Annotated in this window: 70 protein-coding genes, 1 other RNA gene and 2 pseudogenes; 35 read left to right on the top strand and 38 right to left on the bottom strand. The window is 41.3% G+C overall.

The features are described from left to right. Positions 1 to 28 precede the first annotated feature (28 nt). Positions 29 to 2,311 (bottom strand): ATP-binding protein, encoded by a 2,283-nt coding sequence (locus HWQ40_RS22900; protein WP_292782205.1) that lies wholly within the window; start codon positions 2,309 to 2,311, stop codon positions 29 to 31. A 124-nt stretch (positions 2,312 to 2,435) separates the two neighbouring features. Further along, positions 2,436 to 4,034, bottom strand: a complete 1,599-nt coding sequence (locus tag HWQ40_RS22895) for an extracellular solute-binding protein (protein WP_292782203.1) — start codon at positions 4,032 to 4,034, stop codon at positions 2,436 to 2,438. Between the two features lie 391 nt (positions 4,035 to 4,425). Between HWQ40_RS22895 and HWQ40_RS22890 the strand changes: the two genes are divergently transcribed. The 3 genes from HWQ40_RS22890 to HWQ40_RS22880 are packed head-to-tail and all read left to right on the top strand — an operon-like array spanning position 4,426 to position 7,192. Continuing rightward, positions 4,426 to 5,511 carry a spermidine/putrescine ABC transporter substrate-binding protein gene (locus tag HWQ40_RS22890; protein ID WP_292782200.1) on the top strand — a complete coding sequence of 362 codons (1,086 nt, stop codon included), beginning with the start codon at positions 4,426 to 4,428 and terminating at the stop codon, positions 5,509 to 5,511. 28 nt (positions 5,512 to 5,539) lie between these two features. Beyond that, positions 5,540 to 6,433, top strand: coding sequence for an ABC transporter permease (locus tag HWQ40_RS22885; protein WP_292782420.1), 894 nt, complete (start codon positions 5,540 to 5,542; stop codon positions 6,431 to 6,433). 54 nt (positions 6,434 to 6,487) lie between these two features. Further along, positions 6,488 to 7,192: a Uma2 family endonuclease gene (locus HWQ40_RS22880; protein ID WP_292782197.1), complete on the top strand. Its 705-nt coding sequence runs from the start codon at positions 6,488 to 6,490 to the stop codon at positions 7,190 to 7,192. A gap of 60 nt (positions 7,193 to 7,252) precedes the next feature. Here the strand turns inward: HWQ40_RS22880 and HWQ40_RS22875 are convergent, their stop codons facing one another. From HWQ40_RS22875 to HWQ40_RS22840, 8 genes are all read right to left on the bottom strand, one after another. Continuing rightward, positions 7,253 to 10,870, bottom strand: coding sequence for a hybrid sensor histidine kinase/response regulator (locus HWQ40_RS22875; protein WP_292782195.1), 3,618 nt, complete (start codon positions 10,868 to 10,870; stop codon positions 7,253 to 7,255). Then, positions 10,867 to 11,277, bottom strand: coding sequence for a four helix bundle protein (locus tag HWQ40_RS22870; protein ID WP_292782192.1), 411 nt, complete (start codon positions 11,275 to 11,277; stop codon positions 10,867 to 10,869). The genes HWQ40_RS22875 and HWQ40_RS22870 overlap by 4 nt, the downstream gene beginning before the upstream one ends. Before the next feature lie 136 nt (positions 11,278 to 11,413). Continuing rightward, entirely contained in the window at positions 11,414 to 14,722 is a 3,309-nt protein-coding gene (locus tag HWQ40_RS22865; RefSeq protein ID WP_292782189.1) for a GAF domain-containing protein, read from the bottom strand. A gap of 125 nt (positions 14,723 to 14,847) precedes the next feature. Continuing rightward, positions 14,848 to 15,321, bottom strand: a complete 474-nt coding sequence (locus HWQ40_RS22860) for a chemotaxis protein CheW (protein ID WP_292782187.1) — start codon at positions 15,319 to 15,321, stop codon at positions 14,848 to 14,850. 123 nt (positions 15,322 to 15,444) lie between these two features. Next, a complete protein-coding gene (locus tag HWQ40_RS22855) occupies positions 15,445 to 15,807 on the bottom strand; it encodes a response regulator (RefSeq protein ID WP_292782185.1) in 363 nt (120 codons plus the stop codon). 497 nt (positions 15,808 to 16,304) lie between these two features. Further along, positions 16,305 to 17,504 (bottom strand): response regulator, encoded by a 1,200-nt coding sequence (locus HWQ40_RS22850; RefSeq protein WP_292782183.1) that lies wholly within the window; start codon positions 17,502 to 17,504, stop codon positions 16,305 to 16,307. 617 nt (positions 17,505 to 18,121) lie between these two features. Further along, entirely contained in the window at positions 18,122 to 19,048 is a 927-nt protein-coding gene (gene murQ / locus HWQ40_RS22845) for an N-acetylmuramic acid 6-phosphate etherase (RefSeq protein WP_292782181.1), read from the bottom strand. A gap of 131 nt (positions 19,049 to 19,179) precedes the next feature. Next, positions 19,180 to 19,608 (bottom strand): DUF3110 domain-containing protein, encoded by a 429-nt coding sequence (locus HWQ40_RS22840; protein WP_292737701.1) that lies wholly within the window; start codon positions 19,606 to 19,608, stop codon positions 19,180 to 19,182. Positions 19,609 to 19,868: 260 nt separating this feature from the next. On the opposite strand from HWQ40_RS22840, the gene HWQ40_RS22835 reads away from it, so the two are divergent. Both HWQ40_RS22835 and HWQ40_RS22830 read left to right on the top strand, forming a co-directional pair. Further along, positions 19,869 to 20,498 (top strand): hypothetical protein, encoded by a 630-nt coding sequence (locus HWQ40_RS22835; RefSeq protein WP_292782178.1) that lies wholly within the window; start codon positions 19,869 to 19,871, stop codon positions 20,496 to 20,498. Between the two features lie 76 nt (positions 20,499 to 20,574). Beyond that, positions 20,575 to 25,842: a translocation/assembly module TamB domain-containing protein gene (locus HWQ40_RS22830; RefSeq protein WP_292782175.1), complete on the top strand. Its 5,268-nt coding sequence runs from the start codon at positions 20,575 to 20,577 to the stop codon at positions 25,840 to 25,842. Positions 25,843 to 25,856: 14 nt separating this feature from the next. Here the strand turns inward: HWQ40_RS22830 and HWQ40_RS22825 are convergent. Together HWQ40_RS22825 and HWQ40_RS22820 are read right to left on the bottom strand one after the other, a co-directional pair. Beyond that, positions 25,857 to 26,683 (bottom strand): annotated as a pseudogene (locus HWQ40_RS22825) (Rpn family recombination-promoting nuclease/putative transposase). 87 nt (positions 26,684 to 26,770) lie between these two features. Beyond that, a complete protein-coding gene (locus HWQ40_RS22820; protein WP_292782172.1) occupies positions 26,771 to 27,700 on the bottom strand; it encodes a carbohydrate ABC transporter permease in 930 nt (309 codons plus the stop codon). Between the two features lie 168 nt (positions 27,701 to 27,868). On the opposite strand from HWQ40_RS22820, the gene HWQ40_RS22815 reads away from it, so the two are divergent. The 3 genes from HWQ40_RS22815 to rtcA all read left to right on the top strand — a co-directional run bounded on the left by HWQ40_RS22815 (position 27,869) and on the right by rtcA (position 31,268). Continuing rightward, positions 27,869 to 28,531: a GIY-YIG nuclease family protein gene (locus HWQ40_RS22815; protein WP_292782169.1), complete on the top strand. Its 663-nt coding sequence runs from the start codon at positions 27,869 to 27,871 to the stop codon at positions 28,529 to 28,531. A 189-nt stretch (positions 28,532 to 28,720) separates the two neighbouring features. Next, positions 28,721 to 30,067 carry an FAD-binding oxidoreductase gene (locus HWQ40_RS22810; protein WP_292782168.1) on the top strand — a complete coding sequence of 449 codons (1,347 nt, stop codon included), beginning with the start codon at positions 28,721 to 28,723 and terminating at the stop codon, positions 30,065 to 30,067. A gap of 145 nt (positions 30,068 to 30,212) precedes the next feature. Further along, positions 30,213 to 31,268, top strand: coding sequence for an RNA 3'-terminal phosphate cyclase (gene rtcA, locus HWQ40_RS22805; RefSeq protein WP_292782166.1), 1,056 nt, complete (start codon positions 30,213 to 30,215; stop codon positions 31,266 to 31,268). Here the strand turns inward: rtcA and HWQ40_RS22800 are convergent. Together HWQ40_RS22800 and HWQ40_RS22795 are read right to left on the bottom strand one after the other, a co-directional pair. Continuing rightward, positions 31,265 to 32,062: a Rho termination factor gene (locus tag HWQ40_RS22800; protein WP_292782164.1), complete on the bottom strand. Its 798-nt coding sequence runs from the start codon at positions 32,060 to 32,062 to the stop codon at positions 31,265 to 31,267. The two genes, rtcA and HWQ40_RS22800, sit on opposite strands and share 4 nt — an antisense overlap. Next, positions 32,059 to 33,417 carry an AAA family ATPase gene (locus HWQ40_RS22795; protein WP_292782161.1) on the bottom strand — a complete coding sequence of 453 codons (1,359 nt, stop codon included), beginning with the start codon at positions 33,415 to 33,417 and terminating at the stop codon, positions 32,059 to 32,061. Before HWQ40_RS22795 ends, HWQ40_RS22800 begins: the two co-directional genes overlap by 4 nt. Before the next feature lie 160 nt (positions 33,418 to 33,577). Between HWQ40_RS22795 and HWQ40_RS22790 the strand changes: the two genes are divergently transcribed. The 3 genes from HWQ40_RS22790 (at position 33,578) to HWQ40_RS22780 (ending at position 41,445) form a co-directional block, all read left to right on the top strand. Then, positions 33,578 to 33,778: a hypothetical protein gene (locus HWQ40_RS22790; RefSeq protein ID WP_292782158.1), complete on the top strand. Its 201-nt coding sequence runs from the start codon at positions 33,578 to 33,580 to the stop codon at positions 33,776 to 33,778. Between the two features lie 636 nt (positions 33,779 to 34,414). After that, positions 34,415 to 36,754 (top strand): EF-hand domain-containing protein, encoded by a 2,340-nt coding sequence (locus HWQ40_RS22785; RefSeq protein WP_292782156.1) that lies wholly within the window; start codon positions 34,415 to 34,417, stop codon positions 36,752 to 36,754. Between the two features lie 404 nt (positions 36,755 to 37,158). After that, positions 37,159 to 41,445: an ATP-binding protein gene (locus HWQ40_RS22780; protein WP_292782153.1), complete on the top strand. Its 4,287-nt coding sequence runs from the start codon at positions 37,159 to 37,161 to the stop codon at positions 41,443 to 41,445. Between the two features lie 139 nt (positions 41,446 to 41,584). Here HWQ40_RS22780 and HWQ40_RS22775 read toward each other — a convergent pair whose 3' ends face one another. Further along, a complete protein-coding gene (locus tag HWQ40_RS22775) occupies positions 41,585 to 41,752 on the bottom strand; it encodes a hypothetical protein (RefSeq protein WP_292782152.1) in 168 nt (55 codons plus the stop codon). Between the two features lie 468 nt (positions 41,753 to 42,220). On the opposite strand from HWQ40_RS22775, the gene HWQ40_RS22770 reads away from it, so the two are divergent. Together HWQ40_RS22770 and HWQ40_RS22765 are read left to right on the top strand one after the other, a co-directional pair. Then, positions 42,221 to 44,425, top strand: coding sequence for an EAL domain-containing protein (locus HWQ40_RS22770; RefSeq protein ID WP_292782150.1), 2,205 nt, complete (start codon positions 42,221 to 42,223; stop codon positions 44,423 to 44,425). Positions 44,426 to 44,734: 309 nt separating this feature from the next. Next, positions 44,735 to 46,336 carry a mechanosensitive ion channel family protein gene (locus HWQ40_RS22765; protein ID WP_292782148.1) on the top strand — a complete coding sequence of 534 codons (1,602 nt, stop codon included), beginning with the start codon at positions 44,735 to 44,737 and terminating at the stop codon, positions 46,334 to 46,336. A gap of 699 nt (positions 46,337 to 47,035) precedes the next feature. Here HWQ40_RS22765 and HWQ40_RS22760 read toward each other — a convergent pair. Next, positions 47,036 to 47,977 carry an N-acetylmuramoyl-L-alanine amidase gene (locus HWQ40_RS22760; RefSeq protein WP_292782146.1) on the bottom strand — a complete coding sequence of 314 codons (942 nt, stop codon included), beginning with the start codon at positions 47,975 to 47,977 and terminating at the stop codon, positions 47,036 to 47,038. Between the two features lie 743 nt (positions 47,978 to 48,720). Here HWQ40_RS22760 and HWQ40_RS22755 point away from each other — a divergent pair. The 4 genes from HWQ40_RS22755 to HWQ40_RS22740 all read left to right on the top strand — a co-directional run bounded on the left by HWQ40_RS22755 (position 48,721) and on the right by HWQ40_RS22740 (position 54,361). Continuing rightward, positions 48,721 to 49,365, top strand: a complete 645-nt coding sequence (locus HWQ40_RS22755; RefSeq protein WP_334982519.1) for an L-histidine N(alpha)-methyltransferase — start codon at positions 48,721 to 48,723, stop codon at positions 49,363 to 49,365. 198 nt (positions 49,366 to 49,563) lie between these two features. After that, entirely contained in the window at positions 49,564 to 53,238 is a 3,675-nt protein-coding gene (bchH, locus tag HWQ40_RS22750; protein ID WP_292782145.1) for a magnesium chelatase subunit H, read from the top strand. Between the two features lie 105 nt (positions 53,239 to 53,343). Further along, entirely contained in the window at positions 53,344 to 54,138 is a 795-nt protein-coding gene (locus HWQ40_RS22745) for a hypothetical protein (protein ID WP_292782143.1), read from the top strand. A 34-nt stretch (positions 54,139 to 54,172) separates the two neighbouring features. Beyond that, positions 54,173 to 54,361 (top strand): type II toxin-antitoxin system HicB family antitoxin, encoded by a 189-nt coding sequence (locus HWQ40_RS22740; RefSeq protein ID WP_292782141.1) that lies wholly within the window; start codon positions 54,173 to 54,175, stop codon positions 54,359 to 54,361. Between the two features lie 543 nt (positions 54,362 to 54,904). Here HWQ40_RS22740 and HWQ40_RS22735 read toward each other — a convergent pair. Then, positions 54,905 to 55,240 (bottom strand): annotated as a pseudogene (locus HWQ40_RS22735) (Uma2 family endonuclease); the annotation flags it as partial. 402 nt (positions 55,241 to 55,642) lie between these two features. Between HWQ40_RS22735 and HWQ40_RS22730 the strand changes: the two are divergent. After that, positions 55,643 to 62,281: a HAMP domain-containing protein gene (locus HWQ40_RS22730; RefSeq protein ID WP_292782139.1), complete on the top strand. Its 6,639-nt coding sequence runs from the start codon at positions 55,643 to 55,645 to the stop codon at positions 62,279 to 62,281. On the opposite strand, the gene HWQ40_RS22725 is transcribed toward HWQ40_RS22730, so the two are convergent. Further along, on the bottom strand, positions 62,270 to 62,509 hold the full coding sequence (locus HWQ40_RS22725) for a hypothetical protein (protein ID WP_292782136.1): 240 nt from the start codon (positions 62,507 to 62,509) through the stop codon (positions 62,270 to 62,272). The two genes, HWQ40_RS22730 and HWQ40_RS22725, sit on opposite strands and share 12 nt — an antisense overlap. Positions 62,510 to 62,851: 342 nt before the next feature. After that, entirely contained in the window at positions 62,852 to 69,982 is a 7,131-nt protein-coding gene (locus HWQ40_RS22720; protein WP_292782133.1) for an AAA family ATPase, read from the bottom strand. 181 nt (positions 69,983 to 70,163) lie between these two features. Between HWQ40_RS22720 and HWQ40_RS22715 the strand changes: the two genes are divergently transcribed. From HWQ40_RS22715 to pstS, 3 genes are all read left to right on the top strand, one after another. Next, positions 70,164 to 70,904 carry a cytochrome c biogenesis protein CcdA gene (locus HWQ40_RS22715; protein ID WP_292782130.1) on the top strand — a complete coding sequence of 247 codons (741 nt, stop codon included), beginning with the start codon at positions 70,164 to 70,166 and terminating at the stop codon, positions 70,902 to 70,904. Between the two features lie 30 nt (positions 70,905 to 70,934). Beyond that, the gene (locus tag HWQ40_RS22710) at positions 70,935 to 72,332 is read left to right on the top strand and encodes a cytochrome c biogenesis protein (protein ID WP_292782127.1); all 1,398 of its coding nucleotides are present in this window, start codon (positions 70,935 to 70,937) and stop codon (positions 72,330 to 72,332) included. Between the two features lie 212 nt (positions 72,333 to 72,544). Continuing rightward, on the top strand, positions 72,545 to 73,624 hold the full coding sequence (pstS, locus tag HWQ40_RS22705) for a phosphate ABC transporter substrate-binding protein PstS (protein ID WP_292782124.1): 1,080 nt from the start codon (positions 72,545 to 72,547) through the stop codon (positions 73,622 to 73,624). A 37-nt stretch (positions 73,625 to 73,661) separates the two neighbouring features. On the opposite strand, the gene queF is transcribed toward pstS, so the two are convergent. From queF to HWQ40_RS22680, 5 genes are all read right to left on the bottom strand, one after another. Beyond that, the gene (gene queF / locus HWQ40_RS22700; RefSeq protein ID WP_292782122.1) at positions 73,662 to 74,075 is read right to left on the bottom strand and encodes a preQ(1) synthase; all 414 of its coding nucleotides are present in this window, start codon (positions 74,073 to 74,075) and stop codon (positions 73,662 to 73,664) included. Positions 74,076 to 74,245: 170 nt separating this feature from the next. Continuing rightward, positions 74,246 to 74,647: a hypothetical protein gene (locus HWQ40_RS22695; protein ID WP_094350338.1), complete on the bottom strand. Its 402-nt coding sequence runs from the start codon at positions 74,645 to 74,647 to the stop codon at positions 74,246 to 74,248. 156 nt (positions 74,648 to 74,803) lie between these two features. After that, a complete protein-coding gene (locus tag HWQ40_RS22690) occupies positions 74,804 to 75,190 on the bottom strand; it encodes a phasin family protein (RefSeq protein ID WP_292782121.1) in 387 nt (128 codons plus the stop codon). A 25-nt stretch (positions 75,191 to 75,215) separates the two neighbouring features. Beyond that, positions 75,216 to 75,312, bottom strand: an RNA gene (gene ffs / locus HWQ40_RS22685) — signal recognition particle sRNA small type. Positions 75,313 to 75,349: 37 nt separating this feature from the next. Beyond that, positions 75,350 to 75,616, bottom strand: coding sequence for a YciI family protein (locus HWQ40_RS22680; RefSeq protein ID WP_292782118.1), 267 nt, complete (start codon positions 75,614 to 75,616; stop codon positions 75,350 to 75,352). Between the two features lie 119 nt (positions 75,617 to 75,735). Here HWQ40_RS22680 and HWQ40_RS22675 point away from each other — a divergent pair, with 119 nt between their 5' ends. Further along, on the top strand, positions 75,736 to 76,287 hold the full coding sequence (locus tag HWQ40_RS22675; protein WP_292782116.1) for a 2'-5' RNA ligase family protein: 552 nt from the start codon (positions 75,736 to 75,738) through the stop codon (positions 76,285 to 76,287). On the opposite strand, the gene HWQ40_RS22670 is transcribed toward HWQ40_RS22675, so the two are convergent. Next, positions 76,213 to 77,001 (bottom strand): hypothetical protein, encoded by a 789-nt coding sequence (locus tag HWQ40_RS22670; RefSeq protein ID WP_292782114.1) that lies wholly within the window; start codon positions 76,999 to 77,001, stop codon positions 76,213 to 76,215. The two genes, HWQ40_RS22675 and HWQ40_RS22670, sit on opposite strands and share 75 nt — an antisense overlap. Before the next feature lie 199 nt (positions 77,002 to 77,200). On the opposite strand from HWQ40_RS22670, the gene HWQ40_RS22665 reads away from it, so the two are divergent. After that, complete coding sequence (locus HWQ40_RS22665) at positions 77,201 to 77,338, top strand: hypothetical protein (protein ID WP_292782112.1); 138 nt, start codon at positions 77,201 to 77,203, stop codon at positions 77,336 to 77,338. Positions 77,339 to 77,476: 138 nt separating this feature from the next. Further along, positions 77,477 to 78,355 carry a peptidoglycan-binding domain-containing protein gene (locus HWQ40_RS22660; RefSeq protein WP_292782109.1) on the top strand — a complete coding sequence of 293 codons (879 nt, stop codon included), beginning with the start codon at positions 77,477 to 77,479 and terminating at the stop codon, positions 78,353 to 78,355. A 490-nt stretch (positions 78,356 to 78,845) separates the two neighbouring features. Here the strand turns inward: HWQ40_RS22660 and cobO are convergent, their stop codons facing one another. The 3 genes from cobO to HWQ40_RS22645 all read right to left on the bottom strand — a co-directional run bounded on the left by cobO (position 78,846) and on the right by HWQ40_RS22645 (position 81,734). Then, positions 78,846 to 79,514: a cob(I)yrinic acid a,c-diamide adenosyltransferase gene (gene cobO / locus HWQ40_RS22655; RefSeq protein WP_292782107.1), complete on the bottom strand. Its 669-nt coding sequence runs from the start codon at positions 79,512 to 79,514 to the stop codon at positions 78,846 to 78,848. Between the two features lie 357 nt (positions 79,515 to 79,871). Continuing rightward, complete coding sequence (locus HWQ40_RS22650; protein WP_292782104.1) at positions 79,872 to 80,327, bottom strand: GFA family protein; 456 nt, start codon at positions 80,325 to 80,327, stop codon at positions 79,872 to 79,874. Between the two features lie 138 nt (positions 80,328 to 80,465). Further along, complete coding sequence (locus HWQ40_RS22645; protein WP_292782101.1) at positions 80,466 to 81,734, bottom strand: plasmid pRiA4b ORF-3 family protein; 1,269 nt, start codon at positions 81,732 to 81,734, stop codon at positions 80,466 to 80,468. Positions 81,735 to 81,928: 194 nt separating this feature from the next. On the opposite strand from HWQ40_RS22645, the gene HWQ40_RS22640 reads away from it, so the two are divergent. The 3 genes from HWQ40_RS22640 (at position 81,929) to HWQ40_RS22630 (ending at position 89,172) form a co-directional block, all read left to right on the top strand. Beyond that, a complete protein-coding gene (locus tag HWQ40_RS22640; protein WP_292782099.1) occupies positions 81,929 to 82,465 on the top strand; it encodes a nucleotidyltransferase family protein in 537 nt (178 codons plus the stop codon). 185 nt (positions 82,466 to 82,650) lie between these two features. Beyond that, positions 82,651 to 88,074 carry an ATP-binding sensor histidine kinase gene (locus HWQ40_RS22635; protein ID WP_292782097.1) on the top strand — a complete coding sequence of 1,808 codons (5,424 nt, stop codon included), beginning with the start codon at positions 82,651 to 82,653 and terminating at the stop codon, positions 88,072 to 88,074. Positions 88,075 to 88,584: 510 nt separating this feature from the next. Further along, positions 88,585 to 89,172 carry a nuclear transport factor 2 family protein gene (locus HWQ40_RS22630; protein ID WP_292782094.1) on the top strand — a complete coding sequence of 196 codons (588 nt, stop codon included), beginning with the start codon at positions 88,585 to 88,587 and terminating at the stop codon, positions 89,170 to 89,172. Between the two features lie 183 nt (positions 89,173 to 89,355). On the opposite strand, the gene HWQ40_RS22625 is transcribed toward HWQ40_RS22630, so the two are convergent. After that, positions 89,356 to 89,772: a (2Fe-2S) ferredoxin domain-containing protein gene (locus HWQ40_RS22625; RefSeq protein WP_292782092.1), complete on the bottom strand. Its 417-nt coding sequence runs from the start codon at positions 89,770 to 89,772 to the stop codon at positions 89,356 to 89,358. A 92-nt stretch (positions 89,773 to 89,864) separates the two neighbouring features. On the opposite strand from HWQ40_RS22625, the gene HWQ40_RS22620 reads away from it, so the two are divergent. The 3 genes from HWQ40_RS22620 to HWQ40_RS22610 all read left to right on the top strand — a co-directional run bounded on the left by HWQ40_RS22620 (position 89,865) and on the right by HWQ40_RS22610 (position 92,160). After that, entirely contained in the window at positions 89,865 to 90,524 is a 660-nt protein-coding gene (locus HWQ40_RS22620; protein ID WP_292782090.1) for a bifunctional 2-polyprenyl-6-hydroxyphenol methylase/3-demethylubiquinol 3-O-methyltransferase UbiG, read from the top strand. Positions 90,525 to 90,686: 162 nt separating this feature from the next. Beyond that, on the top strand, positions 90,687 to 91,079 hold the full coding sequence (locus HWQ40_RS22615; protein WP_292782087.1) for a carboxymuconolactone decarboxylase family protein: 393 nt from the start codon (positions 90,687 to 90,689) through the stop codon (positions 91,077 to 91,079). 259 nt (positions 91,080 to 91,338) lie between these two features. After that, on the top strand, positions 91,339 to 92,160 hold the full coding sequence (locus HWQ40_RS22610) for an alpha/beta hydrolase (protein WP_292782085.1): 822 nt from the start codon (positions 91,339 to 91,341) through the stop codon (positions 92,158 to 92,160). A 69-nt stretch (positions 92,161 to 92,229) separates the two neighbouring features. On the opposite strand, the gene HWQ40_RS22605 is transcribed toward HWQ40_RS22610, so the two are convergent. Then, the gene (locus HWQ40_RS22605; RefSeq protein WP_292782082.1) at positions 92,230 to 93,792 is read right to left on the bottom strand and encodes a hydantoinase B/oxoprolinase family protein; all 1,563 of its coding nucleotides are present in this window, start codon (positions 93,790 to 93,792) and stop codon (positions 92,230 to 92,232) included. 55 nt (positions 93,793 to 93,847) lie between these two features. Between HWQ40_RS22605 and HWQ40_RS22600 the strand changes: the two genes are divergently transcribed. Continuing rightward, positions 93,848 to 94,099, top strand: a complete 252-nt coding sequence (locus tag HWQ40_RS22600) for a hypothetical protein (RefSeq protein ID WP_292782078.1) — start codon at positions 93,848 to 93,850, stop codon at positions 94,097 to 94,099. 9 nt (positions 94,100 to 94,108) lie between these two features. Beyond that, positions 94,109 to 94,330: a GNAT family N-acetyltransferase gene (locus tag HWQ40_RS22595; protein WP_334982405.1), complete on the top strand. Its 222-nt coding sequence runs from the start codon at positions 94,109 to 94,111 to the stop codon at positions 94,328 to 94,330. Positions 94,331 to 94,335: 5 nt separating this feature from the next. On the opposite strand, the gene HWQ40_RS22590 is transcribed toward HWQ40_RS22595, so the two are convergent. The 3 genes from HWQ40_RS22590 to HWQ40_RS22580 form a co-directional block, all read right to left on the bottom strand. Beyond that, positions 94,336 to 96,426, bottom strand: coding sequence for a hydantoinase/oxoprolinase family protein (locus HWQ40_RS22590; protein ID WP_292782072.1), 2,091 nt, complete (start codon positions 96,424 to 96,426; stop codon positions 94,336 to 94,338). 227 nt (positions 96,427 to 96,653) lie between these two features. Then, a complete protein-coding gene (locus tag HWQ40_RS22585; RefSeq protein ID WP_292782069.1) occupies positions 96,654 to 99,809 on the bottom strand; it encodes a COR domain-containing protein in 3,156 nt (1,051 codons plus the stop codon). Between the two features lie 257 nt (positions 99,810 to 100,066). Beyond that, entirely contained in the window at positions 100,067 to 102,877 is a 2,811-nt protein-coding gene (locus HWQ40_RS22580; protein ID WP_292782067.1) for an ATP-binding protein, read from the bottom strand. Between the two features lie 344 nt (positions 102,878 to 103,221). Here HWQ40_RS22580 and HWQ40_RS22575 point away from each other — a divergent pair, with 344 nt between their 5' ends. Then, entirely contained in the window at positions 103,222 to 103,506 is a 285-nt protein-coding gene (locus HWQ40_RS22575; RefSeq protein WP_292782064.1) for a hypothetical protein, read from the top strand. A 140-nt stretch (positions 103,507 to 103,646) separates the two neighbouring features. Continuing rightward, positions 103,647 to 106,469 carry a COR domain-containing protein gene (locus HWQ40_RS22570; RefSeq protein WP_292782062.1) on the top strand — a complete coding sequence of 941 codons (2,823 nt, stop codon included), beginning with the start codon at positions 103,647 to 103,649 and terminating at the stop codon, positions 106,467 to 106,469. Between the two features lie 167 nt (positions 106,470 to 106,636). On the opposite strand, the gene HWQ40_RS22565 is transcribed toward HWQ40_RS22570, so the two are convergent. Beyond that, complete coding sequence (locus HWQ40_RS22565) at positions 106,637 to 108,928, bottom strand: glycoside hydrolase family 65 protein (RefSeq protein WP_292782059.1); 2,292 nt, start codon at positions 108,926 to 108,928, stop codon at positions 106,637 to 106,639. Positions 108,929 to 109,607: 679 nt separating this feature from the next. Here HWQ40_RS22565 and HWQ40_RS22560 point away from each other — a divergent pair. Further along, positions 109,608 to 112,253 (top strand): ATP-binding protein, encoded by a 2,646-nt coding sequence (locus tag HWQ40_RS22560; protein WP_292782056.1) that lies wholly within the window; start codon positions 109,608 to 109,610, stop codon positions 112,251 to 112,253. Positions 112,254 to 112,510: 257 nt separating this feature from the next. On the opposite strand, the gene HWQ40_RS22555 is transcribed toward HWQ40_RS22560, so the two are convergent. The 4 genes from HWQ40_RS22555 to HWQ40_RS22540 all read right to left on the bottom strand — a co-directional run. After that, positions 112,511 to 113,215 (bottom strand): helix-hairpin-helix domain-containing protein, encoded by a 705-nt coding sequence (locus tag HWQ40_RS22555; RefSeq protein ID WP_292782054.1) that lies wholly within the window; start codon positions 113,213 to 113,215, stop codon positions 112,511 to 112,513. Between the two features lie 21 nt (positions 113,216 to 113,236). Continuing rightward, entirely contained in the window at positions 113,237 to 113,626 is a 390-nt protein-coding gene (locus HWQ40_RS22550; RefSeq protein WP_292782051.1) for an NINE protein, read from the bottom strand. A 627-nt stretch (positions 113,627 to 114,253) separates the two neighbouring features. Continuing rightward, positions 114,254 to 114,649 carry a hypothetical protein gene (locus HWQ40_RS22545; RefSeq protein WP_292782048.1) on the bottom strand — a complete coding sequence of 132 codons (396 nt, stop codon included), beginning with the start codon at positions 114,647 to 114,649 and terminating at the stop codon, positions 114,254 to 114,256. 217 nt (positions 114,650 to 114,866) lie between these two features. Then, positions 114,867 to 115,343 (bottom strand): tetratricopeptide repeat protein (locus HWQ40_RS22540; RefSeq protein ID WP_292782045.1); only part of this gene is annotated, 477 nt, incomplete at its 5' end.

Raw genomic sequence — 115,343 nt, 5'->3', positions numbered from 1 at the left:
TCTAGTGTCTAGTCGCCAGTACCTTCGATTAGGGAAGATACTGTTCAATGAATGCTCGGATTTTTTCAGTCTGGAAATTATCTGCATACTCACGTATCGCTTTAACAAATGGTTGGTATCGCTCATCTGTTTTTTCCAAAGTTTTTAGCTGTTGCTCGATCGCCATCAAGCGTCCCTGCAACGCCAATGTGTGCAACTGAAACAAAACCTCCTCGGTTGGGGGAACAATCTCATCTGGGGTGGATGAAGATATTGCCTCTGAGTTGGCTGCCATTGGCTCCACAGCAATGGAGTTTTGCTCATAAATCCATTTCAGATTCAGGTATTTTTCCAGCAACTTCAGCAGCGCTGAGGCTTCTACAGGCTTGGGTAAAAACGCATCGGCCCCGGCTGTGATACTCTCATTTTGGTTACTTTCAAATACACTAGCTGAAGAGGCGATCGCTGCAACATTCTGCAACTCAGGAATCTGTCGCAACTGTCGCAGCATTTGGTAACCATCCATTTCTGGCATCATCAAGTCTGTAATAATCAGGTCAGGATGAATCTCTTTCGCCTTGGCTAATCCTTCTCGACCATTGCTGACATCAATCACTGCAAAACCCAAGGGTTCCAGTAAACTAACCAAAACCGAGCGATTCTCCCAACGATCATCGACTACCAAGACCTGCCGCTTGCTGCCTTCAAATCCGATAATCTTGCCTTGCTTAGTTGTTCGCAGACTTGCTGCCCATTCTTGAGCTTCGGGAAGTTCAACCTCAAACCAGAAGGTGCTACCTTCTCCAAGTTGGCTGTCCACATTTAGGGTGCTACCCATCAAAGAAACGATTTGCAGACTGATTGCTAGTCCTAGTCCAGTACCTTCTCCTTGTTTTTTCACATCACCCACTTGTTCAAAGGGTTGGAAGATTTTGGTGAGTCCAATTGGCGATATCCCAACACCTGTATCTTCCACCTCAAAGCGAATTTGATAAGTTGCAGTTTCCAGTTTGTGAGTTTTAACGCGAAATGTAACTCCGCCTTCGTCAGTAAACTTAATCGCATTGCCCAATAAGTTAATCAACACTTGGCGTAGGCGTTTTTCATCGACTCTAATGCCAACAGGTAAATTAGAATCAGGTTGATAGGTAAAAGAAATTCCTTTTTGACCAGCACGCACGCGCATCATCTCTGCAATGCCTTCGAGAAGTGCTGGGAAATTCGCATCGCTAGGATACAATTCCAACTTGCGGGCTTCGATTTTGGCGAGGTCAAGGATATCATTAATCAGATTGAGCAAATGATTGCCGCACTGATAGATGATATCTACACCTTTTTTAGCTCGTTCTGTTAAGGTTTCACCATTTTGGAGAATTTGGGCATAGCCCAGGATACCATTGAGCGGAGTTCGCAATTCATGGCTCATGTTAGCGAGGAACTCACTCTTGGCAAGGTTGGCAGTATCGGCTTTCTCTTTTGCTTCTGCTAGTTGTAGTGTCCGTTCTTCTACCTTTTGTTCTAAGGTGGCAAAGGAGGTTTGCAACTGTTTGGCCATGCTGTTAAAAGATGCGGAAAGTTCTCCCAGTTCATCGGTGCGATTGCTCGGTAGAGTTGCATTCCAATTCCCTGTTTCTAATTGTTTGGCAGCGCTGTTAAGTTGTAAAATCGGTAGCACAACCAGCGATCGCGATAGCCAACGCACTAAAAATACAGTTACTAACAACACAGCGAAAAAATTTATCAGAGCAAATCCGGCTACCGAATATTCTTGGCGCACTACAGAACTGGCATCCAGTTCAACCACCAAGAATCCATTCACCCGACCCTGGAGATTGGTAATTGGAGCATAGCCATAAAGAATGGTTTTGCCATTTGCAGTTTGCTGAAATTCCTGCTCAACAAACGGTGCATTGTGGGCAACGGCTGCATACAAAGCATCTAATGACTTTGTGTAATCCATGCCAATCAATACGTTTTTACCTTGATCGGCAGGATCGTAGTTTAAGACATAGACAAATTTTTTATTTGGTTGTTCTCGTATAGTATAAATACGTAAAATATCTTTACTAGTCGATTGAATAGATACAAGTCTATCTTGATTGATTTTGTAAAAGGCGGAAGTGCGATCGCTACGTTGTAGAACCAATCCGTGATAATCGCTATCGATTTGTGGAACTGCCAGACTGACAATCGCCAAAAGACGATTACGGATTGCCTGCCGTTGACTAGAGTATAACTGCCAGTATATCCCCGAAGCTATTGTCCCAGCCATTACTGCAATTAGCACTGAATAGGAAGCAATAATTTTTGTGCTGAGATTCCAATTTCGCACTTGCGTGGCTCCTTTTACAGTCTCAAGCTACTGATATTGGCAGTGCATTGTTAGTCACTCTCAATGTTATTTTTGCCTAATTATTTCTAAGATGCCCACTTCATCTGTCAAATGAACAGTTGGATTAAGGATTGGAGATTTCTCTGGCTGTCGTATTTATGGGGTTTAGCCCAAGGCTGGCACGGTAAGCGGCGTGTTGAGACTCCCGCCCTACTTTGTTAGTAATCTGTTCCCATCTTTGTTCAATCTGCTGCATTGCCTGCTCGGTTGTAATTTTGTTCCCTAAGAACTTAGATACAACGGCATCAAGAACTTCAAATTGATATTGTTGATTATGGGGAACGATCAAACTCAAAACCATATTGGGACTATTCAAGCTAACGCCGAGCGCTGCGAGATAGTTGTTGGCTGCTTCAGACGACATCCCAGATTTAATCCAGGGATCTGAGTTTTGAAATTGCGAAATTCGGTAGGGGTTGAAGCCCGTTGCCCCAATCGTCACATCCACGTTAGACTGAGAGGGTTGACTCATGTAAGAGAAAAACGCATAAGCGGCATCCTTCACTTTTGGTGCTGCCTTGGCATAAATTACACTTGTCCAACCGATATTGGCAGCATAAGGTGCGTGATTGACACCATCAATGGCGTAAGGACAGGTAAACTTATCGCAGGCAACCAGTTTGTTAGTCTTGCGATCGAGCACTTGAGTAGTGCCTGGAGTGATCACAGCCCCTACTTTATCCATCACTTTAGACACAGATAGATCGATGGCTAGGGGTCCAACATCGCCCCAATCGATGGTCAGGGCGCACCTGCCAGTAATAAATAATTCTCTAGCTTTGGAATTACCTAGATTTTCATCCTGGGGAATTCCATAGTCCATCGCTTGTTTATAAATATCCAGTGCTTTGGCAAAAGCGGGATTGTTCACCAGAGGCTTCATTGTGTCTGGGTCAAACAATGCCCCTTGTGCGGTTCCCTGAGATTGCAAAAAAGGAGTGGCAATGGATATCAACAGGCTTGTGTTATTATCAGCAGCACCCTTGGACATACAAGAGCCATAGTCCATTTTACCGTCACCATTCAAGTCTTTGCCGTGAAATTGCTTGGCGATCGCCAGATACTCATCCCAGTTTGTCGGAGGCGTTAACCCCGCTTGCTTTAACAAATCAGTGCGGTAATAAACCATGTGAAAGTCCCCATCCAACGGAATACTGTAGATGCGTCCTTTATAAGTCGCACTAAAATTCCGAAAGATCGGTGCAATATCTTCCCACTGTATGGCTGCATCAGACTTGACTCGCGCCGTTAAATCTTCCACAAAGCCAGCATCGATAAAGTCAATCTGCCATGAAGGTAAAATAACTGCCATATCGTACTTTGAAGCACTGCTAGACCAATCCTTTTGCAGTATGTTGTATAACTTTTGAAAAGGAACGCCCGTCAGATTGACCTTCGCTCCAGTCAAGGCTTCAAACCCAGCAATCCGTCTCTTAGTACCTGTACGAACGGTTTCATCTTGAGTGATAACGTTAATTGTTACACCGTCAAAGCGTTGTGCAGTTTGCTTGATTTGGGTGGGCTGGGGCGATACAGAGATTTGAGAATTGGGTGGGGAGAAACTGCAACCTGGAATTCCTAAGCTCAACCAGAGAGCGACCAGAAAAATTAGATAATATCGAACTCGCTGCCATTGAGAACGAAAGTTTTGCCAATTAGACATTTTATAATTCTGCCAAATCTTGAGAATTTACAGATTTATTGTTCCCAGATATCTGAATTTTGTTATTACGCTTGGATTAAGCTTTTCTCTCTCCCCTGCTTGTCTTAACAGATAAATTTCCACAAAATCAAGCGATTGGCTTATGGGGTTAGCACAAGGCTGGCGCGGTAAGCAGCGCGTTGAGACTCACGGCTTACTTGCACTTTGTTAATTTTTATAACTCAAGCTTGATTAAAAACCGTGCCTAACACTAGCTGACACCAGTAACTTATTAACAGTTGCAAAGGTAGATACACTTAAGTTAATCTTTAAACTACCTATGGGCACTCCAATTAAAGGCATATTTAGAATCAATCGGCAACAATACAAAAGATGATTAACTATTAACTTAATGACTAACAGACGCCAATTTTTAAAAGGGGTAGCAGCACTTTCTAGCTTATCTTTAGGTGGTTGTGGCTGGAGGCTGGCTGAAGTACGTGCTAATTCTAATACCAATAGTCAGCGTCACCAACTTTATATCTTTACCTGGACGCAATATACTGACAACCAATTATTGAAAACTTTTAGCGCCCAAACTGGCATGAAAGTGCTGGCGGATGTGTATGATTCCAATGATGTCATGCTGGCTAAATTGCAAGCTGGAGGCGGTGGCACTTACAGCATCATCAACCCATCTGATTATATGGTGCAGAAGATGGTAGACAAAGGCTTGTTAACAGAAATAAATCACGATCGCTTAATTGGTCTAGAGAATTTATTTCCCCGGTTTCAGAATCCTAGTTATGACCGCAATAACCGCTACAGTATCCCTTTTAACTGGGGGACAACAGGTTTACTTTACAATTCTGCAAAAATTAAAGATGCACCACAAGATTGGGATTTTCTTTGGCAAAATCAAGAGCAACTTAATCAGCGAATGACCTTGCTCAATGATGTTCGAGAAGTTATGGGTGCAACCTTACGAATGCTCGGTTATTCTTACAACTCAAAAAATGAACAAGAAATTAAACAAGCTTATGAAAAATTGAAGCTGCTAAAACCTGCGATCGCCCGTTTTGACACCGACGCTTGGCAAAATCAAATTCTCGCAGGAGATTTACTACTAGCAATGTGTTATTCAGCAGATGCAGTAAAAATCTCTCAAGAAAACCCTAAACTCAAATATGTGATTCCTCGCAGTGGTTCTTCATTATGGACAGACACTATTGTAATTCCCAAAACAGCCCCCAATCAAGCTGGAGCCTATGCTTGGATTAACATGATTTTGCAACCAGAAATAGCAGCCCAACTCACTCAACGCCTGAATATTTCTACGCCGAATAGTGCCGGATTTGAGCAATTGCCAAAAACAATCCAAAACAATGCTAATTTGTTTCCGCCAGAGTCCCTGTTAAAAAATTGTGAACGTGTTACACCTGTAGGAGAATTTGAAGAGGTTTACGATCGTTATTGGACTCAATTAACTAGCAGTTAATTGAGTTAGGAGTTAGGAGTTAGGAGTGATTAATTTGGAAAAAAATGAGATTTCTAAAATAGAACAATTGCAGCACCCCATCAGAAATTGGCTCCAACCTTTGGTATTGCTTGCACCATCTGGGATTTGGTTATTACTTTTGTTGGTGCTGCCGACTTTGATAATTTTTGAGTTAAGTTTAGTTGCAGACATCAGGCCGGGAGATTTAGTCAATCCCAACGGATTCAAAAACTACATCCGAATATTTGACTCCCTCTACGTGCAAGTAATTGGGCGATCGCTATTTTTTGCATTTGGCACTACGATAATTTGTTTAATTTTGGGCTTCCCTGTCGCCTATTGGATTGCTCAGATAGCGCCGCAGCGTTGGCGAAATTTGCTGCTATTAGGCTTTGTTCTACCTTTGTGGACTTCTTCGTTATTGCGCTCTTATGCTTGGATTACAATTCTTCGTCCTACTGGTTTATTGAACAGTTTACTCAGCAATTTAGGCTTGCCTACTTGGGAATTACTTAACAATAGTCAAGCTGTATTGATTGGGATGAGTTACAGCTTATTACCTTATATGGTTTTGATTTTATATGCTTCTCTCGAAAAGCTAGACAAGCGGTTGCTAGAAGCTGCGGCTGATTTAGGTGCAAATCCGGTGGAAACTTTTTGTCAAGTAACTGTACCGCAAATTTTTCCGGGAATTGCGGCTGCTTCTATGCTTGTATTCATCACAGGCTTGGGGGATTTTGTCGATCCAGAATTACTCGGTGGTGCTTCTAGTATGACGGCGGCGCGGTTAGTTTATAACCAGTTTCTTGGAGCAACGCAAAATTGGGGATTTGGTTCAGCCTTGAGTATGACGTTAATTTTGCTTGTTAGTATTGCGATCGCACTTTTGATTAAGTTTGGGGAAGCTACACCCAAGCGCTAAACTTTTGGTTACTCACTTATAATAAAGGCATCAAACGCCAGCGAGACAACGGTTATGCTCTCACCCGATCTCAAAAATGCGTTACCAACTACCGACGAACTCCCCTGTTCAGACGATACACCAGTGGATAACGAAGACCAAAACTTTTTGCCCAACATTTTACTCTTCTTACTTAACTCCATTTGGGCAAATCGTATGGATTGGTACTTCGGAGTAGATATGGGAGTGTATCAGACCACAGGAGTAAATGCCAGAGTACCTGTAGTGCCAAATGCTTTTTTAAGCCTGGGAGTAGAACGGAAAAAGGGTGGAAAATCACGCAAAAGTTACGCGGTTTGGGAAGAAAATGAGATAGTTCCAATATTCACACTAGAAATGGTATCCCATACTCCAGGAGGTGAATACGACGAAAAGCTAGATATATACAGAAAACTCGGTGTATTGTACTACGTAATTTATAATCCTGAGTTTTGGCGACGCGACCAACATCAACCCTTGGAAGTGTATAAGTTGCTCGATGGAAACTACCAACTACAAATAGGTGAACCCTATTTGATGCCAGAGATAGGGTTAGGTATTGGGCGACACCAAGCTGTAATTGGCGGCATACAACAGGAGTTTTTATGTTGGTATGACGAGCAAGGAAAGCGCTATTTGACAGATGCAGAACAGGCACAACAAGAACGATCGCGGGCCGAACAATTAGCCGAGTATTTACGTTCTCTAGGTGTAGATTCAAATAATCTACCTGGTAATTAAGTAGGGCTATTTTATTTCCACTAAATAGCCCTACTTAATTAAGGCGATCTGCCAAAATTATCAATTATTTTTCACTATGAGTAAACGATCTAAATCATCTGTATTACTATTCATTAACTCTTTAATTTTAGAGATAAACTCATGTTCTAAAAAAGGCTTGGTTAAGTAAGCTTTTGCACCCAATTCTTGGGCAAGTTGGCGATGTTTTTCAGCGCTGCGAGAAGTAAGAATAACCACAGGTATTTTTGCTAAATTGGTGTATTGGCGGAAATTGCTCAATAACTCAAAACCATTCATTCGTGGCATCTCTAAATCGGATACAACAACTTTAATTTCAGGATGTAACTGCAATTTTTCTAGAGCTTCTACACCATTTTGAGCTTGTATTACTTGATAGCCAGATTTTTGTAAAGTCAGAGAGAGAGTTTGCCGGAGACTAATTGCATCATCTACTACTAAAACAACTTTTGGTAATTTATGATCTGGCTCTTGAGAATAACTGGGTTGGGTTTCTATAGTTGTTGTAGAAGTCGATGCCGCAAGTAATGGTGTAGATGAAAAAGTATGCCCTGATATCGGCAAGGCTTTTTTATTTGACGAAGAAGCTACTGGTAGCGCCCTGATATCAAGTGTTGTTTGTTGGATTTCGCTAGATTTTACTAGCAACAAAGCATCAATTACTAAGATGAGATTACCATTGGCTAAACTACTACAACCATAAATGTATTTTGGCGGTGCGATCGCATTTCCTAAAGGTCTGATTACCAGTTCTTGTTCACCAATTATTTGGTCAACTTCTAAAGCAACCTTTCCCTGATTTCGCTGTAGCAAAAGCACCGGATTTTTCGCTACACTTGGGTCGTGAGTATTTGATGTGTTGTATGGAGTCTCATTATTAATCAATGAACCATTATAATTAATCAACTTTGAAAGTTGACGAAGGCTAACCATAGTCTCATCATTGTCTATATTCCAATACAAGACTTTTTTTCCTTCAATTTCTTTAATCTGTTGTTCAGAGGGAATTAATATTTTTTCGATACTGTCTAACATCAGACCATAAACAACACCTTTGGCTTGAACTAGCATTAACTTTTCTGTAGTCATAGAAAAAGGAATTTTGAGTATGAATATTGTTCCTTGGTTGGGTAAGGATTGAACTGAAATCGAGCCGTTGAGTGCGTGCATCTGAGTACGCACAATATCTAAACCCATGCCACGCCCAGAAATTTCACTTACTTTATTTGCAGTAGTAAATCCAGGCGAAAATATCAAATCTAAAAGTTCAGGTTCAGCCAGACTAGAAGCATAGTTTCTAGTTTTTTCTTCAGTTTGTATGGGATAAAGTTCAACAGCTTTTCTGCGAATTCTATCTAAATTCAATCCCTGACCATCATCTCGAACTTCGATAACAGTTTGGCTACCCTGATGATAAGCGCAGATTTCGATTAAACCTTGTTCTGGTTTACCAAGCTCTCGGCGAACTTGCGGAGCTTCAATACCGTGGTCAAAAGCATTACGCACTAAGTGTAACAAGGGATCGTAGAGCTTTTCTGCGATCGCTTTATCTACCAGTACTTCACTACCAGTAAGTTTCAATTCTACAAGTTTGGCATGAACATTCCCCAACTTATTTACCATCTGGGGGAAACGATTCAGAATATTACCCAAAGGCGACATTCGTGCTTCGACTAAGCTATCTATAATATTAAGAGTTAAATTCTCTTGTTTATCACTAATTTGAGTAGCTTGTGTCAGAAGCAAATCAAGAGACTCTGTGGTTTCTTGTAGTTGCAGTGTCTCTTCTATTGCTTCATGCAATGTAGTATGAAATTCTGTATATACATCCATTTCTAGAGAGTCAAAATCCACTGCAAAACTTTGCGTTTGTTGTGAGGTAATATTTTGTATTTGTAAAGGTAGATCGCGTAACTCATTTAAAGTTGTTTGGTGTCTAGTAATTTGCTGTACTAGTTGGTCAATTATTTCTTTGACTTGTTCATCTTGTAAACTACACCGTTTTTGGTAAATAAGCAATTCTCCAGCTAGATAATTGAGGTGTTGCAGTCTCTCTGTATCTACCCGAATAAATGAAGGTTGGCGAGAGTTTTTAGTTTGAACATACTGTGATTTATCTTCTATTTCTTTGTTGATTTGTGTAGCTATATCAGGCATAACTTCAATAGCTGTTTCAGGAACATCTAGAACTTCCTGCTCACTGACAGTTAATGAATCAAGCTTTCCTGAAGAATCATCAGTCTGGGTTGTCACAATTTCAACAGCAAGGTTTTGACTAGCTTCTTCTCCCCATATTGCTTCTAGTAAGTTCTCATTTGATTGAGAAGATACAATCTCTTTAATCACTAACAGTTTTTGTAACTTGGGACTATCAAGCCAATTTTTCTCTTCGCTAGTAACAGGAGGATAAATTTTATATTCTTTTGCTAATTTGTGAATTTGGTTTTGTAATATTTTAATTTCTGAGAGGTGGCTATCAGATGCTTTCAGAGAATATTGAAACTTTGCAACTGCAAATAGGATGATTAAGATGATCCCACGTCGATAAATACAAAGACTTTGACTATCTTCTTCATCTTGAACAAAATCAAGAAAGTCTTTCAGCCAGTTTTCGATATAATTAAACAGATGTTTTCTTTCTAACCTGGGAACTAGTAAAGTCAAACTCAGTTCCGACTCTGGTATTTCCATCTGGTGATTAAACCAGCCATAAATGTAGCGAATTACTTTTAAATAAAACTTGGCAGTTGTTGGTTTTACCGATTCGCTTTTATTATCAGATGTAGCGAGAAACTGATAAAACTCTTCTTCATGGATAAAAACTTTACTAGCAGATGAATCATTTTGTAATTCTTCAGATAACTCATTATTTGCCACTACTGCAAGTTTTCGCAAACCTGAAGAAGGTTCTCCACCAGATGTGCGATCGCCTGCTAATACCATTTTTTTTGCTTGTTGTAAATCTGCAAGGGCAATTTCTGCAATTTGCTGTACTTGACTGGGATTTGCTTGCAACGCTGAGAGAATCGTTTGGGAAATTTCTCCCAATCCAGGTAAATTTAGAGATTCTGCCAAGCCAAGAAATACTTCAGCTTGAGAGTGTAAAAAGTCAATAAATTCGTCACTATTTGGTGGATTGTTAACAATGCCAGCAATACTATTTAGACGTTGTTCTACTCCTACTTCAAAAACAGATTGTACAATATCAAATCCCAATTCTTCAGAAGTGGGAATATGAGATTCAGCACCAAATACATTACCCAGTTTTTCTTGCAACTGTGTGAACACTGAAGTCGCTCGATGAAGTAGTTCTTCATCATTAACAGTACTGCCTATTAACTCAGTATTTAATGCTATACTCAAACACTCATAAGCTTGTAATAAAAGTGTTTGAAATTCTGCATCAACTACCACTTTTGGATTGTATAAAGCCTTAAATACATCTTCTAAAAAATGGGCGATCATCTTAATTAATTCTAGCCCAACGTTAGCAGCACCACCTTTAAGTGTATGGGTCGCACGCATTAAGTTGTGAATTTTTGCAATGCTATTATTTTCTGATAAGCTAAATAATTCTTGTTCAATAATTTGGACTAATTCTGGGGCTTCAGCTAGAAAGTAGATGTATCCTTGTTCGCGAATTTCGCTATCTGTGATCATAATTGGGGAGTGGGGTGTGGGGAGTTAGGAATTAGGAGTTGGGAGTTAGGAGTTGATCGACCAATTGATTTTTCAGTTGTCTTGACTATTGAACTCAAAATCCGAATGATTTCGTCTGCATAAATTAGTTCATTAGTTAAATCAATATTTACTAGTTTGGACTGTTGTAGTAGACGTAGCCAGTATTTGGTTTCCCTAGCTTCTTTGTATGCAATATACATTTTTGCCAATAAATCTTTTCTACTCTGACCACCGCTAGCCTCTTCAACATTCGCGCCGATACTTGTCCCACTTCGTAGTAATTGCTTAGAAAGCACATATTCCCATTGCTCTTGCAGTTTAATATATAGGTGAATAATTTCTAAAACAAATTTAAAACTTTTCTGTTGAATAATACTCTCTGCCAATTACTCTTCTCCTCTCTTTAACTAAAAAGTTATAAGTAATTAAGGTCAAAGCATTTTACATTTGCCAATAAAATAGTGCTTTATATAATTAATCCTTTGACCTAATAACTCCTAACTCCTAACTCCTAACTGTTTTTCATTTCACTTTAAACTTACTAGCAGTTGTTAATAACTCTTGCGCCATTCCTGATAAATTTTGGAACACAGTCGCAATTTCTTGAGATTCAGCAAAAGTTTTATCGGCAATTTCTGCGACATCTTGCATTGATTTAGTTACTGTTACAGATTGCGCCATTTGTTTTTGAGTTGCTGCGGTAATTCGCTCGATTAGCTGACTAATTTCGGCAGTTGCAGAAACGATCGCATTTAAGTTTTGGCGAGTGTCACTGACAAGATTTGTACCTTCTACTACCTGCTGAATACCAGTTTCCATTGCTACTGCGACTTCTCCGGTTTCTGCTTGAATCTCCTGGACTAATTTTTCAATTTCGATGGTTGCTGCTGCTGATTGGCGAGATAAAGAACGGACTTCATCAGCTACAACTGCAAAGCCTTTGCCATATTCACCGGCACGAGTAGCTTCAATGGCTGCATTCAGAGCGAGTACGTTTGTCTGTGTGGCAAAATTACCAATCAAATTCACCACTTTGGAGATTTTTTGTGAGGATTCGCTGAGACGTTTAATCTTTTTGCTGGTTTGAGCGACGGTTTCACGAATTCCTTGGATTGCTTTTACAGTCAGGTTCATGGCAGTATCGCCAGACTCTACAGTTTGATTGGCTTTTTGCACTGCTAGTTGTACTAACTCAGCATTGGCTACTACAGCTTGAGTAGAGTCCACCATCTGTTGAATGTCATCTAAAGCTGCGGTAATTTCCTCAGACTGTTGTTGTGCCAGATTGGTTAGTCCCGCTAGGGAAGCCTCACTATTGCTAGAAGTTTGGGCAACTTGTTGAGCAGCTCCTTGTACCTGAACAACAATTTCCCGCAGTGCTTGCAGAGTATTATTGTAAGCATCTGCGATTGTGCCTAGCTCGTCTTCTGTAATCGGTGCGCGTACTGTTAAGTCGCCGTTAAGGGCGGGTCTAAGGGCTTTTAAGAGTTGAATAGATCGTTGTTGTAGTAACTCCTTAGCTGCCTTTTCCCGTGTTGCTGCTTCTGCTAATTTTGCTGACTGCGCTTGTACTTGTTGCAAGTATTCGGTGTGTTGTAATGCCAGTCCTAACTGGCTGCCAATACGTCCTAACAAAGTAACTTCTAATTCTTCCCAATCACGAGTTCCCGAATTTTGATAAGCTGCCAGCAATCCCCACAATTCTTCCCCAGCAAATACAGGAACAATTACATAGGCTTTGGCTTCAAATTGCTCTAAAACTTCAATGTGACAAGGAGAATGACCTACCTGATAGATATCATGTACAACAAAGTTTTCCCCTTGGGCATATCGACCTCCTTGAGTTTCTTGTAAGTGGGTATCTTCCCAGACAGTTTTGATATCGGGGCCTACCAGTTTTACCCAAAGATGACCTGCTGACTCTGCGACAAATTCCCCACTCCAGTTAGGATTGAAGCGATACACGGCAACGCGATCGCATCGCAGTAATTGTCTTACTTCTTGAGTAGTTGTTTTGAAGATTTCTTCTACATCTAAAGATTGCCGAATGCGGTTACTGATCTTGGTGACAGCTTTCTCTTGTTCTGCTATTTGAGCTAGTTTCTCAGATTTCACCCGCACTAATTCCAAATAGTCTATCTGTGATTTAGCTAGGCTAAATTGCAAGCTAGTCTGAACCAAAAAGTTCACTTCCCAGCTTTGCCATTCACGGGAGCTAGAATTTTGATAAGCTGCCAGCAATCCCCACAGTTTATCCCCGAAAAATATCGGAGCAATCATGTAAGCTTTGGCTTCAAACTGTTCTAAAATCTCAATATGACAGGGAGCAAGCCCTACTTCATAGATATTATTGACGATAAAGTTTTCACCTCTGACATACCGACCTCCCTTAGTTTCTTGCAAGTAGGTATCGTCCAAAACAGTTTTAATATCAGGGCCTACCAGTTTTGTCCAACCAGTACCCACAGACTCAGCCACAAATTCGCCACCCCAGTCAGGGTTAAAACGATAGACAGCGACGCGATCGCATTGTAGTGATTGACGCACTTCTTGAGTGGTTGTTTTAAAGACGCTTTCTACATCTAAAGATTGTCTGATGCGGTTGACTATCTTAGTGAAAACTTTTTCTTGTTCAACTATTTGAGCTAGTTGGTCAGATTTCGTCTGCACTTGTTCGAGATATTCCCCTTGTGAGATAGCTACACCAAATTGCAACCCAATTTGAGTTACAAAGCTTTCTTCCCAAGGTTGCCAATCACGAGGCCCAGAATTTTGATAAGCTGCCAACAAACCCCATAATTTTTCTCCAGCAAATATGGGTGCAATGATGTAAGCCTTCATTTCATACTGCTCTAAAATGTCAATGTGACATTGAGCATGACCCATTTGATAAATGTCATTGACTACAAAGCTTTCACCCTTGGCATAACGTCCTCCTTGAGTGTCTTGTAAGTGGCTATCTTCCCAGACCATGTAAAAATCAGGGCCGACCATTTTTATCCAGCCATTACCCACTGACTCAGCGACAAACTCGCCACTCCAGTCAGGTTTGAAGCGATAAACACCGACGCGATCGCATTTTAGTAATTGACGTACTTCTTGAGTGGTTGTTTGAAAAAGCTTATCAACATTTGATACCCGCAGAATTTTGTCGATGACTTTAGCTACCGATTTTTTTGCTAGTATCCGCTGTTGCTGTTCTTTTTGGAATTCAAAGCTCTGTAATTTGTAAATTAGTTCTGTTGTAAGTTGAGATAGTAGGCTAATTTCTCCTTCTTGCCACTGCCGCGTTGAGTAGCAATTATTGACTGCTAGTAAGCCCCACACTTTACCTTCTACCACAATCGGTAAACTCAAACTAGCTTTAATTTGAAATTTATCTAGCAGTTGTTTTTGATAAGGGGTAAGTTGAATCTGATTGATATCGTCAATAACTACAGCTTCTACATAGTCTTGATTGGTATATAAGCCAAAAATAATTCCGGGAATCTTTTCGCCTAAAGTTGGAGTCCAACCTAATGTTCTTGACTCTGCTAAAACATTACCTGATTCTCGCGAAGTAAACTGATAAATTAAGGCGCGATCGCAGCCAATCTTTTCTCTAACTTGTGCTACAGTGATCTTAAGTAATGTATCAATGTCTGGGGCTTGGCGCATGTGAGTTGCGATATCTTTCAACTGTCGCCGCCATGTTTTAAATTCTTGAGCGATCGCACTTAATAAAGATATTTCACTACTAGCAATATTTGCTATGTGAGCGTTACCATTCTGATTTTCTAATTCAGAGATTAGATGCTCGTTATCATGATTATTGTTATACAAAAATGTCATTTGATTAACCTCAAAAACTGCGATGGGTAATAGCTTGATATGTTGCAAGCAAAAGTTATCTGATATTTACTCATTAAGGATTAGGAATTTTCAAAACAATAACCTAATCACACCTTACTAAATATTCAATTATGAATTTCCCATGCTGGAGCTTGAATAATAGTTGTTGCATCCAGATTAAAAATTATCTCTTCTGAATCATTAATAAAGTATCCCTGTAAAAAAGGTGATATTTTCGGATAAAATAATTCAGCAGTTGCGAGTTTCATTTCTTTAGTATTTAGCCATTCAATATCTATAAGTTGTCGCACCAAAAGTCCCAAATACTTACCTTTATTTTCCAGAACAATTGCCATCATTCTTGAAAGTAAATTTGATCCTTGCGAAATAGGAGGATAACCTAACATTGCCTCTAAATCAACTAACCAAAGCATCTCACCGCGCCAGTTATAAATACCTAAAACGCTACTTGGCATCTGAGGAACACCACATATTTCTGGTAATGATACTTGCAAAACTTCTGTGATGTGTTGTAAAGAAATGACGGCTGTATCACTTACTCCCAAATTAAAACTTAAAAACTTTTCCTGGGTTTCCAAAACTATTGATCCTTTGTCTTTGATTATTTATCTTTAGCCACTGGTTGCAGTTATTTCCTCTTCTTGGAGAGATTCTATCTAAGAAATAGTGACTTCTAAGATTTGTTGATTGATAATATTTTACTAATTAAGTAATCGTTTTATAATTACCACTAATTCGTCTCGATCAATCGGTTTTGATAAATAACCATCAGCGCCTAACATATTACCCCAAATTTTATCTACATCGCTATTTTTTGTAGAGCAAAAAACTACAGGTATATTACTAGTGTCGGGATTATTTTTCAGTTCTCGGCAAATTTCAAAGCCACTTTTACCTGGTAAAATTACGTCGAGAAATATTAAGTCTGGCTTATTTTTATCTATTTTGTCTTGAGCCTCTTCACTACTAGTGGCACTAATCACAGAATAACCTGCCTGTTGTAAGTAACGGCTGATTATTTCCATATCTGTTAAGCCATCTTCAACAACTAAAACAGTATTCATGGCAATTACTCGTTAACTTTTTCTCAAAATGTAAACAAAATATACAAATCCTAAATGATTCCTCAAAAAGACATAGAAGGGACTAGAGACTAGCCCTAACCCCTTTGCCCTAACCAATATTTCACAAATCAAATAGGACTGCTATAAATACAAAAAATTGTATTTGTCTAATTTTGATTCAATCTTTATTTATCAACCTCAGAAAAAGTACGTAATAAATATAACTTAATATAAGATAGTTGAATACAAAATAGTTTGATAACCTAATTTTAGATTTTAAGTTTTGGATTGAAGATTAAAAATTTAAAACTGACTGATAGCAAAAGAATTTAAGGTGAGAATATATCTAAAATCGCAAATCGATCGACAAATAAATGAATTTATAAATAGAGTTAATTTAAAATTGTTTCAACCTCAATAATTTGATTTTTACTGAGGTGGAAAAGTCTATAAATTTTGAGGAAGAATTCAGAATCAAAAATCGCCTTTTATTCTCCCTAATTACAAACCTCTAAATTAGATTTCCTCTTATCGGTGGATACGCTCTGTGTAGGTAAATATTTACGTATTATACTCATTACCTTATCAGCCACTACAGGTTTAGTGAGAAAATCTGTAGAACCAACTACTTTGGCACGAACTCTATCTAAAAGACCATCACTGCCTGTTAATATAATTATTGGTGTGTTGGAAAAAGTAGATATTCGTCGTAACTGAGTACAAATTTCGTAACCACTAGCAACTGGCATAATCAAATCCAAGAAAATCAGGTCTGGTTTATCCTGAATAAGGGTTGGTAGAGCTTGTACAGCATCTTGAATTTTGACAAACCTCAATCCATTGGAAGTGACAATATCCTCTACCATTTTACATACTTGAGGGCTATCATCAACGCAAGCCACTAGTGGAGCAATCCGCTTCTTGGCTTGTGTGGTGGTAGAGTTATTGTTGACTTCAGTAATTCCTAAAGGTAAGTCAGGTACTTCTATCAATTCAATGATTCCTTTAAGGATATAGGGAAGCAAGGAACGGGTTAGTGGTAGTACACTCTGCTTCATTTTCATGGCTAAATCTCGCAGAGTGAATTTGCCATTGATTAAATTCACAAAGTTTTTGTAAACAGATGGATTTACCATCTGCTCAAGTTGTTCTGGTCGCCGTAGAACTGGTGCCAAGTCAGGAGAAAAATTTGCTAAACCAGCTTCTGACCAAATTTTCCATGAGTCTTGCATGTGCTTTACAGACATTTCTGCACTCGTGAAGCTCATTGGGGTTTCTAAGATAACTTCTTGGTTGCGATTGCAACTTAGAGTAGCAAAATTTCCTTGCAAAGCTAGGTCAAATAATAGTTCTGCTATCGTATTTTCCGCAATAGATTGAATCTGTTCCCTCTGAATTTTCTGTTTTTTATAAAATATTTCTATCAATTTATAGTCCCAGTAATCAATTGATAGGTCTTGCCCACGTAACTGCAACTTGTCAACATCAATCTGGGGACAATTTTGAGCTATATTTCTACGCCAACGTCGGAAGGGATGAGTTCCTCCTGTTGCCCAAACTATCCGTCCCAATCGATAGTAAAAAGTCCATTGGCTGCCCTTTGAACTCTTAATATTTAATTTGCCATTGTATTGCAACTGAGTACAAGTTTTAAATTCATTTACTAGGTTATTTGAAATAAGTTCTTGATGAGGCATAGTTTGTTCCTTTTATTAAAAAGCTAGCCATTAAAAACCGATACTATTAGAGCACGGCGTAAATCCAGCTACCATCTCAATTAACCAGACAAATTTCTTAAGTCACTTGTTAAAGGTAGGCAACACTTCTGTTACAGTGTTCAAGCTATATAGCGATCGGCAGATATGTAAATAAGTGCAAATACATTTGATATATAGCAGTCTAAATCAAAATTATTAAAAGCAAGGTAGATGTTAAGATGGCAAAACTATTGTTAGTAAATAAATCTAGCATAGAGTATTTTCTTTATTGGCAGAGTTTACTTTTCTGCTAATATTTATGACTAAAGTTGGTTGCCATAGTCGACATCATGGTGTGTCAATATATCATTTTATGAATTTTCATATTGAATCATATCCGTATAAGTTCTGAATTTTTGTTTAAAAAAGATTAGCAGTCTCCAAAGAGTTATACTTTATTCACATTGAAAATATATGTTAAAAATATTTATTTAAGTTTACTATTTTTAATTATGCTAATTAATGTCAACTTTTCTAGGAAATATTATTCTTAAAAAAAGGCGTGCTACTAAAACAAGTAGCAGCCAGATTATAAAGTATTTATTTAGAAAATTTCTTCAAGATTGCTTGTGGTTTTGATAGCTGACAACAGCTGCCCTGAGATTACTTTGGTGTTCTGAAAGCAGCTGATCGCCTTCGTCTTTTTCCAAACCAGTCCAGTGCATCAAGAGCGCCAGCTTAACCCATTTCCCACTACGTTCTAGTAAAAAACCAGCAGTTTCCCGACTTAAACCTGTGAGGTCTTGCAAAATTCGCAAAGCCCGATCGCGTAATTTTTGATTTGTTACTGCTACATCCACCATGCGATTGCCATAAACTTTGCCTAGCTTAACCATCACGCCGCTAGAAAGGATATTTAAAGCTAATTTAGTGGCTGTAGCAGCTTTCAGGCGAGTTGAACCGGCGATTATTTCTGGCCCTGTCAATAGGCGAATATCAATATCAGCATCAAAGCTAACTTGTTCAGCAGGAACGCAGGCGATAAAAATAGTTGTGGCTCCTCGCTGACGAGCAGCATGAAGCGCACCGTGGACATAAGGCGTTGTTCCACCAGCGGTAATGCCAACTACTATATCTAATTGGGTAATCTGTCGTTGAGCGATCGCAGCCTCACCATCTTCAATGCTGTCTTCTAAATCTTCAGAACTGCGTACTAGTGCGCCAGCACCACCAGCAATAATCCCCTGTACCAACTCTGGGGGTGTACAAAAAGTAGGTGGACACTCAGCAGCATCTAACACCCCTAACCGACCACTTGTCCCTGCACCGATATAAAATAGGCGTCCTCCGTGGCGCAAACGCTCTGCGGTGCGCTCAATTGCCTCTGCTAACTGGATTTTCGCCGCTGCAACTGCTGCGACAGCCTTTTGGTCTTCGTCATTAAACAACTCCACCAATTCCAGAGAACTGAGCTGGTCTAAGTTCAGACTGTTAGGATTTACCAGCTCAGTTAAAAGATGCCCGCGTTCTTGCAAATTTGTCATTTGTCATTTGTCCTTTGTCCTTTGTTCTACCCTAGGCCGCCCTTTGGGCATCTATCGATGTCCGTTGTCATTAGTCAGTTAGCGACCAATGGCTAATGACCAATGACCAATGACTAATGACTAATGACTACTTACAACAATCCTTCCAATTTGCGACGAATCTTCTCTAGTTCAGAATCAGACAATTCTGGTTCTTCTAGCGGCTGTTGATTGAGAGGGAAGGTGTCTTCAACAGTATCCTCCTTCTGGGCATCTTCTTGCCAGTCGGTTTTTTCGACGTTAAGTTCTGGGGGAGTTACAACTAAATTGCTGTTTTCTGGGATGATTTCCCATTCATATCCAGCACTTTCGCAAAATTCCTTGATTTCTTCAGCATCGATCGGCTCTGGTGTGGGTGCGGGGAAATCCTGAGCTTCTAACATCAGGGCAAAGCGCGTCGCATCGTCTTCTGACTCGAACATCAGAATTTTATTGCGATCGCCTTCCCGGATCGTGTGAATCCCCTCATTTTCCGTTCGAGCATTAAAAATTAACACAAAAACACGCATTGGTGTAATCATCTGTCCTTTTTAAGGTTTATTCATATTAAAGTTCGAGATTGTGCCTCAAGGAAAGTCATAGGAATAATTTTCACTCTATTCAGATTTTCCTGAAAACGCCAATATTATTAAGCATAAGTATTGGATCGAGCAAATACCGTAACTCAACCAATGGGGTCTTGGGTTTAGTTGGCGTATCCTGGAAATGGCATACTGAACCAATGTGCCAGTTAATGCTTGTGTGTGCCAGCGACATCCGGCAATTAATACAGTGAAAGCAAATGACTAAATATCCCGATCGAGATCCTTACTACCTTTCCCCTAACCGCAAGCGTTTGTGGTTGTTGGTGTTGAGTCGGGGTAGCATTGCTTTGAGCGGACTTTTACTGTTAGGAGTGATTGTCGGTATTTGGCGGTTGTGGACTTTTGTTCAAACAGAGTTAACACCATTAGCACAACAAAGTCTCACGACTACACTCAACCGTCCGGTAGACCTGGGAAGAGTTAAACAATTTTCGTTGACGGGAGTGCAGTTTGGGGCTTCAACTATCCCAGCCACGCCTACAGATCCAGATCGGGCCACAGTCGAATCTGTAGAGGTGGGTTTTGATCTGTTGCAATTAATCTTTAACCACCATCTAAAGCTAGATGTCACCTTAGTCAACCCAGATATTTACATTGAACAGGATGACCAAGGACGCTGGGTTTCCACTACCATAGTGTCGTCAGGTGAAGGCGGCGCCATTAAAACTGATTTGGACAACCTGCGGTTTCGCAATGCCAAGCTGGCATTGATGCCGCAGGAGAGAGTAGAGGGGCAGGGGGGCAGAGGAGCAGAGGAGCAGAGGAGCAGGGGAGCAGGGGAGCAGGGGAGCAGGGGAGCAGGGGAGCAGGGGAGCAGGGGGAGATAAGGGAGCAAGATCCTCCTCATCCCCCGTAACATTTTCTCAACTCAATGGATCTGCTCAACTTCTAGCAAATAACCAGTTGATACGGTTTGAAGTCGGGGGTCAAGCAGACAGTGGTGGCAATATTTCCATTCAGGGAGAGACACGTTCTAAGGTGCTAGCAGGGAACTTCCAGGTGCAAGCACAAGATTTTCCGGCTGAGAATATTACTCGGTTGATTAAGTTACCAGTGAATTTACAGGCGGGTCGAGCCAATGGCGACTTGTTAATTCGATTGACACCAGGACAGCAAACTTTATTGTTTGGCAACGCTACTGTGCAAGGGGTAACGCTTCAAATACCCAAAGTCCCGCAATTGTTGAACAATAGCCAAGGAAACCTCCACTTCCAAGGAACGGAGTTGCAGTTAAATAATGTTACTAGCAACTACGGCAAAATTCCTTTAGTAGCTACGGGAATCATTGACTCTAAAGCAGGCTTTAAGTTGGCAGCGCGTGTAAATGCGGTAAGTTTGGTAAATGCCCAAGAAACTCTCAAGGTAAAATTACCTGTACCGATCGCTGGACAAGTGCAAGCTTCTTTGCAAATTACCGGATCGACAAAAGAGCCAATTCTTTCCGGCTCAGTTGCCACGATCCAAACTGCCCGAATTGATAAAGTTGATTTTAATAGTATCAGTAGTAAGTTTGAGCTTGTTACTAGTTCCTCTTTAATTACCCTAAAAGATATTCAAGGTAAAGCCAAAATTGGGGGTGAGATTACGGGTGCTGGTACAATTCAACTTGGTAAAAGCCCGCAACTGGATTTAAATTTTGCTGCCAAGAATGTTCCAGGGGATGCGATCGCCAAAGTCTACGAAACAACACCTACCTTTCAAATAGGCAATGTCTCAGGTACAGCCCAATTAACTGGCGTTCCCACCAATGTCCAAACTGTGGTACAGTTCCAAGCTCCCAATGGAACTTATCCCGGAACAGGCGAAGTTGCCATCGCTCCAAATCGCAACGTATCTTTCCGCAATGTGGCTCTGAATGTAGGTGGTGGGACAGTTCGGGCAACTGGTAGTTATGCTAATGAGCGTTGGCAAGCTGTGGCTGTTGCTTCTGGGGTGAAGTTGGAACCCTTTGTAGACAAAAGTCAACTGCAAAATGTCTCTTTGACTGGGGCACAATTCAATGGTGGTCTCATCCTCTCAGGCAGCACAGCACCATTTGAAATTGCCACAATTCGCAGTGATGGTGCAGGAGTTCAAATTGGTGGCGGCACAGTTGCAGTTTCTAATATCCAACTGCAAGACCAAAGCTTCTCGGCTCAACTTGTAGCTAATAATGTGCGGTTGGGACAAATATTGAAACAGTCTCCTCCAGCTTTAAATAATCCTTTGGCGGGAACGTTCCAAATTGTAGGCAACAGAGATAATTTTAGCCTGAAAACCTTCCGTGGCAGTGGTGAAGGTCGCCTTACTATTGGCGGTGGTACGGTTACAACCTCTAATATTCAAGTGGCTAATGGTGTGTATCAGGCGCAAGTTCAGGCTAAGAATGTTCCTGTGCAGCAGTTGGCAACAGTACCAAAGCAGTTTCAAGGGGCATTAAATGGTCAGTTCGACGTAGCGGGTTCTGTTGAATCCTTCCAACCGCAAACTATTCAAGCCAACGGTCAGGCGCAGGTAAATGTTGCGGGTGGGACTATTACAGCCTCTAATATCCAAGTGGCGAATGGTTTATATCAGGCGCAAGTTCAGGCTAAGAATGTTCCTGTGCGGCAGTTGGCAGCAGTACCATCGCAGTTTCGAGGGAAGTTAACTGGTCAAATAAATGTGGCAGGTTCTGTTGAGTCCTTTCAACTGCAAACTATTCAAGCTAGCGGTCAGGCGCAGGTAAATGTTGCGGGTGGAACTATTACAGCCTCTAATATCCAAGTGGGTAATGGTGTATACCAGGCACAAGTTCAAGCAACTAATGTACCGTTACAGCAGTTAGCAGCAGTACCACCACAGTTCCGAGGGACGTTAACTGGTCAAGCAAATGTGGCAGGTTCTGTTGAATCCTTCCAACCACAAACTATCCAAGCTAACGGTCAGGGACGGCTGGATGTTGCAGGTGGAAATATTACAGCCTCTAATATCCAAGTAGCTAATGGTCGCTATCAAGCTATAGTTGATGCTGCTGGTGTGGAATTAAATCGCTTAAATCAGCAATTGCGGGGTCAGTTTGGCGGTCAGTTACAATTAGCTGGCACGCTCGGATCGTCCAAATTAGCTGATGTGCGTGCTGCTGGTCAGGTGCAATTATCCCAAGGTATCCCTGGTCTAGAGCAACCTTTGACGGCTGCGATCGCTTGGAGTGGTGAAAGGCTGACCATTGAGCGAGCAACTGCTCCCGGATTAAGTGTGACTGGTAATATATTAGCCAATGCAACAAAGGCAGGGATACCGGAAATTACTGCCCTCAATCTCAATGTCCAAGCGCAGAATTACAACTTAAAACAGTTACCGATCAATTTTCCGAATCAAGTTGCTGTGGCGGGTAAAGTAGATTTTAATGGTCAAATTACTGGTAAGCTGCCCTTACCAAATGTAGTAGGGCAAATCAACTTACGAGACTTGGTTGTTCAAGATATTGCTTTTGAGCCGTTGTTAACTGGAAACATCGATTCAGTACAGGGACGCGGATTGAGTTTGAACTTGGCGGGTAATAGCGATCGCTTATCCTTTAATTTAGATGCCAATAATCGCCCGAAATCTTTCTTAGTTAAATGGCAGCAAGCATCAGCCACAGGTAATGTTCAAGGGAATGATTGGGCGCTGAAAGTTGCCAATTTCCCCTTACAAATATTGAATTTGACTCCGCCACCAATTACTCGATTGGGTGCTGGTAAGATAGCTGGGTTGTTAACTGGGGATTTGCTGTTTAATCAACAGACATTGGCAACAACGGGAAATTTAGCGATCGCTAATCCCCAAATTGGCCGGGTTAAAGGCGATCGTTTAGCCGCTCAATTCCGCTACGGTGACGGTAAAACTACACTCACTAATAGCGAATTTGTCAAAGGAAAAAGTAGCTACGCTCTTGTCGGTACTGTGGCTCAAAGCGCTAAAGGGCCTAAATTACAAGGTAAACTGAACGTCAAGCAGGGTGAGATCCAAGATGTTCTAGCTGTAGCAAAGATATTTGATTTACAAAATTTGCCAGGTGGTTCAGCAGAAATCTACGGCACTGCAGCGGATCTGACTACCAACCCCCAAGGAACGCCAAACGAACCCTTATTCACCCAAATCCAACGGTTTTCTGAAATTGAAGCTTTGGTGGCAGAACAGGAAGAACAGCGACTTAATTCCACTCCAATACCGGATTTAGCAGACTTAAAGGGGACTTTCAATGGAGAAGTGGCTGTAAATACAGCAACAGCCAATGGATTAGCAGTGGATTTTAATTTGAATGGACAAAACTTTGCCTGGGGTAAAAAGGAAGAACGAAATCGTTTTTATACTGCCGAAAAAGTAATTGCTGAAGGCAACTTTGAGAACGGTGTTTTAAGTTTGCGACCATTACGAATCGAATCTCAAAACAGACTGATTGCATTTACGGGTAACGTTGGTGGTGATGAACAATCTGGTCAGCTGCGGGTGAATAATTTTCCAGTACAACTATTGAATAATGTTGTCAAACTACCAATTGGAATCACAGGTAATCTTAACGGTACAGCAGCTTTAGCCGGCAGTATTGCTAATCCCCAAGCTAAAGGGGAATTGCAAATCACAGAAGGAATACTAAATCAGAGCAAAATAGAGTCAGCAACAGCAAGTTTCAGCTATGCCAATGGGCGCTTAAATTTTGGTAGTACTGTAGCAGTTGCTGGGCCAAAACCTGTTGATATTACTGGCAGCATTCCTTATAAATTGCCTTTTGCTTCCGTCGCACCAGACAGCGATCAAATCAGTTTGGATATGAAGTTGGAAAACGAGGGATTGGGGCTGTTAAACGCATTGACTAATCAAGTGGTATTTGAGAAAGGTGAAGGAGAAGTAGACCTCAAGGTGCGGGGAACACTGCAAAAACCCGAAGTAAATGGAATTGCTACTGTCAAGGATGCTACTTTTTCAGCCCAGGCTTTGCCACGTAAGCTGAGAGGTGTCACAGGTAGAGTACTGTTTAATTTTGACAGCATCTTAGTAGAAAATCTTCAAGGTAGATTTAGCCGTGGGACGGTAGAAGCTGCTGGTGAAATTCCCATCTTCAACAATGAGAACGTAACTATCAAAAATCCCCTGACTGTTAATCTCGATCAGCTTGCGTTGAATCTCAAGGGACTTTATCAGGGAGGCGCTAGTGGCAATTTGCAGATTACTGGTTCTGCCCTTAATCCCATAATTGGCGGTAGAGTAAATTTATTTGATGGTAAAGTATTGCTGGCAGAATCTACCAACGCCACGACATCTGAAAATGGTAGTATTGGCGTATCACCCACAAAAGCCAATAAGCAGAGCAAATCTGAAATTGGAAATGGGACAGGAAATACTAACGCCAGATTTAATAATTTAGATTTGGAACTAGGTAAAAACGTCCAAATTACCCGTGACCCTATTCTCAACTTTCGCGCCACTGGTAATCTCATAGTTAACGGCTTAATCAATCAGCCTATACCTGATGGCACCATCCAGTTAGAAAAAGGAGGGGTAAATTTATTTACTACCCAATTTAACCTTGCTCGTGGCTATAAACACACTGCAACTTTTAGTCCTTCTCAACCCCGCGACCCCAACTTAGATATTCGGCTATTTGCCAAAGTACTGGATGTAACTCAAAGTAATGACTTCAGTCGGGTAAATTCTACAGGTTTATCAGCGTTAGAGAGTGTTCGAGTCGAAGCTACTATCAACGGTTTAGCTAGCAAACTAAATGAAAATCTAGAATTAACAAGTAGTCCGTCACGTAGTCAAACTGAAATTGTTGCTCTTTTAGGAGGTGGATTTGTAGACACCCAAGGACGTGCAGACAGTACTTTAGGTCTGATTAACATTGCAGGTTCGGCTGTGTTTAACAATTTTCAGTCAGCTTTTAACCAGATTGGGAGTACTTTTGGCTTAAGTGAACTGCGGATATTTCCTACCGTTATTTCTGAGAATCCTGAAGCTGGAAGAAGCAATTCAACTTTAGAATTAGCAGCGGAGGCTGGGGTTGACATTTCTTCCAAAATATCCGTTTCCAGTATTAAAATTTTGACAACAAATGACCCCTTCCAATGGGGTATTAATTACCGGATAAACAATGAATTTCGTGTGCGTGCTTCCACTAACTTAACTGATGACAGTCGTGCAGTAGTGGAATATCAAAAGCGGTTTTAAAGAAATCTCTTCAATTACGAATTACTTTCTGTTCCCTCTTCTCCTTGCTTCTCAATAGCTTGTTGTACTTGTTTAACATCCAATTCTAATGCTTCAGCAATTTGCTCTAGACTTAAACCCAAGTTAAGTAAACGGGGTATAGTCTTCAGCTTTGTTTCTTCGCGAACCTCTTCTTTTACTTCCTGCTTTGTTTCTTCCTTTACTTCCTGGTAAAATTTAGTTTGTCTCCAATCGGTTAATCCAAACATTGCTTCTAACTCCTGCTGACTTTTGTTTACAAATTTGTAAATAAGCATTCTCTCTACTAATTCTAAAAGATCGCTACGGTTAGCTTCATCCGTTTCTTGTACTTGTTTTATCAAGTTTTTCGCTTGCTGTACGGCTTGATCTTCGGCTGCAACTACTAACTTAATTATGCCTAGCCCAATCGAAGATGATGGTACATTATCTAATTCGTCTAAATAAATTATACGAATTTGCTGTGGGGCTAATGATGTTTGATAAATGAATGGTATACCTGGGTCGAGACTACGTTGAGCAAAAAGTAATACTGCTTGCCAGCGACGTTGAGGTTTATATTGATTGATATAGAGGAAAGCTTCGTGATTATTCGCCAGTAAATATCATCATCACGCTGAAACTGTACCTCAACAAAATAGATTGTGTCTTCTGTGAATTCAGGTTTGGGTAAGAATAAACCATCGATACGACGTGCTAGTTCTTTGATTTCTACTGAGGTAAATTGGTAGTATGACGCTAAGGCCTGCGATTGTTCCAAAAGTTCAAATAACACACCTGGAAGAGTTTGAAATAAGGTGTAAAAAATCGTGTCTGTTTTCATGCACTCTCGATATTTGAATATTTTCAGATTATCGGGACTAGTAGAAAATAATTTTTTTAAATTTAATATATTTAAATTCAAACAACATTAAATTGTGATATTATCATCACCTTGCTGATTAATAGCTAATCGCAAAATTGACAATCCTAAAATTATCAAAAACAGCACTAGTCCAATCGTGCAAGCATAGCTAATTTCCAAGTTGTTGAAGGCTTGCTCATATAAATAATAAACAATCGTTTTCGAGCTACTGAGTGGGCCTCCTTGAGTCATAATGTAGACTTCTTCAAACACTTTGGTCGCAGAAATAGCCGAAATTACTGCCACTAGTGCTAGATATGGCTTCATTAAAGGTATAGTAATATCCCAATGTTTGCTGATACCATCAGAGCCATCGATGGCTGCGGCTTCGTACACATCAGCGGGAATTGATTGCAACCCCGCTAAATAAATCACCATGTAGTAGCCTAATCCTTTCCACACGGTGACAGCCATGACGCTGGCAAGAGAAATTGGTACAATGCCAAAGATTTTTGCCGGGCTAGTTAGCCAAGGAATACCTTCTGGAAAAAGACCTAAAGCTTTAAATAACTGATTCAGTAATCCGTTTTCTGCATACAGCCATTTCCAAGCTATTCCCGCAACCACCATTGAAATTACTACTGGAGTGTAGTACGCTGCTCTAAACCAATTCATTCCCCGCAGTTTCTGATTTACCAAAATTGCCAGTACTAAGGGAGCAATTACTAAAATTGGTACTACACCCACAAGATATAAAAAAGTGTTTTCTAAGGTTTTCCAAAAAACTGCATCCTTCCAAAGCTTGAGAAAGTTGGCAAAACCTATCCATTGTGGCGGCTGGGCAATGTCTTCATAACTGGTAAAGCTGAGGTAAAAGGCTTGCAGTGCAGGCCAAAAGACAGTTAAACCTAAAAGAACTAAGGCGGGTAGTAAAAATAAATAAGGAGTAAGCCGCTGTTTGATGAACATCCAATTTTTAGGTATCAATTGATTCATAAGAAGTTTAATAGTTGTTTTTGCTTTGTCAGAACAAGGATTTGGAGATGTGAGTAGATTTAAGCTTCAATATTTTAAGGGCATTATTTGCTTGTGTAAGCATTGGCGTAGCCTCTCGTAGAGAAGCTCGTCGTAGACATCGCTAATTAATAACTCGGAGAAACTGCAATGGAAACTCAGCACAATCCGCCAATTGAACATCAAAATGTCCCTATAAACCACCGTGGACTGCATGATTTTTTGTATAGTTCTGACAACGAACACACCGCCATTGAGGTGAGTATAACTCCTGAACTGGCAAACAATGGTACTGAAATCATTGACTTTGAGGCTTGGAGTGTAGCTGCTCAGAACGCTAAAATTGCCGGAGTTTACGCAGTATTAGATGCAGAACGCCGTACGCAGTACATTGGCTATTCTCGGAATGTGTTGCTTTCCCTAAACAGCCATCTTCGCCAAAATGGCGAGCAAAAGTGTGCTTTTGTACGTGTGCAAGCATTCAAGTTTCCCAAACGTCAAGAAATGGAAGATTTGCGAGATGCGTGGATAGCAGAACTTGAAAGTACGCCACCTGGTAATGCAATTGATTGCGGAATGTGGGCTAGTACGGTAGGTGAAGCGACTAAGGCGGTAATGTCAGAAGCCCAACTTCAAGCCTACGAGGAGAAAAAGCTAAAACTGCGGAAAGCAATGGCTGATACAACCCTTTCTAAAGAGTTAGAAACAATAGATGCGAGTGAAGCCGAACGTCAGCGTCAACTTGAAGCTGCTGTGAAAAACGATGACTGGAGTGTAATTATTGACGCACAGACACAGGAAACTAAGTATTGATTTTTGTCTGCTTGATTGCGCTATCTGACTTATTGAGTAAGTGGCATGAAAGTTCTGTGAAAGATGAGAGTTAAGATTTTAAAACGCAGTGGGGCGCTGAGGGAAGCGCAAAGGTTCGCAGAGGAGTTAATTCTCTGCGTTCCTTTGCGTAAACCTTTGTGTTTTTCTGAGTTAAAAAAAAGGATATATATGACGACAAAATTAGATGCTCTGATTAATTCTCTAGAAGGTATAGAAACTATTACTGACTCTACCCAAGTTGCAAAATTATCCCAGGATTATCACACTTTTAGCCCTGTGTTAGTGTCGAAACTAGAGGGAAAAGTTGGGGATATCGTAGTGCGTCCCGCTAATGAAGCAGAGGTTTTAAAAGTTGCGGCTGCCTGTGCAAAACATCGTATACCTGTAACTGTGCGAGGCGCGGGAACTGGGAATTATGGGCAATGCGTACCGTTGCACGGTGGCGTAATTTTAGATATGACGCGGTTGCAAGAGATTCTTTGGGTAAAACCGGGAGTGGCACGGGTAGAAGCTGGGGTGAAGTTGGCAGCTTTGGATAAAAAAACACGAGAAATCGGCTGGGAAATTCGTATGGCACCCTCTACGTACCGCACAGCTACAATTGGCGGATTTATTGCTGGGGGGAGCGGGGGTATTGGCTCGATCCAATATGGGTTATTAGCCGATCGCGGTAATATCTTAGCATTGCGGGTGGTAACTGTAGAAGATGAACCCCGTGCGATCGCATTACGCGGCGATGATGTCCAAAAGGTAAATCATGCTTGGGGAATTAATGGCATCATCACTGAAGTCGAAATTCCTTTAGGCCCAGCTTATCCTTGGGCAGAAGTCATTGTCACGTTTGACGACTTTATGACAGCAGCAAAGTTTGGTCAGGCAATTGGCAATGCTGATGGCATGATTAAGAAGTTGATTTCTGTCTTTGCATCCCCAATTTCGCAATATTTTCACGCAGTACAAGAGTATATTCCTGAAGGAACTCACTCAGTATTTTTGATAATTTCTGAACCGAGTTTAGAATTCTTACCGACTTTGGTGCAGCAATACGGCGGACAAATTACATATAAAAAACTAGCCGAGGAAGCAGCCAAAGGTACACATTTAGCAGAATTTAGCTGGAACCACACTACCTTACTTGCCCGGAGTGTAGATACTGGTATTACATACTTACAAAGTCTCTTTCCTAATGATTGCAGTTTGCAACTAGTAGAGCAGATGTATAATTATTTCGGCGATGAGGTAATGATGCATTTAGAATTTTTTCGGGTGAATGGTGTCGTAGTTCCTGGTGCATTGCAACTTGTGCGCTACACCACAGAAGAACGCCTCAATGAAATTATCCGCTATCACGAAGAACGGGGTGTGAGTATTGCCAATCCTCATACGTATATTATTGAAGATGGCGGTAGAAAAGTTATCGATCCTGAGCAGTTAAAATTTAAAGAAATAGTTGATCCTTATGGGTTGATGAACCCCGGTAAAAGCAAGGTTATTCAATTCCAAATTCAAAATTAGCAAACTACAGAAACACATATCAGAATTTTCTCTGTATATTTGTGTAACCTACCTCCAAAAACCTAGTTGTTGGGCGTTTATAATTTGTGGTTTGATTTTAACAGCCGTGGGGATAACCCAAAATCCAACATTCCAATAATCGCCCATGATTGAAATTGACGGTTCCTACGGAGAGGGAGGCGGACAAGTTCTTCGCACTTCCTTAAGTCTAGCCGCCATCACCGGTGAACCCATACGAATTACAGGCATTCGCGCTGGACGTAAAAAACCAGGATTAGCAGCACAACATTTAACAGCAGTTCGGGCGGCGGCAAGAATTTGTAATGCCCAATTACGGGGTGATGCTTTGGGTTCAATGCTGCTGGAATTCATCCCAGGTAGTGCTGTGCAAGCGGGAATTTATACCTTTGATGTTAGTAAAGCACAACAAGGTGGTTCTGCGGGTGCGATCGCTCTAGTTTTACAGACAATTCTCTTACCTTTGGCATTAGCATCTGGTAATTCTTTGGTGACACTAAAGGGTGGAACTCATGTGAACTTTAGCCCGACAGCAACGTACATTGAGCAAGTTTATCTGCCTATACTGCAACGCATGGGTGTAGAAGCTCAAGTCAAGTTAGGCGCTTGGGGGTGGTATCCCCAAGGTGGCGGAGAGGTAGAGTTACAGGTAGATGGCGGTGGTAAACTCGGTGGGATCGACTTGCTGGAACGGGGCGATTTACAACAGGTGCGTGGACTAGCAGTGGTGACGGAATTGCCTTCCCATATTCCGCAACGGATGGCGAATCGTGCGGAGAATTTGTTACGGTCAGCCCATTTAAAAGTTCGTGTACAGACTTTGCGAGAAAGAGGTGTGGCACCTGGGGCAGGTATTTTTTTAACTGCTGAGTATGAGAACAGCTTGACTGGCTTTGGTGGATTTGGGCGTTTGCGGTTGTCGGCGGAAACAGTTGCAGAGATTGCTTGTCAGCAACTGCTTGAGTTTCATTACACCGGCGCACCAGTGGATGAACATTTAGCAGATCAGTTATTATTGCCGGCTGCTTTAGCGTCGCAAGAAAGTCAGTATCGAGTGGCTGAGGTGAGTAGGCATTTGACGACTAATGCAGCGGTTATTGAACAGTTTGGGCTGGCGCAAATAACAGTAGATGAAGCTGAGAAAGTAGTGTCTGTGATTCCTGTAATTAGTGGATCAGATTAGAGACTAAACACTTTTTTAAGAGTCTTGATTTTTGTAGCATCAATGCCACATTCAAGTTTAGAGATAGGATTTAAGCTTTTCCATTTGCCTTTACTAGCACTGAATATAATATCAGATGATTTTTCTATATCAATAGCTTCAAAACCATCTATTTTAGATTTTGACAAATAAATCAAACGAGTAAACACTTCATCTCTTGTTGCAGATTTGATACTCACAATTTCTGGTGTTGGTAACGGCGGTGAAGGTGGTAATGATGAAAGAAAGAATACTTTTGCAAGAGCATCCAACTTTTTGCCTTTAGTAATTCCACATTTTAAGGTAAGAATAGGGTTAAAATTAGACCAAGTTTTGCGATTAGACTCTGCAATTCGGTTTGTGGCAACAATAGGATCTACACCCTTTAAGGCACTACTTGGTTCTGATATTAAGTATTTAAGTGCGGCTAGAATAGTATCTCGTGATGCTGTATTCAAATTTACTTTAGGTAAAACTTCTCTAGCTAAAATTTTCGCCTGCTCAATACTTTGAGATTCTGGTGAGATGACTATGCACCAGACTCGCTCTAACTTAGCTTGTTGAGCAACTGCATATACAAAATGATTACTAACAACTTGATATTGATAGTCACCAATTTCTTTAACAATAACAGGAATCCAATTTCGGCCATCAGCTTTTAAAACGGTTTCTGCTGCTGCTTTGATGATAAATTCTGATTCGGAAAACTTCTCTCCAGCTTTAATCTCAGTTAACTTCAGATGCATTAGTTTGCCAATATTATCAAAATCACTCATAAAATAAAGTACTCCTTAGCTAGTTCGAGGTAATATTTTGCAGCTGTAGAATCTTTAAAAGCTGCTGGAATTCGAGCGAAGGCTGCACCTGCTACAATTGCATAACTAGGCAGACTGAATATTTTGGTATTGGTGTCATCTTTTATATACTTAGGATAAAAATAAGGAAGTAAATTAAACTTCGATGCTTTGATCTCTTTAGTAATAATAGCTACAATTTCCTGATTTGCTATTTTAAGCTGAGGAGGAGTGATATTTTCACCATTAAAAAATATAGGTAAGGCGATTGGCCCACCATCTTGTCTAGCTGCCTTAACTTTTGGTACTAACTCTTTAATTACTTTAGCTGCATTATCTAGGGATGCTAAATTATTGTGCTTTGTAGGTATCAAAACGGCATCACACGCGTAGAGGCTACTTTGACTAAAAAACATCCAGTTTGTCGGACAGTCAATGAATATATAATCATATTCATACACCAAAGCTTTCAGAACATCTTTTAACCTAGCAGACCCCTTTTCAATTCTTGTAGCTAAGTCTTGTTCTGTAAAATTTCCCAGTTTTGAATCTGCGGGAATAACGTCAAACTTTAATGATTTGCCAGATTTAAATTTGACTGGAAATGGTTGAATTGTATCATGAATATCTAAATCTCTATCGGATAGACAATCATATAAACTAATTTCTCTTACTTCTAAACCAAGAGATTTAGTTAAATCTCCTTGTTGTGGATCAAAGTCAATTACTAAAACTTGCTTTCCTTGTTGTGCAAGAGTCGCTGCTAAATTAACAGTTGTTGTAGTTTTGCCCACACCTCCTTTGTTGTTGTAAACACAAACAGTTAAAGCTTTGGGCGGATTGTGAATTAAATTTTTGACGTTGGAAACAATAGCATTAATATTATCTTTTTTAATTAAAATACTTGGAGTTGCAGGAAATATAACTTTTCCATGTCGCCGGAATAACTGAATATGAACTGAGTTAGTAATAATGCCCCATTGAGATGTGTTGCATTTAGAAGCAAGTAAATATCTTTTTATTTGCTCTCTAGTGTTTATATATTGAGGAGTGCCTTCTGATAAATTAATCTTGGCTCCTGAGCCTGTTGCTCGTGCCTTAACTTCAACAAGTAAATAGGGATTAGTCTTAGAGAACAAAAAATTATCACCATCAGTATTTTTGCGAGCAGCAAAATCTACTATCCCATTTCCTGTAGAAAATTGTGGAACCTGCTCTTGTTGATTAAATCCCAGTGCTTCTATAAAGCCTTCTACAAATCTCTTGCTGATAAGCGCCTCATTACTCTCATCAGGCAAAATGTTGTCTAAAATCTGGTTCCAGTCTGTAAGTAGCATCACTTAATAAGCAAACGGGAACAATAACAAAACCGTTTGTTTGATTAATTGAATCAAATTTGTTACTTAATCGACCTCAGTATTTTTAACTAATTGAATTGATTGCTATATTAAAGCTTTTCCCTAAAAGCAGGACTCTTGCATCTAGTAAATTATACTCTTGGATAAACCTCTGAGCTTCGTCGATAAACCTTTGAACTTTGTGGATAAACCTTTGAACTTTGTGGATGAACCTTTGAACTTTGTGGATGAACCTTTGAACTTTGTGGATGAACCTTTGAGCTTTGTGGATGAACGTTTGAACTCTGTAAATGAACCTTTAAGCTTCATCAACGATATGTGGCATCATCTTCACGACTAACATCTGCCAAGCGCTGAACACCCACGTATCGTTTGAAGAAAGCGCCTAGATAGTTTTCGAGCACGCTTATATTTCATCGCCCAATGACATTTACAGTAGGTAGATATTTTAAGATACTACAAAATATTTTTTGCAAAAGACCTAATTTTTGTCAAGATCGTGCATGGAGTGTTCAGCAAAATAGAAATTTACCCTATTCCCAACACTAGAAATAAGGCAAAGGCATTTTTATAAGGGAAGATAGAAAATTTTTGAGAAGTATAGCAGCGTAAATAATTAAAGGTTTGTAGTGATGATTTTAGTCCTCTCTGCGAGACGCTACGCGAACAAATCAGGGCTGAAACACTTACCATAAAATAATCTTTATATTTTTTATATTACTTAATATAGTTTGATTTATTCTCGCTGACTTAGTTAGTTTATCTAGGAGCATTTGCAATTAAACTCGTAAAGCTGCATTTATTGCAACAATAAGCAACTGAAAAATTTACTAGGCGACTGCAAGTAAGGTTGAGACTAAGTTCAGTCGTTCCTAATACTTGCTATTTACCTAACATAACTAGACAGCATTGAAGTAGCTGTTAGAAAACATGGTAATAAATTTATTAGTGACAGATATAGAATTGGAACAAAACCATGATTGATGAACAAGAAATAGAAAAATTGTGGCAAGCTTTCAAAGTATTAGACGTAGACGGCAACGGAGCGATCTCAACCGAGGAACTAGGGGAGGTAATGCGATCGCTAGGACAAAATCCCACGGAAGCGGGACTGCGTGACTTGATTAAGGAGATTGACGTTGACTTGTCAGGCACTATTGACTTTGAAGAATTTAAAACACTGATGATCGCGAAAGTAGGCGATCGCCAAAGCCGCCTCAAGTTAGCGTTCAGCGCCTTTGATGAGGACGGTAGCGGTCAAATTACTGCCGTTGAGTTGCGGACAGTCATGAGTCAGTTTGGGCTGACAGACGCTGAATTGAATGAAATGTTAGGGGAAGTAGATCATGATGGCGATGGCTCAATTGACTTTGAGGAATTCTGTAAGCTAGTACCAGAGGAGTCTGAAAACAAAACTGGTTATCAAGACTCACCGATTTCCCTTAACAGTTCGCTCAAAACAGCGGCTACTTCCAATGAGACAGCAGCAGCAGCTACCACCCAACCGATACAAGAAGCAACGACTCCAGAGTTGGCACAGCTAAGAGAACAGTTAGCACAACACCCAAACTCACCGAATCAGAAAAAAAGCGGTACGTCTCCCTTACAAATGCAGATTGGTCTGTTTCGTTTGATTCAAGGAGCAGCCTACCGCAGTTTCCGTGAGAGTTTCTCTGCAAATCACGAAACTCATTTGCGGGTGAAAAACTTGCCATACAGAATTACTGATTTTGTGGAGTTTGTTAAACAAGCGATCGCACTGTATAAAGCATTAGGTATAGTATCCGAGGATTGCTACCCCGTCCTAGATGCAGTGGTTAAATCGGTTGCTGATGAATATGCCCGATTGCAGGAGCGGATCAAAAACTGGCAAACAGTGGCAAAGACACCAGAAATGTTGGCAGAACAGCAAGCGATTTTAGAGGCGCGGAGTAAATTTGCCAATGTCAAAGAAAAGTTTGCTGCCGGAGTCGAGTTTGCAATTACGATCAAAAAGAAAAGTCTTAGCCTGGGTGACATCGTAGAAGGTGTGCTGGCGATTAACGAACTTAATCGTCTGAGGGGAATAGAACTGAACGAAGAAATGGCTCCACCACCAACTAAATCTGCGGGAAATCCAAAAGACTATTTGAACAAGTGGAACCGCATCATTCTCTCTCAGGCAACTGAGGAAATAGATGGTGCAATCATGCCAGTAGCATACTGGTATGAAGACTTTATGCCGAAGTTGTTGGCAGCGTTTAGTGTTTCTAGCACAGCAGATATACAAAACAACACCGTACCCGACCAGGCGGCTTTGGATGAATGGTATCAGTGTACAAAAAACTCAGGAGAATTTAACCGCTACGGGGCGGATGTTGCCGAAAATTTTCCCCGTTGCACTCCCAAACAGAAATTGATACTCAAACAAGCATGGCGGTTAACGCATCACTACCTGAATGGAGTGCAGAAACGCCGCGAACGCCTAGAGTTTGGGCGAGAATCAGGTGCGCTATCGCAGTATGTAGCATTCATTGATGTCTATCTAGATCGGACTGAAGTGAAGGATTCCCAAATGCGAGTCAGTTTCCCCTACTACATTGGTCCGGCAGTGTGGCGCTTTTTCCATACCACGGCTGAGATTGTGTGTACCAAGACATCAGAACAGCAAAAAGCCGCAGTAGCAATCTTCAAAGATTTCTTCCAACTGTTTGCCACAATGTACCCCTGTCCTTACTGCCGCCACCACCTGAATATGTACGTTGTCCAAAATAAGGAAGTGGATATGTATCCTGTAGAATACCTGGTGCTTGGGCGCGATCCCAACCTGACTGACTTTGAGGTATCATTGGAGGCGAAATTATCCACCGTGGTAGATGGTTCCTCCCTGCGGTTATTCTTCTGGAAACTGCATAACACCGTTTCTTCTTCCATTGCGCGATCAGAAGAATGGTATCACAAGGATGAGAAAGCGTTCTACACCACCCGCTTTTGGCCTAGCCTTGACTCTGAGTTAGCAAGAGCCAATGCACTCAAATACACCAGCATAGAAACTGCTCGGATCTACAACATCTACGGAATTCTCAAGCCATTGGCACGGCTGACAGGGGTAAAAACGGAATTGCCAAAGCTGCTGGAGAAGGGCGATGCAAACAATCTCAAGGAAGCGTGTATAGTTGCACAGAACCACATCAAGGATTTAGAGGAAGCTGTCATTATCGGACAGTTTCTCCAAGAGACATACTACTTTGAGCCTAGCCTTGTGGATAAACCTCCACTCTTCACCCCTGAAGAAGAAGAGTTTGCCCGAACTGGTATGTTTACAGAAACGATTTAAAAACTTAGGAATGTTTTAATTCCCCTCCTTCAAAGTTTCGTCGGCAGGGGAATTTTAGCGCGACCCATTAAAACCCGTCTGCTTGACCTACAGTGTGCCAAATGCTTGTGGCTAGCGCCGTTGCAACATTATGGATTGTCTAATGAGAATCGCCCTTGGTAGCTTGAAATATCGATGATATAAAGGAGAAAATAAAAATAGCCAAAGTAGAAACTTGCCCCAAAAAGGCAATTTCAATGTTTTGAAAAGTCACAGCAGAGTTGGCATCTCACGCTGTATATGCCTTTGAATATCCTCTAAAATGACTCTTTAGAAGCGTAAAGGTCTAATTTATAGAGGATTTTTCCTAAAAGACAACCACCGATGTAGCCTGTAACCGACACATGATTAATCGAGAGGAATTAATGAAGAACGAGTCAACGTTAGCAAGCAACGCCGACGTAAATTTCCTTATCGGTGGAGGTGAAATGGGTGCTAGGATGCGAGAACAGGATTGGTCAAAAACGTCCCTTGGCCCAACACAGCACTGGCCACAGAGTTTGAAGACTGCCGTGCGAATTATGCTAACTTCCCGTCAACCTATGTTTGTTTGGTGGGGCGAGGAACTGATTAACCTTTACAACGACGCTTACAAGGCGATTATTGGCGGCAAACATCCAGAAGCACTTGGGCAGCCAGCTTCATACGTGTGGCGGGAAATTTGGGATCAGGTTGCGCCTCGCGCCGAATCAGCGATGCTGAAGAATGAGGGTACTTACGACGAAGCGCTGCTGCTAATTATGGAGCGCAACGGCTACCCAGAAGAAACCTATTATACTTTTTCATATAGCCCGGTTCCTAATGACCAGGGCGACACAGGTGGGATCATCTGCGCCAACACAGACGACACGCAGCGGATTATCAGTGAGCGTCAGTTGGCACTTTTGCGCGAACTAGCGGCGAGGACGGCAGACGCGCGGACATTTGATGAAGCCTGTACGCTAAGTGCGAGTTGTCTGGAGAGCAACCCTTACGATCTCCCTTTCGCAATGATTTATCTGGTCGATCCCGATAAGCAGGAAGTTTTTCTGGCTGGAACGTGCCGCATCGAGCAAAACCACATAGCAGTTCCAGAAACAGTGGCTCTCGATGCTGATGGGGTTTGGCCCTTTGCGGAAGTGATTAAAACGCATCGGCCAAAATTAATTTCTGATTTGGAAGTGTCTTTTAGTAGTCTACCCTGTGGCGTTTGGCAGCGATCGCCCCACGAAGCGATCGCAGTACCCATTGCCCCATCCGGTCAAACTGGAAAAGCTGGTATATTAATCGCTGGTTTGAACCCCTTCAGGCTATTCGACGACAATTATCAAGGATTCATTGATTTAGTTGCGGCTCAAATTGCAGCCAGCATCGCTAACGCCCAAGCTTACGAAGAAGAACGCAAACGCGCTGAAGCCTTGGCAGAAATCGATCGCGCCAAAACCGTCTTTTTCAGCAACGTCAGCCATGAGTTCCGTACCCCACTTACCCTGATGTTGGGGCCATTAGAGGACACCTTAACCACTTGTGCTACTCTGCTTCCAGCCAAAAAACAAGAGCAGCTAGAAATGGTGCAACGCAACGGACTTCGGCTGCTGAAACTGGTCAACAGCTTGCTAGATTTTTCACGCATTGAAGCCGGAAGGGTTCAAGCCTCTTATGAACCCACCAACCTTGCCACCTTCACCGCAGAACTAGCTAGTGTATTTCGTTCAGCAGTAGAACGGGCAGGGATGCAGTTATTAGTCAATTGTCCTTCCCTGCCAGCACCAGTGTATGTAGATCGGGAGATGTGGGAAAAAATTGTTCTTAACCTGCTCTCGAATGCCTTCAAGTTCACGATGGCTGGAGAAATTGCAGTCAGTTTGCAGTGGTCAAATGACCATATTGAGTTTGCAGTCAAAGACACAGGAATCGGTATTCCAGCCGCAGAAATCCCCCACCTTTTTGAACGATTCCACCGCGTCAAAGGGGCGCAAGGACGAACTTTTGAAGGGTCAGGAATTGGATTATCACTGGTGCAAGAATTGGTGCAAATGCATGGTGGAACAGTTGATGTTACCAGTCTTCTCGGAGTAGGCAGTTGCTTTACTGTATCAATTCCAACAGGATATGCTCATTTGCCTCCAGACCGGATTAGTGCCCCGCGAACTTTAGCTTCAACTGCATTAGGTGCAACACCTTATTTAGAAGAAGCCCTGCGGTGGCTACCGGAAGAAGCAGGGGAGCAGGGGAGCCAGTGCGTTGCGGAGGTTCCCTCCGTTGTAGCAACTGGCGTGAGCAGGGGGGCAGGGGAGAAGGAAGTATTTTTCCCTCTGCCCCTCTGCCCCTCTGCTCCCTCTGCCCGAATTCTTCTAGTTGACGACAACGCAGATATGCGTGATTATGTCAATCGGCTATTAAGTCAGCAATATGAAGTGGAAGCAATGCCAGACGGTTTAGCTGCTTTGGATTCTGCTCGTGGACATGTCCCAGATTTGGTACTGACAGATGTTATGATGCCTGGATTAGATGGCTTTGGACTGCTGCAAGCATTACGAGCCGATCCGCTGACGCAAAAAGTTCCAATCATTCTGTTGTCGGCACGGGCAGGGGAAGAGGCACGGGTGGAAGGGTTAGAAGCGGGAGCCGATGATTATCTGATTAAACCTTTCTCTGCCCGTGAATTGTTGGCGCGGGTAGAAGCAGCCCTAAAAATGGCTCGTCTCCGCCAAGAGGCAATGGAACGCGAGCAAGGGTTGCGAATTGAAGCTGAGGTCGCCAAAGCACACCTAGAGACTGTCATAGCTGGCATCCAAGACCAGTTCTTTGTGTTGGATCGAGAGTGGCGTTATACCTTTGTCAACGATCGCGTAGCAGATGTTGTTGGCATCCCAAAAGAAGAGTTGTTAGGCAAGATCGTTTGGGAAGTTTTTCCCGATATGGTTCAAAGCGAGTTTGATACCCAGGTTCATCGAGCGATTGTCCAAAACACTGTTGTTCAGTTTGAATACTTTTATGCACCTTGGCAGCGCTGGTTTGAGAATCGCATCTACCCCTTTGTAGAAGGAGTCAGCATTTTTGTTACAGACATTAGCGATCGCAAACAGGCAGAAAAAGCACTTCGTGAAAGCGAAGAAAAGTTCCGCAACATGGCTGATAATGCCCCCTTCATGGTTTGGGTAACAGACGCCAATAGCCACTGCACCTATCTCAGTCAAAGCTGGTACGATTTTACAGGTCAGACCGAGGAAATAGGTCTGGGATTTGGCTGGTTAAATGCTGTGCATCCAGAGGACAGCAATTATGCTAAGAATATTTTTTTGGAAGCTAATAGGAGTTGCTCGGCTTTCCGTTTGGAGTACCGCTTGCGGCGCAAAGATGGCAAATATCGCTCTTGCATCGATGCGGCTAATCCGTGGTTTGGAATGGACGGTCAGTTTAAAGGTTACATCGGCTCAGTAATTGACATTACCGAACGCAAAGTCGCAGAAGCCGAACGCGATCGCCTCCTAGAACTTGAGCAAGCTGCCAGAACTGAAGCCGAAAAAGCCAACCGGATTAAAGATGAGTTTCTGGCGGTGCTTTCCCATGAATTGCGATCGCCTCTCAATCCGATTCTTGGTTGGGCGAGACTCTTGCAGACTCGTGAGTTTGACACAGCAGGATTGAAGAAAGCGATCGCAACTATTGAGCGGAATGCTCAATTACAAGCTCAACTAATTGAAGATTTGCTTGATGTCTCTCGGATCTTACAAGGCAAGCTCAACCTGAAGATGTTACCTGTCAACCTAGTACTTGTGATTGAGGGGGGATTGGAAACAGTCCGTTTGGCAGCAGAAGCTAAAAATATTCAAATTCAGACGATGCTGGATGCTTCTTTCGGGCAAGTTTTGGGTGATTCCGGTCGTTTACAACAAGTTATTTGGAATCTCTTATCGAATGCTGTTAAATTCACTCCTGAAGGAGGAAAAATTGATATTCAACTAGAGCGCCTTGACGCTCAAGCTCAGATTACCGTCAGCGACACAGGTAAGGGAATCAGCCCTGACTTCCTCCCTTATGTATTTGAATATTTTCGTCAGGCTGATGGCACGACAACCCGAAAATTTGGTGGATTGGGATTAGGGTTAGCAATTGTGCGTCATTTGATCGAATTACATGGCGGCACGATTTGGGCAGAAAGTTTAGGTGAAGGGCAAGGAGCTATTTTCCGAGTCAGGCTACCACTAATTAAAAAAGATTTAACTGCAAAACAAAACATAAATGTTGCTGCATTAAATCCTTCTCCTCCAACTGAAATCCTTGCAGGCATCCAAATCTTAGTTGTAGATGATGACGATGATACCCGTGACTTCCACACATTTGTACTAGAACAGGCTGGAGCAATAGTGACAGCAGTGACATCAGCAAAAGAAGCACTACAAGTCTTGGCAGAGTCAGAACCAGATATGCTACTTAGTGATATTGGGATGCCAGAGATGGATGGCTATATGCTAATGCGCCAAGTTAAAGCATTGCAGGCAAACCAAGCCAAACAAATTCCGGCGATCGCTTTAACTGCTTATGCCGGAGAAATCAATCAGCAACAAGCACTTGAATCAGGCTTTCAAAAGCATCTTTCCAAACCCGTCGAACCAGATGAGTTAGTCAAGGCAATTGCAACTCTAATTGGTAGAAGTGGGAATGTCTGAGTATTCAGTCGCGGTGCATAAACTGCGTAAATATCCCTACACGAGAAATTGATAAATTTATTCGTGGAAGAAATACCAACATTAGATATTTTCCCCAAAACCATTCAATAGACCACTTGCACAAATGCAAAATTCGCCCTCATCCCCCCAATACTGTTCGGTTAAGGCAAGAGACGCGATGAATCGCCGTCTCTACAATAATCAATCTTTCGTCTTGACGGCGATTTATCGCGTCTTTGTGATGATTTATCGCATCTTTGCGATCTAGAATTTTCATCAAAAAACCTAACCGAACCGTATTGCTCATCCCCCAACCCCTTCTCCCAAAATAGGGACAAGGGGAGCCAATTTCAAAGTCCCTCTCCCAATTTTGGGAGAGGGATTTAGGGTGAAAGCTCTTTGATTCATGGCTTAATTTATTAACTTGTTTCAAAGATTTTGTTGTTTATTGAGGTAGATTCATTCTTCAAAAAGATATATTTACTCTGAATTAATATAGCTAATAGCTGTTCCTAATCTTGCTGATTTTGCCTTTTTTTTGTAACTTAAATTGTTAATATAACTCCTCATTCTGTTGCTTAATTGCACAAAACATATCGGCAATTACTTGGGCTTTTAGTATAAATTTTGGTATGTGTTCCTGAGTCACTTACTCAGCTAAATTATTCAGCTTACTTAACTCATCAAATCTTCACGTATTTGAAGTATAGTTTATCTTTTACACTAAAAATAGTGGGAATAATAGAGTAAATCGGATTGAGCAAATTATTTAGCTATGAGCCAAATATGTCCTATCTCCAAAACCTGTGCTTGTCGCAATGTTGCACGCTGCCGGACTAAGGAAGCAGGTAGGCTCTTTCTCTGGTTCCCCGTTTCACATACCCTGATAAAAGTCACCTCCTACCTACAGCAGTTTGCCCTTAAGTATGAACTGATGCACGAGCGACCAGGTTTGAGTTTGGAGTGTAGACCCGGACAGTCCCTAGAAATTGCTCGTAACCTGGCCAAACTACTTGCACCAAGAGAATTAAAAGAGACGCAAGTCCTTTTCATTGAAGGCACTTTCCAACCTCAACTCCATGATTTTAGTGACATAGCCTCATTACAACGCTTCATTAAGTTGAACCAATCCGACTGGCTGGTTGAAATGCTGGCAACGGAACGATTCACCAGTTACTTCCAACCAATTGTCTCAATTAACGATACATCGCAAATTTTTGGATATGAATCGCTCTTGCGAGGGCTGGATGAACAAGGCAATTTAGTGCTACCAACACCAATTGTGGAGTTAGCAACCGAAGCCGGACTTCTACCACAACTCGACCAAGTTGCTCGTCTGAGCACAATCACTCAATTCAGCCGCTATCAAGTGAGTGGGCACATCTTCATCAATTTTGCACCAACGTCACTTTATGACCCAGTTTTTTGCCTACGTAGTACGGTAGAGGCAATTGATACTGCCGGAATTTCCCACGATCGCGTTGTTTTTGAAGTCGTAGAGTCAGACAATCCTCAAGATTTAGCCCACCTCAAGGCAGTGCTTCAATACTACCGGAGTGAAGGGTTTTTAATCGCTCTTGACGATCTCGGTTCTGGCTATTCCAGCCTCAACTTGCTGCATCAGTTACGTCCAGACTTTATCAAGCTGGATATGGAGTTAATTCGAGATGTACATCAAGACCTTTACAAAGCTTCGATTACCGAGAAGCTTCTAGAGATTACTCAAAAGTTAAACATTCAGACCGTTGCTGAAGGAATTGAGTGCATTGAGGAACTGAATTGGTTGCGAGAACGAGGTGCAAATCTTGCTCAAGGCTATTTAATTGGTAAACCCAGTGCAGCGCCTGTCACCACAACCCCTTACTTTGAGCAGATCGCGTTAACTGTAGCATCGGCACATTCTAAGCAGGTTGAGCATGTCCAACACCAAAGCGAGTCTGAGCGAATTGTCGCAGCTGTGACGCAGCGCATTCGCCAATCGTTGGAGTTAGACGAGATTTTGCAAATCACAGCAACGGAAGTGCGACAACTGTTTGAGGTAGACCGAGTGCTGATTTACCAGTTTGAGCCAGACTGGAGTGGGTTAGTCGCTGTAGAATCCTTAGCAGAAGGGTGCATGTCGATTTTTGGATTTCACGTCATGGATACCTGCTTTCAATCCACGCATGCAGCTTACTATCAACAAGGTAACACCAGAGCGATCGAAGACATTGAAAATGCGGGTCTATCACCGTGTCATGTTGACCTCCTCAGAAGTCTGCAAATCCGGGCAAACCTTGTCGTACCAATTTTGCAGCAAGGGTGTTTGTGGGGATTATTGATTGCTCACCAATGCCGTCATCCCAGACAATGGCAGCAATCGGAGATTAACTTGTTTAACCAGTTGGCAGGTCAAGCTGCGATCGCTATTCAGCAATCAGAACTTTACCACCAATTACAACAAGCAAACCAGGAATTACAGCGCCTTGCCTGTTCCGATGGTCTAACCCAAGTGGCAAATCGACGCTGCTTTGATGACACATTAAACACGCAGTGGCAATGGTTGGCACGAGAGCAAGGTTCGTTATCTTTGATTTTGTGTGATGTCGATTACTTTAAGCTTTACAACGATACGCATGGACATCTGGCAGGAGATGATGCACTTAGACAGGTTGCTAAGGCAATATCTCAGACAGTTAAACACCCCGCTGATTTAGTTGCTCGTTATGGCGGAGAAGAGTTTGCAGTTATTTTGCCGAATACTGATATTGAAGGGGCCATTGCAGTTGCAAGAGATATTCAGATCAATGTTAGTGCATTACAAATGCCTCATCCCCATTCTCAGGTCAGTGAATTCATTACCCTAAGTCTTGGTGTGGCAACCATCACTCCTCATAGCCAATTATCTCCTGCAACCTTAATTGCTGCTGCTGACCAAGGACTCTACCAGGCAAAAGCACAAGGAAGAAATTGTCTGGTGCAGAAGGATTGTGAGAGCTGATATTAAATAAGCTGATGCGCTTGTAAGTTGCATAGTTCAAATCGCTAGAAAGATGTAAAGACGCGGATATACGGGGACGAAAAGACACATTAATCTCATGTTCGGGTGAATACTTGTCATACTTCGATTTATTCTCACTTACTTAGAGTCGGTGAAGATAAAACGAAAAGTGAACGTGTGAATAAAATGTTAATGGCTTGACAAGTTGTGATTATATGAAATAATAATCATCTATGTATAGAAAAACCTTGATAATTTCAATAAATTTTCATATACAACTGTTAAAAAAATTCAGTTTTATGTTCATATATGAATGTGTTAATTATTTTGGCTGAAGTCAGCCTGATAATCTTTGTTTTTTTATTACTGAACTGGGTTTTCAGCAAATTATTCAAGCTATTTACTAAAACCTTTATACTTAAAAGCGACAATAGGAGTATCAAAACCCTCCGCCGAAATATCACAGGGTTATTGTTACTTGCTTGCTTGGTGTCGTGCATTCTGATTGTGGGTGCTAATGGTTATCTAGTTTATCGCGGCGAAAACCTTCAGCAATACACACTTTTGTTGATTGAGCGTATCCCATCAGGATTTTGGCTGACACTAGGAATTGGTATAGCTCAGAGTTTTGGCACTTTGATTTTAGCGGCGATCGCCCTGAAATTTCTCAAATATTGGCTGAAGGTAGCAAGCACTCGCACCAAAAACTTAGAAAAAAATACTGCTGACGATGAAAGTATTGATGCTTTCTTTAAGGCCTTTTATGACAGAATCAGTGGTGGAATCTGGCTGTGGGCGATCATCTTGTGTGCCCAGTTTCTCAAATTGCCAGCAACGGTTTCGGAATATTTGTACATCGCGCTGCGAATCTATCTAATCATTGCCGTCGGGTTGCTTATACTCAAAGCAGTCGCTGCGATCGTTGATAGCCTAGATGCTCTCAGCATCAGATACTCCAATCCTGATAACCTGCTGAGATTCTACGATCGCCTCCGACACCTGATACCCTTTTTAAAGCGCTGCTTGGAATTTGTGATTTATGTCTGCATGGCAACATTGGTGATTCAACAGGTGCAGTTAATTGCCAATGTTGCAACTTTTGGCCCGCGGATTATCAAGATAATCGGTATCATCTTTATTAGTCGCGTGTTGTTTGAGGTCGTTTACTTACTTATTGAAGAGGTGCTGTTCAAAGACCAGAATCTAACTGATATTCAAAGAAGTAGACGCATGACCCTCGTTCCTCTGTTTCGTAGTTTCTTACAATACTTAATTTACTTCGGTGCTACAGTTTTCATTCTCTATACCCTGAGTATCGATCCAACTCCCATACTTGCAGGTGCTGGTATTGTCGGCATCGCTGTGGGGTTAGGGGCACAAACACTAATTAACGATATTGTCTGCGGCTTCTTTATTTTGTTTGAAAACTACTACTTAGTAGGTGACTATATTGAAGCTGGAAAAGTCGAAGAGAAAGTTGTCGAAGGTCTTGTTGAGGCGATTGAACTTAGAACCACTCGTGTCAGACATCCTAACGGTCAATTGCAGATTATTCGCAATGGCGATATTGGCTCAATTACTAATTACTCGAAACAATATATCTTTGCAGTAGTAGAAGTTGGTGTGCCTTATGATTGCAACTTAGCGCACGTGTACAAAGTCATTGAGGAAGTGGGACAGCAGTTAAAAGCAGACGATCCAGATGTACTCGAAGGCACACAAGTGGATGGAGTCGAAAGTCTAGGAGAGTCTAACTTGTTGCTGCGGACATTGACGAAAGTAAAGCCAGGAAAACATCTTCAGATTCAGCGCGTTCTTCGGAAGATTTTTACGAATGCACTGCTGCAAGAAGGAATTGTAATTCCCGTGCGCGCTGAAAGTGATGATTCAGTCAGTAAAACCAGAGGATAGCGATCGCTGTCTTACTGAAATATCATACAGCAGATTGCAACTTCTCTACGAGAGGCTACGCCAAGGTGAGGTACAGATAATCGTAGGGGCACAACATGTTGTGCCCCTACCTGTGTACTCAGTTCTGATAAAAACAAAGGTTTTGAACCATATCTTAGAATAAGTGTTGTATCAGGCTTGATATGACATAATAAATAAATTTTAAAATTAGTAAAAAGGTGTTTATTTATACAAAAAACCAGTAGCAATTGTTATAGGCTTGAAAAGCCCTTTACTTTTATACTTTTGGCGAAACTTCACCGCCAAAAAAGCACCAGAGCGATAGGAAGTTACCTGTTACCAAATGCGATTGATACTTATCAAACGCAAACCTGGTTAAGTTGAACAGATTCTTGTCAGCAGAATAGGTGATTTCCTACGCCCTGATTATTTCTTTTAATTATTTTAGCTTAATGGCTTTAAGCGATATCAATGCTATCTCAAATGCTTTGGCAGTTTGTGCACTTGCCAAAGATGTTATCAACAAAATATGGTTGTAAGTTGCTAAAATTAACCCCTTCACTGATTCATTAGGCAAAACAGTTCTGTTAGCATTAACGCGGCGTTTAGCCCGTTCCCAGTTCTGAGTAAAGAAGTCAGATTCCCAACTTCTTTACTCAGCACCACTACCCCAGTCTCTAGTCTCTAGTCCCCATCAGCCTAACCAATTAATTTCTGCCAGCTAGCAGGCCCGATAATTCCATCGGCATCTAAACCATTTTGCTTTTGAAAGTTTTTAACTAGAACTTCTGTTTGCGGCCCATAGACGCCATCATTCTCAACACCTAAACGGTATTGTAAGTATCTGACAACTGCACCACCGGCATGGTTTGGTCTGATAATTCGTTTTGCCAAAATTAAATTTATGGCATTCCATGTAGTGTCGTCAGCAATTCCAGTCGGCTGAACTCCGACAATAGTCTGAAATTTTTCTACAGCAGCTTTGGTGTTAGCCCCCGTAAAGCCATCTTCCACTAACGCCTTACCATTTTTATCGGTTATTTTTAGTCTATTTAAGGATTTTTGCAGTCTGAGAATAGTCGCATCTATGTTATCCTCTTCATCTGGTACAGGGTTAACAGGGGCACTTGGCACTTTACCAGTTAAGCCTTTGACAATTGCATTAGCCATTGCTTCAGGATTAAAAAGATTCATATCTTTTTGCGAATCGATAAAGCAACCTTCTATCAAGATAGCAGGCATATCTGTATTTTTCAGAACATACAAGTGAGAACCACTCTTAACGCCACGATTAAAAAATCCTAACTTGACGATTTCATCTAGTACAGGTTTAGCAATTTTTCTACCTGTATCGCTAGTTGCAAATACTTCCGTGCCGTTAGCTTGTCCGTTAAAGCAGTTAAAATGAATCGAGACGTAAATATCTACTTTACTGGCATTAGCTGTAGAACATCTTTTTGATAGTGAGTCACGGACTGTACTAGCACTACTTGGTCTACATACTACAACTTCATTTCCTAAAGCTCTTAACTTGGTTATAACTCTATTACCTACATCTAGAGTTAAATTATCCTCGAATTTAATACCTCTAGCTCCTGTATCTGGTGGACAATTGTGCCCGCTATCAATTCCGAATTTCATTATTTCATCCTCAATTTACTTGTTTTTACACTAGTTCAAAACTCTTATAATTATATAGACAAAGTTTGGTTAATAACTTTGGTAAAATAGTTGTTAGCAATGGCTGGATTATTTTCAGCATTACTAAGCTATTAGACAAAATAAGTTTTTGTGCAAACCGGAACAGCAACTTTTATTTGGTAAGATCCACTAATTCAAAACTATATTGTAACCAAAAACACAACTATTATAAGTTATCAATATCGAGAATAACCAGTAAATTTCTGCAATAAATTGAAATCCAGCAATTGCCTCCATTATTTAGATAATAACGCTTTGTAAAAGTGGAAAGCCATGACAAATGTACTTAGTTAGATGCCCAAATCCCTAAACCAACGCACCCCCTGATGTGAACTGGGTTTAGAAGGTCGTAAACCCTTGACAGACTCTACCCTTGGCTTCCTGTTAACCCTGAGCAGCTTAACACATAATGCTTTACAGTATTAATGAATACGCGATCGCTTCTAGACATCTGTGCGAGATTTATCAGATAAACTGCTCAAGAAACGAGGCTCAACATGGGATCTTTAAATTTTGTGAAGCTACTGGAGAATTCCATCAACGAACCCCGCTTAGGGTGGACTCTCTGCTTTATAGGGGAAGATTAATCTAACAAACTTGCAGAACTCACGCAGGAATTGAGAGGAGAGTTTTCGGCGACAGGCGATGGAAAAGAGATTTTATCTGGTTTTTCCTATTGAGGAATAGGCAGGGCGATCGCCTGGGATCATGCCTGTAACGATCGCTTCTATCTTGTGATAAAAGAGAGTATAGAGTCTTTTAGATATCGATGGCATCAAATTAATGCTAATAATATCAAAGATCAGAAATATCATTATGTAAGTTTAGGCGTAGGCACGGGTGAAAAAGACCAACACATTTTAAGTTTATTATTCAACGCAAATCCCGATCTCCTCTACTTTCCAGTTGATATGAGTTCGGAGATGTTAAGGTTAGGTGTACAACGGGCAACGAGAGGATCGCAATTGCAAGGTAGCCATGTGTTGCCAATTCAAGTTGACTTTTCAATTGAGAGAAATGTTGACGAGTTACGGAAACTACTGGATAGAGTTATCAATAACAGTCCCGTGCTATTTTCGCTATTGGGAAATACATTAGCTAATTTTCGACCAATAGTCTTTCCGCGATTAATTATATCAGTGACGGAAACTGCCATCGCATCTGATGTCTTTGCAGAACGTCAAGATAGAGAGTTGTTTTCGCTTCTACATCAATGGCGACATACTGCTAATGAGTTTAATCGGAGATTAGATATTACCGAGTTGCGTACATTCACAAACCTGTCACCACAAGAAATTCGTTCGCTATACGAAGCCCTACAGGAATGAAAAGAGTTCAATGATGTACTTAATTTGACTCAACACATCACAACTTTTTTGAAATCAAAATATCCTAAAGGCAGTGGTGATAGTAAAGTTCTAACTCCTTCAAGGTACTACTGACCGGAATCTGTGGGTAGATATTTAACAATCAGCTTGAAAGCACGTTTAAAATTTAAGTAAAGAAATATTTCGTAGCTTACAGGCATGAAACGCATCGTCTTGATTGCTGGGTTTGAATCATTCAACGCTGACTTGTACAGAAAAGCAGCCTTTTTGGCTAACTCTCGCTGTCCTGAGTTGGATATTCGGGTATTTAGCGATCGCGATCTTACCAACAAACGTACTGAGGTAGAAGCAGCACTTGATGGCGCTGATGTGTTTTTCGGTAGCCTACTATTTGATTATGACCAGGTTGTGTGGTTGCGCGATCGCATTTCCCAAATTCCCATCCGTCTAGTCTTTGAGTCAGCCTTAGAATTGATGAGTTTAACCAAGTTGGGTGACTTTACCATTGGCGACAAACCCAAAGGAATGCCCAAACCAGTTAAATTCATCCTCGACAAATTTAGCAATGGACGAGAAGAAGACAAACTCGCTGGTTATATCAGCTTCTTAAAAATTGGCCCCAAACTACTGAAATATCTGCCAGTGCAAAAAGTCCAAGACTTACGCAACTGGTTAATTATCTATGGTTACTGGAATGCTGGCGGCCCAGAAAACGTCGCTTCATTATTCTGGACACTAGCAGAAAAATACTTAGGTTTAAAAGTCGGCGACATTCCCCCGCTAATTGAAACCCCCAACATCGGATTACTTCATCCTGACTATCAAGGGTTTTTTGAATCGCCCCGCGAGTATTTGGAATGGTATAAAACCCATTGTAGAGACGCGATTCATCGCGTCTTCCCTAATCGCGTCTCCCCAGTTATCGGAATTCTCCTCTACCGAAAACACGTCATCACCAAACAACCCTATATTCCCCAACTGATTCGCAGTTTTGAAAAAGCTGGGTTAACTCCTTTACCCATCTTCATCAACGGCGTAGAAGGACATGTGGCGGTACGAGATTTAATGACAACCGACTATGAAATTCAGCAACGACAACTAGGTAATATAGAAACTCCCTCACTATCTAGTGAAGCAGTAAAAGTAGATGCGATCGTTTCGACAATTGGCTTTCCTCTGGTGGGTGGTCCGGCTGGTTCAATGGAAGCAGGCCGTCAAATAGAAGTAGCAAAACGCATCCTCACTGCCAAGAATGTACCTTATATTGTTGCTGCACCACTATTAATTCAAGATATTTCCTCGTGGACGCGCCAAGGTGTTGGCGGATTGCAAAGTGTCGTGTTGTATGCATTACCAGAATTGGATGGGGCTATTGATACTGTTCCTCTCGGTGGTTTGGTGGGCGAAAATATTTATCTGGTTCCCGAACGGGTGCAGCGATTAATTGGTAGAGTAAAAAGTTGGGTGGCTTTGCGACAAAAACCTGCATCGGAACGCAAAATTGCGATCGTTTTATATGGGTTTCCGCCTGGTTATGGTGCTGCGGGGACAGCTGCATTATTAAATGTGCCGCGTAGTCTGCTGAAGTTTCTCCATGCACTTAAAGAACAAGGTTACACCGTCGGAGATTTGCCTGATGATGGGGAAGAATTGATTCGCTGGGTGAAAGAGGCGGATGAAACTTTTGATGATACAAAAAATATCCCGGCGTCTGTTAACGCCCGTACTCTAGAAAAATGGTTGGGATATCTGCAAACTTCCCGCATCGAAAAACAATGGAAATCTCTCACGGGAACTGGAATTAAAACTTATGGCGACGATTTTCAAATTGGGGGTGTGCAATTAGGCAATGTGTGGATAGGTGTACAACCACCTTTGGGGATACAAGGCGACCCGATGCGGTTAATGTTTGAACGGGATTTAACACCACATCCGCAATATGCTGCTTATTATAAATGGTTACGAAATGAGTTTCAAGCTGATGCTTTAGTTCACTTTGGAATGCATGGAACTGTTGAATGGTTGCCTGGTTCTCCGTTGGGTAATACGGGTTATTCTTGGTCGGATATTCTGTTAGGAAATTTGCCTAATCTATATATATATGCGGCGAATAATCCGTCTGAATCGATGTTGGCAAAACGTCGCGGTTATGGTGTGTTGATTTCTCATAATGTACCGCCTTATGGTCGTGCAGGTTTGTATAAAGAATTGGTGGCATTACGAGATTTGATTTCGGAGTATCGTGAAGATCCGCAAAAGAATTATGTCTTGAAGGAAGGAATTTGTAAAAAAATTGTGGATTCTGGTTTAGATGCCGATTGTCCGTTTGAAGATGCTAAACGGTTGGGAATTGCGTTTACTCCTGAAAATGTGCGGATGTTTAGCAGTCATGCTTTTGATGATTATTTGGTGGAGTTGTATGGATATTTGCAGGTTTTAGAAAATCGGTTGTTTTCTTCTGGGTTGCATACTTTGGGGGAGGCACCGAATGAAGAGGAATTGGCTTCTTATTTGGAGGCATATTTTGGGGAGGAGGAAAGAATAAAGGAAGAAAGAGAAGAAGAGGAAAAACTAATAAGGGATTTGTTAATGCAATCTACAGATGAGTTAACGAATTTGTTAAGAGGGTTGAATGGAGAGTATATTCCGCCTGCGCCTGGTGGTGATTTGTTACGGGATGGGGCTGGTGTGTTACCGACTGGAAGGAATATTCATGCTTTAGATCCTTATCGGATGCCTTCACCTGCTGCTTATGAACGGGGACGGGAAATTGCTCAAAAAATTATCGCCCAGCATTTGGATGAATATGGTAAATATCCAGAAACGGTGGCGGTGATGTTATGGGGATTGGATGCGATTAAAACTAAGGGTGAATCTTTGGGGATTCTTTTGGAATTGGTGGGGGCTGAACCTGTTAAGGAAGGAACTGGTAGAGTTGTTCGTTATGAGTTGAAGCCGTTGGTCGAGGCGGGACATCCCCGTATTGATGTGTTGGGTAATTTGTCTGGAATTTTCCGGGATAGTTTTGTCAATATCATCGAATTGTTGGATGATTTATTTCAACGGGCGGCTGATGCTGATGAATCGGAAGATCAAAATTTTATTAGAAGACACGCTTTAGCTTTAAAAGCCCAAGGTGTAGAAAATGCATCGGCGAGATTGTTTTCTAATCCGGCGGGTGATTTTGGTTCTTTGGTGAATGATAGAGTTGTGGATGGTAACTGGGAATCTGGTGAGGAGTTAGGTAATACTTGGCAAAGTCGCAATGTATTCAGCTATGGGAGAGAAGATAAAGGTGAAGCTAGACCGGAAGTGTTGAATACTTTGTTAAAAACTAGCGATCGCATTGTTCAAGAAATTGATTCGGTAGAATATGGTTTAACTGATATTCAAGAATATTACGCTAATACTGGCGGTTTGAAAAAGGCGGCAGAAAAACAAGGTGGGAAAAAGGTTACAACCAGCTTTGTAGAAAGTTTCTCGAAAGATACTACACCCCGCAATTTAGATGATTTACTACGAATGGAGTATCGTACCAAATTGGTAAATCCCAAATGGGCGCAAGCGATGGCAAATCAAGGTTCTGGTGGTGCTTTTGAAATTTCCCAACGGATGACGGCGTTGATTGGTTGGGGTGGTACTGCTGATTTTACTGATGATTGGGTTTACGATCAAGCAGCTGATACTTATGCGTTAGATGCAGAGATGGCGGAGAAATTACGTAAGGCAAATCCTGAAGCTTTTCGCAATATTTTAGGGAGAATGTTAGAGGCGTATGGGCGGGGTTTCTGGGAAGCTGATGGTGAGAAGTTAGATAAATTGCGGCAATTATATGAGTTGACAGATGAGGAGTTGGAAGGGGTCGTGGTTTAATTCAGTATTTATACTGGATTAATATTTAAATTATCTAAATAGAATAATTAAACCAATTTATATGCAGAATACCTCTCTAAAAATAGGCTGTTTCTGTCTATATTTTTGGATGACAACAAACAAATATTATTCATAATGATGGTTATCCAAAATTCTCTGAATATATCTACACGTCTTGAAGATGTCTCGCGCGAACTATGGCAATTTATTGGTTCCTATGAATCTTGCATAAATGATCCAGGCAAGTGCAAGCATATACACCAGAAGCTCTCACACTTCAACCAGACTCATTCAGACAACTCAGACCATATCTATGATGTTATCCAAGGCTTATCAAAAGGATTTTATCTGATTAAATCTGGCTTAGAATGGCAGGAGCCGGCTGTTGGTCATAGCTTAGTTGACAAACCCAATGATACACATAAAGCACGTGGTATTCAGTGGCGACTTGTGATGACTTGGGGTGGATTTGAAACAATTACAAAAACATTGCTATTGAAAAAAAGTAATGGAGGTCTAAAGACAGAAAATATTAAATCTTTCACGGTTAAATGTGATTTACCAAACAATTATAATTCATTAAATCCACCCGATTCAACAAGGGTCAATCTTGAAAGATGGCTTAATAAAAATCCATCAATTCAAGGAAAGAGCGCACTTGCAGATTTTCTCAGTCTGGGAAATGGAGATCAAGAAATCATCGAACATTGGATAGTGAAATCTCAACCTGTTTCTACCTGGGTTGAAGCTGTAAGACTCGCAAAAGCACTGCGGAATGCAACGGCTCATGGCGCTCTTTCAGCAAGTAAAGTTAAAGAATGGGGACTTCAAAAGCCGCTTCTAACTTTATCAGATAACCTGGCAGAAATTGTTGTGGCTGGAATGCAAAAGCTAATATAGTTATAGACTTGAAGTGAAGTATTTGGGGTTGGGTATGGAAAACTCTTTTACTGCTGTATATGAAAAGTTAGATGACTGGTATATTGGCTACGTTCAAGAGTTACCTGGTGCAAATTTCCAACAGAGAACTCTGGAAGAAGCTAGAGAAAGCCTACGGGAAGCGATAGAGTTAATTCTAATATCAAATCGGGAACTCGCAGAGCAGCAACTCTCCGGTTTCTAAGATTTAGAATGCATCAATTTAGCTGTGCCACGCTACTACAAATACTTAGATTTTTTCCGCTTGAGACTGTGAAAATTTAAACCTTTGCAGCTAATATTACTTCATTTATAAGAAAGGCTTAAGTTTTTCTTGCAAATGTATAAGCCGTTGCTGCAATTGCTTAATACTTTGCAACAAATACTCTGACATGTATAAGAAAGGCTTAAGTCTTTCTTGCAGATGTATAAACCGTTGCTGCAATTGCTTAATACTTTGCAACAAATGCTCTGACATATATAAGAAACGCTTAAATCATTGCAGCAATTGTTGTAATGAACTTATGAATTTATTTACTACCCGGAATAAAATATAGTCTACGTGAAATTAACTAAACTTTTAGAGATACGATGTCTACGACGGGCTACGCCTAGGCAACTGATTTGCTATATTTTCCCATGACAATCAGAAATATTTTGGTATAAAAAAATATCAATAGCCTAGTAGCAGAGATGCATTATGGCACGTCGTAAAAAAAATTCCAGCGTTTTAGAACGAGCCGACGCTGCTCAAACGCATTTGTCCGCCTGCGTCTGGTTCAATAAACAGCACTACATCTGGCTGGGGTTCATTGTCTAAATCTAGTCTGACGGTTGGTTCAACGCTTAAGTCAACGCCAGGAGTCAGTGATTGGTAGACTCCTAACCAAGTTATGACCCGACTGTGGGGTTTGCCATGTTGCTCATGTCTTACAGGAGATGCGATGTAAACGATTCGTTCAATCAGTTCTGCTTTCTTGATATGGGGTGCAGCCGCATAACGCCGTTCAAATTCAGGGCGAGTTAAGCGATCGCCACTTTCAAGCGGAGGCAGATGTCTCTGGGCTGAGTACTCTCTAACCATTTGCCAATCCTTGGAGTTGCCGGATATTTCTGACTTTAGCAAACCTCAGTTATCAGTTAGAATTTATTGATTTGCTGCTTTCCTCAAATTCCAAAAATCAAAAAACGTAATGTTAATTGTCATCTTGTGTTCTACTGTGCGATCGCTTACTCGCCCAAGTTAGGCATCGCCGACCTGTACTAGCTATCATTAGCTAAGTGGTATGCCAGATACATCGACGGCAATACCATTTAGTTAGCAGTCTTTATCAACTGCTTACACTCGCACCCATAAAAATTAGTTTGATCCACTTTCTATTCCCTACTCTCTATTTTGATCCGCATTACCTAAAAGTTATCTCACTAGGTACGGGGTGCAAAAAATACAAAAAATTCCTCAATATTCAAGATTAAGGATAAGGCTATGGCAACCGAACAGTTAACTAGAGACAGCGACAATCTCGATTTAAATCAGCTACTAAGAACGCTGAATGCTGTTAAACAGGGTGACTTCTCGGCTCGGATGCCCATAGACCATACTGGTGTTGCGGGGAAAATCGCTGATACGCTCAATGGTATTATTGATCAAAATGAGCGGATGGCGGCCGAACTACAACGGATTGGTAATGTTGTCGGCAAAGAAGGTAAAATTGCCGATCGCGCCTCTCTCGGAGATGTTCGAGGTTCTTGGTCAGATTGTGTTGCTTCTGTCAATACTCTAATTACAGATTTAGTTCAACCAACAGCTGAAACTACCCGGGTAATTCGGTCAGTCGCCAATGGTGACTTATCCCAAACGATCGCTACAGAAATTGATGGCAGACCTCTCCAAGGTGAGTTTCTCCAAACTGCTAATATCGTCAACACGATGGTAGATCGGCTTGGTTCTTTTGCATCGGAAGTAACGCGGGTGGCGCGTGAAGTAGGAACTGAAGGTAAGTTGGGTGTCCAAGCCGAAGTGCAAGGTGTAGCTGGCACTTGGAAAGATTTGACTGATAACGTTAACTTGATGGCGGGTAATCTCACCGGACAAGTTCGTAACATTGCCGAAGTTGCCACTGCGATCGCAAATGGTGACTTATCCAAAAAAATCACCGTCGATGTCAAAGGCGAAATTCTGGAACTCAAAAACACTGTCAACACGATGGTGGATCAACTGAATTCTTTTGCATCGGAAGTGACGCGAGTTGCCCGTGAAGTAGGAACTGAAGGGAAGTTGGGCGTACAAGCAGAAGTTAAGGGTGTAGCAGGAACTTGGAAGGATCTCACAGACAACGTTAACTTGATGGCAGGGAATTTAACAGCCCAAGTTCGTAACATTGCGGAAGTGACAACGGCGGTAGCTAATGGGGACCTTTCCAAGAAAATCACTGTGGATGTCAAAGGCGAAATTTTAGAGTTGAAAAACACCGTCAACATCATGGTGGATCAACTTAATTCCTTTGCATCGGAAGTAACAAGAGTTGCCCGTGAAGTAGGTGCAGAAGGTAAATTGGGCGGTCAAGCAGAAGTGCGCGGGGTAGCGGGTACATGGAAAGACCTTACCGATAGTGTGAATTTCATGGCGGGAAGCTTGACGGCACAGGTGCGGAATATTGCCGAAGTGACTACGGCGGTAGCTAATGGCGATTTATCTAAGAAAATCACTGTGGATGTCAAAGGTGAAATTTTAGAGTTGAAAAACACCATCAATACAATGGTGGATCAACTCAATTCCTTTGCATCAGAAGTAACAAGAGTTGCCCGTGAGGTGGGAACTGAAGGGAAGTTGGGTGTACAAGCAGAAGTCCGGGGAGTAGCGGGGACTTGGAAAGATTTAACTGATAACGTTAACTTAATGGCGGGTAATCTCACCGGACAGGTGCGAAATATTGCTGAAGTTGCCACTGCGATCGCAAATGGCGATCTATCTAAGAAAATCACCGTCGATGTCAGAGGTGAAATTCTTGAACTCAAAAATACCATCAATATCATGGTGGATCAACTTAGTTCTTTTGCTAGTGAAGTAACAAGAGTTGCCCGTGAAGTGGGCAGTGAAGGTAAACTGGGTGTGCAAGCCGATGTGCGCGGCGTGGCTGGAACTTGGAAGGACCTTACCGATAGTGTGAATTTCATGGCGGGAAGTTTAACGGCACAGGTGCGGAACATTGCCGAAGTGACTACGGCGGTTGCAACAGGCGACTTATCCAAGAAAATCACCGTCGATGTCAAAGGTGAAATTCTGGAACTTAAAAATACCATCAACACAATGGTGGATCAACTCAATTCCTTTGCAAGTGAAGTAACAAGAGTTGCCCGTGAGGTGGGAAGCGAAGGTAAACTTGGTGTGCAAGCAGAAGTGCGCGGTGTAGCGGGTACGTGGAAAGATTTAACTGACAGCGTGAACTTCATGGCGGGAAGTTTAACGGCACAGGTGCGGAATATTGCCGAAGTAACTACGGCGGTGGCAACTGGCGATTTATCCAAGAAAATCACTGTTGATGTCAAAGGTGAAATTCTGGAGTTGAAAAATACCATTAATACAATGGTGGATCAACTTAGTTCCTTTGCAAGTGAAGTTACAAGAGTTGCCCGTGAAGTGGGAACTGAAGGGAAATTGGGTGTACAAGCGGAAGTGAAAGACGTTGCCGGCACTTGGAAAGATTTAACCGACAGTGTGAACTTCATGGCGGGAAGCTTGACAGCACAGGTGCGCAATATTGCCGAAGTTACGACTGCGATCGCTAATGGTGACTTATCCAAGAAAATTACTGTTGCTGTCAAAGGCGAAATTTTAGAACTCAAGAATACCATCAATATCATGGTGGATCAACTCAACTCCTTTGCAAGTGAAGTAACGCGAGTTGCTCGTGAAGTGGGAAGTGAGGGTAAACTGGGCGTCCAAGCAGATGTGCGCGGCGTGGCTGGCACTTGGAAAGATTTAACTGACAGCGTAAACTTCATGGCGGGAAGCTTAACGGCACAGGTGCGAAACATTGCCGCCGTTACCACAGCTGTAGCTAATGGCGACTTATCTAAGAAAATCTCCGTTGATGTCAAAGGTGAAATTTTAGAGTTGAAAAACACTGTTAATACAATGGTAGATCAACTCAATTCTTTTGCAAGTGAAGTAACGCGGGTTGCCCGTGAGGTGGGAACTGAAGGAAAATTGGGTGTACAAGCAGAAGTTAAAGGTGTAGCCGGTACTTGGAAAGATTTAACCGACAGCGTAAACTTCATGGCGGGAAGTTTGACGGCGCAAGTGCGGAATATTGCCGAAGTTACCACAGCAGTAGCTAACGGCGACTTATCTAAAAAAATCACCGTGGATGTCAAAGGCGAAATCCAGGAACTTAAAAACACCATTAATACAATGGTGGATCAGCTAAATTCCTTTGCATCAGAAGTTACCAGGGTTGCCCGTGAGGTGGGAACGGAAGGTAAATTAGGCGTGCAAGCTTACGTCAGAGGAGTGGCTGGGACTTGGAAAGATTTAACAGACAACGTTAACTCAATGGCGGGGAACCTTACTGGACAAGTTCGCAACATCGCGGAAGTTACGAAAGCGGTAGCAAATGGCGACCTATCCAAGAAAATTACCGTCGATGCCAAAGGTGAAATTTTGGATTTGAAGAACACCACCAACACGATGGTAGATCAACTCAGTTCCTTTGCCAGTGAAGTAACGCGGGTAGCGCGGGAAGTGGGAACTGAAGGAAAATTGGGCGGACAAGCACAAGTCCAAGGTGTCGCGGGTACTTGGAAAGATTTAACAGACAACGTTAACTCGATGGCGGGGAACTTAACGGCACAAGTACGCGGTATCGCTAGAGTTGTAACCGCAGTTGCTAACGGTGACTTGAAACGGAAACTAATGTTAGATGCCAAGGGAGAAATTGAAACTTTGGCAGAGACAATCAACGAGATGATTGATACTCTAGCGACATTTGCCAATCAAGTAACCACGGTAGCAAGGGAAGTGGGAATTGAAGGGAAGTTAGGCGGACAAGCTAGAGTACCTGGGGCGGCTGGAACTTGGAAAGATTTGACGGATAATGTGAACGAACTTGCTGCTACACTGACAACTCAGTTGCGAGCGATCGCAGAAGTTGCTACAGCTGTAACCAAAGGTGATTTAACTCGTTCAATTGCCGTCGAAGCACTAGGGGAAGTAGCAATACTCAAAGACAACATCAACCAGATGATTGCTAATCTGCGGGAGACAACGCAGAAAAATACCGAACAAGACTGGTTGAAAACTAACTTAGCCAAGTTTACCCGAATGCTGCAAGGGCAGCGAGACTTAGAAACCGTATCTAAACTAATTCTCTCAGAACTAGCACCCCTGGTAGGAGCGCAACACGGCGTATTCTTCCTGATGGACTCTCTGGAAAATACACCGTATTTGAAACTAATCAGTAGCTACGCTTACCGCGAACGCAGACATCTAGCTAACCGCTTCCACTTGGGTGAAGGTTTGGTGGGACAATGCGCTTTAGAAAAAGAGCGAATTCTGCTGACGGAAGTGCCAAGTGATTATGTCAGAATTGCCTCTGGGTTAGGAGAAGCCACGCCCCTGAATGCCGTAGTCTTACCTGTACTTTTTGAAGGACAGGTGACAGCAGTGATTGAATTAGCATCCTTCCGCCGCTTTAGCGAAATTCATCTGACATTCTTCGACCAGCTTACCGAAAGTATCGCGATCGTCCTCAACACGATCGCAGCATCGATGCGAACTGAAGAATTACTCAAACAATCGCAATCTTTAGCTGAAGAACTTCAAACCCAGCAAAGCGAACTCCGCGAAACCAACAAGCGTCTAGAACAACAAGCCCAATCACTCAAAACCTCTGAGGATTTACTCAAAGGACAGCAAGAGGAACTGCAACAAACCAACGCCGAATTAGAAGAAAAGGCAGAGTTGTTGGCAATGCAGAAGAAAGAAGTCGAGCGCAAAAATCGAGAAATCGAACAAGCAAGACTGTCTTTAGAAGACAAGGCTGAACAACTCGCCCTCTCCTCAAAATACAAATCAGAATTTCTCGCCAATATGTCCCATGAACTGCGGACACCGCTAAATAGCTTGTTGATTTTGGCGAAATTATTGACAGATAATATCGATCGCAACCTCACCGCCAAGCAAGTCGAATACAGCCAGACAATTTACTCAGCCGGTACTGACTTGTTGGCATTGATTAATGACATTCTGGATCTCGCTAAAATTGAATCTGGAACCATGTCCATTGACATGACTCAAATGCCATTGGCAGAGTTGGGTGAACAGATTGAGCGCACCTTCCGGCAAATCGCTCAGAGCAAAGGACTTACTTTCGCAATCGAATTTACTCCCGAATTGCCAAACAGCATTTATACAGATGTCAAACGTATACAACAGGTGTTGAAAAATCTCCTCTCCAACGCTTTTAAATTTACAGAGCAAGGGGAGGTACGCTTACGGATTGCGGTGGCCAAGCTAGGGTGGAGCAACGACAACGAAACCTTAAATCGTGCCCAGCTGGTGATTGCTTTCTCAGTCAGCGATACAGGCATTGGGATTGCCCCCGAAAAACAGAAAGTGATTTTTGAAGCATTCCAGCAAGCCGATGGCTCTACCAGTCGGAGATACGGCGGTACCGGATTGGGCTTATCAATTAGCCGCGAAATTGCCCGTCTCTTCGGCGGCGAAATTAAACTAATCAGTCAACCCGGTGAAGGTAGCACTTTTACATTCTATCTACCACAATTGAGTGCTGAGTCACGAGTGCTGAGTTCTGAGTTGACATCGACACAATCCAGTACTCCCTACTTTGGACTCCCCACTCCCCACTCCTCACTCCTCACTCCCCACTCCTCACTCCTCACTCAGCACTCTGCACTGATTAATGACGATCGCACGACTATAGAAAGAGGCGATCGCGTGTTACTAATTGTCGAAGATGATGTTAATTTTGCGCGTATCCTTCTAGATATGGCGCAACAACAAGGATTCAAGGTGATAGCCGCCCAAACCGGTAGTACAGGTTTGATGCTAGCGCAGCAATTCCTACCTTCAGCCGTTTTGCTAGATATCCGGTTGCCAGAAATGGATGGTTGGACAGTATTGGATCGTCTGAAACATGACCCAAATACCCGTCACATTCCCGTACATATCATGACTGTTGAAGAAGGGAGACAACGTGGTTTGCAACTAGGTGCGATCGCATATCTGCAAAAACCTTTAACCAGCGAGACAATATCTGAGGCGTTGACCAAAATTAAAGGTTTTGTTGAGCGCCAAGTGAAAAATTTATTGGTAGTCGAAGACGACGACACTCAACGGCTGAGTATTGTTGAGTTGATTGGTAACAGCGATGTTTCGACCACTGCTGTGGCTGACGGTGCAGCTGCTCTAGAAGCTATTCGCACCCAGCATTTTGATTGCCTCGTTCTTGATTTAGGGCTACCCGACATGACCGGGTTTGAACTAATTGAGCAGATCAAGCTTCTACCTAACGGCAAAAGTTTGCCAATTATTGTCTACACAGGTAGAGAAATTAGCAAAGCTCAAGAAACAGAACTCAGACGGATTGCCGAGACAATCATTATTAAAGATGTGCGATCGCCCGAACGTCTCCTCGATGAAACAGCATTATTTTTACACCGAGTCCAAGCAAATTTACCTGCACCGAAGCGACAAATACTCGAACAACTGCATTCACAAGACTACTTACTCACTGGCAAAAAAGCGCTAATTGTAGACGACGATATGCGGAATATCTTTGCCCTTACCAGTATGCTAGAGCGTTATCAAATCCAGGTTTTATATGCTGAAAATGGTAGAGAGGGGATTACCATGTTAGAAAATACACCAGATATTGATGTTGTTTTGATGGACGTAATGATGCCAGAAATGGATGGTTACGAAACAACACGCACGATCCGCCAAAACGAGCAATTTAAGTCTTTGCCGATTATTGCACTGACCGCAAAAGCCATGCAAGGCGATCGCGAGAAGTGTATTGAAGCTGGCGCATCAGATTATATTACTAAACCCGTAGATACTGAGCAATTGCTGTCGCTGTTGCGTGTTTGGCTATATCGTTGATACTACTGTAAAACCTTTACTGCATTTTTGAATTAATAGCCAATGATCAGAGTCTTTGTCTAGTGCTGGCTTGAGACGAAAATTAAAAACATCCTCCCACACTTCTACGCCGTGAGTAGAGGCAAAATCAATCTCAAGCTCCTTAAAACGTGGGTAGTCCCGTTCACTGATCGCTGTCAGCATAGGAAGTAAGGCGGTTAACGGTATTTGGGTTGCTGTCTCAGTCATCTGGGTAGTCCTCAAAAATACAAATTATTGGTAGGGGTTCGTCTTCTGTTATCGATTATTTCAACTAATCGTTTACCTATGTTTCTGGCTATTCTTTTACAGCGTTCCTCGGATGCTGCTGCTGACCATTGCCTAGTTTCTTGGAAGGGGTCAAATTTGCCCTGAGAGCGTTTTATACCGTCGCTTGGCTGTTTTTCTTGGGTCAAATGACCTCCTTATTTTGTTGTACATGATCGCTGACCTCCTCTAGCAGGATCAAGTCTAACTGAACCTTATTGACTTTTAATCGGTTGGAGTGAAGCAATTGACTCTGGCAAAATTGTAACCTGCTATATTCCACCATCATGCCAAATCGGGAACCAATGACGCGATCGCCTTCACCAATTCTTCTGGATCTACAGGTTTGGAAATATGCTGTTGAAATCCCACAGCGATCGCTTGTTGACGATCCATCTCACCAGCATAAGCAGTTAAAGCGATCGCGGGAATTGTCCCTCCTTGCTCTGGTTCTAGACTCCTTATCTGTCGCATCAGCATATAGCCATCCATTTCTGGCATCCCGATATCACTGATAATTAGATTTGGCTGGGATTGACTCAATGCAGTTAAAGCTTCAATAGCTGAAGCGACAACGGTAACAGTTGCACCATACTGCTCTAGCATGAAGGGCAAAAATTCTTGCATATCTGCATCATCATCCACCACCAGAATCTCTAAGCCAGACAAGGGCGAAGACTGAGCCGCCACCAGTGAGTAGTTATCTTTTGCATCCTTGATTCCTTTGTTTTCATCCTGTAAGTATGGAAGTCTGACGGTAAAACTTGCTCCTTGTCCTTCACCCAGACTTTCTGCTTGCACAGTTCCCCCGTGAAGTTCCACAAGATGGCGGACGATCGCTAATCCTAAACCTAAACCGCCAAATTTTCGAGTTGTCGCACCATCTGCTTGACGGAAATAATCAAAGACATAAGGTAAAAACTCCGGTGCAATTCCCTTTCCTGTGTCAGTTACACAGATTTGTACCTGTGAGCCAACTTGCTCTAATTTAATTTTTACCTGTCCACCGATGGGAGTAAACTTAATGGCATTAGAAAGGATATTCCAAATGACTTGTTGCAATCGATTGGCATCGCCTAAAACTTCCCCGACACCGGATTCAAGAATTGTCTGAATCTGGATAGACTTAGCCTCCGCCGATAAACGCACTGTCTCGATCGCAACTTCAATGACTGATACCAAATTAATCCGGTAGAAGTTGAGGTTAAGTTTACCCTGAAGGATGCGGGAGACATCGAGCAAATCTTCAATTAATTGGGTTTGTAACTTCGCATTACGCTCAATGGTTTCTAGGGCGCGATCGCTTGTTGCTTGGTCGAGCTTGCGGGTTCGCATCAGTTTTGTCCATCCCAGAATTGGATTAAGCGGTGTTCTCAATTCATGGGATAGCACAGCGAGAAATTCATCTTTGATGCGGTTTGCTGATTCAGCAGCGCTTCGTGCCATTTGTTCGGCTTCATAGAGATGGGCGCGAGCGATCGCTTGGGCGCATTGTTGAGCAACAGCCAAAATAAATGCTTGATCTTCTCCACTCAGTTGTTGAGGCTGAGTAAATCCCAAACTTATACCGCCAACTGCCCAACCTTCTACCATCAAAGGAATAGAAATCCAGGCATTAAAATCATATTGAGCATAAATTTCTGCTAAATGTGGGTAATGAGCTACCCGATTTTCTGTTGCTTGTGCCCAAATAGGTTTCCCAGTTCGCACAGCTTCTGCTAGTGGAGAGGGTGAATCGATGGCAAAAATACGCCAAGCATCTATCAAATCCTGTTTATAGCCAACCGCCCGCACAATTTCCAGTTCAGTTTTACTGTCATTCACCAAGGCAACAAGGGCAGAACTGGCTCCCAAGGCAGCCATGCTCTGCTCTACAATGACTTCAGATACTTGGGCTGGTGTCAGGGATTCTGAAAGAGCAGCTGTGATGGATTGAAGACGGGCAATTCGCTCTAATGCTCGCTCTGCTGTTGTTTGTGCTTGCTGCGCTTCTTGGTAAAGGCGGGCATTATCAATGGCGATCGCACCTCGATGGGCAACATCTTTTGCTAGTGACAAGTCAGCCGTGCTGTAACGACGTTCTGATTCAGCAGTCACAAAGGAAATTGCACCAAAAATCCGTCCGCGTGCCATCAAGGGAACTACTATACATGACTTTAAGCCAAGTTCACGCAGAATCTGGAGATGTTCTGGATCTTTGATGGCTGCTGCTAGGGCTGCATCTGAAATTTCTGCTACCATTTCTGCAACTCCTGTACGCACCACTTTCGGCACACCTTCAGCTGCATCCAACCCTCTGGGATAACGCTGATGAAGTTCCCAACCGAGCTTAACTTTCTCTAGATCACGGTGAGTAACTGCTACCCGATTAATTGATTGGTTGTCTTGCAGCAGATCAACGCTGCACCAATCGGCAAAGTAAGGCACAGCCAGGTTTGCCACGCTTGTTAGCGTCCTTTCGTAATCAAGGGAAGAGGCGAGTATTGCACTGATTTGAGCCAAAAACGCTGCCCGTTGTTGATCGGCTTCTGCTTCTTGTCGGGCGGTTTGCTCTTGAATCAGTTGGATTCGTTCTGCCTCAGATTGTTTGCGATGTGTAATATCAAGCACAACACCACTCATGTGTGTGGCTTTACCAGCTTCATTGAAAAAGGCTTTTCCTCGGCAGGCTAGGTAGCCGATACTGCCGTCATCTTGAATAATTCGATATTCTAAATCATGTTCCACACCTTCGTTAATCGCTCGGCTCAACGATTGAACCAGCAATGCTCGATCATCTGGATGCAGGCGAACTAAAATTGCTTCGGAAGTTCCAGCAAAAGTTTCAGGTGTTAACCCAAATAGTTGATAAATTTGCTCATCCCAATCAAAGCGATCGTTGGCAATATCCCAACTCCAAACACCGATTTGGGCAGATTTTAACGCCAGATTGAGTTTTTCTTGACTATTTTCTAGACCTTGAAAAAGACGAGCATTTTCTAGAGAAATAGCAATTTGAACTGTCAATATTTCCAGTACGGAAAGTTTCTCCTGTGTAAAGGCGCTGGAAATCAGATTGTTTTCTAAATATAAAATACCAAGTAATTTCGACTGATGGGTGATTGGTAAACAAAGTACAGATTTAGGTTGCTTTTTAATTACATACTCGTCTTTGGAAAACATATTCTGCTCAGTGGCATTCTGCAAAATCACTGTTTCTTGAGTTCGCTGAACATAATTCAGTATTGATTGAGGAATAACCTGTGAAATTTCACCCTCCAATACAGGTCGATAAACATTGATTTTTTCAGCTTGGGGATTAAATTTAGCTTCTACTTCGATCGCCAATTTTTGCTCATATTCAAGCAATAAATAACCAATCTCTGCTCCTGCTTGCTCAATGACAATCTGCATTAATGTCTTCAACAACTGCGAAAGCACAATTTCACTAGATATGGTTTGAGAGGCTTTAACGACCGATAAGAAGTCTAGGTATTCACCTGTGCTGAAAAACGTTCCGTTAGAGAGAAGCTGTTGTTGTGGCAATAGCTGGGGATAGTACTCTTCGAGGTGCTTAACTTTAGCAGATGCCTCCCAGCGTACATAAGCATTTTTAGCTTCTTGCAAGTAAGTTTTGGCAATTAATTCAAACTTCTGCTCTAAGTAAAACTTAGCGCCTAACTCATGAGCTAAAGCTTCATATTGTACAAATCCTTGCTCACGGGCTGAAGCAATTGATTGCTCATACAGACGCATTGCTTCCAAGTCACGATTTTCAATTCGAGCTATTTCAGCAGCTACTAACTGAGACTTATGTAAAAAGTTTGCAGGGCAGTGATTAGCCCAATATTGCAATTGCTGCTGATGGGATTTTAGGGTTTGTAAAAACTGCTCTTGCTCTTGATAAGATACTCTTGAATAAAGAGCCGTGAGAGTCAGGGAGTAATATAAAATGTAATCTGTTTCAATTGGTAATGCCAGTGTTGTAACTGGAAAATTAGACAATTTCAAGGCAGAATTCAATGCCTCTGGATATTGGTCATAAGTAAAAAATATAATTACTTTTATAATATGATAAAAAATAATTCCACTGACAAAACCTGCATCTGTAATGATAGATAAAGCAGATGATTCATCAAATTCATCATTACTTAGAGTTAGATTTTGGTGAGTCAGTCCGCGCAGATTCATCAGTAGCATCTGCTGTAGTTTGATTGTCTGATAGACAGTCTCATGTTTAGACTGGCGGGCGAATGCAGTATATTTTTCTAGAGATTTGTATGTTTCTGTAAGTGGAAAACCTAATTGGATAATTTGCCACGAGCCTTGATAACCATTGTAGTTTGCCATCGTCACATCACCGGCTTCCACACAGCCGATAAATCCCCGCTCTAAAAAGGGAATATCGGTAGCAATATGGTTACGCCAAACATTAATATGACTTCCATGAATGTGCAGAACAACTCCTCTAAGTTTCAAGTCATGCAACTTTTCATTTAATTGAATTGTCATCTCAGAAAATGCGTACCCTGTGGGAATATCATGGAAGATGGAAACCAATAACATGGCATACATGCTGTAGGCAAAGCAGGAATCTTCCGTATTACCAAACTTGAGTGAGTAGTTAACTGCTTTAAGTACGACTAAGGGAAAGAGATCAGGTCTACCGAGATAAGTAGGTGGCCCCAAAGTTGTCAACAGACTAATCACTGTTTTAATATTTGGATCTTGGATTACTATAGCATTAATTATATCAGAGACTTGTCTGTTACCTAAATTGGTTAATACCTGGTTTTTTTCAATTGCGATCGCAGCCTGCACTTCCTCATTTGTGTCAGGGAATGTCACCCCAAAAAGTTTTAAAGCTTCTAATCCCAATGTCAGCGCCTCTTCATACCTCCCTGCAACTTGATAGAGTCTGATTTGCAGCATATAAATATTAGATTTATCTACATAAGATGCTGCTTTAATAAATAGTAATTCAAATAATTCTTCCGCTTGTCCTAAATTTCCTATTAAGAATTCACACTCAGCTAGTTCTCTGAATAGAGTAAATGTTTGTTCATATTGTTCAATCCAGGAATTTTTAGGTAAAAGATTCATGGCAACGCTAAAAAACTTTTTAGCAGGAGTATAGGCTGTAGAGGCTTTTGCTTTCTTAGCAGCGATTAAATTCAACCGTAGCAATTCATCTTTTTCTGTCTGCTCAATAATTAGATCCACAGCGAAATTGAGTTGATTGACTAAATCAAATATTTGCTCGTTCATTTGTTCAGGACTAGCATTTTTCAGCAAAAGCCGTCCAATTGTCAGGTGAACTGCCGACTTTGATTCATCAGCAATTAAGGAGTATGCAGCTTGTTGAACTCGGTCATGATAGAAACGATAGTTTTTCTGGGCAGTTTCATCTGACTCTATGGGGATAATTAATCCTCTTAAAATTGCATCAACAAGTGCATTCGCTGTTTCTTCAATAGATTGTTCACCAACGATTGCTAAAACTTCTAAATCAAAGCGATTACCAATACAGGAGGCTAACTTCAGCACCTGTTGAGTTGCGGCTGGCAGTTTTTGCATCCGCCCAATCATCAAACTGACAATATTATCTGTCATACCTTGGGCTTCAATCTGAGCTAAATTCCATTGCCACCCCCCTTTTACCCCCCTCTGTCCCCCCTTACCAAGGGGGGTGGGGGATTGAGGGGGGTCAAAATTCAGCAGATTTTCTTGATGGAGTGTTTTCAGAAACTCATTGACAAAAAAGGGATTACCGTCAGTTTTTTGGATAATCAATTGAGCAAGAGGTTCTACTCGTTCTACTGAACTATGCAAGGTATCAGCAATCAACTGATTTATATAAACAATATTCAAGGGAGTAAGGAGAATTTCAGTTGTTCTGGCTCCATACTGGCAAATCTTGTCCATCATCAAACTAAAGGGATGCACAACATCTACTTCGTTATCTCGAAAAGCCAAAATGAAGCAGAGATATTGGATACTAGACCCAGTAATGACGGTTTGAATTAAATTTAAAGTAGCGCTGTCTGCCCACTGCATATCATCTAAAAAGACAGTGAGTGGATGCTCTTTTTGAGCAAAGACGCTGATAAAATTTTGAAACACCAAATTGAATCGGTTTTGAGATTCGGCAGGCCCCAACTCTGGTATAGGAGGCTGTTCTCCAACGATTAGTTCAACTTCTGGAATTACATCTGTGATTAATCTACCATTGTTCCCTAATGCTGCTTGTATTCGCTTTTTCCAGGTAGCAAGTTGATTTTCAGGCTGCGTTAAAATTTGTCGAGCCAGTGTTTGAAAAGCTTGAACAATGGTGGAGTAAGGAATATCTCGTTTGTACTGATCAAATTTACCAGAGATAAAAACCCCGCGTTCTCTAACAATGGGCTTGTGAATCTCCTTCACCAGAGAAGATTTACCAACCCCAGCATAGCCAGAAACTAACACCAGTTCTGGTTTCCCTTGACTAACAACTCGTTCAAATGCTTGTAAAAGCTTGGCAATCTCTGGTTCTCGCCCATACAATTTTTGAGGAATTTGAAAGCGCTCTGAGATATCTTGCTCACCCAAAACAAAGGATTGGATTTGTCCAGTTGTCTCCAATTGCTTTAAGCACCGTTCCAGATCAAATTGCAAACCTAAAGCGCTCTGATACCTCTGTTCTGCAACCTTCGACAGCAATTTGATGATGATGTCACAGAGCATTTGGGGAATATCAGAGTTTAGCTTTTTCGGGGATGGTGGAGATTTGGCAATATGACAATGCACCCATTCTAAGGGGTCTTTGCCTTGAAATGGTAGCTGACCTGTCAGCATCTCATAAAAGGTGATTCCCAGAGAATACAAATCGCTGCGATGGTCAATTCCTCGATTCATCCGCCCGGTTTGCTCAGGTGATAAATAAGGTAGACTGCCTTCAATGCGACTGGAACTGCTAACCATTTGCTGCTGGTATGGAATGAACGTAGCAATTCCAAAATCAGCAATTTTGACCTGACTAGTTTCGAGGTTAATTAAGATATTTTGCGGCTTAATATCCTTGTGGACAATATGATAAGTGTGAATTTGTGCAAGTTTGCTAGTGATTTCAATCGCAATCTTCAGAAACGGCACAGGCTGTTGAAATTGGTCTAGCAATTGATCGAGCGATCGCGCCTGAAAATCCTCCATAATTAAATAAGGGATTCCCTGATGCATTTCTAAGGCGTAGACAATGAGGGCGGCGGCGCTATTTAACCTTTGAGCGATCGCATACTCATGTTTGAGTTGTTCAATATTATTGGGTGTACACTGTTCTGGACGTAGCCCTTTGATAATTACCGGACACTGATCTTTAACCTTAATTCCACGGTATATGACTGCTTTTACCCCTGCTTTTAACAAAGTGACAATCTGAAATCCGGGTAATGCAATCATCATGCCAAATACTCCAGCCGTGCTTCTTCAGGGATAATCTGAGCTTAATTGTATTTTAAATACATTTCTTTGGGCAGATGAAATTTAGATGATATTAGGTTTGGATAATCACTTCTGCTGACTCAAAAACCAAAAATAAGCTACCATTCAAGCAGAGTAAGCATTTCCCGCTCAGAAACTCCCCATGTTTGATAATCTGCAAACCCAAATTTACCAACTAGAACAATTTGCCAACAGCCTCGTTTCTAACCAACTAACACACCTTAGCGTGGTGAGTATTGGTATCATCTTTGCAGCTGGTTTGCTCACCAGTCTCACACCCTGTATGCTTTCCATGCTGCCAATTACCATTGGTTACATCGGTGGTTATGAAGCCAAAAGCCGCTTGCAAGCAGCTGCCCAATCAACTTGGTTTGCTTTAGGTTTAGCAACTACATTGGCAGGATTAGGTATATTAGCAGGTTTTGTCGGAAAAGTCTACGGTCAAGTAGGAATTGGTTTGCCGATTATCGTCAGCATTATCGCCATTCTCATGGGGCTGAACTTATTAGAAGCACTGCCTCTGCAATTTCCATCCTTGGGCGAAACGAATTGGATTTCGCCGGATTTGCCAGCAGGATTGCGTTCCTATTTGCTGGGACTGACTTTCGGCTTAGTCGCATCCCCTTGTAGCACACCTGTTTTAGCCAGCTTACTGGGTTGGATTGCCAATACACAAGACTTAATTTTAGGGGCTGTTTTGCTACTTTCTTATACAGCCGGTTATGTAGCACCGTTGATTTTGGCAGGTACTTTTACAGCTTCAATTAAAAAATTACTAGAATTGCGTCGCTGGTCTGGTTGGATTAACCCAGTTAGTGGGGCGCTGTTGGTAGGATTCGGTGTGTTTTCCTTAATTTCTCGGATTCCGCTCGGCAGTTTTTAATATCAATACCTTTGTTAGATTTTACACATAATGACTTTAGAAGATTCGGCGTCCAAAGAATTAAAATGGTGGGCAGTACCTGGGCAGTTCTTACGCCAAGAGCTTTTGCCTGTACTGACCAACTTACGACTAGCGATCGCACTACTGCTATTGATTGCCATCTTTAGCTCCACCGGTACTGTAATCGAGCAAGGTCAATCACCCGCATTTTACCAAGCCAATTACCCAGAACATCCAGCTTTATTTGGTTTCTTAACTTGGAAGGTAATTCAAGTAGTTGGATTAGACCACGTATATCGTACCTGGTGGTTTCTGGCATTACTCATCTTATTTGGCACTAGCTTAACTGCTTGTTCATTTACCCGTCAGTTACCGGCCTTAAAAGCTGCCCAGCGCTGGAAATATTACGAAGAACCCCGACAATTTCAAAAGTTAGCTTTAAGTACAGAACTAGATACTGGTTCCCTGAATTCTCTCAGTGAAATATTACAGAAACACCGCTATAAAATTTTTCCAGATCGAGAAAAAGAAAATCTCCTTTACGCCCGCAAAGGAATAGTCGGACGCATCGGCCCAATTATCGTTCATATTGGCATCGTCGCTATTTTGCTAGGGGGAATTTGGGGGGCGATGACTGGGTTTCTCGCTCAGGAAATGGTTGCTAGTGGCGATACATTTCAAGTGACAAATATTGTCGATGCTGGCCCAATAGCCGCAAAAATCCCGAAAGATTGGTCTGTGCGCGTCAATCGTTTTTGGATTGACTACACACCATCTGGCGGCATTAATCAATTTTATTCAGATATGTCTGTTTTGAATAATCAGGGAAAGGAAATTGACCACAAGAAGATTTTTGTCAACGAGCCTCTGCGCTATCATGGCATAACTTTCTATCAAACTGATTGGGGAATTGCAGGTGTTCGCGTCCAATTTAATAACAGCCCGATTTTTCAGCTTCCAATGGCGCAATTGAACACCAACGGTAACGGGCGCATTTGGGGAACCTGGGTTCCAACGAAACCAGATTTGAGTGAGGGTGTCTCCCTGTTAGCGAAAGACTTGCAAGGGATGGTATTAATTTATGATGCCACTGGCAAACTTGTTGATACAGTCCGCGCTGGGATGTTCACCGAAGTTAATGGCGTGAAGCTGAAAATTTTGGATGTCATTGGTAGCACAGGCTTACAAATTAAAGCCGATCCAGGCATACCAATTGTTTACACAGGGTTTGGCTTGCTCATGCTGGGTGTGGTGATGAGTTACTTTTCCCACTCGCAAATCTGGGCATTGCAAAAAGGCGATCGCTTGTATGTAGGTGGCAAAACTAATCGTGCCCAAGTTGCTTTTGAACAAGAAGTTTTGGAGATTTTAGATCGGCTGAGTTCACAGCCAAAAGGTGAAGAGAAAGAGGCGGCGATTGAAGTTTAAACGCAAAGGGGAGGCAGCGCGTTGCGGGGGTTCCCCCCGTTGTAGCGACTGCCGTCGCGCAAAGGAAATCGCAGAGGTACGCAGAGGATTACTTTGCGTACCTTTGCGTTAAGCTCTGCGTTTTAAAGTTATTTACAATTAATTACGCCCACACAGCTACAAATTGGAAAATTACTAGAGGTATTTATTAAACATTGGAACAAAAGATTTCTATGTCTGCTAAACTTCAATCTCAGGGACGGGTTTGCCTTCTACCTTTAATCGCTATCTTGTTGAGTATTGCTTCTTGCACTGCCGAGCAGAAAAACATAAAGCGTGTTTCCCTTGTTGGAACTGGGGCAAGTTTTCCCGCACCTTTGTATGAGCGTTGGCTTTCAGATTACAACCAGCAAAATCCCAATATAGAAATTAACTATCAAGCTATAGGAAGCAGTGCTGGAGTGCAACAGCTTATCGATGGTACTGTGGATTTTGCAGCTAGTGATGTAGGAATTACAAGTGAACAAGCAGCCAAGATAAAACGGGGAGTAATTGCTTTGCCAATAACTGCTGGTTCTATTGTGCTAGCTTATAATCTCAAATCAGTTGCACAGCAGTCGTCTCAAGTCAATGTGCCAACTGCTCTAAGGCTACCACGCCAAGTTTACGTAGATATCTTTCTTGGAAAAATTAAGAATTGGAATCACCCTAGAATAGCCGCAGCTAACCCAGGAGCAAGTTTGCCCGATTTACCGATTCAAGTTGTATACCGAACTGATGGTAGTGGAACTACGAGCGTGTTGACGAAACACCTAAGCACCATAAGTCCAGAATGGAAAAGCAAAGTTGGGGCTGGTAAATCTGTAGTATGGCGAGTAGGAATTGGTGGAAAGGGTAACGAAGGTGTTACCGCCCTGATTCAACAGATACCAGGAGCTATTGGCTATGTAGAATACATTTACGCCAAACAAAATAAACTTTCTGTGGCTGCTTTAGAAAATAAATCTGGCAATTATATTATACCAACACCAGAATCTGTAGCACAAACTTTAGAAGCAGTGGAATTACCAGATGATAACTTGATTGCTTTTATCCCCGATCCTACAGGTGCCCAGTCTTATCCCATCGTCACTTACAGCTGGCTTTTAACTTATCACCAATATCCAAACCGAGTCAAAGCTCAAGCGCTGAAAAATTTTGTGAATTGGGCTGTGATTGACGGGCAAAAATCCAGTTTGGAACTTGGGTATATTCCTTTATCAAAAAAAGTTGTGCTTCAAGTGCAATCTGCCGTGAAGAAAATTGCTGAATGAAGCCGATTAATGCCATCTGTGCTCATCAGTAATGAGGTTACTTTTGGTGACGCACTTCAACTACGGTATGTACATTACCGCGAGGCGTGAAATCTGCTTTCACCGTCACTTCCAACGGATCGCAAGCAGCCACAAAATCATCCAAAATTTGATTGGCAGATTCTTCGTGGGAAATGTAGCGATCGCGGTAACTATTAATATAAAGTTTGAGCGCCTTCAATTCCACTACCCGTTCATCAGGCACATAGCTAACATAAATTGTCGCAAAGTCAGGATAACCGGAAAACGGACATTTACAAGTAAATTCCGGCAAAGTAATGTTAATGTCATATCGCCTCCCCACACGCGGATTCCCAAAGGTAATTAGTTTACCTTCCGCAATGTCGCGTTCGCCATACTTCATTTCTTGGTTTGCCTGGGATGCACTTTCAGATAATTTATCAGTTGTCATTTCTTATTTGTCACTTGTCATTTGTCATTTGTCATTTGTCATTTCTTATTTGTCACTTGTCATTTGTCACTTGTCATTTGTCATTTGTCATTAGTTATTCTACTTATCTTTACGTCCTTTTAGTAATTTTGTAGCTTGTTAACTCCTAACTCCTAACTCCTAACTCCCCCTCAATACTCTTCCTTCTCCCAGTCTGGACAATTCTCATCTTCACAACCGTGGGGATGCATAGCACAAACTAATAAATTACCACCATAAACTTGACCGTGGTAGTGACTACAACCGATACAGGCAGGATTTTTTTCAGATGTAGGTTCAACTGAATAAGGAAAACCCGGATCGACATCTGCTACAATGTCTTCCAGTTCCCAGTAAGCTTCCAACATTGGTTCAGCCAAATCCTGTAGATACTGATCGACTTCAGTAACAATATTATTGTGTACTTGCTCGCTGACTTCTTCCGTTAGCTCAAAAAATGCGTCTACCACTTCACTCATTCCCAGGAAGAAGCGCTCTACTTCATCAGCCACTGTTTCGACGATTTCTACTAAATCTTTTTGCCACTGTTCCATAAACTTGACACCTTTGCAGGCTATAAACAGGACGCTTTGTGTTATCTGCCTTGAAGCACTAAAACACACACTAAGCAATGTATCTTATCAAGTTTTTATCCGAAGTGTCATGTCAAAATGCCACTTATTACTGATATTTCGCTCAAAGAATGGTTTTTATTGATCGCGTTGCAATCGTTTTAACTCGTCTTGCAGGTTTAGCACTTCTTGGCGTAATTTATCTACATTCTCATCATTTGACGCCTCTTTCACCGTTGGCTCTTCATCGTCCTCTAAAATTTCAATGCGGCGAGGTTGAGAAGGGGGCGTTTCTGGTGAGGTTTCACCAGATGCTTGGGCTTGTTGGGCTTGCTTCATCATGTCCTCAACAAAGCGGCGGGCTTCTTCTGTGTTCATTTCGCCCTTTGCAACCATTTCATCTGCCAGTTTTTGGACTTGCGATCGCACTTCGGCTAATTTTCCCCCTGCTTTCTCACCTGCGTAAGAAGCTAATCCAACTCCGAGGTAAAAAGCTTTTTGAACAATATCTCCAAAACCAGGCATGGTTGCTGACCGCTCCTAAAAATAGGGCGACCCGGAGACTACGCCTACCACAAGCCTCCCGTGTTGCTGCTACCTTCCGGTTCTGACAAGATTTGGGTGTTGCGATCGCATAGATCCAGGTCTTCTATAAGCATAACATTAAAATTCAGTAAGTGTGTGTTATTCCATAACAATTCGCCATTCATAAAGCTGATAGTTGACGCAGCCGTGTTTTACCAAGGGGTCATCAGCTATAATCGCTTCTGCTTCCTCTTTTGAGGCTGCCTCAAACAGTAACATCCCGCCTCTTTGCTCCACCCAATAGCCTGTTCGCGCTTTGTGTCCTTTAGTAATCAATTCCCGAATGTAGGCTTTGTGAGCAGGTACATATTGGTCAAAGGTAGATTTATCGACTTTCCCTTCTTCAATTTTTACAAACCACGGCATTAGCTTCTTAACTCCAGTTACAACAAACATCCTGCTTTAGTTATGAGTATTTTTGGGTAGCATTTGAGTAGCAATAGACACAAACTATAGTGATTTACTAATTAATTTAATATAGATATATGAGCCGTTTTTTTGTCGCCCTCCTACCACCGCAAGATATTCAAGACTACGCCAACGAGATTAAGCAGTACTTTGCCGATCGCTATGCTAGTAGCGGGGCGCTAAAGTCTCCGCCTCATATTACCCTGCAACCGCCCTTTGAATGGGCAGATACTAACTTGCCACTGTTAGAAGCATCCTTGAAGGAGTTTGCCAGTGGACAACAGCCAGTAGCAATTACACTCAAAGGGTTTGATGCCTTTGCACCTCGTGTCATTTACATTAATGTCGTCAGAAGTCAAGAGCTTTTAACTTTACAAGCTGATTTAATGGCTTATACAGAAAGCAACTTGAGAATTGTTGACAAGGTTTCTAAAACCCGCCCTTTTGCACCCCATTTAACGGTTGCATTTCGGGATTTAACAAAGCATAATTTTAAAGCTGCTTGGCCAGAATTTGAAAATCGTCAGTTGCATTTTGAGTTTACTGCTGACAAATTAACCTTGCTGCTTCACGACGGGAAGCGCTGGAATATTAAACGAGAGTTTGCTTTTTTCTCTAGTAGTAATTGAGCGATGTTTTTGTGATGGACGCTGCTGCTGTTTGATATTGGAGCTAATTTGCTTTTGGATTAATTGGTGATTTATATATTCTCTAATCATTGGGGAAACAGAGAAAAGATAAGCATTCTTCTCTACTAGAGAACGCTCTTGCAAAGATTCTAAAGCATCTAGTAATTGTGGTGTTGGTATAGTAGGTGATATTTGCGATCGCAGTTCTGAAAGTGAAGCTGGCTGAGAATTACCTGCTAACCACCCAATAATTAGATTTTCGGTATCTGACACGTGTTTAAAATGCTCTTTTAAAAGCTGGCTAATCTCTCCAAAAACTAATGTTTTTTGGTTTAAAAACTCCGAAATATTACCATCAAATAACTTATCAATTTTGTTAAAAGCTATATTTAATGCCAATGGATTATCGGCATAGCTCTCAATGAGTTGATGCAAATCACTAGTCCGAGGTAGTTGATAATCACTTGGTTCAAGTAATAAATTAAAAGCTCTGAAACAGGTGTTTAGAGTTTGCTTGTCAACTCCTACTTGGCAATGAAATACCTTCATCAGGGTATCTGGATCTAAGCCAGTGCGATCGCTTAAATCTTCCAAAGTATAACGTTTATCTAAGTTTTCCCAACTTTGTGCCTGACATTTCGCTGTTTGAAGTTTCTCAAATCCTTGAGGTGTAAGAATAACACCCCGTTTGCGCCTGCGTTGTAGTGGATTCATTACTGTCCCTTAAGTTTTGTACGTACACTCATAAAGTAATAGTCAGTAGTTAGCGCCTATAATATGCAGCCAAAATATCTACTTCACTCAAGAGGGTGCTACAAAGATAAGATGTGCTTTTCCTGAAATCAGGTTTGTTAAATATTATAAAAAACTCCACCCACAAGGGGATGGAGTTTTTGGGCATGGGGAATGGGGAATGGGGCATGGGGCATGGGGCATGGGGCATGGGGAAGAAGTTACCAATGCCCAATCCCCAATGCCCCAAGCAGCGGGGCGACTGCCCCTCTCCACCCACAAGGGGATGGAGTTTCCCGCCGCTTTCGATGAATATTAGAAATTTGCAGTGGATAGAGCAGTAGGGGCGCACAGATGTGTGCCCTTAACACGTAGTATCATTAATAGTTGAGAATAAGCGATCGCATCTCTTTCTTTTTCACTCTCTGTAGTTGCATACGCCGAAGGTCTCAAAGAGTTGCAGCTTGTTGTCACACATCGCTTAACTTTCGGAACGCCTTGCAAACAAGAAATGCTAGATTTATTTATTTCTACTTACCTAATTTTTGTAAAACAAGATACATTAAATGGTAGTTTAATCGCAAAGGAACCAAAAAGCATGGCCGTTAGTAGCCCTGAAGTCATCCGTCATATATTGATCGGATTGGGATATTTAGCTCCTGAGATTGATCCTAAGCCGGATCTCACTAAATTTGCTCCCTGGAAGCGGAATAGCGACTTTTTGACAGACGATCCTACTGAAGAAGCGATTAAAAAGTTTCAGAAACAGTACTCACAAAAACTTACGGTTAATGGTAACGCTGATGTAGATACTCGAACTGTAATGGAAGAAACAGTCAAAGGGCTTCAAAATAGATTGAAGTTTCACGGTTTTGCAACCAATGCCGAAATTCCTCCAGACAAGCCTTTTTATGGCCCAGCTACTTATACAGCAGTCAAGAAATTTCAGAAATCTCAGGGTTTAACTGAAAATGGTATTGCTACTTTTGAACAGCGTCAAATTCTACAGCAATCTAGTCTAACAGATAAGCCCCAGCCCCAGTCACAAGTCAAGCTGATAGATTTGTGTTTCCAATTCAAAAAGAATCCTCAAAATCCTTCTTACATCGCAGCATTAAATAACTTACAACAAAATTTACCCAAGGATGTTTTACACAAAGTTACTAACAAATGGAGGGGAACAAACGATCAAAATCCTGAGATTGTCAAGCTCACGAATCTGTTTACTTATTATGATGACAATAATGCAAACCATCGTGATGCATTAAATCATTTACAAAGTCAGATGACTCCAGCCATCTATCAAGCATTTTTAAGTCTCTGGAATAAAAAGTAACAAATGGAACTTACAGCAGAATTCAGAATTCAGAATTCAGAACTAAAACACACTTTATACCTCGATAACAGACTTAGCTTTTGTACCTCATTAATTTGAAATCTGCTGTATATAGGCATAATCTGCTTTTCCACATCTGATACCAATTCAAAAAATGTTTACGACAGATAAGCCCACCTGCGCTGACGCGCACCCCTTAGCAAGGGCAGGGTTGGGGAAGGGTATTATCTATGTGTTGCATTCTTTTTTCAAATTGATATGACATACGAGAATTAAAAACCAGGTTTCTGATCTCTGCTGAGTAGGAAACCTAGTTTTTAACAAAATCACAATTCAGAATAAACAGGTCGTGCCCAGGATTTCCCAACTTTTCTACGAGATGCACTCGCATTTGGCGCAGCAAGTTGCAAAGGAATGGGCAAAAAATTACTTTAAGATTTGGTTGGGGTCTGAATCCATATCTAAATCTTCCCAGTCCCCAGTTCCTAGTTCAATACTCAATTCCCGGTTGTGCTTTCACACCTTGATCTCGGAAAGGGTGCTTAACTAGGGTCATTTCAGTTACTAAGTCAGCACGCTCAATTAAAGCAGGTGGTGCGCCTCTACCTGTGAGAATAACGTGTTTGTTAGCGGGTTTTTGCGCCAAACCTGCTAAAACGTCTTCTACTGGTAAGTAAGCCATTTTGAGGGCGATATTGATTTCGTCTAATAACACTAGATGAAAGTCTGGGTTGCGAATGTACTCTAACGATTTCTCCCATGCGGCGCTAGCTTTGTCAAGATCGCGATCGCGGTCTTGAGTTTCCCAGGTAAAGCCTTCGCCCATTGCGTGAAATTCTATCTGGTCTTCCCAATAGCTGAAAACCCTTTTTTCGGAAGGTTCCCAGCTACCTTTGATGAATTGAATGATCGCTACTTTATACCCGTGACCGAGCGATCGCAATACCATCCCCAAAGCCGCAGTGGTTTTACCCTTACCGTTACCAGTATTTACAATAATTAACCCTTTTTCTGGTACAGCTTCTGCTATGCGCTTGTCTTGCACTTCTTTGCGTCGCTGCATCTTTTTGCGGTACTGTTCATCAGTCAGAGATGAAGACATTACCTCATCAATCAAGCGCCCAATTTCTTGGTCTGGGTTCGGTGTATCGTTTTTCATCAAGCTTGTCTAGAAATAGCTGTTAAAAGTGTTGAAAATGAACCAAAATCGTCTTACTTATCCAATTTCACTTAAATTACTTGATTGAAAATATCCAGTAATTTTTCATGTGAAATATTAATAGTGTGTTAGCTTTATTAATGATTTGCAGACAAGTGGAAATATATATGATACACAAGCTGAACTTATAATTTGAGTTTACTATTACTTTTTTAAATAATTTAATATGTTCATTAAAGCACTTTCCCAGTAAAATATTATCATTATCTTCTTTGGTACAGTCATGAGTTAGACTAACAATCAAGGGCATTGATTTAAGTGTCAGGAATATGATGTCTAATATCAGGAGTTATGCATTTATGGATGTTGTTGTTTCCATTTTTCCCATAAAGCCTGCGTATCTTCTGGTTGCCCGTCATAGTTGAGCAATTGGTCTGAAATTATCACCCATGACTGGGCACTACGTGTCCAAATATTACCCACTGGGCGTAACCAACTTGTATCATCTAAGGTTCCAGCTTTGACATTGATAGTATTTGGATTGTAAGTCCTTTCATGGAATAATCGCGTTCCGCAGTCGCCACAGAACAGATTATTTACTTCACGTCCGCTATCATTTTTCCGAGTCCAAGCTTTCGGTTTTCCCTGAACAATTACAACAGCATCTCGTAATACTGTAAGAGACATACCAAAGGCACTAGAAGATTGTTTCTGACACTCCTTGCAGTGGCATAGGTATAGGGTTAAAGGTTGAGCATGAATTTCATAACGAATCTGTCCACATTGACAACCTCCAGTATATGGAAGATTCACAGCTTTTATCTCCTGACAATTTGTATTACTTTATTGTAACTAAAACTATTTCAATCTTAAAGCGGGTTTTAGTAGACACAAACAAAAGACACGGGGACACGAGGAAATTTTCATTATCTACACTTTTTTAAATCTTCCTCATCCTTCATCTTCATCCAATTCATCATCCTCACTCCAATACTGTTGAGGTGCATTTCCGTAAACTTCTAAAATCTTCGGTTTCTTGATTTTGTTATCAGGTGGATTAATTGCTTCTAACTGCACATCAAATTTCCAGTTGTCACCAAAATCATAAAGATAGGTCATTTTACCACCTGGTTCTAGAGACAAATCACCAATCTGTACTTGGTCGGCAAATGGGGGTGTTTCCATGTAAGCATGACCGATTTTTATTATGCGACCAAAATGGTCTTTATAACTAAACTCGTACAGGTGATCGTAATCAAAGTCAAAAGCATCGAGAATTATCTCTGCTAGCCAGCTTAATGGTTTTTTTGCTGGTATGGCAATGCGTCGCCAAGGCTCAAAAAGGGATACTTTGAAAATATAAATACCATCAGTGAAGCCTTGCTTGGGAACAAGTAAATTATGCTCCCATTCTGGAAAAAATGGTTGAAAATGTGACTGTAATTTTCCAAAACTAACATTTACATCATCCTGTAATTCTCCTCGTATACCTAAGGGAAAGAGGAATTGCAACAGAGCATCACCAAAGGGTAAGCGTTGTAAACTAGTAATGCGCCACCCTTTGCCTTCTTGTGGTTTCCCATGTTTGGTAGATAACAATCCAAATAACTCTAATAGAGCAACATTATGCAGAGCGGGGTAATAACTAATATTATTTTGATCTTCATATTTAGGAAATTTTAAACCTTTATCTGGGACGCGGGGCCAAAGTTGAATACATCTAAATAAATTCCCTAATGAATCTTGATGTTCACCCAAAACTTCGTTATTTCCCCAAATCAACCAGGCTTCTAATAAGTTGAAATAGCGTTCGGTTGGATTGAGGCTTGACCATGATTGCAAAGTTGCGGCATCTAAAACTAAAACCTGCTTCTTCCCTTGGGATTTAATTTGGGCTATTCCAGAACTGCGTAATAACAGATATAGTCCATTAATGTAGGGGTATGATTTCTGTACGGGGCGTTTGAGTTTAGTTTCAATTGGATGACTTAACCGAGAATTAACTTCTGATAGTACTTTTAGCGGTAGAAGGTTATTAACACTACTAACTTCTACTCCATTTGGTTGTAAGAAATCTATCAGAGTTTGAAAGTCATGTAGAATCGTACCGGGTTTATTTTCATCAATACTGAGTTCTTGGAGGAGTTTTTGTTGTGACTCTGTTAGGGAAGGCAGTTCAGGATTGAGTGTGCGTTCTAGTCGCGCAAATAAATCTTCCATAAATAAATATTCTAAATTCTAAATTCACAATTTAACCTTCTGTGCAACCTGTTTTATTTATACTATGACTACAGAAGTTCTGGTGATAAACATTGACCTGCAAAGTATCACAACAGGACTATCAACACCGTAAGTTTAATGAAATATGAATGATAATATTTTCACCTTCTACTTGACAATCCTAGGAATGTGATATGAATAGTAACACTCGTCTACAGATGATTTTAGCTGATACAGGTATTAATACAGTATTACCTGCGATCGCTCAACTAAATCTACCTAACTGGTGGTTAGCAGGGGGTGCAGTCCGAAACACCGTTTGGTCTTCAATTTTTGGCAATGACTATGGGTTAATTATTAAAGATTTCGATATTGCATTCTTTGATATAGAGGGGAACCGTTCCCAGGAACTAGCAGCAAAAGCGACTCTCACAGAACAATTTCCTGATGACGAGTTTGATGTCAAAAATCAAGCCAGTTTTGCTCGTTGGCGTCTTGGTAGTAGACCTTATACTAGTACAGAGGATGGCATCACAGATTGGCTGCACACCGCTACTGCTGTGGGAGTTCGACTAAATGCTCAAGGACAATGGCAATTTTTCACCCCTTACGGGTTGGATGACCTATTTGGTGGCATTATTCGACCTACGCCAACGCATACTCATAATTTACATGCCCACAACAAGGCATCTGGATTTTTACAGAAGTGTCCTTATCTGCGGTTGGCGTAAAAGTTACAGTCAGATTTTAGCCGCTAGTTTCCGTTACAAGCAAATAATCGCTTTTTAATTTACAACCCTTGAATACCGAAACGCAATGTTAATAATTTTCTACGTACTGGGAATAATTAAACTAGAACCCCTTTCACGATAGAACAGGGATGATACTAATTTTATAACTTTATAGGCAAAAATCAATGCCAAATCGTACTGGATACCAAATCAACTCGACTCTCCACGAAGGAATCCAAACAATTATTTATCAAGCACAAACGCCAAAGACGCAACAGCGAGTTATCCTCAAGCTGCTTAAAAATGAATATCCGACCCTTGAAGCCTTTACTCGCCTTAAAAATGAGTATCAAATTCAGCAAGGTTTAGACCATCCCAATATAGTTAAAGCTATCAGTCTAGAAACCTTTGAAAACCGTTTAGGACTGTTGTTAGAAGACTTTGGTGGTCAGTCTTTAGCTCAACTGCTACAAACAAAAAAACTTGACTTAATTAACCATTTAAAGATTGCTATTCAACTGACTAAAGCTTTAGATTATTTGCATAATAACCAGATTATTCATAAAGACATCAAACCCAATAACATCATAATTAACTCCCAGACAGGTATTGTTAAACTCGCTGACTTTGGTATAGCCTCCCGGCTCAATAAGGAAAATCCCCAATTTAATAACCCTAACTGCGTTGAAGGCACACTTGCCTACATGTCTCCTGAACAAACTGGGAGAATGAATCGCATTCTTGATTATCGCACCGACTTTTATTCCCTTGGCGTGACTTTATATGAAATGCTCACTGATAAAATACCATTTTTTAGCCAAGACCCCCTAGAAGTAGTTTATAGCCATATTGCAGTTCGAGCGATAAACCCGCAATCATTAAATTCACAAATTCCTACTGCTGTCTCTGAAATTGTGATGAAGCTGATGGCGAAAAATGCAGAAGATAGATATCAAAGTGCTACAGGTTTATTAGCAGATTTAGAATTATGTCTCAAGCAGTTAGAAACGAAGGGAATCATTACTGATTTTGTTCCAGGTCGTTTGGATATATTGAGCCAGTTATTAATTCCTCAAAAATTATATGGTCGTGAAGAACAAGTTAATGAACTTTTAGCTGCATTTGAGCGAGTTACATCTGGAACTAGTGAAATGATGCTAGTTTCTGGTTATTCTGGAATTGGCAAATCAGTTCTAGTCAACGAAGTTAATAAACCCATTACTCGCAGACAAGGATACTTTATTTCTGGTAAATTTGATCAGTTAAAACGAAATATACCTTATGCTTCTTTAATTCAAGCTTTTGCATATTTAATGCGGTATTTGCTGACCGAGAATAATGAAAAAATAGAAATATGGCGTAATAAAATCTTATCAGCTTTAGGAACAAATGGAAAAGTTATTACTGATGTAATTCCAGAAGTAGAATTAATCATCGGTACACAGCCGGAAGTTGCGCAAATTGGTGCAACAGAATCACAAAATCGATTCAATCATGTTTTTAAAGAATTTATCCAAGTTTTTACTCAAAAAGAGCACCCATTAGTCATATTTTTAGATGATTTACAATGGGCAGATTCAGCCACTTTAAATCTAATTCAACTGCTGATAACTGATACTGATAGCAAATACTTTTTATTTATTGGTGCATATAGAGATAATGAAGTTAGTTCAGCACATCCTTTAATCCAAAAAATAGAAGAGATTAGAAATAGTGGTACGGTTGTTAATAATCTTGTATTGCAACCTTTAAATTTAGATAATGTAACTCAGCTAGTTACCGAAACTCTTCAAGAAATAGAGGTTAAGCAGGGTGAAGAAATCGAAATCTTTAACAAGGAAATTATTAAGCTAGCTGAGTTAATTTGTAACAAAACAGGCGGAAACCCATTTTTTATAACACAACTAATTCAGGCACTTCATCAAGAAAAACTGTTAACATTTGACTTTAATAATGCTAAATGGCAATGGAGCCTAGAGGATATTCACGCAATTGGAATTACTGATAAAAATGTAGTTGAGTTAGTTGCCAGTCGAGTTGAAAAATTACCAAAGTTCACCCAAGATGTTTTAAAATTAGCAGCTTGTGTAGGCGACAGATTTAGTCTGGATATTTTATCGATAGTCAATGAAAAATCACCTTCTTTGACAGCAAATGATTTACACTCAGCTTTGCAAGCGGGATTAATTCTGCCTTTAAGTGAAGCTTACCGCATTCCCTTAGTTTTTAATCAAGAAGAAGCGGTTAATTTAAATTTTGACACTTCACGGGTGGGTTACAAGTTCTTGCATGACAGAGTACAACAAGCAGCATATTCCTTAATTCCAGAAGAACTCAAGAAATCTACTCACCTGAGAATTGGGCAATTGCTTCTTCAAAATATACCTAAAGAGGAAATAGAAGCTAATATTTTTGATATCGTCAATCAGTTAAATGTAGGTATTGTTAACCTGATAGAGCAATCTGAAAAAACTGAATTGGCACGATTAAATTTAGTTGCAGGACGAAAAGCTAAAGCTTCTACAGCTTACGAAGCTGCTCTTAAATACTTCACAAATGGGATAGAACTTTTAAATATAGATGCTTGGCAAACGGAATATACCTTAACCATTGGTTTATATGAAGGAGCCGCAGAGGTAGCCTATCTGGGCGGTGATTTTGAGCAGATGCAAAAATGGGCTGAGGTGGTGCAGCAAGAAGCCAAAACTCTTTTAGATAAAGTGAAAGTCTATGAAGTACAGATTATTGCTTGTATCATTCAAAGCAAGCAATTGGAAGCTATTCAAACCGCAGTATCAATTTTGCAATTGTTAGGAATAAGTTTTCCAGACGAACCGACATCAACTGATATTCAACAGGGGATGGATGAAATCGCTGCTTCTTTGAAAGGGAAAGCTATTGCGGATTTAATTAACTTACCATTAATGACCGATCCTAACAAGATTGCAGCTATGAGAATCTTAATGGGAGTTCTCCCTGCGGCTTTTCAAACTGCTCCTGCAATGATGCCAATTATTGTTTGTAAAATGGTCAATTTGTCCTTAAGGTATGGAAATACGGCTGTATCTGCCTATGGTTATAGTCTTTATGGATTACTTCTTTGTGGAATTCAAGGAGAAATTGATTCTGGCTATGAATTTGGGAAATTAGCTTCACGTCTGGTGTCACAATTTAATGCTGAAGAACTCAAGGCAAAAATTCTGACGGTTGTTAGTGCCCATGTTATGCATTGGAAAGAGCATGTTAGAGAGACATTAACATCATCAATGTCAGGATATTCTAGTGGTCTGGAGACTGGAGATTTAGAATATGCTGGTTATTGTGGTTACATTTATCCCTATCATTCATTTTGGCTGGGTAAGGAACTTTGGGTTCTAGAAAAAGAACTGATAGCTTATTGTGATTCGCTGAAAAAAATCAAGCAACAAGTAGCTTTTACTTGGAACTCAGTGTATTTGCAAACAGTGCTGAACTTGAAAGGAAGTTTTGAAAATGTGGACTGTTTAATTGGAGAAGCTTACGACGAACAAAGTATGCTGCCAATTCATCAGCAAGTAAATGACCTTTACACAATTAACCATTTATTTGTTAATAAGCTAATGCTCTCTTACATATTTGGGGAGTATTTTAAAGCTGTAGAAAATGCTGCGATCGCAGAAAAATCTTTAGGTGGTGTTACAGGGTTGTTTGTTGTTCCAGTGTTTTATTTCTACGATTCTTTAGCTCACTTGGCAATATATAATAGTGCTAAAGAGTCTGAGAAGCAAGCTATTCTAGAAAAAGTCCAAGCTAATCAGCAAAAGATGGAACTCTGGGCTACTCATGCTCCCACCAATCACTTACATAGATTTTATCTCGTGGAGGCAGAACGGTATCAGGTTTTGGGTCAAAAGCTAGAAGCAATGGACTATTATGAAAACTCTATTGCCAAATCTCAAGCAAACGGTTTCCTCCAAGAAGAAGCTTTAGCCTATGAGTTAGCTGGAAAATTCTATCAGTCTCTAGGTAAAGAATTAATTCATCAAACTTATATAACTAAAGCCTATTATGCCTATATTCGTTGGGGTGCGATCGCTAAAGTTAAACACTTAGAATCAAAGTATGTTTTTCTAGTAGGACAAACTACTACCATAGAAAACACTAGTTCAAAAATTGATACAACTCATATTACTACTAACACTACTACCAATATCAGCTTGAGCGATTTTCTAGATTTTAATGCATTCATCAAGTTTTCACAAGCGATTACTAATGAAATTGTTTTAGAAAATTTATTGGGTAAGCTGATCCAAATTTTACTAGAAAATGCTGCCGCACAAAAAGCAGCACTACTCCTACTTAAAGATAATCACCTGTATATTGAAGCTTCTGGAAATGCTACTGACGATGTGGTGACGGTTTTACGTTCTATTCCTGTTGAAACCTATGAAGATTTACCGCTGTCTGTGATTAATTACGTTCTCCGAACTCAGCAATATATTGTATTAAATGATGCAATAGCTACAGAGCCTTTTAATTTTGATATCTATATCCAAAAATCTCAAACAAAATCAATCTTTTGTTTGCCCATTATGTACCAATCACAGCTTACTGGTATTATTTATTTAGAAAACCAGTTATCATCAGGAGCTTTTGTTCTAGAAAGGGTAGAGGTATTAAAAGTCTTAGTTTCTCAAATGGCTATTGCCATAGAAAATGCCAGTTTGTACACAAGGGCGCAAGAGAAATCTAAAGAATTAGAACAATCGATAAAAGATTTACAAGAGGCACAACTACAACTTATCCAAAGTGAAAAAATGTCTTCTTTGGGTAATTTAGTTGCAGGTGTAGCACACGAAATAAATAACCCTATTGGTTTTATCACAGGTAGTATTACCCAAGCAAAACATATTGTTAAAGATTTAATAAACTATCTGCAACTGTACCGAGAAAAATTCCCCAATCCTGGCGCTGAAATTGAAGAAAAAGCCGAAGAGATAGATATAGATTTCCTGCTAAAAGATTTACCAAAAATGATTGATGGTATGACAGTAGGGACACAGCGCATTCGTAATATTAGTACCTCTCTCCGTACTTTTTCTCGTGCTGATACTACCTCTAAAGTATTAGCTAATATCCATGAAGGTATTGATAGTACATTGATGATTTTACAACATCGTCTGAAAGCTGATCATAATCGTCCAGCAATTAAGATTATTAAGCACTATGCAGATATTCCATCAGTAAAATGCTATTTGGGACAATTGAATCAGGTATTTATGAATATTATTGCAAATGCAATCGATGCTTTAGAAGAAGCAAATATCGGTCGTGATTTTTTAGAAATTCAAGAAAAGTATCCTAATATTATTACTATTGAGACTTATCTACAAGTAGATAATGACAAGGTGGTAATTAAGATTCAAGATAATGCCAAAGGAATGCCTGAAGAAGTTAAAGAATGCATTTTTGAAAATTTGTTTACTACCAAATGCGTAGGAAAAGGTACGGGATTAGGATTATCTATTAGTCGGCAAATTATAGTTGAAAATCATGGTGGAAATTTGATTTGTGAATCAGTATTGGGACAAGGAACACAATTTATAATTTCTATTCCGATTTTGGGATAATAAGGAATTGTTGACAGTTTTAGCAGCAGATTCTCGACTTACCAAAGAAGTTGAGGAGTTTATCACGAATCTTCCAGGATTGCTATAGTAATTCTATTTGATTTTTGAAAATTGGTAAACTAAAATTCATTTTGCTATTAATCAAACTATGTAAGTGGTAACTTTATTACTTAATCAAATCAACATATATTTAGTTACAATTAACACTTGTAACTTATTAATTAACTGTTATAACTAATTGTATACACCAAATCTTGTATGTACTAGCTTGCTCGTTTACTAGAAAAGAGATTTTCTAGCGGATATCAAATATAATTGCTAGCAAAATATGCAAGCATATTAGCTAGATTTTACGAGCTAAAATTATTAGCCAAAACTTGAGTTTTTGGTAAAGTACAAGATGCGAAAATCGTAAATATTTAAGGGAGTCATCTTGTGGACAAAAGAAGAGAAAATGGGGGAATAGTTTCAAAGGCTATTTCGTTTCTGTTAAATCGTATAACTTTGATTGTGCTTGCAATCACTCTTGTGATGTTTGTTGGAGGTAGGTTTGAACTAGCAAGTGCAACTCAACCTAATGCAGAATTAGAAATTCAAAAATTAACATCCTGTTACGCCCTGGGAACTGACGCTATTGGTAGAGGAAATCTACTACAGGGAAAGAATATTTATCGAGATTGTTTTACTCAAGATTCAGTCCTCACTGCTATTTTTCCTGATGGGGCAACTCAAACAAGTTATGGGACAGATTCTTGGGCAGATTTTGTCTATTCAGTATTTCAAGGAAATGGTTATACAGCTACTCAACACTTGATGGGTACAATAAACATTTCAGTTCAAAATAATCAAGCAACGATGACTTCTTACCTCCATGCGACTCACAAACGCTCGGAAACCAGCATTGATGTCGCTAATGGCACTTATGAAGATCAAGTCGTCAACAGAAATGGGCGCTGGAAAATTCGTAATCGTACCCTTAAACTCATTGATTTCTTGAATCTCAGTTCGCCAACTACAGCTTCTTCAAGCACTAATGCCCGAAGCACTAATTCCTCAGCTACCTTTGTAAGACCAAATATACCTCGTTTAAAAGAATAATTCTTTAGATTGGAATAACACTAATACGGGTTGGATAAGTATTCTTTACCTCCCTTATGACCTGAAAAAAGGGGTGAATTAAAATATTCACACCCTTTTTTATTTGCCACTTGAGCAAAATATAGTACGAGATAACATACAGTTCTGAATTGAATAACTTTAAGCTTTAGTATACCTTTGCAGTCAGCCTTTATTCTGTTTGATATATGAATAGAGAAGTTCGCGATCGCTCCGAGGATTTACAATTAAGCATGGACTATTTCCGTAACTTCCATTACTTACAAGAACAACAGTAATGCCCGTCCGTGGACAAACCCCTAAACAACTGCTGCTAACAACCCGAAATTCACCCCATAATCCCTCAAACTTTAAACGAGATTTCAACCAATTCTCTAAGTCTTCGGAAGCCGTTGAGCCTGACCGCTCGTTTGCACATTGTGAACATACAAGCACCAAACCAGATTCCCATCGGGGAGAAACGGTTGGAATAGAAGTTTCTAATCGAGAATTTATTAGGGGCGATGGTTGCTGAGAATTGGATGCAGACCCCTTGAGGATACGTTTGAGCAATCTCTTAATACGCTGGATCAGTTTTTTCATGAACAACCCCACCTATTTCTCTCTCTGACAGAATAATATAAGTTTCCCGTTTAGTCTGTTCAAGTAGATAACTAACTGATTCATGCCCGTATATGGAGAGTAATGACTATCAAAGTGAACAAGCTTCCAATAGCTCTCAACTAAAAGCTTGGTTTGATGCTCAACAAAACGAGATTGAAGTTGCCTATCTATCTTCAAAAAATTCTTATCAACAATCGGGTTGGGGAAGTACACCTGAACGCTGGCAATTTGCGCGAAAGCTGATTCTAAAGGCAGTCAATAAAAGTGGTACTTTTCTCGATTTGGGCTGTGCTAATGGGCTATTGTTGGAGTGTTTGATGCAATGGGCAGGTGAGCAAGGGTTTTATCTAACTCCGTATGGTGTAGATATTTCACTCCAGCTTGTTGAACTAGCACGTAGGAGATTACCTGCGTTTGCAACTAACTTAGTAGTTGCGAATGCCTTCACTTTGCAAACACCTATGCAGTATGACTTTGTACACACATTACTGGAATATGTCCCCGAAAACTTACACCTAGAGTACTTGAGGCGACTGCTTGAACAACTGGTTGCACCAGCAGGACGATTAATTGTCAGCAGCTACAGTAGTCGCAGCCAAGGAATAATTCCTCTGGACATTGAAACATATTTACAACAGCTTGGATTTACAACAGCTTGGATTTCAAGTAGAAGGGAGTGTTATCGCTCAAGAAGTAGATGGTTGGATACTAACTCGTGTTGCTTGGATTGAGAAAGCGCTTTAGTAGTGCGCTGTCAATGTGTCGTTTCACTAACCTGACATTGGCTAGCTAAAAGTTTCAGCCTCAAAGACTCAAGTTACTATCTTTAATTGCAACTCAGTATTACAATCTAGGGGTTCCCACTCGCTGGGGAGACTATATGGAATTTAAATATGACTAAGCTGATCGAATACGAAGAAGCCAGCGACGAAGTACGTGCAGTGTATGACGACATCCGCGTTACACGTCAGAATGATTACATCAATAACTTTTGGAAAGCCATAGCCAATCATCCCCCCACCCTGCAACGAACGTGGCAAGCTGTAAAGGAAGTGATGGTTAGCCCTGGTGAAATTGATCCACTGATGCGCGAACTGATTTACATTGCCGTGAGTGCGACGAATGGCTGTGAGTATTGCATCGCCTCGCACACAGCGGCAGCACGTGCCAAGGGTATGAATGATACTATGTTTGGGGAACTAATGGCGATCGCAGCTACTGCCAATATGACCAATCGCCTCGCCAACGGCTATCAAATTCCCGTGGATGAAAAATTCAAGACGTAGGAGTTTAACCTTGTCTATTGGTGTCAACTTAACGTGAAAGCCAGCCTAGAACAAGCTTTTAGATATTGTCTCGTTCCCAGTCGGAGACTGGGAATGCCGTCCTAGAGGCTCCGCCTCCCTTGCTGGCGGCTCTGCCGCCAGGAGCAGCATTTCCACCCAGAGGCTGGAAACGAGGTTTTAAAGGAGTTTTACTTTAAGTTGACACCAATGAACCTTGTCTATCCCTGCTTAAAAATAAGGTTTAGCAGAATTATTTACTATGCCCAAGGTTCAGATTAACGGGATTGATTTGTTCTACGACATTAAGGGAACGGGTGAGCCTTTGCTATTAATAGCTGGCTTTCTTTGCGATCATGCCTATTGGTCGCTGATTATGCCATCGCTGGTTTCGCAGTATCAAGTCATTCGCTTGGATAACCGAGGTATGGGGAGAAGCTCTGCTCCCGAAAACCCCTATAGCCTGAAACAGATGGCTAGTGACGTTGCAGCATTGCTCGATCGCATCGGAATTAATCAGGTGCATCTAGCAGGTCATTCAATGGGTAGTCAGATAGCCCAAGAGTTAGTGTTAGCACACCCTGAAAAGGTAAAAAGTCTAATGTTACTCTCATCTTTAGCAAAAGGTGATGCATTATTCAACAGCATCATCGAGACTTGGGGCGAACTTCCTAGTAATGTAGACCTAAAACTTTACGAAAAAGTCATATTACCCTGGATATTTACAGATGCCTTCTACTCAATTCCTGACATGATCGAAGGTCTGATTGAATTTGCTATCAGATATCCTTTTCCACCTGCAACTCATTCACTTTATCATCACAGCCAAGCGATCCTTAGTAGTAACACAATAGACCGCCTTCAAGAAATTCATTGTCCTACCTTAGTTATGGTTGGTAAACAAGATATTCTCACCCCGCTAAAGTTTTCCCAAGAACTTGCTCAAGGTATTCCCAATGCTGAACTTGTAGTCATCGAACGTGGTGGTCATGGCTTCTTGATTGAGTCGCCGGATGCTGTGGTTTCAGCCATGCTCAATTTTTTGGGGAAGTCGAAGCCAGCTTATAGCAATTTTGGATTTTAGATTTGGGATTTTAGATTTTGGTGAAGTAGCGTTGTAAATCCATTGTTGCAAAAATTTTGGTAAATGGTATTAGGATTTACCAAAACCACCGCCGCCAGGAGTTTCTATGACAAAAACATCCCCAGTTTTCATTTCTACTGTTGCTGTGCTGTCTAAATTCTCTTCAATTCCATTCTGACGTTGTATCCAGTTGCGTCCTACTTTTCCTGCCTCCCCACCATTTAATCCAAAGGGAGGAATAACCCGATGACCAGAGAGAATATTAGCTGTCATCGGTTCTAGAAATCGAATGCGGCGGACAACTCCATTACCACCCGAATATTTTCCTTTGCCACCGCTATCGGGACGAAAACTAAAGCTTTCTAAAAGTACAGGATAACGGGTTTCTAAAACTTCTGGATCGGTCAAGCGGGAGTTAGTCATGTGAGAATGAACAGTATCAGTGCCATCAAAATCAATTCCTGCCCCAGAGCCGCCGCAAATAGTTTCATAATATTGATATTGTTCATTACCAAAAGTAAAATTATTCATCGTTCCTTGAGAAGCGGACATAACACCCAAAGCACCATATAAAGCATCAACAATAGTTTGAGAAGTTTCTACATTACCCGCAACTACTGCGGCTGGATAAGTTGGGTTGAGCATACAGCCAACCGGGATAATAATTTCTAGAGGATTAAGACACCCAGCATTGAGAGGAATATTATCATCAACTAAAGTACGGAAGACATATAAGACTGCTGCTTGAGTTACAGCTTTAGGAGCATTGAAATTACTATTTAGTTGTAGAGAAGTACCAGTAAAATCAATGGTAGCACTACGGTTTTCTGAGTGAATCGTCACTTTAACTTGAATTTTTGCTCCATTATCCATTTTATAAGTAAATGAGCCATCCTTGAGAACTGCGATCGCTCGTCTAACCGACTCCTCAGCATTAGCTTGCACAAAGCTCATATAAGCTTGAACAGTATCGAGCTTGTATTGTGAAACCATTTTACGAAGTTCTTGAACTCCCCTTTCATTTGCAGCAATTTGTGCTTTAAAATCAGCGATATTTTGGTCAGGGTTACGAGCAGGATAAGTATGATTTGAGAGGTGCTGTTTTACTGCGGTTTCTCGAAAATTTCCCTCTTCAACCAAGAGGAAATTATCAAAAATAATTCCTTCTTCTTCTACTGTAGTACTGTGGGGAGGCATTGAACCGGGAGTAATTCCCCCGATATCTGCTTGGTGTCCACGAGAAGCAACAAAAAATAGGGGGATTGGGCATGGATTATTTTCACTGTTTTCCAAAAAAACTGGTGTAATTGCAGTGACATCAGGTAGGTGGGTTCCGCCGTTATAGGGGTTATTAGATAGATAGACACTTCCCGGTTTTAGGGTGTACCCTTTATCATTAATTAAACTGCGCACACTTTCACTCATTGAGCCTAAATGTACAGGAATATGGGGGGCATTTGCTACTAATAATCCCGAAGAATCAAAAATAGCGCAGGAGAAATCCAGCCTTTCTTTGATATTTACAGATGTTGCTGTGTTTTGTAACACAATTCCCATTTGCTCGGCGATAAATTGATAGAGATTTTTGAATATTTCTAAGCGGACGGGATTGGGTTGAGATGTTGTGTACATATTTGACTCCTATTCTTTGCTAAAATTATCTACTAAAGTGATTGCAAGTAGTTCAATGAATATTCGGTCTGCTACACCTGATGATGTATTACTAATTTTTTCCTTTATCCAAAAAAAGTCTGATTTTAATAGAAACATTGGTGCTTATTCTGGTGTACTTCAAGTTACTGAGGATAAAATACGTAAAACAATTTTTGGAGCAGTACCTTTCTCTTACGTTTTATTTGCAGAAATTTCAGAGTGTGTGGTTGGGTTTGCTTTATATGGATTCAGATACTCATCTTTTATAGGGCAACCGAGTATTTAGCTTGATGATTTGTATGTGGATGAAGATATGAGAAATCAGGGAGCAGGAGCCGCGTTAATGAGTTATTTAGCTCAAGTTGCAAAGGACAATGACTGTACCCATCTTGCTTGGAATGCTGATGTTCGCAACATTCGCGGACTTAGTTTTTATGATCGGCTAGGTGCAAAAGTTACAAAGCAGAAAGGTAATCGCTGTTTTTTAACCTGGACACCACAAATACTTGCTGTATAAGCAGTTTATAGATGCTGTAAAATTAAATAATTGTTCTCAGTTAATCTTGCTTGCCAATTAAGTTCCACTACAATTGTGCTAATTTTTTCGACAATGATCGCAGGTCCATTAATACTATCTTCTGGTTGTAAATCTTCTCGTCGGTAAACAATAGTATCATACCATCTACCGCTACTAAACATCCTTACTATCTCAAGAGATGTAGGAGCTTCATTTAAAGGGCGAGTACGAGTAATTAAGGGTTCTTCAGGAGTCTCCATTTTCTGAATTACTTCCACTGAAGCTGATTCGACAATCAAAGTTTTTTCTAATTGAATGAAACCATAACGGGATTTATGTTCAACCTCAAACTCTTGTCGCATAATTACCACATTATCAGCAAAGTTGACAGTCAATGTAGAGTTAGTCCCTTCATATTTTAAGTTGACTTTTTCGACTATTTCTGTTTGATCGTTAGCTTCATTTGTTTCACTTATAGCTTGAGCTTCTAAATATTCCATTAACTGCTGTAATTTCGGGATTAATGCTTGCTTTAAAGGCTGTTCTACACCTCCTTCTCTAATTGCCCGCACATCAGCTAATCCCATTCCGTAAGCAGAGAGAACACCAGCATAAGGATGTAAAAATATTTTTTTAATTCCCAAGGTATCAGCAATTAAACAAGCGACTTGCCCACCTGCACCACCAAAACAACAAAGCACATATTGGGTAACATCATAACCGCGTTGTAGACTGATTTTTTTAATTGCATTTGCCATATTTTCCACTGCGATCGCAATAAATCCAGCAGCTACCTCTTCGGGAGTAGAATGATTTAATGTAGCTGCTTGAATGTCTTGAGTTAATTGTGTAAATTTTTGAATAACAATATCTTTATCTAAAGGTAAATTAACATCAATGCCAAAAACTGAGGGAAAATATTGTGGGTGAATTTTACCTAACATCACATTGGCATCAGTAACCGTTAATGGCCCGCCACGTCGATAACAAGCAGGCCCAGGATTTGATCCAGCAGATTTAGGACCAACACGATAGCTAGAACCATCAAAAAACAGAACTGAACCACCACCAGCAGCAATGGTATTAATTGCTAATACAGGAACTCGCATCCGCGCCCCAGCTATTTCTGAATCTAGTTGTCGTTCATACTCTCCTTTAAAATGGGCAACATCTGTACTTGTTCCTCCCATATCAAAGGTAATAACTAACTCGAAACCTGCTCTTTTACTAGTTTGAACTGCGCCAACAATACCACCAGCCGGGCCACTTAAAATACTATCTTTTCCTTGAAAGTGTTCGGCTGCAACTAAACCCCCGTCAGATTTCATAAACATTAAGTTGACGTTGGGTAACTGACTCGCTACTTGATTAACGTAGCGGCGTAAAATAGGAGTTAAATAAGCATCGACTACTGTTGTATCTCCCCGGCTAACCAACTTCATTAACGGACTAACTTGATGGGATATGGATATTTGAGTAAAGCCGATTTCTTGGGCAAGCTGGGCTATTTGTTGTTCATGTTTAGGATAGCGATCGCTGTGCATAAAAACAATAGCACAACTCCGAACTCCTGTATGGTAAACTGCTTGTAATTCACTTTTAACTTGTTCAATATTTATAGATATTAATTCATTTCCGTTAGCATCATAGCGTTCATCTATTTCAATCACCTGCTCATAAAGCATCGTTGGTAAAATTATCTGACGGGCAAAGATATTAGGACGGTTTTGGTAGCCAATTCGCAGCGCATCTTTAAATCCTTTGGTTATCAGAAGAACAACTCTGTCTCCCTTTCTTTCTAACAGCGCATTTGTTGCTACTGTTGTCCCCATTTTTACCACTTCTATCGCCTCAGTAGGAATAGGTTCGTTGCTAGCAATACCCATGATATCTCGAATACCTTTGATGGCTGCATCTTGATATTGTTCGGGATTTTCAGAAAGGAGTTTGTAGACTATAATCCATTGCTGATTAGGCAGAGTCACAATTAAAAAACGTTCAGGATATTTTGAAAGTCTATCGATAATTGCTTGATTATTAGTAACAGCAACAATATCTGTGAATGTACCACCTCGGTCAGCAAAAATCTTCAACATTACTCTGTTTCCTGTATAATCATGAAAAATTACGAAATAGCTCTAAGAGGATGTTTGAAAAGTCGTGATTGATGTATCAAATATTTTTTTACCCCTCCCTAACCCTCCCCTTGTAAAGGGGAGAAGACTGGATTTTCTGGTTTCCCCCCTTGTAAAGGGGGGATTAAGGGGGGTGATTAAAATCACAGTCAAACACTTTTCAAACATCCTCTAATATCCGTTGTCAATTAATATTCATCTACAAATTGAGGATGAACCCAGAGAAATTCACGGCGTTTGTTTTGCACCCGCACTAGACCACCAAAACTAGGATCTTTTCCTTTCAGAAGGGCGTGTAATTCTCGTAAGATAGAGCCTTGGGCGCGGATTGCATCGCCTTCCAACAAAGAAGATTCACTCTTAGACTTCCCAGCCAAAGCGATATCGCTTCCTTTCAAGAAAGACTCGGTAGTTTTCTGTCCCAGATCGAGTTGTTCTTCAATGCCTTTGTATGAAGTGTCATCAAGCATCAACTTGGTTGCGGAAGCTGCGACAGGTAAGACTAGGCTGAGAGTTGTCGTCAACAGTTTGAGAAAGGGGGCTGCTTTGGTGAACCACTCGCGGGGAAACTCTAATTCATAGACTCCTTTCGTCTGATCATCGGGATTTAAGGCTGGAAGTGGTAGACGAGCGTGTTCACACCAGAGGGTAAGTTGAAACTTAGCTCTGACCCATCTGCGGCTATCAAAAAATTTTGGATCGATAGGCTTAAAGCTGAACAGGCGCGGGCCGTCTTTTGCTTCATCGGTGAGCATCTGCATGAGTGTTGCAAACTGCTGATCGACTTGACTTAAAATTATACGCTGATCCTGAGTTAATTTCTGAAAGCGTTCTTCATCTCGACGATCCAAGATAACTAAATATCGGCGAATGACCTTTAACTCCTCTTTCACAATACCTCGGAACTGCTCAATGCCAATTGCTTGGGATGGGTGTTGAGCAGTTGGCGCGTTATTCAGCAATTGATCGATGTTTTGCCATTCGCCACACCCGGAAATGGGACACGGGAACTCATGGCGATTTTTCTTTTTGCTTTCAATTAGTTTTTGTACCTCAAACAGTCCGTTTCCAGGCGCATTCATACCGCAAGTTTCAATGCAGGGAACCATCACATTACAACGCAATCCTTCCCAGAAATTCTCGACTAGCCATTTAATCTCTTCCGTGAGATATGACAGGAACCTTTCTGGATAAGCTGCCCGCACCGTAATTTTTACATCAGTGCCAACATATTCCAGCAATGCCCGACCGTTGTAATCATTGTCAAGCATTAAGCCCCGTTGCCAGTGGATGCTGTCTTCATAATTCGCCCGTCCCAGTGAGTATTTGTGCAACCGGACAATCAACTGGTAAAACAATCCTTCTGCAACTGCAAACTGTCCGCGACTGTCCACAATGCGGCAGATTTGCACCTGTTGTCTATCTCCCGCTTCTGGTTGCTCTCCCCAATTGGGCAATGGCTCCGGGCGTGTGTCAGGAACAAGTTGAGCAATCAGGCTGGTGTTGCTAGTTTCTGATGGATCGAAAACCACTTTGTAGGATAGATCAAAGCGTTCCATCAGCCGCAGAAAGATTGGATGCAATTTTGAGGGGTAGCCTTCCTCGCCTGCAAATGGGGGATGGCTCCACAACTGGCTGAGATGCTGAAATTCCACTAAACCGTTGCGTTTGCGTGTCGTTTCATCATCTAGCACGAAACTGATCGCCTTTGCCAGCCAGTCGGGTTTGAGGATGACGATATCGCGTAGTGTTGGGTCGTTATGATAATGGATAAAATGCCCTAATATATGGGAGATGCGAAGGAACAGTTCTGCTTGCTCCTCATCGATTCCCTCTTTAGCGCAGATGGCAATGACATCATTGTAGGGGAGATAGGCTTTGTCACTTGTCTGTAAGGTTTCCCGCACCCGCTGCCACTTTCCTGGAACGGAACGCCCCATTTCGGGAAGAGATGCAGCGACACGAGCAATAGCATCTTTTAATTCTGCAATCCCACTGCAATGTGTCGTATCTTGGTTGGGTTTGCTGTCTACATGGAAGAAATTGATTACCGTATCTTTGCCGAATTGAGCGAGAATTTCTTGTCTGTCAATGTCTGGTTGTCGCTGTCCAGGGCCACCGTGGGTTGCAACTACTAATACCTTCGCATCCGGTTCCCGATTTTTGATCAGTGTAATCCACTCTTTGACAAAGCCCTGCTGGGGGCCTTCCCGTGGTTTCCAGATAACTAGATACACGGCTGGCGCACTGAAAAACAACTGGTGCGTCGGTCGATAAACCCGTTGACCGCCAAAATCCCAACCATTGAGTGATATCTCTGTGCCACTGTCGGGATCGGTGACGATTACAGATTTAATTTCAATCCCGTGAGTCGTGGGGCGACCATCCTCCCATTCATCTCCCCGCAATGCACCCAACAGACAACTCTTGCCCACCTCACCCTCGCCAACTAGAATCAGTTTGGCTTCATTCAGAGTTATCTGGGCTTCTGCCTTTGCCCGCAGGTATTGCAAAACAGCTTCTGTGCCTTGTTTGTAAGCGGCTGCAAGATCAGGGTTAAGAGGGTTGTTGCGGAGGTAAAGCACTTGCAACTGAGTCAGGGATGCGATTGCTTTTGGCAGTTCGGTCAGTTGGTTGTTTTCAAGGTTAAGCTTTTGCAACCCAGTCAGGGATGCAAAAGCTTCTGGTAGTTCGGTCAGTTGGTTGTCGGAGAGGAAAAGCGTTTGCAACCCAGTCAGGGATGTGATCGTTTCTGGCAGTTCAATCAGTTGGTTGTTGTTGAGGTAAAGCTTTTGCAACCCAGTCAGGGATGCAAAAGCTTCTGGCAGTTCGATCAGTTGGTTGTTGTCGAGGTAAAGCAGTTGCAACCCAGTCAAGGATGCGATCGCTTCTGGCAGTTGAGTCAGTTGGTTGTTCTGGAGGTAAAGCTGTTGCAACCCAGTCAGGGATGCGATCGCTTCTGGCAGTTCGATCAGTTGGTTGTTCCGGAGGTAAAGCCGTTGCAACCCAGTCAAGGATGCGATCGCTTCTGGCAGTTCGGTCAGTTGGTTATTGTGGAGGTCAAGCTGTTGCAACCCAGTCAGGGATGCAACAGCTTCTGGCAGTTGAGTCAGTTGGTTATTGTGGAGGTCAAGCTGTTGCAACCCAGTCAAGGATGCGATCGCTTCTGGCAGTTCGGTCAGTTGGTTATTGTCAAGGTCAAGCTGTTGCAACCCAGTCAGGGATGCAACAGCTTCTGGTATCTCAGTGAGTTCTATGTTGCTGAGATCGAGTTCTATTGCTCCCTCTTGCCGTGCCTTTTCAATACGCTGCTCTGCTTCTTGATAAGCTTTATCTCTTGCCATGAGCAAATCCTTTCTCTCACTACCAAAATCGGAGTAATAGCCAGACTCTTATTCTAATGTCAAAAGTAGATTCAGCTTGGTACAGAATTTCATTAATTGTATAGCGAATTAAATTTGGCCATACCCTGCATTGTTAATGCGTCGGCTTGCATTGTTAATGCGTTATATTGTATTAAAAACGCTACGCTTTTACACAAAACTGTACCTATTTATTTTATTTGGGTTAAAATTTTAACCACGTCAAATAATGTTGACAATTATATAGCCTGCTGATTTAGCGGAATTACAATTACAAATTCTGTCCCCTTTCCAGGAGCAGAAATACATTCTAATTTTCCCTGATGTTTTTGGGTGATAATCTGATGACTAATAGATAAACCTAACCCAGTACCTTTATTAACTGGTTTAGTCGTAAAAAATGGTTCAAATAATTGTTTTTGTACCTTTTCTGGAATGCCAATACCATTGTCGCCAATACGAATAACTACCTGATTTTCGCTAGTGAGTTTAGTCTGAATGCGTATCTGGGGATTAGAGAGCGCTTTTTCCCCTACTTCCCACTCACCATTTTCCACTGCCTCTTCTAAAGCATCGATCGCATTTGCGAGAAGATTCATAAAGACTTGATTCAGTTGTCCAGCATAACATTCTACTAATGGCAGATTGCCGTATTCTTTAATCACCTCAATTGTTTGATTGTTAGATTTAGGTTTGAGGCGATGTTCTAAAATCATCAACGTATTATCTATACCCTCATGGATATTCACAGCTTTCATCTCTGCGTCATCTAACCGGGAAAAGTTTCGCAGAGATAAGACAATTTCTGTGATTCGTTCCGCACCAACTGTCATAGAAGTTAGCAAGTTGGGCAAGTCTGCAATCAGAAAATCTAAGTCGATCGCTTCTGTTTCTTTTTGAATTTCCTTTGCTGGATTAGGATAGTTTTGCTGGTATAATTGCAGCAGTCTCAATAAATCTTGGATATATTGATTGGCATAATTGATATTGCCATAAATAAAGTTGACTGGGTTGTTGATTTCATGGGCTACACCTGCTACTAACTGCCCCAAACTTGACATTTTTTCACTATGCACCAATTGAGATACTAGCTGCTTTGCTTCTTGGCGCAATTGTGCTTCTGAGTATCGCAATATCTGTTCAGCTTGTTTGCGCTGGGTAATGTCGTGGAGAATGACGACATATTCCTGAAAATCCCGATGGGGTCGGTCTGAGATGGAAACTTCCAGAGTTCTGTTTTTTCCATTGCCGATTAGAATTTGTTCGCTACGCTTTATCCACTGCTCTGGATAGTAGACTAATGCGGGTAGCCATTTGTTGAGGTGATTTCCCCGCAACTCAAATGGGTTGACACCAAAAAACGATTCGGTGGCTGGGTTAGCTTGCTGGATAATGCCTCGATCGTCTACGACTAAAATACCATCTTGGGCGACAGTAAATAGGTGTTCGGCGGCTTCTCGCGCTTCTGCGATCGCTACCACTTGTGGTAAACTTGTCCAACAAGCGATCGCTACTCCCACAAATGCCACACTCATCAGTAGCACCACAAATATATTCTCACCGCCGGCAGTTGCCACTTTATTAAGTTTGACGCCAAATAACCAGCCAACTGCCACGGCGCTGCACAGTAAAAAAATCAGGATGCTTACCTGAAGAATTACTGAGTCTTTGATAATTACTACAGGGCGCGTGCGATATCGCCGCATCCACCAATCAGGATGGAAAGCAGGGAAATCCATACGGCGAATTACTGCATCTATTCCCATAACACCAATGGGAAATAATAGCCCAATCAGCAAGTTGAGCCAACCCCAGGCAAATCCGCCCACCAATAGCACCACAACTTCTAACAGCAGAATGGCCAGAGATATGCCAGGGAACAAAACTTCCGGGCGAGCGCGCCGGAGCCAAAGCCCCAAATGCAGTAACATAAAGGAGACAAACCAGCCAATGTTACCAACAGCCACAATTCGCGCGACATCTCCCCAAATCAGATAGATTAAGCACAACACCAGTGTTAATGTCAATGCTGGGACAAACACACCCCGACGCGAGACAACGGAAAATACTGGTGAAATGTGGTTATCTAAGGCCAGTTGATACAAAATTCGCGGGCAATTAGAAACCACCGTTGCCGAACCTAGTAGACAAGCAGCTACTAGCAAAAAAGAAACACTTACACCAGTGAATCTTCCCCAAAAGGGCAGGGAAGCTGCCGCAAGATTCAGAAAAGCATTGTCTTTAAGGTTGGGATTTGTTGCTAACCGCATCACTACCCAAGAACCTCCCAAAAAGATGGGTGGCATCATCCAGGCTGCAACATCTAGAAACCGTAGCGTTTGAGTGGGGTTGCGGCTATCGGCGACAAAGGAAGAAGCCGTTTCACAGCTATAGGTTGCATAAGTGACGAAAAAGAACCACTTTGCCCAATCTACAAAGCTCAAAGATGACCAACTGCTAGGAAAAAACCCAGGACTCACCGGAGAAAACGCTAACCAGCCAAGACCTTGGACACAGAAGGTCATTAGCAGTCCAAAGGCTGGAATTACAAAAAACAAATGTAAAATACTCAGGGCGCGAGTCCCACTAAACGCCACGATAAAAGGTAACAGTGTAAAGCTAATATCCAGAAATATATCTGGACAGGTAATACCCAGCGCCTGCAAATTTACTTTAATTAAATCTCTGAGTACGATTGTATTCACTGACAAGTAAGAAACCCAATTGAGGAGGTATCCAATTGCTGCATAACGAGCTAGTCCTGGGTAGTTTTGCAGTAGCTTGGTAGCATAGTTAGGTGTTCCTCCAGCTACATTGATGAAATGCATACCCAAGCGTTTTACCTGATAGTTGAGCAGCATTCCGAAAATCACCGCAGGTATCCAGACAAAAATAGCTTGGGAACCGAGAGCAGCATGAATCGCTGGAACTAATGCTGTCCAAGAAATATGAGCTGTCAAACCAAAGCCCCAACTTTCAACAGCACTTAGGCTTCTAGTCAAGCGAGGGTAAGAAGATTGGCCCAATGTGGAGTGAGCAGGATGGGACATGATTGGCAGTGTTGGGTGGGATACTGTAATTAAGCTTATTACCTAGAGTTCCCATCTCGTAAATGTTCTGAACAAAAACTTTCTGTACGGAATCATACTTAGATGTTGAGTATATCACCAGAGAAAATTACCTTCACAACACAAGCATTTATTAAGAAGATGTTTTAAAAGTGTTTGGCTGTGATTTTTAAAATCAAATGCAACAAGTTAAATATTTTACCGCGATCGCACCTATTATCTGAAGCAAATTATGAAAATTATCGAACCGCTTTCGCGTAGCGTCTCGCAGAGAAGCCGCCAAGAGCGCCAAGAGAAGAAACAGAAAAGTTTATAAATTATTACAGTTGGTGTTCAGAGGTGGAGCGATCGCCCTTTTTGCTCGACAGTTGCTGTTCACAGGTGGAACGATCGCCCTTTTTGCTCGACAGTTGGTGTTCACAGGTGGAACGATCGCTGTTTTTACTCGACAGTTGGTGTTCAGAGGTGGAACGATCGCCCTTTTTGCTCGACAGTTGGTGTTCAAAGGTGGAGCGATCGCCCTTTTTGCTCGACAGTTGGTGTTCACAGGTGGAGCGATCGCCCTTTTTGCTCGACAGTTGATGTTCACAGGTGGAATGGTGAGGTTTTGAGGTCGAGTCTAGAGGCGTAGGAGCCTGCGATCGCCACAATGCAATCGCTTGATACGGGCTACATTATTAATTAGCTCAATTTCTCTGCTGCGCGTCCAAGCAGCAACTCGTCGTCAGGCATCGCCTCTGTAAAACCCGAAATGACTAACGAAGAACTGCTGCAAATTATTGAAAAAGCTGTCAGAGATAAGAAGACACAATTAGACCTTTCTGGCAAAGGCTTAACAACCCTGCCACCGGAATTTGGCCAACTCACCAACCTGCAATACCTCAACCTCAGCAGTAATCAACTGAACAGTCTGCCACCGGAATTTGGCCAACTCACCAACCTGCAAACGCTCTACCTCTTCAGTAATCAACTGAGCAGTCTGCCACCGGAATTTGGCCAACTCACCAACCTGCAAACGCTCTACCTCTTCAGTAATCAACTGAGCAGTCTGCCACCGGAATTTGGCCAACTCACCAACCTGCAAACGCTCTACCTCTTCAGTAATCAACTGAGCAGTCTGCCACCGGAATTTGGCCAACTCACCAACCTGCAAACGCTCTACCTCTTCAGTAATCAACTGAGCAGTCTGCCACCGGAATTTGGCCAACTCACCAACCTGCAAACGCTCTACCTCTTCAGTAATCAACTGAGCAGTCTGCCACCGGAATTTGGCCAACTCACCAACCTGCAATCCCTCAACTTTAGCAATAATCAACTGAGCAGTCTGCCACCGGAATTTGGCCAACTCACCAACCTGCAATCCCTCAACTTTAGCAATAATCAACTGAGCAGTCTGCCACCGGAATTTGGCCAACTCACCAACCTGCAATCCCTCAACTTTAGCAATAATCAACTGAGCAGTCTGCCACCGGAATTTGGCCAACTCACCAACCTGCAATCCCTCAACTTTAGCAATAATCAACTGAGCAGTCTGCCACCGGAATTTGGCCAACTCACCAACCTGCAATTCCTCAACCTCGACAGTAATCCTTTAGAATCACCTCCACCAGAAATTATCACGAAAGGGTTTAAAGCAATTCTTGACTTTTGCAGGCAACAAATAGAACAACAAACCGATCGCCTCTACGAAGCCAAATTACTCATTGTAGGAGAAGGAGGTGCAGGTAAAACTACGCTAGCCAAAAAAATTCAAGACAATAAATATACGTTACAACAAGATGAAAATACCACCGAAGGCATTGATATTATTCAATGGAAGTTCTTGCTTGACAATAACAGAGAATTTCAGGTCAACATTTGGGACTTTGGTGGTCAAGAAATTTACCATGCTACCCACCAATTTTTCCTTACAAAACGCTCTTTTTATGCCTTGGTTGCTGATACTCGCAAAGAAGACACAGATTTTTACTACTGGTTAAATGTAGTTGAATTACTGAGCGGTAATAGTCCTTTGTTAATTATCAAAAATGAAAAGCAGGAGCGCAAACGAGAAATAAATGAGCGGGAGTTACGGCGTGAATTCACTAATTTTCAAGAAACACTTACTACAAACTTGGCCACTAATCGAGGTCTGCCGGAAATCTTAAAGCAAATTAAGTATTATATTACTAACCTACCTCATGTAGGAATAGAACTCCCTAAAACCTGGGTGAAAGTGCGAGAAGCTTTAGAAGGTAACTCTCGCGAATATATTAGCTTGGAAGAATATCTAAACATCTGTGAGCAACATGGTTTTACTAAACAGGAGGAAAAACTCCAACTCAGTGACTATCTGCATGATTTAGGTGTATGCCTTCACTTCCAAGATGATGACTTTTTAATAAAAACCGTGATTCTCAAGCCCACTTGGGGTACAGATGCCGTTTACAAAGTGTTAGATAATCCACAAGTAATTCAAAACCTGGGTAAATTTGATCGCAATGATTTAAAAAATATTTGGCACGAAAACAAATATGCCGATATGCGACCAGAACTGTTGCGGCTAATGATGAAATTTAAACTGTGTTACGAAATACCTAGTCGTCCCGGCACTTATATCGCACCTCAATTACTCTCTGTCAACCAACCTGATTTCAATTGGGATGAATCCAATAATCTAATCCTGCGTTATAAATATGACTTCATGCCGAAAGGTATTCTCACCCGCTTTATAGTCGAAATGCACTCTGATATTGAACAACAAACCCTAGTTTGGAAAACAGGCGTTGTTCTTGCTAAAGACCAAACCCGTGCTGAAGTGATTGAACACTACAATCAACGAGAAATTAAAGTCCGCGTAGCAGGAAAAAACAAGAAAGAACGGCTAGCAGTTATCATCCATGAACTAGAAAAAATTCATAACTCTTACGAACGTCTGCAATATCAAACACTTGTTCCCTGCAACTGTGAAAGCTGTAAGGATAGTCAAACGCCTCATTTTTACCGCCGAGACGTGTTGTACAAATTCCGAGAAAATAATCGCGACCAAATCCAGTGCCAAGATAGCGGTGATATGGTAGATGTCCGCAGACTAATTGACGATGTTTTACCGACGTCACCAACTCTGCAAATACCTATGTCTGAACCCATAACCAGAAATCAAGTTTTCATCAGCTATAGTCATCAAGATCAGGAGTGGCTTACCAAACTCCAGAAACACCTCAAACCAATGATTCGTAACCAAAATATGCTTGTGTGGGACGATACCAAAATTCAACCCGGTGCTGAGTGGCGCAAAGAAATTGAAAATGCTTTAGCAGCAGCAAAAGTGGCAGTATTGTTGGTTAGCCCCGATTTTTTAGCATCAGACTTTATTGCCGAGAATGAGTTACCGCCATTGTTAGATGCGGCTGAAGCCGAAGGACTTACGATTATTTGGATACCGTTGAGTTTTAGCAGCTACGAGGAAACAGAAATTGAAAAGTATCAGTCAGCGCACCCTCCGAATCAACCTTTAGACAGTCTGAACTCAGCACAAGAGAATAAAGCTTGGGTGGATATCTGTAAGAAGATTAAAACAGCAGTTACTCGCTAGAAGAACCTCTCCCTGCCTTGAACTAAAGTTCAAGTCTGTCCCTCTCTGAATCGGAGAGGGAAGGTTTTGCCTACTAAAACTAGGGAGAGGTTTCTTTTGTAAAAGCGATGGCTGCGCCAACATCTTCTCTTCGAGACGCTGCGCGAACGACGATCGCAGGTAAACTCTTAGCTATCGGTTAAAACTTCATCCAAGTCGAAGATAACCTGACTAATTTTCGAGCGTGTATCTGCCAAGGGGGGAACTTTGACTTCTGTTTCAGCTTGTAAGTCGAAGTCATACCACTCGTTACGCCATTGCAGACGAAACTTCAAACGCGTCCAGTTAGGTGGTAGATTGGGACAGGCAATGGGGCCAAATTGAGTCATCCGAATGCCGGCAAACCCGAAAACTACTGCTTGCCATACTCCTCCAGCACTGGCAGCGTGAATTCCTTCGGCTGCGTTCAGTCTGACATCCTCTAAGTCTACCAAGGCCGATCGCAGAAAGTGTGTATAAGCTTCGGTTGGTTGATTGAGGTCACAAGCTAAGATGGCGTTAATGGCTGGGCCTAGTGAAGAACCATAACTGTGGTCGGTGCGTTGGTTGTAATAGTTCCAGTTGCTGACGAGAGTGTTATAGTCGTAGCGATCGCGCAATAAATACAAGAGCATCAATACATCTGGCTGCTTGAGAATTTGCTTTTGGCTGGTGGCTTCAATTCCCAACAAACCTTGCAGAGATTTGCTACGCGGTTCGTAATCAGCGAGGTTAACGTCTTCTAGCTGGAAAAAGCCTTCAAATTGCTCAATTAAACCCGTTTGAGCATCTTCATTGACAAATAGACGCTCTTGGATTTTTGCCCAATGGTGCAGACGCTCTGTAGTTAAGTTGAGTTTTTGCTCTAGTTGTGCTGAGGTTTCAGGATAAGCTTGTTTGAGCCAATCCCACAGTCGCAAAGCTGACTGCAAATGCCACTGTACCATAAGATTGGTGAAGGCATTATTATCAACACGATCGTGATTTTCATCCGGGCCAATTACATCTAGGATGTCATAGCTGTGGCGCTCTTGATTCCACTGCACCCGACTTTCCCAGAAAACAGCCGTATCAAGGATAATTTCCGCGCCATAATCGCGCATCCAGTCATCATCATTAGTAGTCTGCCAGTAGTGCAAAATTGCATAAGCGATATCAGCAGTGATATGCACTTCAATGTCACCGCACCAGATACGGATTAATTCACCGTTGGGAGCCGGAACCCAGCGCGGAGTGACTTCATCGCCAGTAGTGGCACTTTCCCAAGCAAACATCGCTCCTTGATAACCTGCTTCTTGAGCTTTGCGTCTCGCTCCTGGTAGGGTGTGGTAGCGGTAGGTGAGCAAGTTACGCGCTAGGGCTGGTTGAGTTAAGGTGAGGAAGGGCAGGATGAATATTTCTGTATCCCAAAAGATATGTCCGCTATAGGCAAAACCGGAAAGGGTTTTGGGAGGAATGCTTACCCGGTTGTCGTGACGCGGTGTCACCGCTAGTAATTGGAAGAGATTGTAACGGACGCTCAATTGAGCCAAGCGATCGCCTTCTATTATAATGTCACTGTCTTGCCACACTTGCTCCCATGCAGTAATGTGAGCTGCCAATAGGGTAGTATATCTCGGTTCATCAGCGAGTCTTTGTAAGGCGGTGGCAATCGGGATTTCTGTCTCTCGTGAAGTAAACAGGGTGACAATCTTTTCTACAGTTACCGTTTTTCCGGGATATAACTCTAAGGTGGTTGTCAAAATGGGAGAACTAGAAGCATTTTCGATGCTCACGAGTCTAGTCTCGTCACCATCTACCACTAACTTAGCTGCCATCCCAAGTTGAATATTTGAGTAGAGAGTTTGACTGTTTAACCAGATAATCTGATCTATGCCACCTTGGTTTAAGGTTCGCCAATGGTTGATGCCTTGAGTATCTGGTTCGCTATCAAATCCGGCTTCAACGGTAATTTCACCCTCAAAGTCTACCGATGTGATTTGAGCGCGAATCGCCAAAACATGTTGGTCTGCTAAACTGGCGAAACGCTCGAAGTGAAAATCTAAGGTATGACCACTAGGACTACGCCACCGCACATCACGGCTAACTAAACCTAAGCGTAGATCGAGCCGACGTTCGTAGTTGAGAATCTCACCACTGTCCATACTAAAGCGATCGCCTGCAACTTTTACCACCAATGGTAGCCAGTTGGGACAGTTTACCAATTCGGTATGAGCAATTGTCACATCATCATAAACACCGTGGATGAGTGTGGCTGGAAAATCTTGGGAATACCCTTCCTCAAACGTACCCCGCACTCCTAACAACCCATTACCAAGAGTGAAAACAGTTTCTTTATGATGTAACTGCGTCGGGTTAAACTCCGTTTCAATAACGTTCCAGTCAGTATTGTCAATTAATTGCTGATTTTGTTGAGAATCGTGAGTGGATACGTTGAGCATGAGTGATAAAACCTATGTCTTGGGGGTGGCTGTGGGCAGGATGCAGTAAAATTAGGAGGCAATCTTTAAATGATTAACTCCTTTTTTTTAGCGCCTAGACTAGAAAATAGTCTGAACGCCAAAAAACACGCTTCTGATAAGAGTAACGTTTCACATTTCATCTGTCTACAGTTAGATTTATTCAAAAATGCCAGTTATAACTCATAAATCTCAACTAACTACGAATTGATTCAGCCTTTCATCAATTTCTTTCATATTTACAATTAAGGCAAGACACGATGAATCGCCGTCTCTACAAAGAACTGATTATTGTAGAGACGGCGATTTATCGCGTCTTTGTCTTTGTGATGGACGTTAGTCATATTTTGGCTGGTAAAATTTACAGGTGCAGTTAAGTAACGTTTTGTTCTTTTACCAGAAGTGGTATATTGGCACTTGACCCGACCGAGTACAAACTATGCATAATATCATGTCCGTATAAATAGTTATGATTTCCACAGTCATTGCACCCCACCCCCAGCCCCTCCCCGCCTGCGGCGAGGGGAGACAAAGCATAGCTTTGGCGGGGTGGGGTTCTTCAGGTTTAATAAGTAATTTAGCGGACATGATATAAGCCCACAGGACAGCAAACTAGAGGTGTTGTACTCAGTACTACAGGACAGGAAGGGGAAGTGGGCAGATGAACAAAAATACCGGGCAAAGTAATGTTTTTTCCCTGTTTAAAGGCGTACCTCTAAGTCGCATCTTGGTAGCGTTGTTTCTGCTGCAAATCTTGCTAGCTGTGGGATTGACTGCATACTTATCAATCGGAAACGGGCAAAAGGCAGTCAATGAGGTAGCTAGGGAATTACGTCATGAAGTTGCCAATCGAGTCGAGCAGAATTTACAAACTTACTTGGTAACTCCGCGTCAGATACTACGCAGTAATCAAAATGTGATTAACATGGGGTTGCTGAAAATAGAGAATCTGGCAAGCTGGGAGTCATACTTAATAGAGCAGTTAAAGATTTTTCCAGATGCGTTGGCAATAACTGCAAGCAATGAGCAAGAATATTTAGCGGTGGAGAAGTTCAACGATCGCCAATTTTTACTCAGAAAAGCCGATAAGTCAACTGGGTACGACCTCTACACCTACATAATTGACTCTCAAGGTGAACGTACTCAATTACCAGAAGTAATCAAAAACTATGATGCGCGATCGCGTCCTGATTATCAAACAGCAGTTACCGCCAAAAAATTCAGCTTTAGTCAGATTTTTACACCCCGCACGGAACCAACACTCCTAATTAGTGCTTCTCTTCCCATCTATAACTCCCAAGGCGAACTACTCGCAGTCAACAGCACTCTGACTCACTTATCCCAAATTGGGGATTTGCTGCAAAACATCAAAGTTGGCAAATCTGGGCAAATTTTTATTATCGAGCGATCGGGGCTATTAGTTGCAAGTTCTACAACCGAAGAACCATTCCGCCTCCAAAATGGTAAGCCCATTAGGTTGAAAGCTTCCCAAAGCGGTAATTCTTTGACTCAAGCAACCGCTAAATATTTAGCAACTAAATTTAATAACTTTGACCAAATTCAACGTTTACAGCAACTAGATTTTTCCTTAGACGGCAAACGGCAATTTTTAGAAGTTAGACCCTTCGAGGGCGAACCAAATGTCAATTGGTTGATAATAGTGGCTGTCCCAGAAGCAGACTTTATGGGACAAATTAATCGCAACATTCAAACGACAATTTTTCTCTGTTTGGGAGTGTTGGGACTAGCTATTATATTGGGGATTGTCACCGCTCGGTGGATTACTCAACCAATTTTGCACTTCAGCAGGGCGACAAAAGATTTAACTGATTTTCCCAATGGCGAAGACTCAGTGGTGAAAGTACAGGGCATTAAAGAATTAGAAGTGCTGGGTGGATCTTTTAATGAGATGGCGCAAGATTTACGCAAAACCTTTACTGCACTGATTAGCAAAAATGAGGATTTAGAACTGCAAATTAAGCAGCGAACTCAAGAATTACAGCAAGAGATTCAAGAACGCATTAACAGCGAGCGAAAACTGGGACAGCATCATCAAGTACTAGTAGAACTGGCAAATCACAAAGCGGTTGTTGAAGGAAATTTAGAAACAGCATTCAAAGCGATCGCACAAAAAGCAGCCAATGCCTTAGAAGTAGAGCGAGTGAGTGTGTGGTTATTCAATAGCGAGCGCACCAAGCTACAATGCATAAGTCTCTATGAACGTAGCAATCAGAGACATTCGGCAGGTTTAGAACGCAACCTTGCAGATTATTTAATCTATTTTAAAGCCTTGGTGGTTTCTCGTACCATTGCCGTCTCCGATACTCGCACCGATCCACGGGTACAAGAATTATGGGATAAATTGCTCGAACCAAATAATATTGTATCCCTAATTGATACCAGTCTTTGGGTTGGGGGCGAAATGGTGGGAACAGTATTATCTGAACAGGTTGATATTCCCCGAAAATGGGAACTGAGTGAGCAAAACTTCATTAGCTCAATCGCGGAAATTGTCGCCCTAACTTTAGAAGTATGCGATCGCAAACGTGCAGAATCCGCGCTACGTGAGGCTAAAGAAATCGCCGAAGTAGCAAATCGTGCTAGAAGCACCTTTTTAGAAAACATCAACCACGATCTGAGGAATCCCTTAAGCTCCATTCTAGGAATCACAGAGGCACTCAAGGATCAAGTGTACGGACCTGTGAGTGAAGAACAGCGCCAGTCTCTAAATATGCTCGAATCTAGCGGTAAAAACTTACTAGAATTAATTAACCAAATCCTCGACTTTACCGACACCGAATCCAGCAAAATCGAACTGCAACTAGGTGCTACTTCGATTCAAGAAATATGTGAGTCCAGCCTAAGTTTTGTCAAACATCTGGCGTTCCAGAAAAATATTCGGCTGAGGGTAGAAGTACCTGAAGAACTCGAACCCATCCAAGTCGATGAACGCCGCATTCGCCAAGTATTTATCAACTTATTGACTAACGCGATCGAGTTTACTAAAGAAGGAGGCGAAGTTTGGATTGAAGTCCAGCCAAGTTCTACCCATGAATATATCTTTATCAGCGTGGTAGATACGGGGATTGGGATGCTTTCTGATGACCTTTTTAAATTATTTCAACCTTTTGTCCAAGTTGAAAATACTTCTAGCCGTCGTTCTTCAGGCAAGGGTTTAGGATTAGTAATGGTGCAAAAAATTGTCGAGTTGCATGGTGGAACTGTCCATGCCGAAAGCCAGTTAGGTAAAGGTAGTCGATTTACAGTTAAACTTTTTTGGAAAAAGGCGGGAGAATCGAGAGTCTAAGAGGATGTTTGAAAAGTGGTATGTTGTGATTTTAATCGAATTATTACCCCCCTTAATCCCCCCTTATAAAGGGGGAAACAAGAAAATCCGTTTCCCTCACCTTTATAAGATTTTAATATTCATTTGGTATGTGCATTTCAATTGGGGAAACAAGAAAATCCGGTTCCCTCACCTTTATAAGGGGAGGGTTAGGGTGGGGTAAAAAAATATTTGATACATCAATCATGACTTTTCAAACATCCTCTAAGCTATATCCTCTAAGCTATATGACGATAGGTATTGAACGGTAATCCAGTGCGCTGCTTCACATCAATCAATGATTTATACTCACCTCGTTGCTGCCTTTCGGCAACAATTTGTTCTGCGATCGCTCTATCCAATCCACAGGTAATCAATTCATCAGTTGAATATGTGTTTAATCGTTTCCAAGAAAAATCAGCTTCTTTTTTGTAGTTGTAGCTAAAAGTAATCAGTGGTGTAATTCGAGCTACCTGCTTTTCGGGAATTCCGGCTATTTCTATTAACTCTTCTACATGAGTGAAAACATATCCCTCATTCATCAATGATTCGATGTTATTTGCATAAACTATCGGTAGTCCTAAATAATTCACTAGTTCGTGTTTGGAGCATTCATTAATATCTATTTTCTCACGAGTATTCGCAACTAACTTTGCTAACTCTTGTTCTTCTGGAATTGGTAAATTCTTCGGATAAGTTTTAATTAAATAAGATTTTTTAAGGTAAAAAGCAACGCCAATTTGAGCCATCCAGATCGCTAATGCGAAACTATTTGCCGATAAAGCTAAAGCTAAAGTAGAGATGCTAATCCCGATGACAACCCAAGTTTTAGTTTTAGATTTATAACCTGCATAGACAATCGCAAATCCCCCTAATGTCGGAATTAATGATAACCACACCCAAGCAGGAGTTTGTTGAAACCAAGATTTAGATTGTGACATCATAAATCGACTAATAATTTTAATTTACAAAGATTTTAGAAGTTTTTGCCGCTTTTCTTCATACTCTTCTGCGGTAATTATCCCAGAATCAAAAAGAGTTTTTAAATCAGCTAAGGCACTGGTTGCATCTTTAGCAGATACCGGACCACTTGCGCTTGCTAGACCTTTATTATATTTTGTATTGAATTCGGTATCTGACATTATAATTAGCCCGAAAAACTCAACAAAGGCTATTAAAGCTGGAATACAAGTCCAGCAAAACAATAAGTACAAAATTCCTGCTACATTTTCTCCTAAATAAAATTTGTGAATTCCCAGCCCTCCGCCAAAAAAGCAAAGCAGAATTGCTGTAGATTTAGTCTTCATGGTATTTCCTTTTTTAATTAACTCTAATAAATCTTTATTGGCATACAATACAAGCAAAAATTCTGTCGTTTTTTGATTATTTATGTGGTTTATTAGTGACTTTTTCCGTCAAAAAATAAATAACGATTATACATAGCTGAGATTCCATTAAGACTAAATATCCTTTAACTATGTAGTTTAAATCTAAGTTGGAATTGAAATAAAAAATCAGAGAACCAATTGCTAGATATGGAACTAAACGCAACTGATGAAGTTTAAGTTTGAGTCTTTGGTTATTTAAGTTGCTCATCAGTAGATAAAGTTATGTTGAGCAATAATTGCTTATAAAGAATCGAGCGGTTATTACAAATTTGTTTGGTTTAACAGATATTAACTCTTATTTAAAGCCAATTTTAGTTAATTTCTATCTGTTAAACCTCACGAATTTTACCGACTTTACTTATATATTATATCAATAGAGTTACGTAAAGTTTCTGATGACTAAAGTAAATGTAAAGTATAAAAAATCACTTAAATTTTGCCTTCTTTGCTGTTTTAGACAACAGAACAATGTAAAATTCAAGCATGACAGTGATTAGCAGTTCTTGTTCTACTTTGCATAATTCCTGTTCGTGCCTAAAAACCTGCTAAAAATAGGCTTTGTTTCAATAGTGCAGACTTAAGTCTGAGGCGCTTTTATGCAGTTGTAGCACCCTTAGTAGTAGCTTCCTCTAAAGTCGCTTTCAAGCGTGTTGCTGTGCTTTTACGGATGCGATCGCTTTTGCGAACACCACCCGCCATCTCATATTCACGGCTATCTTTACCGTATTTAAAAGCAACTCCAATGAGCATTTTCTCAGTTAGATTGCTTAAATTTTTGTCCAATTCGTCCATCTCAGTTTTAGAAGAGTCGATGGTGGCTAGAGCAGTATTATAAGCATCTATCTTGGTACGGTATTGCTCAATTAATTGTGTCATGCTTTCTAAGTTGCGCCCATCGCCAAAATCCATAGTCGGATCGATGGCTTTAAGTCCCGCTGTTCTTAATTCAGCTTTTTCGAGAACGCGGTATGTACGTTTTTGACGAGACATAAATGTATCCTTTTTATTCTGCTTTAGAGCTAGTTTGCCTCACTAAAGCTGGATCTTAGTTCAGTGAAATCCTCAAGGATTAGTATTTAATATAACAATTTATTAAGTATTTGGCGCAAAAATCGTGATTTTGTTAATGAAACTCGTGAGTTTGTTAATGAAAATCGTGAGTTTGTTAATGAAACTCGTGAGTTTGTTAATGAAAACCGTGATTTTGTTAATGAAACTCGTGATTTTCTTGGATTTCTTGGAGTTTAGCTATGGCATCTTCTACAAAGATTTCATAGGGAATCTTTCTAGCAAGGTCAATAGCGCGATTGAGCGCATCTACAGCCTCTTTTTGCCGTCCCAGTTTTAAGAGAATTTCAGATGTGAAGTAAATCAAATTACGACTTTGGCTATACTTGTCACCAATTTGGGTATACAGTTCTAACGCTACTTCACAATACTCTAAACCCAAAGTTAAATTTTCTTGCAAGATGCCAATTGCTTGTAAAGTATTAGCTTCACCCAAGCGATCGCCTATCTCGCGGTAGAATGCCAATGCTGTTTCGTAGCGCTCTAAGGCTTCGGTGCTGCGTTTGAGGAACTGCAAGACATCGCCGATTGCTATTAATGTATTAGCTTCACCCAAGCGAGCGCCTATCTCGCGGTAGAATGCCAATGCTGTTTCGTAGCGCTCTAAGGCTTCGGT

Origin of the sequence: Nostoc sp. NMS9, from assembly GCF_017114995.1 — a bacterium.
Taxonomy (GTDB): domain Bacteria; phylum Cyanobacteriota; class Cyanobacteriia; order Cyanobacteriales; family Nostocaceae; genus Nostoc.
This window is presented reverse-complemented; position numbering and strand designations above follow the sequence as displayed.

Excerpts from the sequence above, each read along its gene's own strand:
- HWQ40_RS22640 (WP_292782099.1), top strand. The coding sequence starts at position 81,929 with ATGAATAGTAACACTCGTCTACAGATGATTTTAGCTGATACAGGTATT.
- HWQ40_RS22625 (WP_292782092.1), bottom strand. The coding sequence starts at position 89,772 with ATGAAAAAACTGATCCAGCGTATTAAGAGATTGCTCAAACGTATCCTC.
- HWQ40_RS22680 (WP_292782118.1), bottom strand. The coding sequence starts at position 75,616 with ATGCCGTGGTTTGTAAAAATTGAAGAAGGGAAAGTCGATAAATCTACC.
- HWQ40_RS22815 (WP_292782169.1), top strand. The coding sequence starts at position 27,869 with ATGGAAACTCAGCACAATCCGCCAATTGAACATCAAAATGTCCCTATA.
- HWQ40_RS22580 (WP_292782067.1), bottom strand. The coding sequence starts at position 102,877 with ATGTCCCATCCTGCTCACTCCACATTGGGCCAATCTTCTTACCCTCGC.
- HWQ40_RS22715 (WP_292782130.1), top strand. The coding sequence starts at position 70,164 with ATGTTTGATAATCTGCAAACCCAAATTTACCAACTAGAACAATTTGCC.
- murQ (WP_292782181.1), bottom strand. The coding sequence starts at position 19,048 with ATGACAAATTTGCAAGAACGCGGGCATCTTTTAACTGAGCTGGTAAAT.
- HWQ40_RS22610 (WP_292782085.1), top strand. The coding sequence starts at position 91,339 with ATGCCCAAGGTTCAGATTAACGGGATTGATTTGTTCTACGACATTAAG.
- HWQ40_RS22765 (WP_292782148.1), top strand. The coding sequence starts at position 44,735 with ATGAATGTGTTAATTATTTTGGCTGAAGTCAGCCTGATAATCTTTGTT.
- HWQ40_RS22565 (WP_292782059.1), bottom strand. The coding sequence starts at position 108,928 with ATGCTCAACGTATCCACTCACGATTCTCAACAAAATCAGCAATTAATT.
- HWQ40_RS22800 (WP_292782164.1), bottom strand. The coding sequence starts at position 32,062 with ATGAGTGATTTTGATAATATTGGCAAACTAATGCATCTGAAGTTAACT.
- HWQ40_RS22720 (WP_292782133.1), bottom strand. The coding sequence starts at position 69,982 with ATGATGATTGCATTACCCGGATTTCAGATTGTCACTTTGTTAAAAGCA.
- HWQ40_RS22725 (WP_292782136.1), bottom strand. The coding sequence starts at position 62,509 with ATGACTGAGACAGCAACCCAAATACCGTTAACCGCCTTACTTCCTATG.
- HWQ40_RS22730 (WP_292782139.1), top strand. The coding sequence starts at position 55,643 with ATGGCAACCGAACAGTTAACTAGAGACAGCGACAATCTCGATTTAAAT.
- HWQ40_RS22670 (WP_292782114.1), bottom strand. The coding sequence starts at position 77,001 with ATGAATCCACTACAACGCAGGCGCAAACGGGGTGTTATTCTTACACCT.
- HWQ40_RS22850 (WP_292782183.1), bottom strand. The coding sequence starts at position 17,504 with ATGCCTCATCAAGAACTTATTTCAAATAACCTAGTAAATGAATTTAAA.
- HWQ40_RS22855 (WP_292782185.1), bottom strand. The coding sequence starts at position 15,807 with ATGAATACTGTTTTAGTTGTTGAAGATGGCTTAACAGATATGGAAATA.
- HWQ40_RS22795 (WP_292782161.1), bottom strand. The coding sequence starts at position 33,417 with ATGCTACTTACAGACTGGAACCAGATTTTAGACAACATTTTGCCTGAT.
- HWQ40_RS22615 (WP_292782087.1), top strand. The coding sequence starts at position 90,687 with ATGACTAAGCTGATCGAATACGAAGAAGCCAGCGACGAAGTACGTGCA.
- queF (WP_292782122.1), bottom strand. The coding sequence starts at position 74,075 with ATGACAACTGATAAATTATCTGAAAGTGCATCCCAGGCAAACCAAGAA.
- HWQ40_RS22775 (WP_292782152.1), bottom strand. The coding sequence starts at position 41,752 with ATGAGCAATACGGTTCGGTTAGGTTTTTTGATGAAAATTCTAGATCGC.
- HWQ40_RS22590 (WP_292782072.1), bottom strand. The coding sequence starts at position 96,426 with ATGTTGAAGATTTTTGCTGACCGAGGTGGTACATTCACAGATATTGTT.
- HWQ40_RS22880 (WP_292782197.1), top strand. The coding sequence starts at position 6,488 with ATGCTCTCACCCGATCTCAAAAATGCGTTACCAACTACCGACGAACTC.
- HWQ40_RS22600 (WP_292782078.1), top strand. The coding sequence starts at position 93,848 with ATGAATATTCGGTCTGCTACACCTGATGATGTATTACTAATTTTTTCC.
- HWQ40_RS22780 (WP_292782153.1), top strand. The coding sequence starts at position 37,159 with ATGAAGAACGAGTCAACGTTAGCAAGCAACGCCGACGTAAATTTCCTT.
- HWQ40_RS22555 (WP_292782054.1), bottom strand. The coding sequence starts at position 113,215 with ATGATGTCACAATCTAAATCTTGGTTTCAACAAACTCCTGCTTGGGTG.
- HWQ40_RS22810 (WP_292782168.1), top strand. The coding sequence starts at position 28,721 with ATGACGACAAAATTAGATGCTCTGATTAATTCTCTAGAAGGTATAGAA.
- bchH (WP_292782145.1), top strand. The coding sequence starts at position 49,564 with ATGAAACGCATCGTCTTGATTGCTGGGTTTGAATCATTCAACGCTGAC.
- HWQ40_RS22760 (WP_292782146.1), bottom strand. The coding sequence starts at position 47,977 with ATGAAATTCGGAATTGATAGCGGGCACAATTGTCCACCAGATACAGGA.
- HWQ40_RS22695 (WP_094350338.1), bottom strand. The coding sequence starts at position 74,647 with ATGGAACAGTGGCAAAAAGATTTAGTAGAAATCGTCGAAACAGTGGCT.
- HWQ40_RS22770 (WP_292782150.1), top strand. The coding sequence starts at position 42,221 with ATGAGCCAAATATGTCCTATCTCCAAAACCTGTGCTTGTCGCAATGTT.
- HWQ40_RS22560 (WP_292782056.1), top strand. The coding sequence starts at position 109,608 with ATGAACAAAAATACCGGGCAAAGTAATGTTTTTTCCCTGTTTAAAGGC.
- HWQ40_RS22635 (WP_292782097.1), top strand. The coding sequence starts at position 82,651 with ATGCCAAATCGTACTGGATACCAAATCAACTCGACTCTCCACGAAGGA.
- HWQ40_RS22675 (WP_292782116.1), top strand. The coding sequence starts at position 75,736 with ATGAGCCGTTTTTTTGTCGCCCTCCTACCACCGCAAGATATTCAAGAC.
- cobO (WP_292782107.1), bottom strand. The coding sequence starts at position 79,514 with ATGAAAAACGATACACCGAACCCAGACCAAGAAATTGGGCGCTTGATT.
- HWQ40_RS22865 (WP_292782189.1), bottom strand. The coding sequence starts at position 14,722 with ATGACATTTTTGTATAACAATAATCATGATAACGAGCATCTAATCTCT.
- HWQ40_RS22605 (WP_292782082.1), bottom strand. The coding sequence starts at position 93,792 with ATGTACACAACATCTCAACCCAATCCCGTCCGCTTAGAAATATTCAAA.
- pstS (WP_292782124.1), top strand. The coding sequence starts at position 72,545 with ATGTCTGCTAAACTTCAATCTCAGGGACGGGTTTGCCTTCTACCTTTA.
- HWQ40_RS22835 (WP_292782178.1), top strand. The coding sequence starts at position 19,869 with ATGACTAAATATCCCGATCGAGATCCTTACTACCTTTCCCCTAACCGC.
- HWQ40_RS22895 (WP_292782203.1), bottom strand. The coding sequence starts at position 4,034 with ATGTCTAATTGGCAAAACTTTCGTTCTCAATGGCAGCGAGTTCGATAT.
- HWQ40_RS22570 (WP_292782062.1), top strand. The coding sequence starts at position 103,647 with ATGACTAACGAAGAACTGCTGCAAATTATTGAAAAAGCTGTCAGAGAT.
- HWQ40_RS22620 (WP_292782090.1), top strand. The coding sequence starts at position 89,865 with ATGGAGAGTAATGACTATCAAAGTGAACAAGCTTCCAATAGCTCTCAA.
- HWQ40_RS22545 (WP_292782048.1), bottom strand. The coding sequence starts at position 114,649 with ATGTCTCGTCAAAAACGTACATACCGCGTTCTCGAAAAAGCTGAATTA.
- HWQ40_RS22645 (WP_292782101.1), bottom strand. The coding sequence starts at position 81,734 with ATGGAAGATTTATTTGCGCGACTAGAACGCACACTCAATCCTGAACTG.
- HWQ40_RS22820 (WP_292782172.1), bottom strand. The coding sequence starts at position 27,700 with ATGAATCAATTGATACCTAAAAATTGGATGTTCATCAAACAGCGGCTT.
- HWQ40_RS22890 (WP_292782200.1), top strand. The coding sequence starts at position 4,426 with ATGACTAACAGACGCCAATTTTTAAAAGGGGTAGCAGCACTTTCTAGC.
- HWQ40_RS22840 (WP_292737701.1), bottom strand. The coding sequence starts at position 19,608 with ATGATTACACCAATGCGTGTTTTTGTGTTAATTTTTAATGCTCGAACG.
- HWQ40_RS22665 (WP_292782112.1), top strand. The coding sequence starts at position 77,201 with ATGGGGCATGGGGCATGGGGCATGGGGCATGGGGAAGAAGTTACCAAT.
- HWQ40_RS22785 (WP_292782156.1), top strand. The coding sequence starts at position 34,415 with ATGATTGATGAACAAGAAATAGAAAAATTGTGGCAAGCTTTCAAAGTA.
- HWQ40_RS22710 (WP_292782127.1), top strand. The coding sequence starts at position 70,935 with ATGACTTTAGAAGATTCGGCGTCCAAAGAATTAAAATGGTGGGCAGTA.
- HWQ40_RS22690 (WP_292782121.1), bottom strand. The coding sequence starts at position 75,190 with ATGCCTGGTTTTGGAGATATTGTTCAAAAAGCTTTTTACCTCGGAGTT.
- HWQ40_RS22740 (WP_292782141.1), top strand. The coding sequence starts at position 54,173 with ATGGAAAACTCTTTTACTGCTGTATATGAAAAGTTAGATGACTGGTAT.
- HWQ40_RS22875 (WP_292782195.1), bottom strand. The coding sequence starts at position 10,870 with ATGATCACAGATAGCGAAATTCGCGAACAAGGATACATCTACTTTCTA.
- rtcA (WP_292782166.1), top strand. The coding sequence starts at position 30,213 with ATGATTGAAATTGACGGTTCCTACGGAGAGGGAGGCGGACAAGTTCTT.
- HWQ40_RS22585 (WP_292782069.1), bottom strand. The coding sequence starts at position 99,809 with ATGGCAAGAGATAAAGCTTATCAAGAAGCAGAGCAGCGTATTGAAAAG.